The 89812-nt window shown below is 39.8% G+C and carries 79 protein-coding genes (1 of these 79 running past the window's edge); 33 read left to right on the top strand and 46 right to left on the bottom strand.

What is annotated here, in order from left to right:
- The 4 genes from N483_RS08185 to N483_RS08170 form a co-directional block, all read right to left on the bottom strand.
- Positions 1-809 (bottom strand): tetratricopeptide repeat protein (locus tag N483_RS08185; protein WP_155735406.1); only part of this gene is annotated, 809 nt, incomplete at its 3' end.
- A gap of 109 nt (positions 810-918) precedes the next feature.
- Positions 919-1149, bottom strand: a complete 231-nt coding sequence (locus tag N483_RS08180) for a hypothetical protein (protein WP_023397604.1) — start codon at positions 1147-1149, stop codon at positions 919-921.
- 602 nt (positions 1150-1751) lie between these two features.
- Positions 1752-1961, bottom strand: a complete 210-nt coding sequence (locus N483_RS08175; protein ID WP_023397605.1) for a hypothetical protein — start codon at positions 1959-1961, stop codon at positions 1752-1754.
- Between the two features lie 5 nt (positions 1962-1966).
- Entirely contained in the window at positions 1967-3562 is a 1596-nt protein-coding gene (locus N483_RS08170; RefSeq protein WP_063383331.1) for a tetratricopeptide repeat protein, read from the bottom strand.
- Positions 3563-3737: 175 nt separating this feature from the next.
- On the opposite strand from N483_RS08170, the gene N483_RS08165 reads away from it, so the two are divergent.
- Together N483_RS08165 and N483_RS08160 are read left to right on the top strand one after the other, a co-directional pair.
- Positions 3738-4133: a hypothetical protein gene (locus N483_RS08165; protein WP_023398759.1), complete on the top strand. Its 396-nt coding sequence runs from the start codon at positions 3738-3740 to the stop codon at positions 4131-4133.
- A gap of 159 nt (positions 4134-4292) precedes the next feature.
- A complete protein-coding gene (locus N483_RS08160; RefSeq protein ID WP_023398760.1) occupies positions 4293-5015 on the top strand; it encodes a hypothetical protein in 723 nt (240 codons plus the stop codon).
- A 266-nt stretch (positions 5016-5281) separates the two neighbouring features.
- On the opposite strand, the gene N483_RS08155 is transcribed toward N483_RS08160, so the two are convergent.
- On the bottom strand, positions 5282-5692 hold the full coding sequence (locus tag N483_RS08155) for a Mor transcription activator family protein (protein ID WP_023398761.1): 411 nt from the start codon (positions 5690-5692) through the stop codon (positions 5282-5284).
- Positions 5693-5696: 4 nt separating this feature from the next.
- On the bottom strand, positions 5697-5897 hold the full coding sequence (locus N483_RS08150; RefSeq protein ID WP_023398762.1) for a DUF1737 domain-containing protein: 201 nt from the start codon (positions 5895-5897) through the stop codon (positions 5697-5699).
- A gap of 352 nt (positions 5898-6249) precedes the next feature.
- Between N483_RS08150 and N483_RS08145 the strand changes: the two genes are divergently transcribed.
- The 3 genes from N483_RS08145 to N483_RS08135 all read left to right on the top strand — a co-directional run bounded on the left by N483_RS08145 (position 6250) and on the right by N483_RS08135 (position 9062).
- Positions 6250-7947 carry a BBE domain-containing protein gene (locus N483_RS08145; RefSeq protein ID WP_023398763.1) on the top strand — a complete coding sequence of 566 codons (1698 nt, stop codon included), beginning with the start codon at positions 6250-6252 and terminating at the stop codon, positions 7945-7947.
- Between the two features lie 219 nt (positions 7948-8166).
- Positions 8167-8382 carry a hypothetical protein gene (locus N483_RS08140; RefSeq protein WP_023398764.1) on the top strand — a complete coding sequence of 72 codons (216 nt, stop codon included), beginning with the start codon at positions 8167-8169 and terminating at the stop codon, positions 8380-8382.
- A gap of 323 nt (positions 8383-8705) precedes the next feature.
- Positions 8706-9062, top strand: coding sequence for a DUF1428 domain-containing protein (locus N483_RS08135; RefSeq protein ID WP_023398765.1), 357 nt, complete (start codon positions 8706-8708; stop codon positions 9060-9062).
- Between the two features lie 71 nt (positions 9063-9133).
- Here the strand turns inward: N483_RS08135 and N483_RS08130 are convergent, their stop codons facing one another.
- The 3 genes from N483_RS08130 to N483_RS08115 all read right to left on the bottom strand — a co-directional run bounded on the left by N483_RS08130 (position 9134) and on the right by N483_RS08115 (position 11001).
- The gene (locus N483_RS08130; RefSeq protein WP_023398766.1) at positions 9134-9529 is read right to left on the bottom strand and encodes a hypothetical protein; all 396 of its coding nucleotides are present in this window, start codon (positions 9527-9529) and stop codon (positions 9134-9136) included.
- A 411-nt stretch (positions 9530-9940) separates the two neighbouring features.
- Positions 9941-10498 carry a hypothetical protein gene (locus tag N483_RS08120; RefSeq protein WP_023398768.1) on the bottom strand — a complete coding sequence of 186 codons (558 nt, stop codon included), beginning with the start codon at positions 10496-10498 and terminating at the stop codon, positions 9941-9943.
- On the bottom strand, positions 10498-11001 hold the full coding sequence (locus N483_RS08115; RefSeq protein ID WP_023398769.1) for an RNA polymerase sigma factor: 504 nt from the start codon (positions 10999-11001) through the stop codon (positions 10498-10500). The genes N483_RS08120 and N483_RS08115 overlap by 1 nt, the downstream gene beginning before the upstream one ends.
- Positions 11002-11208: 207 nt before the next feature.
- Here N483_RS08115 and N483_RS08110 point away from each other — a divergent pair, with 207 nt between their 5' ends.
- Both N483_RS08110 and N483_RS08105 read left to right on the top strand, forming a co-directional pair.
- Positions 11209-11487 (top strand): hypothetical protein, encoded by a 279-nt coding sequence (locus N483_RS08110; protein WP_023398770.1) that lies wholly within the window; start codon positions 11209-11211, stop codon positions 11485-11487.
- Positions 11488-11507: 20 nt separating this feature from the next.
- On the top strand, positions 11508-11741 hold the full coding sequence (locus N483_RS08105) for a hypothetical protein (protein ID WP_023398771.1): 234 nt from the start codon (positions 11508-11510) through the stop codon (positions 11739-11741).
- 185 nt (positions 11742-11926) lie between these two features.
- On the opposite strand, the gene N483_RS08100 is transcribed toward N483_RS08105, so the two are convergent.
- The 3 genes from N483_RS08100 to N483_RS08090 all read right to left on the bottom strand — a co-directional run bounded on the left by N483_RS08100 (position 11927) and on the right by N483_RS08090 (position 15211).
- Entirely contained in the window at positions 11927-12481 is a 555-nt protein-coding gene (locus tag N483_RS08100; RefSeq protein ID WP_023398772.1) for a DinB family protein, read from the bottom strand.
- A gap of 253 nt (positions 12482-12734) precedes the next feature.
- The gene (locus tag N483_RS08095; protein WP_023398773.1) at positions 12735-14735 is read right to left on the bottom strand and encodes a hypothetical protein; all 2001 of its coding nucleotides are present in this window, start codon (positions 14733-14735) and stop codon (positions 12735-12737) included.
- A gap of 137 nt (positions 14736-14872) precedes the next feature.
- The gene (locus tag N483_RS08090) at positions 14873-15211 is read right to left on the bottom strand and encodes a hypothetical protein (RefSeq protein WP_023398774.1); all 339 of its coding nucleotides are present in this window, start codon (positions 15209-15211) and stop codon (positions 14873-14875) included.
- Positions 15212-15875: 664 nt separating this feature from the next.
- On the opposite strand from N483_RS08090, the gene N483_RS08085 reads away from it, so the two are divergent.
- Positions 15876-16193: a hypothetical protein gene (locus N483_RS08085; protein WP_023398775.1), complete on the top strand. Its 318-nt coding sequence runs from the start codon at positions 15876-15878 to the stop codon at positions 16191-16193.
- Positions 16194-16273: 80 nt separating this feature from the next.
- Here the strand turns inward: N483_RS08085 and N483_RS08080 are convergent, their stop codons facing one another.
- The gene (locus tag N483_RS08080; protein ID WP_023398776.1) at positions 16274-17182 is read right to left on the bottom strand and encodes a hypothetical protein; all 909 of its coding nucleotides are present in this window, start codon (positions 17180-17182) and stop codon (positions 16274-16276) included.
- 238 nt (positions 17183-17420) lie between these two features.
- Between N483_RS08080 and N483_RS08075 the strand changes: the two genes are divergently transcribed.
- Positions 17421-17762, top strand: a complete 342-nt coding sequence (locus tag N483_RS08075) for a hypothetical protein (RefSeq protein ID WP_023398777.1) — start codon at positions 17421-17423, stop codon at positions 17760-17762.
- Positions 17763-18054: 292 nt separating this feature from the next.
- Here the strand turns inward: N483_RS08075 and N483_RS08070 are convergent, their stop codons facing one another.
- Positions 18055-18567 (bottom strand): peptide-methionine (S)-S-oxide reductase, encoded by a 513-nt coding sequence (locus N483_RS08070; protein ID WP_023398778.1) that lies wholly within the window; start codon positions 18565-18567, stop codon positions 18055-18057.
- A gap of 172 nt (positions 18568-18739) precedes the next feature.
- On the opposite strand from N483_RS08070, the gene yddG reads away from it, so the two are divergent.
- Positions 18740-19675 (top strand): aromatic amino acid DMT transporter YddG, encoded by a 936-nt coding sequence (yddG, locus tag N483_RS08065; RefSeq protein WP_023398779.1) that lies wholly within the window; start codon positions 18740-18742, stop codon positions 19673-19675.
- Positions 19676-19721: 46 nt separating this feature from the next.
- Positions 19722-20930: a tyrosine-type recombinase/integrase gene (locus N483_RS08060; protein WP_023398780.1), complete on the top strand. Its 1209-nt coding sequence runs from the start codon at positions 19722-19724 to the stop codon at positions 20928-20930.
- Between the two features lie 298 nt (positions 20931-21228).
- Here the strand turns inward: N483_RS08060 and N483_RS08055 are convergent, their stop codons facing one another.
- A complete protein-coding gene (locus N483_RS08055) occupies positions 21229-22779 on the bottom strand; it encodes a methyl-accepting chemotaxis protein (protein WP_023398781.1) in 1551 nt (516 codons plus the stop codon).
- Positions 22780-23005: 226 nt separating this feature from the next.
- Here N483_RS08055 and hemH point away from each other — a divergent pair, with 226 nt between their 5' ends.
- Complete coding sequence (gene hemH, locus N483_RS08050; RefSeq protein ID WP_023398782.1) at positions 23006-24025, top strand: ferrochelatase; 1020 nt, start codon at positions 23006-23008, stop codon at positions 24023-24025.
- Positions 24026-24062: 37 nt separating this feature from the next.
- Here the strand turns inward: hemH and N483_RS08045 are convergent, their stop codons facing one another.
- The 3 genes from N483_RS08045 to N483_RS08035 form a co-directional block, all read right to left on the bottom strand.
- Positions 24063-26627 carry a putative bifunctional diguanylate cyclase/phosphodiesterase gene (locus N483_RS08045; RefSeq protein ID WP_023398783.1) on the bottom strand — a complete coding sequence of 855 codons (2565 nt, stop codon included), beginning with the start codon at positions 26625-26627 and terminating at the stop codon, positions 24063-24065.
- 273 nt (positions 26628-26900) lie between these two features.
- Complete coding sequence (locus tag N483_RS08040) at positions 26901-28307, bottom strand: YfcC family protein (protein WP_023398784.1); 1407 nt, start codon at positions 28305-28307, stop codon at positions 26901-26903.
- A 121-nt stretch (positions 28308-28428) separates the two neighbouring features.
- Positions 28429-30009 carry a sensor domain-containing diguanylate cyclase gene (locus N483_RS08035; RefSeq protein WP_023398785.1) on the bottom strand — a complete coding sequence of 527 codons (1581 nt, stop codon included), beginning with the start codon at positions 30007-30009 and terminating at the stop codon, positions 28429-28431.
- A gap of 228 nt (positions 30010-30237) precedes the next feature.
- Here N483_RS08035 and N483_RS26555 point away from each other — a divergent pair, with 228 nt between their 5' ends.
- The 5 genes from N483_RS26555 to yfaE all read left to right on the top strand — a co-directional run bounded on the left by N483_RS26555 (position 30238) and on the right by yfaE (position 35138).
- Positions 30238-30435, top strand: coding sequence for a hypothetical protein (locus N483_RS26555; protein ID WP_023398786.1), 198 nt, complete (start codon positions 30238-30240; stop codon positions 30433-30435).
- Positions 30436-30476: 41 nt separating this feature from the next.
- Entirely contained in the window at positions 30477-30944 is a 468-nt protein-coding gene (locus N483_RS08025) for a nuclear transport factor 2 family protein (RefSeq protein ID WP_023398787.1), read from the top strand.
- A 182-nt stretch (positions 30945-31126) separates the two neighbouring features.
- Positions 31127-33103 (top strand): hypothetical protein, encoded by a 1977-nt coding sequence (locus N483_RS08020; RefSeq protein WP_023398788.1) that lies wholly within the window; start codon positions 31127-31129, stop codon positions 33101-33103.
- A gap of 632 nt (positions 33104-33735) precedes the next feature.
- Positions 33736-34866, top strand: coding sequence for a class Ia ribonucleoside-diphosphate reductase subunit beta (gene nrdB / locus N483_RS08015; protein WP_023398789.1), 1131 nt, complete (start codon positions 33736-33738; stop codon positions 34864-34866).
- Entirely contained in the window at positions 34866-35138 is a 273-nt protein-coding gene (yfaE, locus tag N483_RS08010) for a class I ribonucleotide reductase maintenance protein YfaE (protein ID WP_023398790.1), read from the top strand. The genes nrdB and yfaE overlap by 1 nt, the downstream gene beginning before the upstream one ends.
- On the opposite strand, the gene N483_RS08005 is transcribed toward yfaE, so the two are convergent.
- Positions 35130-35654 (bottom strand): YaeQ family protein, encoded by a 525-nt coding sequence (locus N483_RS08005; protein WP_023398791.1) that lies wholly within the window; start codon positions 35652-35654, stop codon positions 35130-35132. The genes yfaE and N483_RS08005 overlap by 9 nt on opposite strands.
- A 149-nt stretch (positions 35655-35803) precedes the next feature.
- On the opposite strand from N483_RS08005, the gene N483_RS08000 reads away from it, so the two are divergent.
- Positions 35804-38377, top strand: coding sequence for a TonB-dependent receptor (locus tag N483_RS08000; RefSeq protein ID WP_023398792.1), 2574 nt, complete (start codon positions 35804-35806; stop codon positions 38375-38377).
- Positions 38378-38639: 262 nt separating this feature from the next.
- On the opposite strand, the gene N483_RS07995 is transcribed toward N483_RS08000, so the two are convergent.
- The 3 genes from N483_RS07995 to N483_RS07985 form a co-directional block, all read right to left on the bottom strand.
- Positions 38640-38825, bottom strand: coding sequence for a YqaE/Pmp3 family membrane protein (locus N483_RS07995; RefSeq protein WP_023398794.1), 186 nt, complete (start codon positions 38823-38825; stop codon positions 38640-38642).
- Between the two features lie 343 nt (positions 38826-39168).
- Entirely contained in the window at positions 39169-40062 is an 894-nt protein-coding gene (locus tag N483_RS07990; RefSeq protein WP_023398795.1) for a hypothetical protein, read from the bottom strand.
- A gap of 181 nt (positions 40063-40243) precedes the next feature.
- Positions 40244-41173: an alpha/beta hydrolase gene (locus N483_RS07985; RefSeq protein WP_023398796.1), complete on the bottom strand. Its 930-nt coding sequence runs from the start codon at positions 41171-41173 to the stop codon at positions 40244-40246.
- 923 nt (positions 41174-42096) lie between these two features.
- Here N483_RS07985 and N483_RS07980 point away from each other — a divergent pair.
- Positions 42097-43308, top strand: coding sequence for a serine hydrolase domain-containing protein (locus N483_RS07980; protein WP_023398797.1), 1212 nt, complete (start codon positions 42097-42099; stop codon positions 43306-43308).
- Between the two features lie 318 nt (positions 43309-43626).
- Here N483_RS07980 and N483_RS07975 read toward each other — a convergent pair whose 3' ends face one another.
- From N483_RS07975 to N483_RS07935, 9 genes are all read right to left on the bottom strand, one after another.
- A complete protein-coding gene (locus N483_RS07975) occupies positions 43627-44106 on the bottom strand; it encodes a hypothetical protein (RefSeq protein ID WP_023398798.1) in 480 nt (159 codons plus the stop codon).
- 516 nt (positions 44107-44622) lie between these two features.
- Positions 44623-44796, bottom strand: a complete 174-nt coding sequence (locus tag N483_RS26895) for a hypothetical protein (RefSeq protein WP_023398800.1) — start codon at positions 44794-44796, stop codon at positions 44623-44625.
- Positions 44797-45081: 285 nt separating this feature from the next.
- Entirely contained in the window at positions 45082-46086 is a 1005-nt protein-coding gene (locus N483_RS07965) for a hypothetical protein (RefSeq protein WP_023398801.1), read from the bottom strand.
- 5 nt (positions 46087-46091) lie between these two features.
- The gene (locus N483_RS07960; protein ID WP_023398802.1) at positions 46092-47018 is read right to left on the bottom strand and encodes a hypothetical protein; all 927 of its coding nucleotides are present in this window, start codon (positions 47016-47018) and stop codon (positions 46092-46094) included.
- Between the two features lie 54 nt (positions 47019-47072).
- Positions 47073-48767: a thiamine pyrophosphate-binding protein gene (locus N483_RS07955; RefSeq protein ID WP_063383330.1), complete on the bottom strand. Its 1695-nt coding sequence runs from the start codon at positions 48765-48767 to the stop codon at positions 47073-47075.
- A gap of 36 nt (positions 48768-48803) precedes the next feature.
- Positions 48804-50297: a flavin monoamine oxidase family protein gene (locus N483_RS07950; protein WP_023398805.1), complete on the bottom strand. Its 1494-nt coding sequence runs from the start codon at positions 50295-50297 to the stop codon at positions 48804-48806.
- A 42-nt stretch (positions 50298-50339) separates the two neighbouring features.
- Entirely contained in the window at positions 50340-51182 is an 843-nt protein-coding gene (locus tag N483_RS07945; RefSeq protein WP_023398806.1) for an alpha/beta hydrolase, read from the bottom strand.
- A gap of 811 nt (positions 51183-51993) precedes the next feature.
- The gene (locus N483_RS07940; protein WP_063383329.1) at positions 51994-52446 is read right to left on the bottom strand and encodes a hypothetical protein; all 453 of its coding nucleotides are present in this window, start codon (positions 52444-52446) and stop codon (positions 51994-51996) included.
- A gap of 68 nt (positions 52447-52514) precedes the next feature.
- Positions 52515-53507 carry a transposase gene (locus N483_RS07935; protein WP_023398807.1) on the bottom strand — a complete coding sequence of 331 codons (993 nt, stop codon included), beginning with the start codon at positions 53505-53507 and terminating at the stop codon, positions 52515-52517.
- 617 nt (positions 53508-54124) lie between these two features.
- Between N483_RS07935 and N483_RS07930 the strand changes: the two genes are divergently transcribed.
- Together N483_RS07930 and N483_RS07925 are read left to right on the top strand one after the other, a co-directional pair.
- Positions 54125-54550 carry a hypothetical protein gene (locus N483_RS07930; protein WP_023398808.1) on the top strand — a complete coding sequence of 142 codons (426 nt, stop codon included), beginning with the start codon at positions 54125-54127 and terminating at the stop codon, positions 54548-54550.
- Positions 54551-54633: 83 nt separating this feature from the next.
- Positions 54634-56406, top strand: coding sequence for a hypothetical protein (locus N483_RS07925; protein ID WP_155250746.1), 1773 nt, complete (start codon positions 54634-54636; stop codon positions 56404-56406).
- Between the two features lie 219 nt (positions 56407-56625).
- Here N483_RS07925 and N483_RS26890 read toward each other — a convergent pair whose 3' ends face one another.
- Positions 56626-56805, bottom strand: coding sequence for a hypothetical protein (locus N483_RS26890; protein ID WP_155250747.1), 180 nt, complete (start codon positions 56803-56805; stop codon positions 56626-56628).
- Between the two features lie 678 nt (positions 56806-57483).
- On the opposite strand from N483_RS26890, the gene N483_RS07920 reads away from it, so the two are divergent.
- Positions 57484-58005 (top strand): flagellar protein FlhE, encoded by a 522-nt coding sequence (locus N483_RS07920; protein ID WP_023398811.1) that lies wholly within the window; start codon positions 57484-57486, stop codon positions 58003-58005.
- A 41-nt stretch (positions 58006-58046) separates the two neighbouring features.
- Here the strand turns inward: N483_RS07920 and N483_RS07915 are convergent, their stop codons facing one another.
- A complete protein-coding gene (locus N483_RS07915) occupies positions 58047-58514 on the bottom strand; it encodes a hypothetical protein (RefSeq protein WP_023398812.1) in 468 nt (155 codons plus the stop codon).
- Between the two features lie 454 nt (positions 58515-58968).
- Here N483_RS07915 and N483_RS07910 point away from each other — a divergent pair, with 454 nt between their 5' ends.
- Positions 58969-59250 (top strand): transposase, encoded by a 282-nt coding sequence (locus N483_RS07910; RefSeq protein WP_023398813.1) that lies wholly within the window; start codon positions 58969-58971, stop codon positions 59248-59250.
- A 639-nt stretch (positions 59251-59889) separates the two neighbouring features.
- Positions 59890-63495, top strand: a complete 3606-nt coding sequence (locus N483_RS07905; protein ID WP_023398814.1) for an FG-GAP repeat domain-containing protein — start codon at positions 59890-59892, stop codon at positions 63493-63495.
- Positions 63496-63767: 272 nt separating this feature from the next.
- Here N483_RS07905 and N483_RS07900 read toward each other — a convergent pair whose 3' ends face one another.
- The 4 genes from N483_RS07900 to N483_RS07885 form a co-directional block, all read right to left on the bottom strand.
- On the bottom strand, positions 63768-64205 hold the full coding sequence (locus N483_RS07900) for an SRPBCC domain-containing protein (protein ID WP_023398815.1): 438 nt from the start codon (positions 64203-64205) through the stop codon (positions 63768-63770).
- A 129-nt stretch (positions 64206-64334) separates the two neighbouring features.
- A complete protein-coding gene (locus N483_RS07895; protein WP_023398816.1) occupies positions 64335-64922 on the bottom strand; it encodes an STM3941 family protein in 588 nt (195 codons plus the stop codon).
- A 285-nt stretch (positions 64923-65207) separates the two neighbouring features.
- On the bottom strand, positions 65208-66044 hold the full coding sequence (locus N483_RS07890) for a hypothetical protein (protein WP_023398817.1): 837 nt from the start codon (positions 66042-66044) through the stop codon (positions 65208-65210).
- Positions 66045-66280: 236 nt separating this feature from the next.
- Positions 66281-66799 (bottom strand): Crp/Fnr family transcriptional regulator, encoded by a 519-nt coding sequence (locus N483_RS07885; RefSeq protein WP_023398818.1) that lies wholly within the window; start codon positions 66797-66799, stop codon positions 66281-66283.
- A 194-nt stretch (positions 66800-66993) separates the two neighbouring features.
- On the opposite strand from N483_RS07885, the gene N483_RS07880 reads away from it, so the two are divergent.
- From N483_RS07880 to N483_RS07870, 3 genes are read left to right on the top strand one after another with little or no spacing between them, the layout of a single operon-like run.
- Positions 66994-67728, top strand: a complete 735-nt coding sequence (locus tag N483_RS07880; RefSeq protein WP_023398819.1) for an SDR family oxidoreductase — start codon at positions 66994-66996, stop codon at positions 67726-67728.
- Between the two features lie 2 nt (positions 67729-67730).
- Positions 67731-68171, top strand: a complete 441-nt coding sequence (locus N483_RS07875; RefSeq protein WP_023398820.1) for a DUF2141 domain-containing protein — start codon at positions 67731-67733, stop codon at positions 68169-68171.
- Positions 68172-68193: 22 nt separating this feature from the next.
- Entirely contained in the window at positions 68194-68853 is a 660-nt protein-coding gene (locus N483_RS07870; RefSeq protein WP_023398821.1) for a TVP38/TMEM64 family protein, read from the top strand.
- Positions 68854-68907: 54 nt separating this feature from the next.
- Here the strand turns inward: N483_RS07870 and upp are convergent, their stop codons facing one another.
- The 4 genes from upp to N483_RS07850 all read right to left on the bottom strand — a co-directional run bounded on the left by upp (position 68908) and on the right by N483_RS07850 (position 72955).
- The gene (gene upp, locus N483_RS07865) at positions 68908-69540 is read right to left on the bottom strand and encodes a uracil phosphoribosyltransferase (RefSeq protein WP_023398822.1); all 633 of its coding nucleotides are present in this window, start codon (positions 69538-69540) and stop codon (positions 68908-68910) included.
- 19 nt (positions 69541-69559) lie between these two features.
- Positions 69560-70108 carry an NAD(P)H nitroreductase gene (locus N483_RS07860; RefSeq protein WP_023398823.1) on the bottom strand — a complete coding sequence of 183 codons (549 nt, stop codon included), beginning with the start codon at positions 70106-70108 and terminating at the stop codon, positions 69560-69562.
- Between the two features lie 81 nt (positions 70109-70189).
- Positions 70190-70879: a DoxX family protein gene (locus N483_RS07855; protein ID WP_036975782.1), complete on the bottom strand. Its 690-nt coding sequence runs from the start codon at positions 70877-70879 to the stop codon at positions 70190-70192.
- Between the two features lie 114 nt (positions 70880-70993).
- Entirely contained in the window at positions 70994-72955 is a 1962-nt protein-coding gene (locus tag N483_RS07850; protein ID WP_023398825.1) for an NADPH-dependent 2,4-dienoyl-CoA reductase, read from the bottom strand.
- Positions 72956-73194: 239 nt separating this feature from the next.
- Here N483_RS07850 and sppA point away from each other — a divergent pair, with 239 nt between their 5' ends.
- Together sppA and ansA are read left to right on the top strand one after the other, a co-directional pair.
- On the top strand, positions 73195-75063 hold the full coding sequence (sppA, locus tag N483_RS07845; RefSeq protein WP_036975828.1) for a signal peptide peptidase SppA: 1869 nt from the start codon (positions 73195-73197) through the stop codon (positions 75061-75063).
- A gap of 84 nt (positions 75064-75147) precedes the next feature.
- Positions 75148-76158 carry an asparaginase gene (gene ansA / locus N483_RS07840; protein ID WP_036975831.1) on the top strand — a complete coding sequence of 337 codons (1011 nt, stop codon included), beginning with the start codon at positions 75148-75150 and terminating at the stop codon, positions 76156-76158.
- Positions 76159-76196: 38 nt separating this feature from the next.
- On the opposite strand, the gene gndA is transcribed toward ansA, so the two are convergent.
- Positions 76197-77570: an NADP-dependent phosphogluconate dehydrogenase gene (gndA, locus tag N483_RS07835; protein WP_063383328.1), complete on the bottom strand. Its 1374-nt coding sequence runs from the start codon at positions 77568-77570 to the stop codon at positions 76197-76199.
- A 436-nt stretch (positions 77571-78006) separates the two neighbouring features.
- Here gndA and pyk point away from each other — a divergent pair, with 436 nt between their 5' ends.
- Entirely contained in the window at positions 78007-79440 is a 1434-nt protein-coding gene (pyk, locus tag N483_RS07830; protein WP_023398830.1) for a pyruvate kinase, read from the top strand.
- 92 nt (positions 79441-79532) lie between these two features.
- On the opposite strand, the gene N483_RS07825 is transcribed toward pyk, so the two are convergent.
- Positions 79533-80357, bottom strand: coding sequence for a LytR/AlgR family response regulator transcription factor (locus tag N483_RS07825; protein ID WP_023398831.1), 825 nt, complete (start codon positions 80355-80357; stop codon positions 79533-79535).
- A 4-nt stretch (positions 80358-80361) separates the two neighbouring features.
- Positions 80362-81432, bottom strand: coding sequence for a sensor histidine kinase (locus tag N483_RS07820; RefSeq protein WP_023398832.1), 1071 nt, complete (start codon positions 81430-81432; stop codon positions 80362-80364).
- A gap of 380 nt (positions 81433-81812) precedes the next feature.
- Between N483_RS07820 and N483_RS07815 the strand changes: the two genes are divergently transcribed.
- On the top strand, positions 81813-84050 hold the full coding sequence (locus N483_RS07815) for a TonB-dependent siderophore receptor (RefSeq protein ID WP_023398833.1): 2238 nt from the start codon (positions 81813-81815) through the stop codon (positions 84048-84050).
- Here the strand turns inward: N483_RS07815 and N483_RS07810 are convergent.
- Positions 84047-87208, bottom strand: a complete 3162-nt coding sequence (locus N483_RS07810; protein ID WP_023398834.1) for a PAS domain S-box protein — start codon at positions 87206-87208, stop codon at positions 84047-84049. The two genes, N483_RS07815 and N483_RS07810, sit on opposite strands and share 4 nt — an antisense overlap.
- On the bottom strand, positions 87205-88155 hold the full coding sequence (locus N483_RS07805) for an ABC transporter substrate-binding protein (RefSeq protein ID WP_023398835.1): 951 nt from the start codon (positions 88153-88155) through the stop codon (positions 87205-87207). Before N483_RS07805 ends, N483_RS07810 begins: the two co-directional genes overlap by 4 nt.
- Positions 88156-88386: 231 nt before the next feature.
- Between N483_RS07805 and N483_RS07800 the strand changes: the two genes are divergently transcribed.
- The gene (locus N483_RS07800; RefSeq protein ID WP_023398836.1) at positions 88387-89589 is read left to right on the top strand and encodes an EAL domain-containing protein; all 1203 of its coding nucleotides are present in this window, start codon (positions 88387-88389) and stop codon (positions 89587-89589) included.
- Positions 89590-89593: 4 nt separating this feature from the next.
- Positions 89594-89812 carry the beginning of a response regulator transcription factor gene (locus N483_RS07795; RefSeq protein ID WP_036975787.1) on the top strand. It continues 849 nt past the right edge of the window, so 219 of the gene's 1068 nt are visible here — the first part of the coding sequence; it begins with the start codon at positions 89594-89596; the stop codon falls past the right edge of the window.

Below are 89812 nucleotides of genomic sequence, written 5' to 3'. Positions count from 1 at the left end.
GATTCATTGATTTCAAGGCTCTTTTGGTAATATTCAAGTGCCTTATCCAGCTCGCCTTTTATCTGATAAACATTCCCCATGTTGCCATACACACCAGCCATACCTTCTTTATGACCTAGAGATTCATTGATTTCAAGGCTCTTTTGATAATATTGAAGTGCCTTATCCAGCTCGCCTTTTATGCGATAAACATTCCCTATATTGCCATACGATACAGATTTACCTTCATCATTATCGGCCTTTTCAGCCAAGCTTAAAACATGTTGATAAGCTTGTAATGCACTGTCTAATTCACCAGTTCGCTTATAAATAAGGCCAGCCATAGTCCAAGCATTTATATGCTCAGGGTTTAATTGTGTTGCCCTGACAAAATCATCTAGTGTCTGCTTAGACTCATGAAAATAAGTTAACGAACCGCGCTGATAATAATACTCGGCCTGCTTTAGAATGATGTCTTCGTTATCATCAATCAGTTGTGAGAGTAGCGCTCGTGCTTCATCAACATCGCCACTATCTATGATTGCTTGCAATGCAGCATCAACATCCTTGGCGGGCAATTCGTTGTTTTGTTTGCTTTGACTTAAATTAGAGATGATGTCTAGATAGGTTTGAAGCTGCTGCTTGTACTCAGAAATCTCGATTTGCTTTTTATCTAATTCAGCTTTTAAAGCTTCGAATGCTTTCACTGCTATCGGGTCATTGATGACAATATTGCCCGAATTATCTCCGGTAATTTGAACCACAGTTGAGTTATCAGCGCGTGCTGTTTGGAATACGCCGCTTAATTTTTTGAATAGAGATGCTATCAACGTTATATCCTTGTATTGCTTCACAATACAACTCTACTCAACTGGATACTAAAATCAATGTAAACATGAAAGATTTAATGCAGAAATGAAATGGTAAACGGGAGAAGGTTTAACTCACTTTGGGATGTCTAAAAACAAATGTATTTTTATCCAAACTCGAAACGCGCGTTACAGCTGCGCCAGTTGGATCTTTTTGTGCAAACGAACATACGTCACCGGGTTTGATTGTTGTTGGCGTAGGTTGTTTTGACCAGCTTCCATGCGTCGCGTGAAAATTGGTAATTTTGATCGTTGAACTTGTGGAGTTTTTTATATATCCGTAAGTAGAGAAATCGGCCATGATACTTTCCTTTTCTTGTTTAATATATGCCAGCAGTTACAGCGCTAGCTCAAACCTCAATAGAAAGTTTAGATAGGAACACCTAAATAACTATTACACAGTATTACCGTGTAGTAAGTTATTGTTCACAGTTAATTTCAATAGCCAGATTTGCCATAGTTTTTAATTTTCATATCAAAGATATTGAATCGCTGTTGCCATAAGAGCAAGAAGCATTGATAAAAAATAAAGTTAGGCTCCCTATCAGCTCAGGCTTTTATGGAAATAGAATTTGACACAACAACACTAAACAGATCACCAACCAGACTCCAACATTGTATTAAATATATACTGGCACTGACCAACACTCAAGGTTAATCTACTAGTAATTTTTACCATAAAAATTACTCTACTGCTTTTGTCATCTACCTAAAAAAGCCTATTTAACATAACTTTAAACCTGTGTGCTTTGCTCTGTTTCCTGGTTTTACAGCGGATGTATTCCAATAGCGGATTATCAAAACTTCAAACCAAGTGGTAATAATATCGTTCAGTACGGAACGGATAAATTGTTGAGCCAGGATAAAGTAAAAACAGTTTGATTTAACATAAAATGGTAGCTGCTACTTTTTCGGCAGCTCACCTTTGTTATCTCCGCCTATTTGTACGGCGTTTTTAATATTGTTACCCGATATGCTCTGGTTAACGGATTTTAGCGGCTCACAGCGCCCTGACTTTTTGAATATAGCAACAAGTACCCCGACAATGCTCACCAACAGCGTCGATGCACCAATTTGCTCACCAGTACCAAGTGAGGTAAACCACTCAATCATAGCTCTTACTCCTTTGTATTCTCTAGTTCTGCAAGCCAGATAGACACTTGCTCAATTTGAGGTTGTGCGCCCACTTGCTCGAATAATGCCAAGGCCTTTTCCCAATGCGCTTTTGCTTGATTGAGGTCGTCCTGTAGTTCAGATAATATGCCCATATTGGCATACTGATTTGCCATGCCTTCTTTGCTGCCAAAAGATTCATTGATTTCAAGGCTTTTTTGGTAATACTCAAGCGCCTTATCCAATTCGCCTTTTTCTAGGTAAACGTTCCCCATATTACCATACTGGCGCGCCATGCCTTCTTTGCTTCCTAGAGGTTCATAGACTTCAAGGCTCTTTTGATAATACTCAAGCGCCTTATCCAATTCGCCTTGTATTTGGTAAACATTACCCATATTGCCATACTGGCGCGCCATGCCTTCTTTGCTTCCTAGAGATTCATTGACTTCAAGGCTCTTTTGGTAATACTCAAACGCCTTATCAAGTTCACCTTGTGTTTTGTAAACAACCCCCATATTCCCATACTGGCACGCCATGCCTTCTTTATGACCCAAAGGTTCATCGATTTCAAGGCTCATTTGGTAATATTCAAGCGCCTTATCTAGATCGCCTTGTGTTTGGTAAACTGTCCCCATATTACCATACTGGTTAGCCATACCTTCTTTACGACCTAGGGATTCATTGATTTCAAGGCTCTTTTGGTAATATTCAAGCGCCTTATCTAGATCGCCTTGTGTTTGGTAAACTGTCCCCATATTGCAATACTGGTTAGCCATACCTTCTTTACGACCGAAGGATTCATTTAATTCAAGACTCTTTTGGTAATATTCAAGCGCCATATCTAGCTCGCCTTGGATTCGGTAAACAACCCCCATATTACCATACTCATTGGCCATACCTTCTTTACGACCGAAGGATTCATTGATTTCAAGGCTCTTTTGGTAATATTCAAGCGCCTTATCAAGTTCGCCTTTTATTTGGTAAACATTCCCCATATTACAATACGATACAGATTTACTTTCATTATCACCTGTCTTTTCAGCCAAGTTTAAAACATGTTGATAAGCTTGCAATGCGCTGCCTAATTCACCAATGCGCTTATAAATATGGCCTGCCCGATTCCTGGCACTTATATGCTCAGGGTTTAATTGCGTTGCCCTGACAAAATCCTTTAGTGTTTGTTTAGACTCATAAAGATACGTTAACGAACCGCGATGATAATAATACTCGGCCTGTTTGAGAATGATGTCTTCGTTATCGTCAATCAGCTTTGAAAGTAGCGCTTTTGCTTTATCGACATCGCCACTACGTATGATTGCTTGTAATGCAGTATCAACATCCTCGGCGGGTAATTCATTATTCTGTTTGCTTTGGCTTAAATTAGATATGATGTCTAGATAGGTTTGAAGCTGCTGCTTGTATTCAGAAATTTCAATGTGCTTTTTATCTAATTCAGCTTTTAAAGCGTCGAATGCTTTCACTGCTATCGGGTCATTAATGACAATATCACCTGAATTATTTCCAGCAATTTGGACCACAGTTGAGCCATCTGTTTGCACAGTCTGTATTATGTCATTGGATTTTTTAATCAGAGAGTTCATCAACGTTATATCCTTGTATTGCTTCACAATACAACTCTACTTAACTGTTTACTAAAATCAATGCAAACATGAAAGAATTAATGCAGATATGAAAGGTAACTGAGGAAAGGTTTCAACTCACTTCGGGATGTCTAAAAACAAATGTAATTTTATCCAAAATCGAAACGCGCGTTACATGTACGGTGGTTTGAGCAAAAAGCAACTCAAAGACTATTTGTCAGGTCGTACTAAACGAATCTATTTCAAGGGCGTAATGAGTTTCTATCCTCTTGTTAATGATACCAAACAGCTGACAGAACTAGATGGGTGGTTATTGTCTGTTATCTATCGTGCAGTTCAACTCAGAGAGCAGTTACTGCGTGTTAGTTGGAAATATAATCGTTCTCACAGTTTTCCATTTAATCAATCACGAGAACAGTTGTTAAAAAAGTGTGCAAAAACTAAAGTTAAGGGTAAGTATTTACTTGAAATACCAAGCTTTTTACTAATACATCAAGCATTGAAAAAAGGTCTGTTGGAATCGGGCATCGAAAAAGTGATGAATTCTGACTCTTTAAACTACGATTACTAATACAAGCCAGTTAACAAACGCATCAACACGGATTCGTACAACTGTGGCGCTTTTTGCTATTCCCTTCGGGCAAAGAGCGCTCCAGTAGCACTCACCGGTTAAGCGGGCGTCATGTGTTTTGTATAAATGGTCACTATTTTGTATGGAATTGAGGGAGCTATGAACAATTTTTTCAAGCAACAACTGCTTAAAGATAATGAGGACAAGTGGTTGTTGTTAGGGCTTACATTCAGCCTTGTTTTGATAGCTTGGTTCCAATTCATTGCATATGACATGAAAGAGGTGGTGCCTAGAGGGCAACAATGGTCTGATTTGATCGTTAATATTTCGATGTCATATATTGCGGGTTGGATTATCTATATCGTTTCTGTGTTTATTCCCAAAATTGAAAAGTGGCGAAAAGCTAAGAAAATTGTTTATCCATTTTTAAATCAAGTTATTACGACAATAGATGTTTCTATCCTTAACTCGGTCCTGTACCCAAATGAACAATACCGTCCTATACCAAAAGTTTCCACGATGTCATCAGAAGAACTCAGGCGGTGCTTTGACTTTGAAATTTTGAATAAGCCTATAAAAGGCTTTCATGCGGTGTTCTATACTTATGGATTCAAACCTGAGACTAGGTTGGATGAACTTATTTTGTCTACCATTACCCCTCTTGAAAATGTCTTGAATGAACTAAAAGCTTACTACGATATGTTGAGTTATGATGAAGTCAAGCTACTAACAGAAATAGAAAAATCAAGATATTTGCTGTTTGTTGGTGGCACGCTAAGAGCTCAGAATAAACTGGTTTTTGATGTAGATATGTTTATTGAGCTATTTGAATCTGTTCGATCATTAGAGCTGCTAATTAGTCACCCAGAAGAACACACATAAAAAGGCATTGAAGAGTGATTCGCAACGCTTGGCGCTTTCGCTTCGATCACACCTTACTGCGGCGTTAGCCCATAGAAACTTTTATGCGAAATTCACCTAATATAGACGACGAACTAAAACGTTTATGACCAAAAATGAGTTAGGGCGGGAGTCTGTTTTCGAACATTTTACTTTCTCAAAAATCAAATCTGATACGCCATATTCAAGAATCAAATAAACCAGCCCCCACACCTAACAACGAAGGCTGATCAACACATTTAAAAAAATTACAACTTCAACTCCATTTGCTTGTGCGCATCGCCTACTAAAAGCGGTGCGCCATTGACTTCGGAGGTCACTATTATGTTGATCATTTGTCTGGTCAACTTATAGCGGCGAACCAAATCTTGGACAGAAGCGCCCTGCTTAAAATCCTCTCTTAATTTAATGTTCCGCAGCTGAATCATGATTTTGTCTAGCTTTGGTATTTGATAAGTGCTGCCAGCATGGTTATACAATGCCCTTGCCATATCAACGCTAAACCGCTTACAAAATTCGTGATTAGGCGTTGGCTTGTCGGGAATAAAAAACAAGTTACCCTGCTCTTCACTTGAGGCGTTTACGGCATCATCCAGCCCCATAACCTTTACAAACAACCGTAAACCGTGTGGCAGCAAAGATGCATCAGGATGAAGCATCGTTTCAGTATGACCTTAAATTGATCCCATCATGAAATTCTTCATCAGGCACATCTTTGATTAAAGCCTGACCCGCTATAGGGGTTTTTCCGTTGAATGTTATGGTCGGACTACCGTGCAACTGCCAGCCATCGTTAAGTGATTTTGATACGCGCATACAAAATACTTCATCATCAGGCCCGGTAACGAATCTATATAGTTTCATTTGGAATTTCTCCTATTCCAGTTATTTTTTGCCCACTTAAATAAGTGAACTTTGAAATGCTAACTTGTATATTGTATTCAATAAAGGTAAAGATCAACCTATATATCATGAGTCGCTGTAAAGCAGCTTAACGCTCGCAAGTTCTTTGGTGTTTTAAAGCTTCAATGCTAGATCCCTAGGTTTGCTTCGATAAATATATTTCTAGCTGTTCTTTTACGTCGGTAAGGTTCAGATAAATGGAGGCAAGTAACGGCGTAATATCTGTGTAATGGACTTCAACCCTCCTCTACCTATTCTAGAGTTCTGTATGGTTTATAAACAAATAAATCATTAAACTCGTGAAGGAGACGTTATGAATAAAAATGATCGAATGGCTCAACCAACTCTTAGTGATCGACAAGGTTTTAACCGTCGTTGGTTTGCAAATAATGCAGATTTGAAGGTTTATAGACCAACAAGTCGTGCGGAAGTCGTGTTGGCTTTTCAAGATATTATTGATGCTAAAGACATTGAGCCACATGAAGTTCAAATAACTTGCGGCCGTCACTGTTATGAAAGTTTCGTATATAACGGTGAAACCAAAGCGATTATAGATGTAGGGAGTTTAAACGGTTTCGAATACTCTAAAAAGTCCGATACTATTGAAATGGAAATTGGCCTCAGTAATTGGGAAATGTATCGCGTACTAAACAATATGTATAAGCGTACCCTACCCGCCGGAAGCTGTTACTCTGTTGGCTTGGGAGGCCATGTTACGGGTGGTGGTTACGGTTTATTGTCTCGAATGTATGGTCTTGCGATGGATTACTTGGTTGGCGTTTACATCGTTGTGCAAAACTCGAGCGGTGATGCCGAAGAACTTTATTGTGACCAAGATCAGCACTGTGACTTATTTTGGGGAGTTAAAGGCGGTGGTGGTGGACAATTTGGCATTATCACAAAATTGATATTTAAAGATGCACCGCCTTCACCAGAGAGAATGTACACAATAAACTTTTCATGGGATTGGCAGGACGAAAACGGCGACTATTTGTCTCAAGAACAGTTCACACAAATTATTCGCTTATTTGAAAAGTCTTTTTGTGACCAAGACCCACAAACTTGGCATGTTTGGGCTAATATGCTTCTCAATCATAAAGACGCAAAAAACATTTCAATCACTGCTTTTGTTTACTATATTCCAGAGTATCATGGCGATTGGGCTGCATTTGAATTAAAGGAGCGCAATAAGTTTAGTGCGATCCTCAAAAAAGCGAATCAAATAAAGCTATTATCAAAAGGTGATTTTACTCTATTTGGCCACCCTCACATTCCAAGCTCGAGAGGGTTAAATAGCTATGCAAACAACTTAAAAGACAACTTTATTGATTATACTTTAAGAGATTACACCTATCTCAATGGTACACAGCAAGTTAGTCCCTCTGGTCCTAATAGTTTTGGTAAATACAAATCAGCATATCTAACCAAATATTGGACTGAACACATGATCAATAGTGCCTACGCATTTTTAAGAAAACCTATCTCTTATCAAGATGGCGATCATGCTACACGGGCAGATATGGCTCGCTCTTTAATACAGATCGACAGCTATGGCGGAAAAATAAACACCGTAGAGCCAAAAGACACCGCAATTGTTCAACGCTCTTCTATTATGAAGCTGCAATATCAAACCTACTGGGATAACAAAATGCCCCCAGGTTTGGATAACACAGCGCAAGCTGATGCACACGTGAATTGGCTAAACGACATGTATAAGACGATATATGCCGTTTCTGGTGGTGTACCAGATCCTAGGTTCTCAGACCGTGTGGATGGTTGTTATTACAATTATCCTGATGTGGATTTGGGTTCAATTAAAAACGGCCCGGAAAGTTTAGAGCATGCACTAATGTTGTACTTCGGAGATAATCTACCGCGCTTAAAACAGGTTAAAGCAAAGTACAACCCACAGGGGTGGTTTGGCAATGTCCAAAGTGTCCAAACATATTGCCAAGAGATAACAACTGAAAATGCTCAAAGCAAATCTAAAAGTAAGGCTAAAAATATGTAAGTAAACTAAGGGCTAATGGCGGTTAGGTGTATTAGCCCTTTGAATGTTTGATGATCTGTCTCAGACGCAGTGAGTAGTTAAGTGTACTTGCTAGGATTTTTATTAGCTCCTTTATTTACAGAGGAGTTTGCTATAGGATCCCCACTCTCTCGAGTGAGCCAAATAAGATGGCTCGCTCATCATTGCAAATAAGCTCTAAGCTATTAAGAGGATTTTTCAGTGTCACCTGAATCGATGACAGATTTAATCATAACTTTAGTTTTACTTTTGGTTTCAGTAGGCATGGCATTTCAAGGCAAAGTTTTGAAGGCAAATATGGCCGATAAAGATGCGGAAAATGCGAAGAAAATTGAAAAAAAAGCAAACCTGCTCGTCATGTGTGGGTCGTTTGTTGCAATCATACAAGTTATTAAACTTGGTTCATTTTTGCTATAGATATACAGCTTAAGTTACGTAAAAAAATAAGGCCGTCGGAAAAAAGTAAAGTCCGACGCCTACTACTGCTCACCCATTCTCGCTACTTATATTTATCGTGATTGCTCAAACGGCTAATCTACATTCAATATCTTCCTCTTATAACATGCACTTGTGTGCGCAATTGCTTGTGCGGTTAATGGCGCATTGGCGTCAACTCAGAAATATTCGTGTCACGGTTTACTGTATTTCAGAAACCTTTTAACGGTAATACATGATGTGGCAAAGCAGGTGATTTGCACTACGATTAGTGGACCTATAGGTAAAAACTAATTGGAATCAAAATGGCTTATGTAGATGGATTTGTCTTGGCAGTGCCTAATCAAAATAAAAGTGAATACCTACGCATGGCGCAGCTTTCTGCTGAGATATTCAAAGAATATGGTGCACTTAGTGTGGTTGAATGTTGGGGAGATGACGTACCCGATGGCGAACAGACATCATTCCCGCTAGCAGTAAAGTGCGAAGCCGAAGAAACAGTGTGTTTCTCTTGGGTTTTTTGGCCTTCAAAAGAAATCAGAGATGAAGGTATGGCAAAGTGTCATAATGACGAACGAATGAAAGCCATGTGCGAAGGTGCAATGCCATTTGATGGCAAGAGGTTGATTTATGGTGGGTTCGAAGTGATTTTGAATGCTTAAGCCGGTTGTCGGATATAAAGCCCGAACTCAGTTCTAAACTAAGTTCGGGATGTGTGTATATCTCTAGAATACTAGGAAATTTCCACTTCTTTAAACTCGTCGCAACTGCGAATAAGCTCATGAAAAAATATAAAACATGGATCTGTCAGGGACATTTTATTTTGGCCAAAAAGCCTTTGTTTTAAACTTTGACGTTTATCTATTTGGAGCACCCACTCTAGTTCCGGTGCTGAGTCTTCTTCAGGTGAATAAAATACACTTGCACCGATCAAATAGTGATTGTCTTCAAACGTTAGAGTACTATACCACCCCCAGTCTTCAGCGGCTGGATCGCAGATATCTAACTGTCCGTTTAATTTACTTTTTAACCAAATTAATAGTGATTCACCATAAATTGGAGTAATAGGATTTATCTGCTCTTGTGTAACATCAAACTTTTCGGTTTTAAAGTGAATTGCCAGATTCATTGAGTATCCTTACAAAAAATTGGACAAAAAACAGTATAATGCTAGGGGTTAATACTGCCAATAACCCTGCAAGTTTTGGGCTAGAAAGCCCTTCTACGCGAGGGGTTGTAGAGCGAGTAATAAAATTATAGATATGCTCTGCGCTAAATAATACAAACACTGCTCCTAAAGCTAAAGCTAATGCAAATGAACTTGCTTCTAAAAATATAGCCCAGCCAAACAACATCGTCAGAATAAAGGCGATAAGTGCAGTTGCATATTTGCTTATTAAACTATTGATAATAAATCACCTCTGAGGGTAAAACATGCCCATTTTTATACCAAAAATTAAATTGAGCACATTGAAGCACCAATTTTAACCCCTATCAGTACCTTTGAGGCTGACGCTATTTGCCTAAAAGAGCCTATGCCCTACTGTTCCAATGCAGACAACACCTCTTTGGCTTTTTTGTTTTTGCGAGCAAAGAATACAATAGATGCAAGTAAAACCAGAAACGATATGCCAATATTAAGCAAGTCTGAAATGGTACAATTCAAAAAATAGCATCTAGCTATAGCAAATACCATGAGCGCTGCAACGAATATCCAAGTCGCTTTCACACTTAATGTCCATCTAAATATTTCGTTTTTTATTAATTTGCTGTGTACTTCGATAGAAGTGCTGATCTGTTCACTTCTAAGTTGTCTTAAGCTACTTAGCCTGCTTTTGTTCATTAACACAAAGATGGTAATACCCCATACGGTTGCAAAACCTACCCAGAGCTGTTTGATTAGATCAAAGCCCTTGAATAAAGAGACCACAAAAAACACGCTCACTGCCAGAATAGCCACCAACTCAATACAAAAGTTGACCTTCAAAACGAGGTGTTGCCTTTTGTGCCGTTTAAGTAAAGTGTCCATTTCAGGTAATTCTTTTTGCTCTGCTGACTGCCAAATTGACGATAATTGTTCAAACTCTTTATTATCCATTATTTCATTCTCGCTAATAAATTTGCTAGTTGCTCTTTCGCTCTATGTAATCGGATCCCGACATTCGAATCGCTTATTCCCAAAACATCGCCAATTTCTACATTGTTTAAATCTTCCAGCTTAAGCAGCATAACTTGCCTTAAGCTCAGTGGTAGCTTATGGATTGCAATCAATAGCTGCTGTTGTCTTTGAGCTTGCAATGTATGCGACTCCGGCGAGTCTCGCTCACATACCGTCGTATCATCAAGTTGATCTTCTGATATGCGGCTATGACGCCTGATATGATCAATGGCTGTGTTGTGTATTACTCGATAAACATATGTATTGAGTGAACATTGTTCACTAAAACCATCGAGTGAACGCCAGATTGAGAGCGCCATCTCTTGTGCCAACTCATCTGAAAGCGCTGTGCGATTTTCATACCCTGTTGCAGCTCGGCTTATTTGCGGCCAATACTGCGAGATAATGCTGTCTTTATCTAAGTCCTTGGTGGGTGTTGTCAACGCTTTATACCTCCAGTTTATTTTTATTATTAGTCGATGCAGATACCGGATCATTACACTTTTTTTGAATTATTTTTTTCTGCTTAAATTTTGATTGTTTTTGCAATTTTATAACGAAAATAAAAATCAAAAAAATATGTAATGGACTCATTTTTCTATCGACTAATAAGTACAAACTACACATTTTTAACATAAAAAGGGGTAAGCATGTCATTGCTAAACAAGATTAGGTTGCAAAACAAAACACGTTTGTTGGGTGCCGCATGGGCATTGGTTGCATTTAGTTGGGTGACCATGTTCATTGTAATTTTTATATCAGAAACTAAAAGTATTGAAATAGCCGTAACGACATTTGCAGCAGTCACTACTGAAGCTGCAATTTGGTGTACCGCGGCTGTCCTTGGGGTAAGCATTGCTGAAGGGCGAAAAGTTGCGCTACGCACTATTAAAAATAAACTGTTGGGCAAAAGCCGCCAACAAAGTTAACCTAAGATTGAGGTATTACCATGAAAACAAATCAATTTAATGACAAAACAATGCTAGTTGCTTGGCTATTTACCCTATTATGCTGGGGTAATACAGCACTGGTTATGGTTTTTTCACCATTTGTTGTGTTAGAAGTGACGGCACTTTGTTTTGCTATAGTTGCAACACAAATCACTTTTTACGTCACTAAACGCGTCGCAGAACAAAACCCATTGGTCGCGTCAGTTTATAAGAACTTATTCGGGGATTGTTAGACAAGATAAACTAAAGCCCTATTACCTCGAAAAATGTGCGCATGGTTCATTTTGGTTGTCATTTCACCATGCGTACACTGTATCAGTACTTGTATTTCATACTAAATATTGTGTAAATGTATCTTGAGCTTTGTACTCTACTTAGTCAAAACGACAAAAAATAGAGTCTCTATATTTAAATGTTGTCAGGATCCGCTTTTAAATTGTGCATCAGGAATATCAATCAAAAAATCTGTGATACCTATGTCTATCCCAAGTTGGCTAAGTAATGTTGAAAGTTGACCTCTATGGTGGGTTTGGTGATTGAATAAATGAGCTACTAATTCACTAAACTCCCTCTCACTGGTATGGCCTTTCGTATCACTATATACCAGTGTTTCGTGGAAATCAGACTCGTCAACTTCATTGTTTATCCAACAAAGAATTGCATTATCAATGCGGTTTCGTACCGGTAAATACAACTCAAAGTCTTTATAAAGTATAACATCAAGATCTGTTGGGACTGGTAGGTCATTTAAATCAGCTAGTGATTGATATCGCTTCGAATGCTGAGCAAATCGTAACAGCCAAATCATATCACCAATTAAGATATGATTGAGAGTGCCTAAGATAGAGTCAAAAAATGCTCCCCTATCTGATGTTATTTGTTCGTGGCTCAACATACTTGTGGCTTCATTGAGCTGTGTATTCATCCGTAGGTTATATTGCGCCATCAATTTAAAGTGTGACAGATAGTTCATTTCTTTGCCCCTATTTTGTATATCCATAGCTTCAGCGACTACTTTGCTACTCCTATAACCTATCGCCAGTACGCAATATATCAAACAGTTTTTATTGTCTAATGAATATTAAAGCATCATACAGAGAAAGCGGATGTATGGAACAAGCAAAGAAGTGATTGAGCCAATAACAGAGGTTTCCGTTTTAAGATAAATGGCTGAGTGAGCCGCTCAGCCATGAAAGTACCCTATAAATATTTTTGTAGACTGCTTATTAAATTAATTCTTCATTGATGAATGCTGCTAAAACACTTTGTAACGTACTCGCGTTATCGGCGATAGCCCATGCCCACATTTGCGATAGTGCATTCGACTCTTTTGGCTCTAAACCTATTTTCAAAAAGGTACTGTAGTAAGGGAAGTTTGCAAAAGGCATTGCTGGTTGCTTCAATAACGCCAAAGCCTTTTTTTCCAACGTAGGATCTGAATCCCAATACAAGCCGGACATAGCTTCTGCAAATAGTTTGGCGTCATCTAAATCAGACGTAACAGTATCTAGGCCTTTTTGCCCTGCCAAAATCTGGCTCTTAAGCGCTTCGTCTTGTAAGCTGTTTTGCCAGTCGAGCATTTTCGCGTTTTGCACATATAAGATCTCAACCTTACGCCCTGAACTTACGTTTGCCAGTGTGTTTTCCACCGTAGTTAATGTCATTTGATGAAATGCAGGCTGAGAATTGGCTGTGTTGCTGTTACCCTTGTTTGTCTCATAAAGACCACTCACAAGCTGTGAAAACGGCGTATTTCTCGCGCCATTTTCGCTATTCTCAAATACCTGTAATAAGCTTGTTGCCTTGAAAGCTGGGTGCGTTGGATCTTTTTGACTGTCATTGAATGCGTGATATTCCCCTGACTTGCTATCGAAATCAATTCCAAATAGCGGTGCCGCTTGTCCGCCTGCAATAACTTTTTCTTTTTTCACAAGCGGTGTACTAGTATTGTCAAAGACAAGCAGTTTTAGCGGTGCTTGTTCGGAATCACCAGTATCAGTTTGAGAGAGAATGCCAATAATGCCAGTGTTATCTAATGTACCGCCATCCGTGTAAAGCGTGTTTGGGTAATTTTGGCTATTCACCCCAATTGGCCAATAGTTATTCCTGGGAATAAAATCAGCAATATCGTTGAGCTTATTCTGAGCAATAAAACCTTTAAACTTACTGGAAATGGCCCTTGCCAAATCTGTAGCTGCGTCTTTTTCAATATTATTTTCGAGTTCACCAAGCAAATTCTTTCGGTCTGAATCGGATAGTAGTGGCATGACCTTATCAATTAGCTCGGCCAAGCTCACTGGGTCGTTTACCTTAGCAGAAAAAGCACTCGCTATTGCATTTGCAAAAAATGAGCTTGAAGTGCTCACAATATCCATCAAAGCATAACGCTCAGAAATTGTGACTTTAACAGGTGATTCCGATGCACTGTCTTGTTGCAAGGTAGACGCGTACGCATAGGATTCAACTTGCCCTCCACCGACTAATGCGTCATCAGGCGTTTGCCCCTTCGCACCTGCCGAAATAGCCGTTGCTTGATTTGGTAGTTGCACAATATTGGTTTTATTCCCTTCCACAGAGGCTACAGGGTGCATTATGTTATTGTTCATAATGATAAATGGTCGTTCTGCTCGCAAATAAAAAAAGTTTTCATCGGTGGGCTCGAGTTCTGGAAACGATTGCTGTGCATAACTCTCAGATAAAGAAAATGACTTGGTAGAGGTCCAAGTTTTCTCCCCTTGCGCCCGAAGATTGAATACCGACAATACATGCTGGCCAACAATATCAGTCCACAACCATTGATGGTCTTTAGTCTTATTTTTCGCGATAAATGCACCTGCGGTTACTAGCAAGTTATCAAGCCCCATTCCGGCAGGTACCTTGCCAAAACTGTGTTCTGAGAGCTGATTAATATTAAATTTACCAGTTTGGGCGCTGATAGATAGATTTTCAGGAGCAACATATTCACCCAGTAAATCCTCATCTGAATACTTTTGTGGCAAGAAGGAATATATTGACGAAGCCCACGTACCACCCGATACCGATGAAATATAACGTGCTTTTTGAAGCAAGTTTAAAGTGTTTAGGCCTAGCATCTGTCCCCAAGCACAGGTTAATGCTCGCGAACCTCCCCCGGAAAAACATATGCCTAAATTAGCTTTATTTGAATCAGAATGTTCAAGTGTCGGGTTACTTTTACCGTTCGGATATATCTTAACTTGTTGAACCATGGAGTCGTCCTCAGATCCGTATGAAGTTTGTCAGTGGGTGGTAAGCATATTGCACGAGGTGGGCGTTTCCCATTACGCCACTATTACATAACATCAGATTGATTTTGAGTCTCAATGGTGATCGAGACTCAAAATGATCAAGCTAACTCAACGGGTCCGTGATCATCACAGTGGTCACCATGTTGATGTTGAAGGCGACCATTCACAAGATAATCAACATGATCGCCATGTTGAATTGCTTCATGGCCGCATCCTGGTCCATGAACATGACCATTTCCTGAAACAGCATGATTGCATTCATTTGGGTTAGCGTCGTTAACTTCAATCACGTGCTCATCGCAATGATCGCCATGTGGGTGGTGCAGCTTCCCTTCAACTAAATAGTCGACATGACCGCCATGTCGAATTGCGGTGTGTCCACAGTTTGGGCCGTGAGTATGGTGATCAGCATGTTTGTGGGATTGTGAGCAAGACATGTGTCTATTCCTTCTGTTTATAAAGTCCGATATAAATCTAGCTCAGCCTAGTGTCAATGCAAATTCCATTGGATCATATATAAAGGAATGATTTGATCAAGGTGGCTATAGAGTTAATCTACTTTCAAAGAAAATAAATATAACTAAATGTTTTTAATAAGCATTCTTCCCGTAGAACGTTTGGAAGATATACAACTTCCTTCCCAGCTTGCTTCAAAACAATAGCAAGAAGCGTCTTAGCGATATGACAGTAGAAATTGACAAATCGGCTTAAAAATCAGATGAGTTTGATAGAATAGCATTTAAAGTTAAAGCGCAATGAAGGTGTATATTTGTATGAAGTACAATAGTGGCACCTACTCCCTATCATGTTAAGTTTAGCGGATCAGCCTCGCTGTTTATCAAAAACACAATCATCTAATCCTTGGGCACCAACAATGTTTCCACATAACAAAGCGCTTGCTTAAAGCGTTTTCATTACGAGATATTAAATTACTAAAGCCATAAAATACAAATAAATTCATATATTACTTCATAATTATTTACTGAGTCATAAATAAATTAGCGTATCTTAAAATATATTATACTGAAATGTCATGCTGAGCTTGTATGTTATTAGTGCACTTATTTCAGTGCTCATAAATAATATATAAGGATATCAAACATGAAAAAAATAGCCCTACTTTCTCTTTTATTAATGACGAGCTTTGTACAAGCGAAAGAAGTAACTTGTTCTGACAAAATTGACAGTATAAGTTTGCAATCTAGTGGTTCTGTTTGGATTTGGCCAGACAGGCATGAAACAATTGAACTTAAGCCAACTCATCCAAAATTTTACGAATTTCTTGGCATCATGTTTTACGCAATGAAGTCCGGAAAGACAGTTGTATATAAGTCTGACAACGGCGAGCGCTACTCAAACAAGTGCCATGATACAGAAACTAGTCTTTACCCGCTTTATGAAATTTTAAGAGTAAACTAAGCAACATTTGATTACACCAATGCACTTGGTTAGCGAGTGCATTTTTTTCAGACAAATAGATATAAACAATATTCCCTAGTTTAACCCCATAATTTGTTAAATTTCACCTCATCAAAAAATGCAAAATTCAATTCTAGTTGCTCGCGGTATTGTTTTTTATTCACAGCTAAATCTTGTATTTTTATATTGTTTTCTCTGCTGTAGCTTTTCATAACTTCTTCTGCCGGCCCTTCTTTATTTACTATATATCTAGCAAAGTGGTCCATATCCAAGGTGGCTTGCATTTTAGCTGTTTCAGGCAACGTTGAATGTTGTTTTAGGAGAATACTCCGAATCTCCGGATCGAGCGTTGATGGATTGACGCTTACTTGCATTACAACTCTTCCGTAAGCCAATTCTCTAGAATCAAGGGATTGTCTGACATAATCTTCTTTCTCTTTATCAGTCTTCAAACTTTTCCATATTGTATCGACTTGCTGTAAACCCCGCTTAAGATAATTAGACAGGTTCAAACTTCCTTGCGCTATCTTTTTTCGATCGTCTTCATTAATGACGGGATGAGGTTTACTTAATTCTTGTTCAATGTGTTTTAGGGCTTCCAACTTTTCCGCTTCACTATGTGTGTTCTTGTTATAATATTCTTGCCATCTATCCGAGGAATCGGAGATTCTTTTTAAGTATGCAATATTGCTTTTAGCCATAAGGCTTTCTAGGTCATGCTCTTTAATAAATCCATAAATATTATTTACTGTAGATTCGAATTGGTTATTAGTCCGAAATTTAGATTTGGCTTTTTCATGTTTTTTTGTGTGTGCCTTTTGCTTGTCTTTTCCCTCGCTGCCAAGTATTTTGCCTTGCAAGCCAGTTTTTGTGACAAAACCTTTCTGAAACCTTGGCGCTGTGCCAAACCCCACTGAACTTTTTGACTGCTTGATTTCAGAGTTTTGAGCCGAAGTAGTTAATTTATTGTTCTTCATACTTTTAAACATACCCAGAACCCTCTAAGAATTTGTTTTTGAGTTAAAATACATAATCAAAAGGCGTGGCTTTGCTCACAAAGCAATTACGTCATACTCCGTCTGTTGATTTGCACAATGCATATGTTAAAGAACGTATTTGCCATTCTATTGTGAATAAAATTTAGCAAAGTTCAGTACGCAAATTAGGTTGCTAAAATGTTAATTTTATTCTAGTTTAGTATCTGATACTCACAATCGGAGAAACTCTATGAAGGAAATTATTTTAGTTCTATCGCTAAGTTTGAGTGGCTTGGCAATCGCAGATGAACATAAGTCGCATGATAAGCATGAACATAAACATGGATACAACTGCGGTCATGCCGCTGAGTGGCATGGAGACCATTTTGACTATAATCATAGCGGTCATGACCATCACAACCATGCTGGTGAAGTTCATGAAGCGAAAGTAAAAGTGCATGAAAAGCACAAACACGGACATGGATTAGACTGTGGTCACAAACGGCGAATTGAGCAAGGCCGAGTTGAATACAATCATGATGGTCACTGGCACCATCAACATGGTGAACATTTTCACGAAAATCATGGTTAGGGTTAAATAACTAAATAAGATAAGCTGCCCTTCCCTTATAAGAGGCGATGTGAGGGTAGCAACAAAACCCAATCTTGTTTATTTCCTTGATTGGGTTTTTACTAACTCTATTTTAAAAACCGCGCCCAATCCCTGCAATAAAACAACAAAAAGAATAATTTAACATAATTAAAATCTAATAATGTTTTGATATTCAACCTGAAAAATATTTGCACTAATCTTTCTGATTATGAGAATGTATGTATAGATAATTACGGGATTTTAAATCTTATAATTCTCATAAATAGAACATTTACTTATCTAGAGCTTTATTGATGATTTTATGGTCGACTTTGTCATTGAATTGCTCTATCAATTTAAGTAACTTGGGTGTTATTTGATTTTGACAAAATGGCTTGCTCGGGTCACTGTAGTAGTAATTTTGGTATTGCTCAGGAGATAATTTGAGTTCGTTTAGCAGTAGCGGTTGTGTAATTATCGCTTTACCAAAATCGCCTTGTAAACGAGCTATAATAGATTTTGTTGCCTCAATTTGTGCAATACTTTCACAATACACCGCACTACGATATTTACCCCGACGACTATGGTTTGATGTAGCGCTGTGGGTCTTCAAGTGAATTTCAATCAGATCATCTAACTTAATTAATTGGGTATCAAACTGCAGTAAAACTCCCTCAGAAAACCATTCCTGATCATCGAAGCTATTCAACCAACCCTGCTGTACGTTTTTCACACCAATCAATGAACTAAATATAGCTTCTGTACACCAATAACAACTCCCGCCTAGACCTACTTTTTCCAGCACTGTTGTACACCACTTCTCAAGTTGCAAACTGAATAAACTTTATCATAGCTCTAAATTTTTAAGATTTATTGAGAAAGGATAATTTATTTGTTTTAAACCTTATTTCTTGACTAAATATGATGCACGAAACAACAAATTCTATATAATTGGACGTTTTTGTGGAGCCTAAAATTTGCAAACCCAGGTCAAATTTACAATATTTGGTGTATTCGCCGTGCTGCTATGGAGCGCCGTATTACATATCGTACGTATTGTTAGCGAAGACTTTGGGCCAATTGGAGGGGCCGCACTTGTGTATTCATATGCAGCGCTCTTTCTCGTCGCGTTTTCGGGCCTACCAAAAATCAAAAACTATCCTAAACGTTATATACTTATCGGCGGCACATTGTTTGTTTGCTACGAACTCTGTTTATCCCTTTCTCTAGGCTTTGCCAATTCAAGAACTCAGTCCGCCCAAGTGCTAATCGTAAACTACTTATGGCCACTTTTTACCATAATCGGCGCCCTGCTAAGTAAACAAGCTAATGCCAAACCGATGTTACTTGTTCCTGGCAGCCTTTTGGCTTTCATCGGTGTATGTTTGGTCGTATCTGGTGATTTAAGTTACTTGTTCAATGGTGTGTTAGCAAACGTCGTTAGCAACCCTCTAGCTTTCTTTCTTGCATTTAGCGGCGCTATCATTTGGGCTATATATTGTAATTTAACAAAATCGATGGCCAACGGTGAAAATGCAATCAGCCTGTTTTTTATATTTACCGCTTGCACATTGTGGCTTAAATGGTATTTACTCGATGCGGGTTTTGCGTCCGGTTTTTCATTTAGTAGTGTATTTTTATTAGCGCTAGCGGGCGGAGGAATGGCCTTGGGTTATGGACTATGGAATAAGGCCATTATCGGTGGGAATATGATTTTACTCGCTGCAATTTCTTACTTTACTCCTGTTTTCTCAGGTGTGTTTGCTGCCTTGATTTTAGGTGTCAATTTGCAGCAAGGGTTTTGGCTTGGGGTCATCTCAGTTACAATTGGCTCGCTTTTGTGTTGGCAGTCGACACGCCTTAAAGATCAACAACCTAATTCGGTACAATCAGTGCTAGACAATACTGAATAAATATACATATAATTTGCTACAAACATGCCGATTGGATCAACAATATATGACGCCGCTAGTCGATACATTAAGACAACTTAGGTATCTCATTGCACATTTGGATGACGATACATTACATAGCGAATACCCTGCTATGTCTGAGTTTTTAAATAGCAACCGACTTGGTGATCAGATATGTTTAGACGAACTGAAGTTTTTATATCAATTTCTTTATGTGTATGGCCGAAAGTCTGAAGCAACTTTCAATCGCTTTAGGAACGAAATCGAACGTTTCCATCTTTGGAGTTGGTTAGTCCAAGAAAAATCCGTCTTTGAGCTTAAACGAGAAGACATTGAGGCATACGTAGACTTTGTTGTTGAACCGGATAAAGCATGGCTCGCAGATTCGGTGCAGTGGCGTTTTAAAAATCATCAGGGCACAAGGCAAGTTAACCCCAATTGGAGACCATTTGTTCACAAGGAAAACGGTGTTAGCCAACAAACACTTGCTTCTATGTTCACAGCCCTAAACGTCTTTTACAAGTTTGCGATATTAGAGGAGAAATCCTTTGCAAACTTTGTCCCGGTAGTTAAAAAGAATTGCCCTTATTTGGTTGTACAATCACAAATAAAGTTACCAGATACACTGAGTGATCTTCAGTGGGAATATGTATTTGGCGTAACGAAAGATCTTTGTGAGGAAAACCCAAAGCTGGAAAGAAATCTATTTACCCTAGCATGCTTAAAAGGGTTATACCTGAGGATTTCTGAGCTTTCAGAGCGACCTCAGTGGTCTCCTGTAATGAGTCATTTTTGGCAAGATCAGGATGGTTTCTGGTTTTTAAGAATTATGGGTAAGGGTAATAAACTACGTGATGTCACTCTTAGTGATGATTTTGTTGAGTATTTGAAACGTTATCGTCAATCCCGCGGCTTAACTGCTCTGCCCCGTGTCGATGAACCTCACCCTATCATTCACAAATTGAGAGGCCAAGGAGGCATGAATGTACGTCAACTAAGACGCATTGTTCAAGAAAGCTTTGATTTGGCGATTGATAAACTAAAACAAGATGGCTTTAGCGAAGAGTCTGAAAATTTGGAAGCTGCAACCAGCCATTGGTTAAGGCATACTGGCGCAACCCACGATGCGCAGACTCGACCGTTAAAGCATTTGTCAGAAGATTTAGGTCACTCAAAAATAGCAACAACCGACCAAATCTATATTCAAACCAATATTAAAGAGCGCGCAAAATCAGGTGTTAAAAGAAAGCTCTAGCTGGTACTAGTAATCTGGAGCCTAACATTTATGAAGTAGGTTAGGCCCAACTAAACTTAGACTATCCACTACCCCACTAAATATCATTTATAACGGCATCAACTGCTATTGTGTTTGAACGTTTTTTAAGGAAAAAGCCCATTAGAAGAGCGTCATACAGCAGCAAAGAAGCACTTCTTTCGGTAGAAAATATATAAAACACACAACAAAAGCTGAATACTGTTAACCCAAACCCATGTATGATGTGTTCTTTATAATGTATATTAAAGGGCCATTTAGGCCCCTTATAAATTTTCAGTTATCTTTTGAATCTTACCACAAGTTCATGCATATCATTAGCTACGCGGGTAAGTTCCTCACTGATCTCTTGGCTTTCTAATGAACTAGTAACACTAGAGTTAGCCAATGAAGCTATATTCACCACCTGCTTGTTAATGTCTTCTGAAACGGTGGCCTGCTCCTCAACCGCGGCAGCTATTTGCATACTGTTTACGCTCATAGTTTCGATCAAAGAATAAATATGCTCTATTTTTTGTGTCGAAGCGTTTAGTTTTTCAATACCAAGTTGGGATTCTGTTTCACCACGTTGAGCAATCACTTCTGATTCTTGAGTGCTTTGCGTCAATTCATCAATAATGGCGTGGATCTCTTTCGTCGACTCCTGTGTGCGCTGTGCTAAATGTCTTACTTCATCAGCTACAACGGCAAACCCTCGACCTTGCTCGCCAGCTCTTGCTGCTTCAATCGCTGCGTTTAAGGCTAATAAATTAGTTTGCTCTGCGATCTGTTCAATAATTTGCGCAGCGTCTGCGATTTTACTCGTTTGCCTTGCAACTCCCAAAACAGAATCTTTAATATCGATAACAGTTGAGCCCAGGCTCTCAATTGATGCCTTGGTTTCCTCTGAACTCTTTGCACCTTCTTTAGCCAGCTCAAGAGCGTCAGTAGCGTCAGCAGATGTCGACTGTACATTTTGAGAAACTTCATGAATAGTGGCAGCCATTTCGTTCATGGCTGTAGCAACAAGTTCCGTTTCTTGCTGTTGTTGAGTTAGCTGTTCCGTGGTCGAACGACTCTTGTCTGCCGTTTGCCCGGCACCGAATGTGACTTGTTTAGAAGCATGTTCAATTCGCGTGATCACGGTATCTAAATGAGCGTGCTCACTTAGTAACTTCACGTGCAGTTCGGCCATTTTACCCTGCCATGGAGAATAAACCTGTTTGGACACGTCATCACAAAAGCTATGTTTTAAGATTTGGTTAATTCGCTCTAACTGCTCATGGTCTCGATATCGATTGTAGCCAAAAATAGCGACACTATTGACCATTAACCAAGCAAACGCAGAAGTCTCAGTGCCAAATGCGTACAAGCCTAAAGCACTTGCAAAAGCAGCGATTGGCCAGATGGTTCTAAGCTTTGGCAATTTAAAATTACTTTTACCACCACTTTGGATAGAGCTATAAAGAGCTTCTGCTCGCGCAATGTTTTCACGACTAGGACAAGTTCGAACAGACTCATAGCCAATCACTTGACCATTTTCGGTCATCGGGGTTACATAGGCATCAACCCAATAAAAATCACCGTTCTTACAACGGTTTTTCACCATGCCCATCCAAGGCTTGCCCGCCTTAAGTTGGGTCCACATAGTTTTAAAAGCAAGCTCAGGCATATCAGGATGCCTAACTAAATTGTGCGGCTGTCCTATTAGTTCTTCTTTTGAATAACCGCTTATATTCTCGAAGTGCTCATTACAGTCAGTAATTATTCCTTTCAAATCAGTGACTGAAATGAGTTTATCTTCTGGTGCAAATCGTTGTTCACGATTTGTAACTGGTTGATTAACCCGCATTTAACTAAAACTCTCTGCAAATTACATTAAAACTCGACGCTGGATAGTGGAACATACGACTTCTATCGCGTTTAAGCAACTTATTTTCATCATATCGCTACAATTTTAAGACGTATAAGCATGATATAAGTTAAAAATATGCAAGTTAGATCTAAATATCGATTTTGAACGTATACTCTTTACTGTAAAATATTGCCCGTATAAAAATGCCATCAAGGAGCGCTAAGTGTCCAGATTTTCAGCAATTACTGATAACCCCCATGAAAATCGATTTAACAACAAAGTCGGTGTATTAGTTACCAACTTAGGCAGCCCTGATGCCGCTACAACAAAAGCACTTAGAGTGTATTTACGAGAGTTTCTATCTGATCCCCGCATTGTAGAGATCCCTAGATTCGTTTGGATGTTGATCCTGCACGGGATAATTTTAAGGGTCAGACCAAGCAAGTCTGCAGAAGCTTATCAAAGCATTTGGACCGAGCAAGGGTCGCCTTTAATTGACATAACTAAAAGACAGTGTCAAAAACTGCGAGAGTATCTAGCTGAACATAAGCATGATGATGTAGAAGTCGTCATGGCCATGCGCTATGGCAATCCTTCCATTGAAGCTGGTCTAGAAGCGTTACGCGAACAAGGGATCACTAAAATCGTCGTACTTCCTTTGTACCCTCAATACTCGAGCGCAACAACAGGCTCTACGTATGATGCTATCTCACGTGTGCTAACTAAGTGGCGCTGGGTACCTGAATTGCATTTTATAAATGGTTATCACCGCAATGCAAAGTATATCGAGGCATTAAGTAACTCTGTACAGGAGTATCTTGATAACAACCCAACACCAGAAAAAATCTTATTTTCATACCATGGAACTCCAAAGAAGTTTTTAACAGATGGCGACCCATATCACTGCTTTTGCCATGCCACCACCAATGCAGTGGTGTCAAAACTAGGGCTAGACAGTGATAAGGTCATGACAACATTTCAAAGCCGCTTTGGGCGAGCTGAATGGCTAAAACCGTATACTGACTTTACTTTGAAAGAGCTAGCACAAGCGGGCACAAAGCATATTGCGATTTTAAGTCCAGCATTTAGCGCAGACTGTTTAGAAACGCTCGAAGAGCTTGAGGAAGAAAACCGCGAATATTTCGTTGAAGCTGGCGGTGAACAATATGATTACATCCCTGCGCTAAATGATAGAGATGACCATATAGTTGCTTTCTACGATATTTTGAAGTCTCACCTTTGATACAAAAAAAGCCACCTTCTAGGTGGCTTTTTCCTAACTATACTCTGCCTTCCTTCACCGCAGATAATTCATATTCAGCTTTGTTTTGACTGTTGAACTCTTCAAGCAATTGAATACAAGCTCCTACAGGCCTAGCTGGACTGTAGTAGTATCCTTGGATGTGGTCACAACCGAGATCATTTAATACGTTTAGCTGGGTCTCTGACTCGACACCTTCCGCAATCACTTTTATGCCAAGCTGTTTTGCCATTTCAACTAAGCATGAAATCATTATTTGCTTACTTTTATCTTGCAGCAAGCTGTCCACAAAAGACTTGTCTATTTTTAAGTAATCAACTTGGTTTTCTATCAAGTGACTTAATGAAGAATAACCGGTACAGAAATCATCCAGTGCAATTTTGACACCTTTCCCCCTTAAATCCCTCAACAGTTGCCATGTGTAGTGGTTTGTCGCCATAGACTCTGTTACTTCAACGGTGATGCTGCTATATGGAATATCGTATTTTTCAATCGCTTCTGAGATCAGGTCAAATTGGTTGTTACTGACCTTAAACTCATTGACTGATCTGTTAACAGAAATACTGATATCAGTATACCCAACTGATTGCACCTTTTTTAAATCCATACAAGCACGTTCTAATACAAACTGGCCAATCTGTTGTATTAAGCCAAACTCTTCAGCGATGGGAATAAAAGCACCAGGGGATATCATGCCCTGCTCTTCATCAAACCAGCGCACCAACGCTTCAAACTTAACAATTCTACCACTCGATTGATCGACGATTGGCTGATAGTAGACGCTTAGCAACTCATATTTGATGGCATGCCTTAGTTTGTCCCGCAGTGCGATTTTGTTGAGATACGCATTTTGAATTGCTTGATTGTGTAGCGCAACCGACCCTCTGTTAGTCTTTTTAGCACTTTCCAATGCATGCGCTGCGTTACGGATAAATTTAGCCGCAGTAACTCGTGACTGGCAATCCAGCTGGGCAACTCCCACACTGGCCGTCAGCTCAATTGTGAGTTCATTAAATACATAGGGCTGTTTAAGTTTATCGCATAGTTTTGAGGCAATATCATGAGCACTTTGTTGGTTTGTTGCATCTAATAAAATTGCAAACTCATCCCCACCGTAGCGCGAAATGGTATCGGCCCTTCTCAGCCCATTTTTAAGCCGCTTTGCGACCGATATAAGTACTTTATCGCCTATTTCAGGGCCATAAATGTCATTGACTTCTTTAAAATGATCGAGGCCGATAAATAGTAATGAACAAGGCTGTAGTGTGCTTCGAGATTGAGAGATTCTGGTTTCCAAAATATCCATAAAACATCGACGGTTAATAAGGGCGGTCAGTGGTTCATGGTTGGCGTAAAATGTCAGCTGCGCTTCATTTCTTTTCCAATCAGTGATATCGCGAAAAATAGCTACATAGTTGACGATATCGCCTTCTTCATCTCTTACTATATTAAGAGTCAACTCTTCAGGGAAGATTTGACCGTTCTTTCTTCGGTTGTAAATTTCGCCTTTCCAAGTGCCTTCTTTACATAGCTTTGTCCACATTTTGTCGTAAAATTCAGCACTGTGTTTTCCCGAAGAAAGCACTGACGGGTTTCTGCCAAGTAGTTCAGTATCTGAGTAGCCAGTCAACCGTTCAAATGCTCTATTCACCATCACAACTCGATTTTTATGATCGGTTATCATGATGGCCTCAGTAGCATGTTCAAATACAACATTGGTGAGCTCTAATTGCTTGTTCAACGCATAGATATACGAAATATCTTGCACAGACGCACAGAAAATACGTTCATCCTCTTGCTCATCAGAGCGCTCAACATGCCCGATTACTCGAAATAGTCCTTTAAATTGGCTTCTGTCACTGTGAGAGACGTTTATATCGATGTGATTTATTTGCCCATTGCGGATTTTTTGCATTAAAACACGAAGTGACTTCTGGTCTTTCTCTTTTAAGCTGTCGCAAAATAGTTCAAACCCAATGTCCTGATCAGGCAGGTTTATCAAGGTTTGCATTTCTTGGCTAAAACTATGTATGTTTCTGCTGATATTCCAAGACCAAGAGCTTAACCTTGCAATGCGCTCGCCTTTGGCCAGCTGCTTAACGAGAATTTCCTGTGCGCTTAGCTCTAAATTGTGATTCAGCTCTGCGCCCACCAGCAAACTTAGTTCTCTAAACCAATGTTTATCGTCACTAGATATCTCTATTTTTTCGTCGAAAAGACACACCATAATACCGATTGGAGTGTGATCTAACGCGCGCAAAGTCACGCCTAGGTAACCATCTATATCGAATATCTTTAATATTTCGTCTTCAGCATACATCTGTTGTAAATTACAACTAATAGAACAAACACTTTGGCTGTCTTTAGCGTCTTTACAAGGCGTCCCTTCTAAATCATATATGATGTAATTGGACTTTTCTCCATTGACCGAGTAAGCCACTGTTTTTACTCGCGTATCTGAGTCAATGAATTTACCTATTAAACAATGAGCAGGCTGAAACTTCTCGTAAATCAAGTTTAATGCCAATTCGTAACGAGCTTCGCTGCTTGGCAAATTATAAAAAGTACTGAATGATAGCGTCATCGTTTAACAATCTTGTAATAATTATAGTTATTAATATGAACCGGAATGAATTCAACTAGCAATGATAATTAATCACCATTTAAGAATATGAAGATAGATCAATAAAATATCAATAACAAGAATCAGAAATATATAATCAACAATATCTCAACACTTTTATTCCAGCTCTACCACTTATAGATACAGACAATATTATGTCTGAAATAAAAATGCCATTTAAAAAAACAAAAAAGCCGTCTTATAAAGACGGCTTTTTGTAACTAAAAGTCTAATTTATTCAATAATTGGCTGAACATCTAACCCATAACCAAAGCTAACTGCAAGGACCAAAACAATTGATGCCGCTAATAATAGCTTACCAATCAGAGGTAAACAGAATCTAAACCAATGGGTATAAGGCACACCTGCCATCCCTAATATGCCCATTAATACTGCATTAGTTGGGATAATCATATTAGAGAAACCATCACCAAACTGGTACGCCAATACTGCTACCTGTCGTGGCACACCAACCAAGTCCCCAACCGGAACCATTAATGGCATAGTCACGTATGCTTGGCCAGAGCCTGATGGAATAAAGGTATTTAGGAATGTTTGGATCACTAACATGCCTACAGCAGAAATCTCTGCAGCAACATGAGATAATGGTGAAGAAAGGCTATATACCAATGTATGCAGAATCTGCCCGTCTTCTAAAATCAGTGCAATACCACGCGCTACACCGATTAATACAGCTGTTGTTACTAGTTCTGAAACACCATCAATAAAACGCTCAGCCGTTTCATCTGCTGATAGTTTGCCGATAATTGCGATTACAACACCCCAAGCAACAAACAAACCGCCTAGCTCATATAAATACCAACCTTTTGTAGCAATACCCCAAACCGCAATACACAGCGTGACGATAAAGCTAAACAAAACAGTTTGATGGCGCTTATTCAACTTTGGATAGTTAGGTTTTGCCTGCCCTTCAAGTGGACACGGCACACCAATCATCATGGACTGACTAGGGTCATTTGAGACTTTTTTAGCATAGCTCCAAACATGATGGAAACCGATCAGCACGAAGGGCACAAATATTGCCAACCTAAGTTCAATACCTGAGTAAACTGGAATATCAGCTATTTGTTGTGCAATTAACACCGTAAATGGGTTGAATGCAGATACACCGTAACCAATACCGTAGCCTGCTACGATCATACCAACTGCCGTCATGGCATCCAGTTTCATCGCTTTACAAAGGGCAACTAATATCAGTACAAATGGGATATATTCGCCAGCCGTGCCTATCGTGCTAGACGCTAAAGCAAAACAGAACACAACCATAAAGATCAAGCGCTGTGGCTTAGTGCCGTGTTTTTCAAGTAGACGACCGATCAACGCATCAACTGTACCTGTTGCACGAGCGATACTCAGTACACCACCTACAATTAATACGAAGAAAATAACATCTTGGGCTTGAGCGAACGCTTTAGGAATGGCAGTGAGGAGATCCCACGGAGTAAGAAACTCTTTTTGCTCAACAAGTTGATATGTACCCGCGACCACCATTTGTCTGCCGCTTTCGGTAACGCTAGTCTCAAAAAAGCCCTGAGGCACCACCCATGTGGCTAACAAGGCCACCACCATCATGCCGAGCAACAGCACGAGTGTGTGTGGTACTTTCAAAGTTTGTCCCATTTACTGCTCCAAATCAATAATATTATAATTTGGCGCGCATATTACCCACATTTAAGACAAAGATCATTGTCTAAGCTAAAAGTTTGTAAACGATATGCGTTTTTATGCACAAAAAGTATGCTTAAGCCGCTTCGAAGCAACAACTTTTGTTTCTTCCGGTCCGTTTTGCTTCGTACAGCGCTTTATCCGCCATCTCAATGGCGGCGTCTATCCGCATGGCATTATTGCACCATTGAGAGACTCCGATTGACACTGTGATATTGATGCCTGCTGGCATAGGGTGTTTAGATACTAGCTTTCGCAAACGCTCTGCCGTTTGCATAGCTTCAGTAAGGGTTTGACCAGGCATAAAGATTAAAAACTCTTCGCCACCGACGCGACAACAAAAATCATTCGCTCTGGCGTTTTGCCGCATTAGCATAGCGAGCTCTTTTAATACTTTGTCACCAGTACGATGCCCATAGTGGTCGTTAATCATCTTAAAGTGATCTATGTCGATTGCTAAAACAGAAAAACCAACTTCTGAATGTATACTTGACTCTAACCAGAACTCTAACGACAAGCGGTTATGTAAAGAGGTAAGTTGATCTGTTTTTCTATCCATATCCAACGATTTAATTACCTGCCTAACCGCTCGATTGCTTTGCAATAACGCATATTTGAGATTGGCAACCTCATAATACCAAGCACTTACGTTCGTCGCTGGAAAGTTCGGCTTGTCTAAGGCCGCTAGTTGTTTGGCCAACAATGCCAGAGGCTTTGCTATCAAAATCCCAGCGCTCAGGATTAAGCCTAAAATAACCAATGTAAATGGGATGCTGGAATACACCACAGATTTATATGTTAGCGCCAGTTGCTCAAGTATGGAATTGAGAGGCCGTTGACTCACAACGCCCCAGCCAGTCATAGGTATGGATGCATAACCTGCCAACATTGGTTTGCCAACGCTATTGACTAGTTCCGTGGAGCCGGCTTGACCACTCAAGACAAGATCAATGGCAATGTTATTTAGTACTTTTTCACCAATCCGTTCTGAATTTGGGTGGTAAAGTATTTTCTTATTATTATCTATTACATAGGAGTATGAGTCATCCGTGTAGTGATGTTTACCTAGTAGCGTGTTCAGTATGGTTTCACCATGAAGATAAATACCACCAGCGACAAAACCTAAATACTTTCCTTGATTAGAAAAAAGCGGATATGTTGGGCTGATCATTAAGTTGCCTGCAGGAGAGACAAACGGTTCTAATACCACGGGCTTTTGATGGCTAACCTGATTTAGCTGGGGTGTTGATATACGTTTGCCAATGATTGGTAAGCTCGGCTCGACAGCAACTATCTTGCCTGTCGCATCAACAACCGCCAACGAATCAAAACTATTTGTTTGTGACAATAGACGTTTCAACTCTTTATTTACTTTTGTCCCTTCTTGAATGTGTCCTGCTATATGATAAGAGCTGACATTAAGCTGACTATTAACTGATTGTAAGAATAGTTCGGTAACATCAGCAAGTTTCGTCGCATAGACCCTATTTGCATGCAATGTATCTTGAATGAACACTTTTCTGTGAACATGGTAACTAGCAACCAAGGTATTAATGGAGGTTAAAACAACACCACAAGCCGCTAATGCCAATATTAATTTTTTTAAATCAATTCTAAAAAGGCGTTTTAGTATTTTCGATAAATTTGCTTTATCCATATAAAGTTATATGTTTTCCCTGCAATTGCTATATTTTAGATCTGCCGTAGAGGTAAAAATTTAACCTAAGTCAAGAAGCCCCTAAATAGTTCAATTCAAGAGAAAATAACCTGAACCACTGCATTCTAGTCCTCTGGCAAGGCTTGGAATGCAAAACTGAGTCAAATTCTGGTTAATGCCATATTTTAACTTTATAATGAGCCTTCATTTTCGGTTTTGGGACCTTTGATGTCTAAAAAGAGTAAAACGAACCCTTTAGTAACACGCATCACGCTTGCCGCAATTGCGCTCGCCTTTTTGTGGTTGTTTGCAGAAGATAAAGACGTATTGGTGCTCGGCAATTCTTTGGTATTGGTGTATGTTGTGTACGCACTGGCTTCTAGCTTTGTCGCCATTAAGAAAAAAAGTAAACATACTTCCAAATAAGGGCGATCAGGAAGCCACAGTAGAACAACAAGGACTATCTAATGAAACAACTTATCGCTTTGCCGCTAATTTTATTGACAGGCTGCTCTTTAGCTCCGTCATTAGATTTAAAAACGCAACAACTTTGCGAACAAACACTCTATCAATACACCGAGATCAGAGACAAAGGAACGACCAAGCAGTACACAGATTTGTTTACTCAAGATGCAACATTCAATGTTAAAGCATTGAATGTATCGCTTTCGGGCCACGAAGAATTAGCACAGCGCTTCGACTCAGCTAGAGCCAAAAACAAATCGATCCATTTACTTACCAGCAGCCGTGTATTTACTGGTGCAGATCAGAGACTAAGCGCATCCTCAAATTTCATTTTATATTTGAAAGAAAAATCGAGTGACAGCGAAACTAAAGTACTTGCAGGGCGCTATCTAGATACATTAGAGGTGAGTGGCTCTACTTGTAAATTTAAACACCGTGAAGTGCTGGTTGACCGTGTAGACATTCTTTAGAGACATGTTTTTTTCACATTACTTCTAAAATAGCAATTTTAGGCTACATTCTATTAAGCTATTGGATCGCGCAGTCAACATTGGCTGGGAGCAAACAGTGGTTGTGAAAGTATATTACAAGGATTTAGCAGGTTGTTAGATGCAATAGCAAAACTGTTTTGAATAACCTTGTAGGCAATGCTATGAACATGTATAAACCACTCCAAGGATTGTGCTTGGGTTTGGCCCTGATGTCACTTTCTGGCTGTTTAAATAATGACGATGACGATCCAGTTACCACTCCGCCCCCAACCGATCAAAGTACTAAGGTCACCGTTACACCCTCATTAGGTTTAATAAAAAATGCGGATGTGCAGCTACTTACACTTACAAATAAGCAAGCGGTAGAAGGTGCAACAGGCTCAACCGGCGAATCTGGAAGCGCAACAATAACAGTGCCAAACGGCACCACAGGGCCATTCATTGTTGAAGTGAAACCAACATCAGAATCTGAGTATTTTGATGAGTCAAAAGGCCAGTTCATGGCACTTCCTGCATCGACTACATTACGTGCTGTTATGGCGACACTACAAGATCAAGTTGGCGTAACCACATTAACTGAAATTGCTGCGAACTCGATTATTTCAGCCAACGTAAGTGATGCCGATTCAGTTAATGCTGTTAATGAACAGATCAAAAAAGCGCTCGCGCCGGCATTAGACAATATTTTACAAGTACCACAATTGGTCTCGGAAAATGCCGCGGGCACTATTAACAACGACCAAGCTGGGATTTACGCTGCGACACTAGCTGGACTTGCCAAATTAGGTGAGAGCCAAGACAATCCTGCTATTGCTATTCTCAACAGCCTAAAAGCAGACTTTTTAGACAATGTGCTAGACGGAAAAGTTGGCGATAAAGCATTTGAAAACCCAATCTACAATGCCGATACATTTGTTGCGGATTTGTCTAGCCAAATTACCTCTTATGCAAATAGCTTTGGAGTATCCGCCCTATCCGCAGATATTGCCGGTATATTTTCACTAGATGAGATAAAGAAAACACTAGAAGGTCTAGATGACATTCTTAAAGACCTTAATCTGGACGATTTAAACTTTGATTTCATACCTGGCGGATTACTACCAGGTGGTGGAGATGATGACGATGATCAAGATAATGATGACACAACACCAACGTTAACCATCACAGGTACTTCTACCACTGCGGGAATTTCAGTGGATATACCTGAAATTAAACTTGAAAATATCCCAGCCCCCAACCCTGAAGATTTAGCTGACATTGAAAAGCAAATTAAATCCCAAATTGAATCCCAAGGAATTACTGTTTCAGATTTCTCTTTCAAACTTGTCAGCGCAGATGAAACCAAAGTCGTGGTCAGTGTGCAATACACCATCTCAACACAAGGTGTGACGTCAACATCAGATCTAACTTACACTTGGATGCCTGGATATTCAGGTGATAGCGACGACTCTGATAACGATACCAGTGACACATTACCCGAAGCCCTTAAGAGCAAATCCTTTACCCTGACCTTCACTATGAGTACAAGCGGTTCATCGTATAGTGATGGGCAAGTTGTGCAGTTTACCTTCTCAGGTTCTGGTGCGCTATTTATCGACCCTGATCCAGAAGCAAATAATGGCTCTGAAATCACAATCAATGAGTTTGAAAAAGTCGATGAAGAGTATGTTTATGAAGATGAGGAACGAGGATTTAAATATAAGGTCTCTGTGCTTAATGGTAAGTTCCACGAAATAAATTTAAGTGCTTTGGAAAGTAATACCTTATTAGGTCAGTTTACAGAGAAAGCGACTGACGGCAACATCCCTAACCTTGAGCTAGTGACTGTATTCGCAAATACTTATGCTGTAACTGGTGAGGGCCACAGCCGCAATACGGTGATTATTGAATCAGATGGTACGATTGACTTTGATTCAGGCGTTAGCTTTGCTCCTTCGATGATTGTCGAAATTTTTGATAGAAAATCGATAGAAAATGAACCAAGGATTCAAATTAACTACGGAAGTGACGATGACGGGCCAGTTATTATGTTATTCCTAAATGAAGATCAACAATCTATTAAGATGATCCAACACAGAAATAACGGTGAGAATATCGACGTAATTACCACGGTAGTTTCCGGAACTGGCGCTAATTAGCTAGTCTATCTACACGTATTGCAAAAAGGCCTCAGTGCCTTTTTGCACCTTCTCGCTTCATTAAAAAACTATTACATAGGAAAGTCGCAGAACTAAGCACATATAAATGCAATTTTGCCTCTATTGCAGTAAAGAGCCCGTGTGTTAAGCAACTTGATTTTTGTACAGACTTTTTGGTGAAATTGAAATTTTGAGCTTCATATCCACATCTCACTGGGGTGTATGCAAAACCACACTTTTTTTCAATTTGAATTATAATTTTTCCTAGCTACAAAATGTAATAAGATGGCAAAAAGAAAAAAGTAACCCTCTGTAATTAAAGAGTAAATTAACGACCTCTGGCTAATAGCGATACATTGTTACACTTATCAATGCTCTTTTGTCAAGATACATAAGCGTCAATTGTCTGAAATATATTTGCGGTGAAAAATCTATTTCTGTGATACATTCGTATATTGAAAAACACGCTCTGGGTTTAATGACATGAAGTGGTAAGGAGCTGATTTGGGTGCAATATCAAAATCATCGCTTTGACCGATTCACACCACTTCAGGTCATGATAAATTGTAAACTTTTCCGCGGTTCTAGCTAATTTTAGCTGCCGCCATATTTTTTGGTGTCGAGTATTATTTATGTCGTATTCTACGTTTAACAGAAAACATAATGACCAACTAAAAGAGCCAATGTTCTTTGGCCAATCTGTTAATGTATCTCGCTATGATCAGCAGAAATATCCGATTTTTGAGAAGCTAATCGAGAAGCAACTCTCTTTCTTTTGGCGTCCAGAAGAAGTCGATGTAAGTAAAGATAGATTAGACTTTCAGGCACTGCCTGAACACGAAAAGCACATCTTTTTGAGCAACCTAAAATATCAAACACTGCTAGACAGTGTTCAAGGCCGCTCTCCTAATGTTGCATTATTACCAATAGTCTCAATCCCAGAATTAGAAACTTGGATTGAAACATGGGCGTTTAGTGAGACGATCCATAGTCGCTCATATACGCACATCATTAGAAATGTAACGAAGCAGCCAGAGCTCATTTTCGACGACATCGTTGAAAACGACAAAATCAGCGAGCGCGCTGATTCTGTTACAAAATACTATGATGAACTGATCGAGAAAGTCTCAATTTACAATATGTACGGTGAAGGTAAACACCAGATCAATGGTGAAACAGTGCACATTAACTTGTTCGAACTGAAAAAGTTACTGTACCTTTGCATTATGTCTGTAAACATTCTCGAAGCGATCAGATTCTATGTAAGCTTTGCATGTTCGTTCGCTTTTGCTGAGCGAGAGTTGATGGAAGGCAACGCTAAAATCATCAAGCTAATTGCTCGCGATGAAGCACTTCACCTTTCTGGTACACAACACATGCTGAACATCATGCAAGAAGGCAAAGACGACCCTGAAATGTCGATCGTTGCAGCTCAGTGTGAGCAAGAAGCAATTAAGATGTTTGTGGAAGCTGCAGAGCAAGAAAAAGAATGGGCAGAATACCTATTCAAAGACGGTTCAATGATCGGTCTTAATAAAGATATTTTGTGTCAATATGTTGAATACATCACAAATGTTCGAATGACTGCGGTAGGTTTACCAGCTCAGTTTGAAAGTAAGAGTAACCCTATCCCTTGGATCAATGCTTGGTTGGTATCAGACAACGTACAAGTTGCACCACAAGAAGCAGAGATCAGCTCATACCTTGTAGGTCAGATTGATTCTGAGGTCAGTGCTTCTGATTTTGGTGATTTCGACCTGTAATGGAAGAAAGACCACAGTTAAAAATTTCAATAGAAGACCATGATGAGCCGCTTAATTTTGCGGCTCAGTCACCTTCGTTACTTTGTACGTTAGAAAAAAGCAATATTGAAGTCCCCTACCAATGCCGCGAAGGTTATTGTGGTGCCTGTCGCGCTAAACTACTCGAAGGTCAGGTCGCCTATAATCAAGAACCATTGGCATTTGTAAGAGATGGTGAAGTACTTTTGTGCTGCTCAAAGCCACTAACTGATATTGTTATCAAATTAACGTAATCTCACGACATCACTTTGAAAATACTCGTCGCCGTTACTAATACTAATGGCGCCATTTTCAATAATGACATCCCAATGCAAGCTGCCGGTTAAGGCATCAACTAGCTCATCAACGAAGCGTGCTTTAATAGCAAATATTTTAACGTTATTAAATGCGACAAGATGGGGCTCAATATCTTGAAACCATTCTGTATTCTCTACATTAAAAATTATCGTTTTCGAATACAGTTTGGTGTACTTTTGTAGCGCACTGAGGTCTGGCAGCTCGACAAATAATGCATTTTCGATCTCGCCGCTTTCCAGTTCATGCCACACGTCTGGATGATGTTTCTCCCGGCTGTTAAGCCAGCGCACTTCATCTTTATACGACAATGCACAATAGCCTATTAACTTGAGCACAAAGTGCTGCAAGGTCTCGGTTTTTTGTAATGCCGTAGTAAAAGACTCTAGATGATTTGCTTGATGGAACAAATCAGCAATCTTCAACCTTACTTTAAAGACAAATGGCCCTGTCATATCGCCGTCTTATAAACACCATATTATTTTAAATATAGGAACAGCCAACCATAATTCAAATATAAAGTTATAGTATAACATCATTGTTTTATGCTTTTTGCAGTGTTATATTATTACACGTTCACAATCACATATAGAAAAGAAGTATAATGTTTAAGCAATCTTTGATTTCTCTGAGTGTCAGCGCAATTATGCTGTCAACATCAGCTCATGCTGGTGAGTTAAGCGGTAAAGTCGTCGATAAAAACAATCTCCCTGTCAGCAATGCAAGCGTCCATCTGCACGGTAAGTCTCAAACTATCAAAACAGATGAAAATGGCAACTTCACCATTTCGGTGGATGCTGCTTCTGAGCTTCATGTTTCAAAAAACAATTTTATCGATGAACGTTTGAGCGTTAATCCAGACTCTCCTTTCGTTACGGTAACGCTTACACCTAGTTCTATTGAAAGTATTGTTGTGTACGCATCAGCGCTTCACAAAAGCAATATGGAGATGGCCTCTCCGGTTACCGTTATCAGCGGTGATAAGCTAAAGAATTCTGCAAAGCCAACGCTTGGCGAAACACTAAAAGACCTTCCAGGCATTAATGCGAGTTACTTTGGCCCAGTATCATCAAGCCCAATCATTCGTGGCTTGGACGGCCCTCGCGTAAAAATCACACAAAATGGATTAGACAGCAGCGATGCGTCACGCATTGGTCCTGATCACGCAAACACAAACGACGCCCTAAGTGCTGAGCAAATCGAAGTTCTACGTGGTCCAGCAACATTACTCTACGGCTCAGGCGCAATTGGCGGTGTTGTCAATGTTGTTGATAACCGTATTCCAACAGATATCGTTGAAACACCAAATGGTGCTGTCGATTACAGCCATGACACTAATTCAAATACCAACACGGTTGCTGCGTTATTTGAAGCAGGTCATGACGGTTTCAACTTCCACTTTGACGGTGTAAAACGCAAAGGTGGCGATTACGATACGCCGAACTTTAAGCTGCCAGGCGATCATGACGAGCACCATGAAGATGAACATGGTCACGAAGAAGGTGAAGAACACGGTCATGACGAGCATGAAGGTGAAGAGCACGCCGCTGAGTATGCGGAAAAAGTAGACAATACATTCATTGATTCTGAAGTATTCAACATTGGCACAAGCTATGTGTCAGATCATATGACTGTTGGTTTTTCTTACGGCAGCATCGAAACAGACTATGGCATTCCAGCTCACAGTCACGATCACGGGCATGACCACGATCATGATCACGGCGATGAGCACGATCACGATGAAGAACATGGCCATGACGAACACGGACATGATGAAGATGGTCACGATGACCATGGTGATGAAGATGCACACGGCCATGAAGAAGAAAATCACAACGTGTTTGCACGCGTTAAACAAGACCGTTGGCAGGCACTATTCAACTATTCACTTCACAATAACTGGTTAGAATCGATTCAAATTCGTGCTGGATACACAGATTACGAACATGCAGAAATTGAAGCTGGCACAGTTGGCACTGTATTCAAAAATGAAACTACAGAGCTAAGAACTAACTTCGAGCACCGTATCGGCCAGTGGCATGGTATCTTTGGCTATCACTACTCTGATAGCGACTATGAAGCACAAGGCGCGGAAGCATTTACTCCAGCAACTAGCACCACAACACACGCATTCTACGTATTAGAAGAGCGTGAGTTTGGCGACTTTACGCTCGAGTTAGGTGCACGTGTTGAAAACTATGAGTTAAGCAGTCAGATCACTGAAACGCACATTGGTCACGATGATGATCATGATGAGCACGGTCATGAAGAAGACGAGCACGGCCACGACCATGGTCACGAAGAGGAATTAGTCAAAACAACTCAAATTACTGACTACACATTAGATATGACCAATGTCAGTGCTTCTGTGGGTGGTGTATATACCTATGCACCGGGTCACAATGTTGCGGTTAGTTTGTCACGTTCTGAGCGTGCACCTCTTACAGCTGAGTTGCTGTCTAATGGTTTGCACATCGCGACTAGCACATATGAGTTAGGTCTAGGTTACCATATCGAAGGTACTGAAATTCACTTTGAACCTACTGATATCGAAAAAGAAACTGCGACTAACTTAGACATTAGCTTCCGTCGTTTTGTTGGAGATTTTGGTTACACGGTAAACTTCTTCTACAACGACATTGCAGATTTCTACTACCAAGAAAAAACTGACTACTTCTTCACATCAGAACACGGACTAGAAGTAGCCGACCACGAGCACGAAGGCGCGCGCGATGTTTATCAGTTTGTTAGCCAAGATGCAAAACTATACGGTTTAGAGTTTGACGTACACTATCAAATCAACGAATTAAACCGCGTTAAGGTATTTGGTGATCATCTACGTGCTGAATTAGACAACGGACAAAACTTACCACGTATTCCAAGTAATAAACTCGGTGTGAGTTATGCCTATGAGAGAGGCCCTTTCTCAGCTGATATGACTATCACACGCTACCTAGAACAAGATGAAATTGCATCATACGAAACCGTTACTAAAGGTTATACATTAGTTGATGCAAGCATGAGCTACGATTTCGATGTACAAGGTGTCGATATGGTAGGTTACTTGAATTTAGAAAACCTTACTGATGAGCTGGGCTTCGTACATAGCTCTTTCATCAAAGAACAAGCGCCTCTGCCTGGGCGCAATGTGAAGCTTGGTATTAGAGCTTACTTCTAACCAGTTCCTTTCTTTTATAGAGACCCAAAATGCTGTCCTTCGTGGCAGCATTTTTATTTATAAGCCCCCTACTTCACTGCACAGCAGATTTAGTAAATCTCCTTGTATAAATTCATAGATTGTTAGGCTAACTAGGTAAATAAGAACGCGACATTTTAAGCGAGAAGGAAAACTGGTTAAATTAAATGGCACGCCCATCCACAAAATCGTAATTGGCGAGTTAGGCATTTAACCTGACTCACCAATGTTAACAAAAATACTTTTAGTCACCTGTTTTATTCGTAACAACCAACCAAATTGCATGGATCATACCAGGTAGACCGCCCAGTAGAGTAAGCACAATATTGATAAAAAAGTGCAAACTAAATCCGACCTGTAAAAAAGCGCCAATTGGTGGTAGAAAAATAGCAAAAATTAGATTCACAATACTTACGTTGTTTGAACTCATGTCTACTCTCTATTTTCAATATAGTTATCATGGCTAGGGTATATCCAACCAGCCATCTGTCATCTCTCCAACTAGAGTAGCTGTAAACTATGACTTTTTTACATACACTCGTTATAGAACCCAATGAACGCTTACAGCTACCGTTATAAAAGATAGCTAAAAACGCCAAAAATACTAACCTTTAACCCTCAAATAAATTACGATATTTATACATTAGCACATGCCAAATAATGAGGTGAACATTGAGCTTTACCGTTCGCCTTGCCATGTACTTTGTACATTAGATAGAGTCCATCACCACCTTTGAACTGGCATGTTATGCTGAAAACGTGATAATACTGGTTTATATTGCGTAGAGACTACCAAGGTGCCTGATATTTACCCAGTTCCCGCCTTCAACCCAGCTCGTCTCATTGGACGCAATATGCTGAAAATCAATTTTTGATGGTTGAATATGCTGAGGTACGGCCATAAATGCGTTACCTTGAGCCTCATCTAAGATCACCTCTTCTGCTTCGAGATCAACTTTTAATATAACGATATCATTTTCGAACTTTCGAAGCCTTTTGATATAATCTGTTCCTTCATTCTCAGCTCTGTGACGGTCGAAAAAATAGATATGCGTAGAGCACACAATCTCCTCAGAGTCGTAATAGAACTTGGTATACGCAAGCGTCAACGCTTTTATCCACTTGTAGAGATGGTTTTCTGACTCTAAGAACAGCCCTGCTAACGCCTTTTTGGTTTGAGGTTTAAGTGTAAAACGCTTGGTACTGGCGACCATATCTTTTTTGAATAACGATGAATGAGATATCTTATCGACCACTTCTATTTTTAGTAACAATAATGCCAATTCTCTCGCCATATTTTTTGCAGGAGCAGAGGTGTGATATACCTGTTCGAGTAAGCACTCAAGATTCATTAAATACTGTTTGTGTAGTTGAATAGGGTCCAATGCTAAGCTACTTTCTAATAGTTCAGCTTGCTCTTTTGCAAGATGCACCAGTGCTGCGTGTAACCCCATTGGATCATTGCTCTGTGTTTCTCTGGCTATAAAGCTTGCAAAATCGTTCAGTTGGCTAGACACTCGTTTATCAAAGTTTTCCGCCTTATCTATATCAAAGCTACCACCGGCAGTTGCTCTTTTTTTATTGGTGCGAAAATAATTGGTAGACAAACCACCGTCTTTAATTTTTTCAGCGAGACTAAGTGTCGTATAGTGATAATAAGCCGTCATTTAATAACCTCATAAAATTAGTTACTACAAAGGATGTGATCGGCTTACAGATTAAGAAGTTACGCAGTATAAAACTCGCCCGTTTTTACTCGATTATAAGTTAAAGCAATTGTAGATTTTGGTGTTATCGTAACATGCTCATTACATGCTATACATTCACCTATGAATGACAATACACCTTTTAACGTGTGTAACTCTCTCGTTTTATTTGGTTTGCAACTGCTACAATGCAGCTTTGTGCGGAACTGCTTACACCACTGAGCTGGAAAAAGCCGTGGATGACACCCGAGTAGCGCTCACAATACGCTTCAACACCATAGCTGCGAATTAACTTGTAGAGCTTTTCTCCTTCGTCACGTAAAGGGTCAAACTCAGCAGTAATAATGGTTGTACTAGGCAATCCACTCAAGTCGCAATCTAGTAAGTTTAACTCGGGCTCGTTATTCAACTCTTCTTCACTATTTGCGTATAAATAGAAACCAGATAACAGCATATTTGCTGTGATTATATAGTCTGCTCCATTTTCCCTGTAGCTATCGGAATTTCCTTTGGGATCTAACATCGGATAAATAAGAATTTGACTACGTGGTAACCACTGCTGATTTTGCTTGAGCCTAAGCGTTGTAGCTAGTGCCAATTGTCCACCAGCACTATCACCAACAAATACTATTTTCGCTGGATCGCCACCATATTTTTGTCCAACTTCCTTAATACCAATCACCGCTTGGTAAACATCGTCATGAGCCGCAGGATACCTATGCTCCGGTGCTAACCTGTATTTGATGCAGATAACAATGGAATTGGACATATGCGCTATTTGTCGCAACTGAATATCGTGAGTTTCAAAACCGCCACTAATAAAACACCCACCATGAAAATATACTGTTATTGGCAAATTAGCCTGTTCATTCGGCTTGTATATCTTAACCTGAACACCATTAATAACATCTATAAACTCCTCTTCTATCTTAGGGCTTTGACCCGCTAGCACAGTGCTCGCTATATAACCTGCTCGTCTTTCCGAGATAGTTTGCGTTGAAGGGCATGGCTTTCCGTTGGCATGAAATTCGTCGACTAGCTCTCTAATCCCTGCTTCAAGACAATTGGTCATTATTTAACTCTTTTACTAATATAATCAATAAATAATATACCACTTTAGCTAAATATATTGATAGTTAAAGTATTTCCTTAAATTGCACTCTAAGCATTTGGAAAATGTCTTTCTTTTATTTATTACGAGTAAATTTAACTTTACTCATATTGTAGCAGCTTAACGATTACACCCACTCAAACCTACTTTTTTCATTTTGCTTTGCAACCATCAGGTTGCCGCATTTTTTCAACTTGCCACATACAATAGTGACAGTGCTAGTAGTACGTATCATTGCTTATATGCTGAAGTGACCTTTTCCAAATCGGTATACTATAAGGAAGCCTCAAAAACCCACCTTCTTTCAATGTGCAAAACCCAGTATTATCTCCCGGTGCATTGTCATACTTGTCTTTTGTAATACCTGTAAGTTGCGAACATCAATTGACGTCGTACCCACGAACTGAGCAGCGACGTATACTGCAGTAACTCCTGTCGGCAGTGCTCGTTCTCGCCAACCATCAGCCCAATAGATACTATCCCAAGCTAGAGAGATGCAGGAACCAAATTATCTTTGTTGCTTTGCTCCTGACCCGGGAAGTTCAATTTGAAGGCTTCATAAATGTTGGGCGTACTTTTCCAGTTAGTACACAATACTTTTAGCGTTTTTTTTCTACAACGCTACAAATTCAGGATTCACAACATCCATAATATCCCAGAGATAAAACACAGGCTCACCACTAAAATTCACCACCACCTCATTGATAAGTAATGAAATAATAATTTATCAGATTGAAGTAAACTAAAAATCATGGGAAACACAAGCATCCAATTTTTACTCGGTTACAGTAATAGCCAGTAGATAATTTGAATTCGCTACTCACTGAATAAATTGACTGAATACAGCTTATTTATTGATTATAAACATAACAATAGGAAAACCTATGACCATTAGATTAACAGTGACAAGCTTAGTTGTTGCCGCTCTCGTTTCCAATTACAGCAGTATCGCTTTTGCACATAGCGGACAAAGTAAAAATCAAGCACCAGAAATTTCAACCGCTGAAGCAAAGCTAACTTATACTGAGATCCCCTATCTCGAAAATGCTTTTATCGATGTTTCTCCTGCGAGTAGACACGATGGAATACGCGTTGGTAAATTAGGCACAGATGGCGGCAATAAAAAAATGATCACTGAATTTGCTAAAGAGATTGCAGCTTACAAACATGGGACATTCGACAGCCTGCTCATTGCTCACAAAGGTAAACTTGTTTTTGAATCATATTATGGTAAAGGTCGCTTAAACTTGCCTCATTACCAAGCATCTGCGACCAAAACATATTCAGGCTTAGCGCTCGGCCGTGCTATTCAACTTGGCTACCTTTCAATGGATGATTTGGACAAACCGTTTATTAGCTTTCTTAATCAATTAGACAAAAGCAAATTAGTTGAAGGCGCAGAAAAAATAACACTACGCCACGCATTAACGATGACTTCCGGTATTCGAGTAAGCGATGAGCAAAAAACTAAGATTTACAAACTTCCAAATCAATTAAAGGGACAAAGGGAAATTCAGACAATCCTTGAGAATAGCGCGCCGATCACTGCACAATCTCAAACGTTCAAATATGGCTATGGACCAGCCTTAGTGATGCAAGTTGTTGAGGCTGTAGTTCCAGGATCTGCAAAAGACTTTATTAAAAAAGAACTGCTTAACAAAATGGGGATCACAAATTACAGATGGCGCACAAATGGCTCTACGGGCCTGCCTGAAGCTGGTTGGCGCAGTAGCATGACGTCACGCGATATGATTAAGTTTGGTATCCTCGCGATGAACAAAGGTAAATGGCAAGGTGAGCAGCTAATCCCTGAAGAGTTCATTACTGACGGTACAAGCAGGCTTTTATTAACGGGAGATGATGATGTCCATTGGGGCGGACAAGACGTCTCAAAACAAGGGTATGGCTATTTCTGGTGGGGAGTCGATATGAAAGTCGGCGATAAAAAATATTTAGGCATGTCAGCTCAAGGTGGCAACGGTCAAATCATCATGATCGTTGAAGAACTAGATCTGTTAATCGTACACACAGCGCACGATAACAAACCCCAATACAAACAGATTATCGCCGAAAAGATCCTACCTGCATTCATTTGAGCAACTTATTGATAAACTTGGTTTGTGAGACAAAGTAGCGTATAAAAAAGCCCTTTGTATAACGATTGGGCTTTTTGTAAAATCTATCCAGCTCTGTTGATTTAACTGCGGGCATTTCTAAAATTTTTCCCTTGAAGATTATTTAAGTTCCTCAGTTGAGATTGGCAGTCATCAGTTCAGAAATATTTTTAAACAAAGCTCAAGCGGTCCAAAAAGCCTGTATCAACGTCCTTTTAAGCTTATTTAGTCATACGGACTTGTTACAACGGGCTAGGAAAGTAACTTTTAAATAAGTTCAAAATTTACTCATTCTATCCACTATGACCCTTTAATCTTAAACAAGCGTACTGGTTTTGCACTAGGCTGATTAGCTGCTTGGGCTATTTCATCGTAGTTTTGCTTAATATCAACGATTAATGCATATGGCGATTTACCAGCTACCCTAGTCCCAATCACAAATGTTCCCATATTATTTATGTGCTCATCTGAGATAACAAAACATATTTTATTCTTTATTGGTACTCGCTGAGATTGAGATATAAAAACTGAAGCAAAACAATAATTTCCAGGTTCAAGATAAACGCTTTTTATCTTTTTATTTTGATAAATTGTCTTCATTGACTGGCTTTCTAGGTTAAAAATTTGAAACCGTTCGCCTTTTTCATAGTACGGTCTTTTTTTTGCTTTGTTTTGATCATTTAACGTTACACTATGAACCACAAACAGCGTGTTTGGCTCTTTGGCAATTCCCTGCCCGCAAAATATCATTAAGCCCACTGCTAATATCCACTTTTTCATTGTTTTTCCCCGTTGTCTTTACTGCATGTTCGACTGATACTGCACGCTGCATATCAGTGTAATCAAGAGGCAAATTATAACTGAAAAGTAAAAATAGAAAAAAGTGTTCCCTTTAGATAGCATAGAATATAAGCAAGTATATTTTCGCATGACTTTTTTAAAGTTTTCGTTTAAGTCATTGTTAAGTCGGGGATCTGACAGTTGTATGCATCCAAAATTCACCACAATGAGATTTATAGAGGACTTTACTGGTAACTTAAGAGAAAACTCAGGGTTAGTAGATTTTAGCATGGGTACCGGCGCAATACTTATAAAAACTATATCAAAGCCTGATTACCTCAAAGGCCTATATACAACTTTAAAAAAATTTTTGACTTTGACACAACTTAGAGAAGGTGCTCTGAGCATGAGTCTAGTTTCTGAATATTAAGAAAAACAAGTGCTGTTTTGTATTGTTTGATTTGCTCGTTGTACTGTTTCAATGGAGCATATTGCATGCCCCATTTATCATCTCGATTATCGAGGGCGACAGGTATTCACAGGAAAGTAAGAGAAATAAGGACAACCCTTTTGCACTCTGGTCGGGGGGATAGCACTACCGCCGCCTGCGATCAATGGCGTCTGCTCCGAGTCTACTACTTTCTTGTCGCATAAGTTTTTTAGATTTTTTTTATTTAGGTGTAATTTCATTTTAGTTTCCTTCACATGATTAAAAAGTGTTCAGTTATATTTTTTACACAAAGCGCTTTGAGTGTAAATTGAAAGAATCTAATGTGAAAAATGCCCTAATTTACCTGAGCAAGGTATGACGGCAACGGATGCTTCAGTAAGACATAGACGGAGTTAAGGTTTATCGTAAACCTTGTAAGCTGAAACCTTAAATAATTGGAATTAAATGGCGACCTACACCATGAGTGTCGGTCGCTTTTTAGTGAAGCCTATAAAAAGCAATAGCTTCTCGCAATAACTAATGACTTACACAAGCTCTATTTTGCTCAAAGAAACACCTGATTTACGTATTGTCTTCTCTATATGCGCTATGGTCATAGGATCACGACTTACACCAGATTGAAACCAAGTAAGCTCTTGTGAGTTATGCTTTGACTCTGGCGTTGTATTTAGTACGCTGTGTAAATAGTTTTCAGCAAATAATTGATGGCTTTTAACGTCATTTGATATAGCAAGTATGCCCGGATGGACATGGTGCATTTGCACATCAGACATCGAAGATTTCGCAATAAAGCGTGATGCATTGTAAGCAAGTAAACGTACCTTTTTCGAGATAGCGTTTTGTATTTCGTTCATATTAAATAAGTCATCACACTGATCACTATATTTGCTAAATGACTGGGAGTCGAATAAAACCTTAGCTAAGCCTTTTAATGGGCAGTTTAAAGAGCCATGTTGATCTGTTAGTTGATCTAAATAAATAATATGATCGGCACTTTGGGCCTGCTCCAGTACTTTCACTTTTGGTAATGGTTTTGGCATTTCGAGCGTTAACCATGCATCGCTATTGGCAACGTTAACGAGCTGCGCGCTGTCTTTCTCAGGCATTGTCATAGCCTTGACCAGTGGTGAATTACTCGCTAGTGCATTCGGGCCGTGATATGCAACAGTTATGTCCTTGTTACTGCAACCTTTTTCGTGCAATTGCGCCAAACAAGCATTGACTAACTTATGATCAACGCTGTGCGGAAATGCCTGAGTACTAACTTGACCTAGTACTATGAGCACTTTCTCACTTTTAGATTGTTTAAAGTTGAGCGCGGAAGTCAGTTGGTTGAACAGTGAATTTGTTTGCGTTTGCTCTAGCAACCCCGCATTTTTTAATTGGCCTGTAGCAACTGCACCATTGTGGTTATTAAAAACGTTTTCTAATGCAAAACTTGGCATACTGCTGGCCAAGATCCCCATACCTGCGCCCGTCCCTTTTAAAAATGAGCGCCTTGATAGTCCTTTGTTATTTAATGGTTCCATAATGTTTAAACCTTTTCGTAAATACTGAGATACTCAGGAAGCATGGTGTTTTCATCGAGCGGAATAACTGCATGCACTTTATAGCCATATACCTTCATTTCTTTATGCCAAGCAGTCACAGATTGCAGCCGATCTCTTTGAGCTTGCGCTGCGTGCCAAGAACGGCCATGCAACAAGTTTTTCCAATCATTAAACACTGATACCACATGTTTATGCGCAGTTTGTTGCACATTAAATAGCGGCATTACTAACTTACCTCCTGACGGCATGACCTGCTTTATGCGTAACATCATGCTCGTAAATTCAGCGCTTGAATAGCTGTGAGGGCCATCGTAAATAGCAGCCAACTCTACGCTTGAAACGTTGATTTTTGGTGTTTTTCCGATTAACTCTGTTGGTTGTACTACACCAGAAAAGTCAGCTCTTTGTAATGGAGAATATGACTCATTGAGTGCGTGCGTCATGGTATAAGTTTGGCCATTAAAAAATGGAAGATGATTAATCGGATCAAACTCACTATCAGGTAATCCAAAACTGAGATACCCAGAGAGTTTTTGCATTTGAGTAAACTCGGTTAAATATTGACTGAAACGCACTTGCAGATCTTGCAAGCGGTGCATATTCAGTAGCTGCATGTTGAGTTTACTATTGGCTAAAATAGCTGATAAACGCTGATAAATTACCCCTTCATCCTGCACTTTAGACACACATTCAAGCGCTTGAGCGTGTACATCAGAGTCTTGGTATAGGTGGAGTTGTTTCGCTAGTAAAGCTGTTAAATCATTAAATAAATATTTATTGAGATATAAAGCGTGGTAACTATTTGACTCATTGAGCAACGCCCTTATCCAAGGCGAAGCAAATGCATCAACACTAGTCAAACCAGCAACAGCAAAACCGCTTTTTAAAAAAGCGCGTCGCGACAATGTCATTATTTTACCCTTGTGTTAGCGAGGCCGGCTGTATGTTGTACCGGCCAACTTTGGTTAAATACCCAAAAAGGCACGGTTTTCTGCGGGGAGGTCTTTCATCGGGATCTGTGCCGCAATTACACAAGGTTGATCAGGTCGCGCATGCGCGTGTTGTAAAGCACCTAACAAGTCTTCATAGGTATTTACTCTTAACCCTATACCGCCGTTGTAAACATGTGGCATATTTTCGTACTTCCAACCGTTGAGCATTACGTAATCCAGCGGAGCTTTGCCCGGCTCTGTAAAGAATGAGCCGTCAATCAAAAATTGCTCAATCGCATATGAACCATTGTCGACAATAACGATTATTGCCGGAATATTGTTTTGTACAAACGACGAAAATGCCTGAGAGACCATCTGGAACCCACCGTCACCTGTGACAATGAGCGGTCGTTTACCCGTAGCAAAATAACTGCCAATAGCTGCTGGTGTGCCTTGCCCGATGGAAAGCCAAATTGGGTTTGCTAAGAAGCATTGAGTGTCCATAACGGGAATATCCGCTCCAGGAAAGCTCGCCAAACAGGTATCTAAACTGATGTAGTAAGGAGATTGAGTGGTATTTAAAAAATCTCCGATGGCTGCAAAAATACCATCATGGCCCAAAGTGCCTGAGTACGGATCATTTTCGAATTTTGATTGCCATTGTTCACGGCGTTGTTGATAGTTCAAGCCGGCGACACTGGGTATAGCATTTTGCTGCGTATTAAGTCTTGGGAGAGCATTGATGGCTTCCAATGCTGTGCCTAAAGAGAGTTTACGTAGGACGTTGCTGCCCACCATCGCTTTATTAAATGCAACACGGATCAATTTGTCTTTGAGGGAAACTACCATGAAGCGATGATCAATCCCAAACAAACAACCGAGTGCAATTACACAATCTGATGACTCGACGCCTTGTGTTATGGTGGAAGGTGCCAAATCACTGTCGTATACGCCGCAAAATAACGGATGTGACTCACTCACTAAAGATTTCGAAAGTAGCGTTGTATAAAATGGCAGTCCTTGCGACTCAACAAACTGCATCGCCTCATCAATTAATCCAAAGCGGACGAGCTCAGCACCAAGCAATACGACGGGCTTGTTGGCATGAGTCAGTGTGTTTTTAATGGCGCGAACAAACTGGCGTCTACCTGCCCTATGGCGTCTTGCTGTGTAATTTAAATTTGCAGAAAAGTGTCCGATTGGTTTTTTCCATAAATCCTGAGGGATCTCGATATAGACAGGGCCAGATTGTTCTAATGCGGTAATGAGCAATTGATCGATACGGTCAGCAGCGCCGTCTAAATCGCGAATTTCCTCAGCTGCCAGAGTCAACTCTTTAAATACATGTAAATCGGTTTTACCAAACCCTGTTGAATGAGAGAATAAAACATCGTACTCGGCCTCAAGGCTGAGATCTTTATCAGTTGGACCACCATTAATAACCGCCAATGGTACGCGCTCAGTTAATGCGCTTGCAATGCCATTTGCCATGCTCAATGTACCAACGCCATAAGCTACAGACACGGCGCCAAGTGCACCTTGCCGACCATATCCATCTGCAGCATAACCAGCTTCCAGCTCGTTGACAGTATTAATAAAGTGCATATCCGGATCGGCGACCAAACTGTCGATAAAATCAGAACAAGAAGTACCTGGTACACCAAAAACATGGTGGCAACCCAACTGTTTAAGTCTGAGTGTAATAAACTCAGCGACTGTATAAGACATCATATTTCCTTATTACAAAAGTCAAATTTAAAATTCTTAAGCTTGTTTGTGAATGTATTGAACGGCTTCAAGGGCTGAAACCAGTGCACCTTGGATCCAAGAATGGTATACAGAGCAGTGCTCTCCTGCAAAACATAGGCGATGCTCGGGCTCGCTCATTAACGCGTAGTAGTCTTGATGATCTCTAGGATTGAAAAACGCGTAAGCACCTGCTGAATGGGTATGATTGCTCCAGCTCCAGCGCAATACACTTAAAATGTCATCCCGTTCAATATAGGGATGCACTTTCTTAAGTTCCGTATAAAGTAGCTCTTTAAGTTCAAAGTTGTTAAGGGTATCAACACGTCGTGCGTGTTGGCCCCAAGTATAGGAGGCTAATAGATAACTCGCAGAGTTCGAAATGGCATGATCCTTTGCTACAGCATTGTCTGCTGGGTACCAAGTATGGCCAAGACCAGCATCATATATGGTACTGCCACCATAGATCTTTTCTTTAATCTCCCAAAAGCGGTTTTTGGTTCTGATCAATACCTTAGTTGCAGAATCATAGTGTACCTGTGCAAATGCGCGTGCTTTTTTAGGGTTTATGCTGTTGTGAAAGTCGATTTTACCCAACACACCAAATGGGAGGGTACAAATTGCGTAATCAGACTCTATAGTGTGTTTGCTTCTATCTCTCGATTGATAACATATAGACACCTTGTCTGCTTGGTTTCTAACTTCTACGGCTTTAGCTCCAACCAAAAAGTTCACTTGACCAGCAATACGTTGGTGTAGATGTTTTGCCAATAAGTCGGTGCCACCCACTACTTCGTCAAAGCCTTCAAACCAAACGCGCTCAAGTTGCTCTCTTAAATGTTCAGAGAAAGCGGTATGCAGTAAAGTTGAAACACCATAAATAGAAGATACATATTCGAGTGCTTCTGAGCTCAACCCTGCCTGCTTGAACGCATCTTTAAGCGACATTGCATCAAGCTCTTTGAGTTTTTTAGTGGTTAATTGTTTTTCATAAAGTGCCTGTTTTTCTTTTTCAGACAATGAATTCAACACCTCGGTGACAGCAAGGTCCCACATATTATCTGCGCTCATGCTCCGTTCTTTAGCGGTCAGCTCAAAAGCACTTTTTAAAAGTTCAAAGCCCTCTGGACTACGCGCTACTTTTTTACCTCGGATCATTGCGTGAGTACGCACATTATCTTGAACAAACGGACGTAATTTTAAGCCCATTTCTGCTATGTATTGACGAGTTACTTGATGATGCGTTGGAATGCGCATAGCACCCAACTCGGCATACAATGCATCTGACTCGCGTAAAGTTCTTACACGGCCTCCAATATGACCAGGATCTGCTTCTAGAATGGTTACTTTTGCGCCAAGCCTAACTAATTCGTATGCGCTAGTTAAACCAGCAATGCCAGCCCCTATAATTGTTACAGATGGTGCGCCCTTTAAACTTTTGGCGCCAAGTGCCCTGACACTGTTTAAAAGCGTCATCGGCTTGCCACTATGGGCAAGAGTATTGTTCTTCATTAAAAAGTCCTTTTAACGATAGATTAAATTTTTATTGAAAATTTAGTGCCTTAAAGCAGATTTTATTGCGTCAGCCAAAGCTAGTGGTTGTGTGATCATAGGCAAGTGGCCCGACTCAATGCTATAGGTTTGTGTCGCGCCGATAGACTGAGCAATTTTTTGCTGTGTTGCATACGAAATAATCTTGTCTTCTTTTGCAAAAACATACACTTTTGGAATAGCATCTAACTTGGATTTATTTAAATGCACTTTACCTTCGCCTGTCACCGCAGGTTCATCGACTGATTGTGACCAAATCTTTGCTTGCATCGATTTTGATTTGGTATTGGTAAATGAAGCAACATATTCCGATTGGTTGGTGATTTTCATCCAGCCGTCTTCGTACGTCACACCTTTAAAGTAGTTTTTTTCATCTTCTTTATTTAGTAGTGCAAAAGGTTTAGCACCTTCGAATGGCGCAACCGCACTGACATAGATTAAATGACTCACATGAGCTCTATTGCATGAGGCAAGTGCTTCGTGAGCCACCGCTCCGCCTTGACTATGCATAACCCAAACTTGTGGCTGTGGTAAGTCTTTTGTGCGCTTACACAATGAATTGGCTGCGTGGTTTAAGGTGATGATTTTTGGTGCCACCTTATTATCACGTCCAGGCAAGTCTATGATATGTGGAATGATTTGAGCATTTTTCAATTCCGTTGCAACAGGTTGCCAAGCAGAGCCCCGCAAATGTGCACCATGAATAAATACCACTGTTGTTTCAGTTTCAGCTCGCTCAGTTGAAAGACTTCCTGCAGAAAGTGGTTTTGAGTCTGAAGAGATACTATTACAAGCAACCAAACTTGCAACAGCGCATAAAGATATGAATGTATGTTTTAACTTCATCCTAAGTCCTTCCTAATTCTGTAAGTAAAAAACGGGGGCATCTTAGCAAGAAAAAATACGAAAAATAACATCAAAACAACGAGGCGATCCTAGGTTTGTAACTCATTAATTGAAAAAACAAAAAAGTCATCGATAGCGGCAAAAACAGACCTGAATTTTTATTCAAAACAGAAGACTAAATACCCACAAATACACAAGAAGCTGATTTGTTATACTTTTGTAGAATAAAAACGACAATTTTCTTCTCTATCTCACTTAAGCATGTGATTTGTTCATTAAAAAATTGAATAAAACTATAAATGGTCCGATTCATTGCTCTAAATATAATTATTACAACACTGTCAACTATTAATTATTCTCAACTTGAGCTTAAATTTATGCATTTTTTAATATTTTAGCCTCGAAAGACTGTTGAGCAGTATTAAATAATTATTTTTATAAAAATTTTATTTTTTATTGAATTCATTGAGTAAGAATGATTAAAAAATGCACTTTTTGAAGCTTTATCTCATTTGATATGTTGGGTTTAAGTAATACCGTGGATAAAATTTGGGTGAACCGATTGAGGAAATAAAGAAATAAATAAAGAAAAAATGGAAGGGGAAAAATGGGACAGGCACATTTTGTAGGCTGATAAACTGTACAGTCATGGTTAGTAGCATTGACGCCATGTATTTCTTATAAACGTCCCAATAACTAGGAAAAACTGTCGAGTTACATTTGTTTTTAGGAATAAATTTCAAGTAGGAATATTTTCATCTCAATAAACAAATGAAAGTTCAGAGCCGAAGAGAGGGGTTTAGCTAAATTATTAACCGACCCCCTTATACCAATTTACATCGTTTTTAGCAGCATGAACTCTTAATACTGTTTCAGAGCCTGCAAAATTCCCATAACGCGTTCCATAGTTTTGTACCCTATCCAACCAAGTCGTCACTTCAATTTTCATTGATGCGAGTACATGGGGCACATCTTTTGACATGTAACCTTTCTCTTTAGAGTGAATATAACGGCCCGTCCAATCAACTAGCTTGAGGTAACCTAATAACGAAAATGGTAATGTGTGCTCTTGCTCTCTACCACCAAACGGTTTTAGTGATGTGGGTTGTTTGATGTGAAAAGAAAAAATTGGACAGGCACATTTTGCAGGCTGATAAACTGTACAGTCATGGTTAGTAGTATTGACGCCATGTAATTTCTTATAAACGTCCCAATAACTAGGAAAAACTGTCGAGTTACATTTGTTTTTAGGAATAAATTTCAAGTAGGAATATTTTCATCTCAATAAACAAATGAAAGTTCAGAGCCGAAGAAAGGGATTTAGCTAAATTATTAACCGGCCCCCTTATACCAATTTACATCGTTTTTAGCAGCATGAACTCTTAATACGTTTTGTGAGCCTGCAAAATTCCCATAACGCGTTCCATAGTTTTGTACCCTATCCAACCAAGTCGTCACTTCAATTTTCATTGATGCGAGTACATGGGGCACATCTTTTGACATGTAACCTTTCTCTTTAGAGTGAATATAACGGCCCGTCCAATCAACTAGCTTGAGGTAACCTAATAACGAAAATGGTAATGTGTGCTCTTGCTCTCTACCACCAAACGGTTTTAGTGATGTGGGTTGTTTGATGTGAGGCTCTGTTTCATTTTGATCTGGCTTTTTGACGTTTGCTTTACTGCTTTGGAATTGCTTTATTCGCTCTTGAATTGATGTAAAGTCGCTATCCTCTAGCTTGTTTGCCATATTCGCTCGAATTGGGTTTAAATCCACATACGCCATGCAACTAAGCAGTGCTGTTTCATCTAACAAAGCTTGTGATTTATATCGTCCTTCCCAGTATTTACCCGTGCAGTTGTCTTCCTTGTTTGCTTCCCTTGCAATGTATTCATTGAGGTTTTTCATAAACCAACTGATGTCATACAGCCTTGCGCGCCATTTTTCAATCAGCTCAGATTTAAGCAGTTCCTCCACCTCACTCAGAGTGTCACCGAGTAAGCTCCTATCAACAATTGGGCTGCCTTTGTATAACTTGTACCACCTCGATATCACTTCATCACCTGACCAACTTAGTGCTTGCTGCCTATTCACTTTAACAACCAAATGATAGTGATTGCTCATGATGGCGTAAGCTGCTATTTCTATCGAAAATACACTACTGAGCAACTTTATACGCTCTACCAACCACATTCGTCTATGGTCAAAATTTTTGCCTGTGTACTTATCTTCCCCACACAAAAAAGCACGACGTACACACCGTGCTATTAAGTGATAGTAAGACGTTGACGACAAATCTATTAATCCCTTCCTTGCTCTTGTCATTCCCTTAAGCTCAATTTTTAACTGGATATTTAAACAGTAGTAAAGAAACCTAGTTTAAGCAATGAATTTGTGTCTGTCCCATAATTTCACCATAATTTCAATCATAAGACGTCGAAGACAAATTTATCAGTGCTTTCAGTGCTCTTGTCATTTCTATTCAAATCCATTTAAGTACTGGATATTTAACCAGAAATGAAATGCAAGGTTTAAGCAATAATTTGTGTCTGTCGACGGTGATCTTTATTTTAATTTTGGGAATTTTAACAGCAGTCGCCCCACCAAATTCTGCGGATTTAGCTCTAAACCTGATAATTCTGATGAGCTGTCTCAATAGTTCGGTACTTCTTAGAATACTTTCCTATAACATTGTCTTTAGCCACACAAATAAACAGGGCAGACGTAGTTAACGTACGATAGAACTGACAAGTTTCTTTGTAATAACCTGTAATATACTTTTTTTTTGATTTAACTAACCTACCACTTGTTAATGAATAACTAGCGCATTAACACAAATTTACATCATGTACTTTATTCAAATACGCTTTCGACGACGCAAATAGAACGCGTTAATTAAACTACGCAACTTTGTAAAGTAACACTAATAAAAGGATTCAATCATGAGCAATAAAAATTGGAGTGCACCACAATCATTGGATTTTATACCTACTGGAAAGTTGGTGACTTTTACTGCTATGCACCAAGCAGCCTATGAGCAATATATTCAAATAACAGACGAAAATGGCAAGCCTATTACTTTTCAAACGTTATCAGGAAGTAACTGTGAATTTCCAATACACGGGCAAGGACAGACAGTAGGCTTTTTCGAAAATGGTACTGGTAAATTTACAATGAGAAAAGGGCTTCAAATCCAATTCGCAAACTCCGGCTCACACGTTTCACTTGTCGCTGTAGCAAATCCAAACCTATTTTTTATCAACGGTAAAACCTTTGGCGGCGGTACTTTATATGTCACAGAAGATGGCGGTGGGACAGACTATAACGACACAAGCTTTGTACTGCAATGGTTCGAATTTGAAGGATAATTTGCATTGTTAGGAAAATAATTGTTAAAGCTCATAGAGGGCGTAAAGGACTTTGGCATATGTTATCACCACAGCAAAAAATAATGACAGTGTATATATTCACTGCCATTGTTATCACAACGATTTTAATTAGTCAGCAAGCTTATGCAAAAGCTGATTTTCCTGGCGGTATGCCAATCACCGCAACTGATTTAACACAAATACCGGTCCAGCTCCCGATTGCTCCCCCTAAATATGACCCTGAAAACCCGATAGAACACAAAGAATTTGCACGATTTGCTTGGCGGCAGTTTATTTACTTAAATGCTCCAGCCAAACAAAACGGGTTATCTGGGAGCGGGGTGTCACCAGTGGTTAGAGGGACGGTTTCGGACAATCAAGGTTTTATTTTTTCGGGTAAGCCAAACTTTTACCGCTCTGGAAAAACGTCAACAAGTAATTTAAGCAAGCATGTAACGGTATGGGAAAGTTATGCGCATAGATCTGAGTTATTCCCAAAGCAGAGCACACCAAAAGGTGATTTTCAAACACTTGCACCTCAATATTTTTTTAAAAATGCGACGGTTACTACACACCAAGCGAGATTTAATAACTTAGATGAAAACTCGCAGATAGGACAGAATAAGATCTTTTTCCCTGCAAATGGCAGCACACCTGCGGAAAACCCTTACGATGACCATGAAGTGCTGTTTCAAGCTAAAGTGAATCAAGTTGAATATGACTATATAAAATCTTTGAAAGGAAAAGCCCCTAATGACTTCAATTTGCCGCCAAATGAATTACCAAACTTCGCAAACAAAGAAACTATAGAAATAAAAGCTGCATGGAGAGAACTTTCTCAAACGATGATTGACTCTGGCCGCTACCATACCGCTGAGGCGCTATACTATCGGTGTCATCTCATGGTCGGTGATGAATGTGAACAAGCTAGCGCAACGAGTGGCACCTTTGGTTTGGTCGGGTTGCATATCATTAGAAAAATGAAGCACTATGAGGCGTTTATTTACACTACATTTGAGCATGTCGACAACTTAGTAAAGGCGGATGGTAGTAGTCCTTCGGGATTATACTTTATAACCAATTACAATCAGCTTGATTATGGTGACAAGAAAGGTGATCAAGCAAAACCGCACGCAGTAATTAACAATGGTGTGAACCGTATTCTAGTTCCTTTACCTACAGAAGGTGAAGTAAAAGCTGATCATGGATATGACTTTATACCAGGTAAATTTACATTACCAAGTGAATATAATCGAGGGCCAATCAAAGTTGAACAACCCCCTACCATAACTAAGGCGGTAGTCGAGGTTAATAAGGAAGTGCACCAAGCCATGAAGGAGTCAGGAAAATTTGGCGACTCTGTTTGGCAATATTATCGCTTGAAAGGCGTACAGCCTTTGCCTACCAATGAAGATACTGGGTTAACAAGTCCTGAAAAGCCACTTACTCAGGATTACTTCTTAGCTAATAATATCATTGAAAGTAGTCAATCTGGGTTACAGTTATTTAAAGGTCGTGCGCCTGCGATTATAGATAATACTTTAGCTAACAATAAAGCACCTTGCCCGAATGCACCCATTGGATCTAAGTGCCTATTAAACCAAAGAGAACTGCCTAATATCACCAATGTACCGGAGTTGTCGAACCACTTTGTCATGGGTGGGTGTATGGGATGTCACGGTAGAGCCACTTACACAACATCTAATAACAAAGACAAGCCGCGTAGCATTTTTAGTTTCCTCATTTCAGAGAAAAACTTAACAGGTCAAGGTGGGTTTAACGCCGACGCTTTAGATGAGAGCACGAAAAAAATGCTTGAAAAGTCAAAGGAATATATGGGAATTGAAAATAACTAACGATCAAGTACATTAACAAGGCTGTTATAGAAGCAGCCTTGTTGTTACGAGTATTATAAGTTTTGTATTTACGTCCCACCTAATTTAAAGCTAGTGCAAAAACCTAATATTAATAACCCCCACCAGAAACTACGGTCTTATATTTTCTAAGTTGATCCTCTGTCAATCGGGCGCACTGTCAAATGAGTATGTCTCTGTTCTACCTGTTTTTATTCATACTCATGCCACATCTGTTATACCTAAATACTTGACAAACTCTGGTTCAGGTAAGAGGTAAATTTTCTTACCTATCGATGCGGATAAAGTGAGTAGATCGAGCTCTCTGCGCTCTTTTTTCAATGATAAAGACAAGAGTATCTGGATGAGTTCTTGAGAAATGGAAGTTGATTCTTTACTCAAACCAGTATTACTTAAAATAAGACTTGTATTAGTTTACAAGCCTCGAGAGCTTATGAAATTGTGTCTGTCCCACTATGCCCTATGCCTCCTTCTAACGATGTTGTATTACATGATGCTGCCATGATGCGATAGAAGCTGAGAAGTGCCTATTTCTATCTTGTTTTTACATGTGGTGCACTTGCATGTTGAATTCGGGGGTTTTAATTTTTCTGATACCTTACAATTAACCGTTCTATGTATATTTAATAGCGCATTTGGACTGCGGTAATAGTTACTTAACATAAATAATAGCGGGCCTTGAGTGAGTCCTTTATCAAAATAATTAGCATGATCTATGCGCGTGATTTTACATCTTGCGCATTATCTCTGTTTTTTGATGTTAAGACCTTCAGTCGTTTATTTCACACTTGGCTTTGGGCTGTGTTTAAAGCGTTTAAGGGCGCTTATTATTTATGCGCCATTTGTTCCTCAAGTTGTATCGATATGGGTCAGTCACATTTCAACATGTACTCAACAAATTCTTTTTTATGATTATAATTTTACAAGTTCATTTTTTAACCGATTAATATGTAATGTATTTACAATTATCAAGATTACCTTATTGTAAATAATGTTATTGACATTGTGTTTTTTAGTTGATAAAAGTTAAATAGATTTACGGAAAATAGGAAAAGGAAAATGTTTAAAAAAACCGCTAAATACTTAACGACTTGTTTGGCTTCTGCAGCCGTTTTATGGACTGGCATCTCTAGTGCTGAAGTACAACAAGCAGAGCTTCTCGCCCCAACAATCTCTGTTTCAACTGAGCAAATATCACCCAGCAATGTAGAAAGTCCAATCACAATAAGTGGTGGTGCCTGGGCAAGCAGTGGTACAGCACCGACAATCAGAAACTCAGGCTTATTATACACATTAAACTTACCAGTGGTGGGATCTGTGCCTTTCGGATCTAAGATCAATGTTGTGAACTATTCTTGGGGCTTTTCAAAAGTTCCACCCGGGATGATTGTGTATCTTTGTTGGAATTCAACATCGGCGTGCGTGGATGTTACATCGAACAAATCAGGTAGATTAACGAACTTTGCTGGTTTAGACGCGAACAAAAAGTTCATTTTCGCCTACGGCGTGCGTGGTAATGGCAGTGCTATTTCTCCGCCAGCATATGGACAAAGAAGCCAAGTAATCGTTAATTACGATTGATGAAATATTTGGGCCTATTGATAAGGCCCAATACCATACCTTCATGCATATTGGTCAACACTTAACATCCCTGATTTAGCTTGATAGTCCATTGGAAGAGACTTGTTAAAGGAGATAATTTCTTTAAATATCTCTGCATCTGATGCGCCCTCTCCCTTCATCCTATTAAATATTTCGATTCGCTGCTCTGTCACCTGCGCTGCAACTTTATCAAATTTAACTGAGCGATCTGCCCAATTTTTAAATGCGGCCGGATCTGTAAGAGGGGGTGCTTCGTTTAAGTTGACCATCATTTTATTGGGGATAAATGTGATTGCTTCGGCCATTTCCTCTGCAAATTTAGGGTCATCTTCTACTTTTTTTGTGAATGTGTCCCAACCATGATTTATCTGTGACGAGTGAGTATCTTGTGTGTCATGTGTTGAGGGAGAAGCCGTGTTTTGAGTTTTGGCTGATGAATATTGTGATGAGTAACTTGATACGTTTTGGGGGTTAGTGTTTAAAATCATGACTTATCTCCTTATGTCTTAAGATAAGCGATGCAAACTTTAAGCCAGCATTTAGACGCACTTATTTATTGAGAACACTAGGTTGAAATGGCAATAAGGTTGTATTTTTTTGAAATTTAATGCCGCCTCATGGGCGTGTTTTTGCCGCTTTTTAATCGATAAAGCGCGGTTAAGAGGAATAATTTAGTTTGCTTAGCGTCTGACCCACCGACCCTTTAACACTAAAGTGAATCTGGTGGTGAGCTTTAACCTATTTTTTGGATAAATATTGTGTCTGAATAAGATTGGTTGGGAGCCTATGATAAACCCGTGATTGTTTTCGCGAATACACGGCCGCATCTAATAAAGTGAGGAGCTCGAACTCTTGAGACTGCAATAAAAACGGTGTAACTGTCTGTTATTAATACCGTGTTGGTATAGACAAGCAGATAATGAACAAGAAAGAATCAGCTAGATGCTTACTAAAGTGACCGCTGAGTCAGCCCTCAATGCTGAGCGGGATGAGCATCTGGGTTATCGTAAAAATAGTAAATCCACTTCTCGAAACAGCCGAAATGGCTACGCCAATAAAACCATTGTTACTGAAGATGGCGCTATTGATATAGAGGCTCCGAGGGACCGCCTCAGCACCTTTGAGCCTCCGTTGGTGAAGAAACAACAAACCCGTTTTACCAGCATGGGTGACAAAATCCCCAGCCTTAATGCAAAGGCGGGAAATCGTAAAAACCTTCAATGAGATGTACGATGTGGACGTTTCTCCATCGCTCATTATTCGTGTAACAGATGCCGTTATCGCTAACGTAGTTAGCTTCCAAAGATACTGCTGCATTTGCAGGCAATAAAGCTAACAGCGCACAACTATACGCTGTTCATTCAACGCCTTTTCCTATTTTCATACTGCTAAAATCTGCCCTTACCATTTATTGGACAAAATTTATCTTTAATTGAGTTTACTGTGCGCCCATAACGTATATAGCTTGTGCAATGGGACACAGTTAATATGAAATGGGCACGATTTGGTAGGTAAAAGAGAACAAAGAAAAGTAAAGGACAGGCATTTTTTGGGCTGTCAATAAAGTGATAGTCATTGTAGGCGGCACATCGGGTATAGGCCGCCAAATTGTAGAACAATTACAAGCAATAAATTTGTGTCTGTCCCCTATTGCTCCGCTATTGCACCCTGTTGCAACCTTTTTCACCTTTTGCATTAACTTCAGGCTATACTAGCCCTATTTTGCTCGTATTTTTATTATCTGCCCCCTCAATCTTATTTTAGACCGGTATCATGCTTATTTGCCTAAACTTTGCCGTTCAAAAATGTCCCATTTTATGTACAATACCCAGTTTTATATCGCTTAGGAAAATAATAGCTAGAATGCGACATTTCAATAAAACAGCACTTACAGTTCTAATGACCTCTATTCTATCAGGATGTGGAGGGGGGTCTGATTCCAGCAATGCTGGCTCAAATACAAATCAAACACAACAAGTAGAAAACACAGTAAGTGATTTGTTGCGCAACCCAGAAGGTGCGAGTAAATCTGAATTAAAAAATACGATCAAAAAGCTAATTTCCACGAGATATACCGGCAACGAGGCAGATGCTGCATTAACAGGCTCCTTGGTCAAGCAAACATTCAAGCACTTGTTTGATTCTACTGTCGACTCTTTGGCTGGTACTAACTTTGACAACATCAGTACCCAGACCAATTCCAATGGAATTATACGCGGTAGCGCTAACTGTTATATCTCTGGAACTAGCAGCTTCGTCGGTAAACTAGATGAACAGGGTAAAGGCCATATCGTTGTCGATTACACCAATTGTAAAAATTACGAAAATACACCTACGTTGTCAGGTTCAATAACAACCGTTGTTACCGCGTTTGCAAACACTGGCTACGATATATCTTTTTACTTTAATAAACTAACTGGCGAAAGCGATGATAAAAAGCAAACGTTGTCAGGTTATTTTACGACACAAAGTAGCAACGTTAACAATTCAAGTAACCAAACTTTAACCCTAGAACACAACATGCTTTTCGAACAGGCTGATGGAAAACAGTTCATTTCATCATTCTCTGCAACATCAACGGAAGAAAACGGGTTTGTCGACAACTTAACAACTCAAGGGTCAATTACATATAGTGAAGAAGGTAAAGTACAGTTTAAAACTAGCCCACTGATAGGTAGAGCGCCATATTTCTCTGAAGGCAGCATTGAATTTACAGGTGCTTCACAACGAGTAGAGTTGCTTTTTTCGGAGCCGTTAACAACCTACTATTTGGATAGAGATAATGATGGAACTCATGATGAAGGCACTTACTTTAGAGACTTCTATTCAATTTTTTTAGACCCTTCATTGGCAATAAAGACCACATCGATTGACAATATGTCCTTGCCTCCGCTTGTTCATACACCCCATTTCACGCAAGACCGCTATGACACGACAACCCCAATTACTGTCCAAAGTGGCAGTTATGAAGATCCTGATACAGAACTAAATGAATTAGAGATTGGCTTCCGTTGGTACATAAATGGTGATGTAATTGAAAATCAATCTTCTGATACGCTGCCAGCTGGCATCGCAAAATCCGGTGACTCAGTTACCGTTGCAATGCTAGTTTCCGATGGTGCTAACCAAACTTTAAGCAACAAAGCACTTGCATATATTGAAGATGCACCTATATCAGTCAGTACTGTAGAAATGCCTGCATTTGCTACCCCCGGCGATGTTGTAACATTTACCGCATTAGAATTAGACCCAGACACACCGGAAACCGCAAAACCTGCAAAGTTAGTTTCTGCGCCTAATGGAGTTACTATTGACGAAAATGGTACCATAACCTGGGTAGTGCCAACCGACAGTATGTTCTCTTCACAAACATACTATTTCAATTTTGAAATTCCCGATCCGAGTTCAACTGAGAACCAAAGCACTACAACTGAGTATTCAATTACAGTTAATGGCGGTGGCAATTTGCCTCTTGCTCGCTCAGGCACACATACGCCAATACAGGGTAATAATATTACCATTGGTGACTTCGATGGTGATGGCAACAATGAAGTTTTAACAACAGATAACCTCGACCGTATCATGTTATTGTCTCATCAATCTGAAGATTTTGAACAAACTTGGCTGTATCCCTATAAAATGCCAACACAAGGTACGATCCAACAAGTCATTGCATATGACTCTAACCATGACGGCAAACCAGAAATTTATGTCCTGACAAAAAACGGTCTTAGCGTAATTGAGGACTTAAATTCAGAAGCTAAAGCGCTGCTTTCATTTGAGGACGTAGCTAAATCGGCAGCAATTGCAGATACAAACGGCGATGGACAACCTGAGTTCGCAGTAATTCACGGCGAAGAATATAATGACGATAGTAGTCATCTATCTGTCTACTCCCAATCAGATTTAAATGCGCCTATATTTAACGCTTCACTGCCAAAAATGAACATGCTCGAATTTGGCAATGTTGATTCGGACAACAATCTTGAACTCATCATCAACAATGGTGTTGTATATGATTCGAAAAACTGGGAAAACCAGTGGTTGCACTCAGGATCATTTGGCTCAACCCTGTTAGAACTAGGTGACCTTGATGGTGATGGTGTGCAAGAGATTGTTGGCTCTGACTGGGAATTTGTGCGAGTTTACTCTGCACTCACAAACTCCCAGTTAGGTGAATTGAAGTCTTCCGACATATGCTCTATAAACACGCATAATATTGACACTGACAAACACGATGAATTGTTAATTGGCCCTTGTCAGTGGGGAAACATCGAGGTGTATAATATTGATGAAACAGGAACCTTTTCCAGTGCCCAGACAATATTCAACCAAGAAACGAACACCAAGTCAATTCATGTAGGCGATAGTGATAATGATGGCAGTTTGGAGGTATTGTGGAGTAGTAATTCGAATTCGAGCGCCAATAATATTTTGTCAGTAGCAGATGTAAATGCAAACGGCATCGAAACTCGTACTGACCTTGTATCACCATATCTGAGTAATTATGTACCAGCTGGATGGAATCAAAAAAATGAGTCTATTTTTTATGCCGCATATCAAGCAGGTAACTTAAGCGACCGAGGCTCCATAATAAGCATGGATAGTTCAGGTGACTATTCAACTAAAGAGCTCGATAGCTTTGAGTACTGGAACAATAGAATGGCTCAAGTAGCCAGCTTCAATGACAATGGCCTAGATCAAGTACTTATCTCAACCTCCGATAGCTATGATACCGGTTTAAGTATTTTTGATTTCGAAACAAGCAGTATTTCTTATCAACTACCTGTTGATAGCGAATCAACTCTAAGTGCAATTGAAACGATAGACGCAGATGGTGATAACGTATCTGATGCCCTGTACAGTGTGGGTACCAATTTCACTGTCGTTGATGTATTCAACCAAAACTTGATCGCAACCTATGCGCTTGACCAGCAACTTCATGATTTTAGTGCAAACTACAGCAACGGACTTTCAGTCGTGCTCTCTGATTCTAGTCTACAAGTTATTGAACTCGACAATGGTAGCTTCTTTAGCACTGCTTCTTACCCCATAGAATGCCTTCAAGTTGAGTACTTTAACTACGATAGTGATGAAAACAAAGAAATTATCTGTTTAGGGCACGGCTCTTATAACTTCACATATAATCTTCAAATCTCTATTTTTAAGGAAAATAATGGCACTCTTGAGCTCGTCCATGAACAAGCCGCACCATTGAACACTACGGCAATAGCGATTTCACCTACCAGCACAACCAGTCAGAATATCATCTACGTTACGAGTTATAACTCTTGGTATGGTGATTCAAAATCACAAATCATATATGCAGATTCAAAGGGCAACAAGCTTTGGGCAAGCCCTGAACTCATTGGGTCGACCAGCAAACATAAACTCAAGACCAGAATGAGTGAAGATGGCAAACTACAACTACTGTTTTCAACCACCTCTGCAATGTTTCAGCTCAATTAATCAATTATAGCCCCCGCAAGGGGGCTTACACTGCGACAGCGAATTTACTATATATTAGTCAACTTTCACTTACCAAGTTTGGCGGAACGTGATGAGGTTGTTGGAGCCAAAAAACACTAAATTAATGTCTTTCCCAAGTTATTTTCATTCCAAGTTATTACCATTTTTGTCTGTCTTACGCTGTTTTTATCGCCTTCAAATGCGGAACTAAACGCTTGGCTACAATTGGTGAGGTATGGACCAAGCCTATTGGTTTCCCTTTGATACATTTGTCATATTTTTAATTCGGCTAATGCTTTAATTTTTTCATTATGAAGCTGATACCTGATCTGATATTTGGTACTGAGCTTTGATTTAAAAAGAAAGCTCAATAAACCACCAAAAGTCTCTTCTTGGGTTAACTTACAGCTATTTTCTGAAACTTCCGTTAATGTAAATTTTCTAGTGCCATTAAGTAGCACTTCAGTAAAAGGAAAAGAACCTGTCCACTCTAAATACTGCTCATCAATAGTTTTAACTTTTCTTAAATTAAACCAAACTGAAACGCCTGCCATTTGAGTATACAACTTCTGAGGAAGACCTTCAGATGTGACAACTCGCACACTATTAGCATGCCAAACATTCCATTTTGAAAAATTTGAAATAATGCTCCAAACCTTACTCGGTTTGGCACTTATATCCGTTTCTACTTTGACATCTGGCTGTTCCATTGAACATCCTTTAATTATAATACAGCTGTAAAAAGCTTAAAAAATCGGGCTAAACGCGGACACGGACACAGTCTGCTGTATTGCGTCCGATTTACCAGCCTAGTAACAGGCCTCACCTTCATTTCGTTTTTATCTTTCATGTTTAAAATCCATGGAAGTAAACTTTATATTTTTGTTTATTATACTTTTCTCAATCGCGTCTACTATTTCATTGTGAGAAGCTGAAAATACTTTAGTTGGGATGGTGTATGTATGAAGACGCTTAACAATTCTCCCTAGTAAGCCTTTGTTAGCCCACCATGTATTATCTATTTTTCTTCGCCGAATATTAATACAAACCTCATTCATACGAGCTTTTCCATATTTATTCCCATATGTAATATTAGTTCTACTGTTAATTGAAGAGATATTATCAAATGGTATTTCCCCGATTGAAAATGGAGATGATGTATCGGTGATCCCTGTCTCTGAAATCGTTAGTCCTTTAACAGGTTTGAGCAAAAAGGCCAATAGTGTCAGAATAAAAGCTCCAATAAAAACTGAGACAGGGGCAAAAAACAAGTACGCAAAAATAGTATGGAGCCTATCAGTTCTGCTATCAAGTTCACTAAATGGTGTGCTTAAAACTGAAAGACACATGTATTCAAATATACACAGACCTAGAATAGCAATTACAAACTTCCAGCTAGAAACTTTAAAGTGGATAGTATTTTCCATAATTTGCACTATAATTTTTTGCCCTATAACGCCTCAAACTAGCGGCTTAAATAGTTAGCTATATTTGTAAGGGGCGAACAAAGTCAACTGTTGTTTGTTCACTCTTTTTAAGTGAGCTTTTTAATTAGTGAATTTGTGCCTGTCCCATGTTGCTCCTGCCATGTTGCTCCTTTCTCACTATTTGTTAGTTACTTTAGACATTGAACAACAGTTGGCTAAAATGTGAAGCGAAGCAGAACCGAGTCAATCCGTCTCGAATCCGACTTTAAGGCTTTGTTGGCTATATTACTTTAAGTGTTTTAGCTCATCTTTATTGGATGAGTCTATAAACCAACGTTCTATTTTATAACTTTCATTTTTAATGAGATCTAAGTTGACTATAAACTTACAAATAGAATAATTTCCGTATTCATCTTTTTTCTCATGTAGATGAATCCGTTTATTATCAATCAACACTCTGTCTCGTTCATCTGTGACAGAGTGCGTATCTGAATATTTCAAAAAACAGGGCGTTATTCCATTTTCAAGTTGTATATCTAAAACCTTACAAAACCTTGAAATAGATTCACTATCACTTAATAAACTATCCTTAACTATAAATAACCTTCTAAAGTTAATATCATACAAATTTATACTGTTACCAATTGAAGACAGATATGAACGCATTCTTGGCGTGTTCCACAGTTCGATATGTTCTTTGGTAGAAATAAAAAAAACAGAATCTACGCTTTTTCGAGATGTTGATATTGAGTTTCTTAAAGTTTCGGGGTTTTCACCAACGACGTATTTAATTTCACCATTAACTATATGATCAAATTCTTGGCTAATATCGCGTACTTTGTTATTTACCAAAGTAGAAAAAAGTTCATCACCATATGTTTCACTAGCCTCTCTAGCGTCAGAGTAGCTTTTTAGTATTTTACTTATACTCTTAAATACCTCTTGATTAGTAATACTATGCAGATTAATCGCTAACGAGTAAGTTACCAGCATAAGCCCTACTGGAATAGACACTTTAACAGCGTCTGGAAGATAGGTTAGGTTTATAAAGTACCCTGTTACAGCAGCAATAAAAACAGCAATTACTAATAGTAAATTCGGATTGATTTTTCGTTTTTTCAACTAGAACTCCTCTAGTATGTAAGTTTGGCTAACATCTTAATCCACTACAAAAACCGCATAACAGCAACTTCTCTATCACACAATTTAACATCACAAACCATAACAATAACTTAACAACATGTCATCTTATTACGTACATGTTCATTAAGGAAAATGTCAGGTAACAGCGATATGTGGCAAATACCACTGCTGTCGTAAAAACAACTCATATTCAAACAAAGCTTCCTGCAAGTTTGCTACTTATGCTTAATCCTACTCAACGCCACAGGTGTTATTCCTAAGTACTTGGCAATATCATTCTGAGTCAGTTTTTTAACAAGATCTGGTTCGGCGCTACATAAATTCTCAAACCGCTGCGTTGCAGATAAAGTGAGTAGCTCGAACTCTCGGCGCTCTTTTTTCAATGATAAAGACAAGAGTATTTGGATAAGCTCTTGGGAAATAGAAATTGATTCTTTGCTCAAGGCCAGTAACGCTCTAAATGGAACTTGGATAAGTATACACCCCTCGAGCGCTTCTAAACTAAATGTACTTGGGATTTGGCAATGTGCTGCATTCAAGCTGCCAATGATTGTGCCTGATTGAATAAATGACTTTATGGTTTCTTTGCCATTCTCTGTCAAGTAGAACGCTTTTAATAAACCTGTTTTTACTAAGTATACATAGTCGCACAGTTCACCTTGAGCAAAGACCAGCTCTCCTTTTTTAATTTGAACCAAGGTGCCATTTACTTCTATAAATTTTTGTAAATCCATTTCAACTCCTTTTTACTTACTAGTACGAAATGTTCGGCATAAGGGATCTCGTTTTACATCGTAATAGTACCCTATTGACTTCTACAAAATTGCCATATACACCAAAATTTATTGTCAGTTTTAACATAGGTTAATGCACACCTTACATATGGGCTTTTAAAGTATCAACCAGATCCACTACTGGAGATACATACGTGAACTTAGTCAATAAAGTGATAGTCATTACAGGTGGCACATCAGGTATAGGCCGCCAAATTGTAGAACAATTACACACAAAAAATAAAATCGTCGTCATTGCACGAAAAAGTGATCGGCTTGAACAATTAACAAGAGGATATAAAAATGTAGTTTGTTTCGCGGCAGATCTCTCTGATCCGTGCAGCTACATGTCGCTGTCACAGCGAATACAGGCCCAGTTTCCAAAAATAGACGTTTTAATTAACAATGCGGCTATCCAAAACGAGCCCCTGTTTACTGATCCTAATTTCGAATATGAGCAAATTGTAAGAGAGATCAATGTAAACTTCACGGCTGTATGTTCACTTTCATATTTGCTAATTCCTGCGCTAAACGCAAGCAACACTCCTGCTGTGATCTTAAACATTAACTCTGGATTGTCATTTGTTGCCAAAAAAAGTGCATCCGTTTACTGCGCGTCAAAAGCAGCCATTAATCTGTTTTCACAGAGCTTGAGCTACCAATTAGAGCAAACAAATATCAAAGTATTGCAGGCTTTTATCCCTCTTGTGGACACTCCGATGACCCAAGGAAGAGGAGATAATAAAATATCCGCAGAGCAAGCTGCTCAAGCCATTATTGATGGCTTAAAGCGTCAAGTAGTTCAGCATGATATCGGCAAAATAAAGTTTCTACGTGTGTTAAATGCGCTCATCCCAGCACTTACCAAGCGCCTTTTAAAAGGATCTTAATCATGAGACATAAGTTAATTAAATTAAGCACTTTAGGAATGATTTTAATGGCAACTAAAAGCGCAGCTGCAAACAACGTACAGATAAAAATAACTAATATTGATACCAATCGCCCCGGACAAATCATGGTGATGTTATTTGAACAAGAGGGATTTCCAGTCAAACATGACAAAGCGCTGCAAACGCAGTTTTATAGCCCTACCGAAGCATCATTACTTGTCGAGTTTACCACCACCAAAAAAGAGCTCGCTATCAAGGTGTTACATGATGAAGATAACTCGCAAAAAACTTCTAAAAACTGGACTGGGATTATCCCATCGGAAGGTCTTGGGTTTTCAAATGGAGCCAGAATTAGCTGGCGCGGCCCGCCAAAATTTCACGATGCAAAACTCTCTCTTGCAGACATACAAAGTCCTATTTCAATCTCAATAAGCTACCCATAATTCACTTGATGGAGTCATTGTTATGAAGCCCCTTTTAAAAATCATGTTGATATTGTTTTGTTTCTTTGCCTCGACTTTCTTTGCGCTTAAAGTGAGTGGATTGCTCAGTATTGATGAGATTAAAGCTTGGCTAAATGCAGCTAGTCAGCTCAATGCATATCTGGTGGCATTTACAGTGATTGGTTTGCTGTTTTTAGATTTGTTTATTGCTGTGCCGACGCTTACCCTCATTTTATTAGCTGGCTATTTCCTTGGTGCATTCGTCGGTGGCATCAGTGCCATTATAGGCATGTTACTCGCAGGCACTGCTGGCTATGCTATCAGTTACAAATACGGTAATAAGCTATTTGATAAACTCGTAACGAATCCTGCTGAGCGAGCTGATGCAATTGCACTATTTCAAAAACGCGGGCCGGTGGTGATCTTACTTTCCAGAGCAACACCCATCTTACCTGAAATCTCAGCATGCATGGCTGGCATGACAAAAATGTCATTTAAACATTTTATTTCGTACTGGCTGATCAGCACCTTGCCGTATGCTTTAATTGCAGCTTATGCAGGGTCAATCAGTACCGTGGAAAACCCAAAGCCAGCTATTTACACTGCACTTGGACTAACCGGGTTTTTCTGGAGCTGTTGGTGGGTTTTTAACAAAAGAGCAGTTAAAGCAAAGCCGGTTTGACAAAAGGTTTAAGCTATCAAGGCTGACAAACATTGGTTTGTCAGCCAAAGCGTATTATGCCTGAGTGCCAAATATTTTATCACCTGCATCACCTAAACCTGGCACTATGTAGCCATTTTCATTAAGGTGACTATCAAGGGCCGCTGTATACACGTCTACGTCTGGGTGCGCTTTTTCAACAGCTGCAACACCTTCCGGTGCTGCTACTAAAACAATCGCGGTAATGTTTTTACAACCAGACTTTTTGAGCAAATCAATTGTCGCAATTAATGAACCACCTGTTGCTAACATGGGATCAACGACCAAAGCACGTCTCGATTCCAAATTACCTACTAATTTTTCGAAATAAGATACCGGCTCAAGTGTTTCTTCATTTCTTTGCAATCCAACAACGCTGATTTTCGCAGCTGGCAATAACTGCATTACACCATCCAACATACCAAGGCCAGCTCTTAGAATAGGCACTAACGTGATTTTCTTGCCTTTGATCTCTTGCACATCTAATTCATCACCCGTCCAACTTTTTATCGTTGTAGTCTCTGTTGGTAAGTCTCGAGTCGCTTCATAAGTTAGCAAATTGCCAACTTCTGACACCAACTCGCGAAACTTTTTAGTTGAGATGCCATGCTCTCTCAATAAGCCAATTTTGTGCTGTAATAATGGGTGCTCAACAACATGTAGTGCCATAAGTTGCCTCGTAAGTAGATTATAATTCTGTAAAAAATGTGCTTGGTTCGTGGCGAACCGGTTTAGTACACTGAACCGTTGGAGTACCTAAATATAAGTAGCCGACTATTTCGTCTTTTTCATTTAAACCAAGTTCACGTTTAACGGCTGGGCTCTGTGCAAAATAACCCGTTCTCCAAACACCTGATAGATGCTGTGCAAACGCAGCTTGTTGCATTGCAAAACACGCACATGCCGCACTTTCAATTTGTTCAACACGGGGAACTTTCGGGTGCTCCTGATAAGGAGAGATTGCAATAATTAACATAGGAGCACGATGAGGTAACTCTTTAGCACGTGATACGGTGCGTTCATTTTGCTGCTCTTCAACCGCTGCGTTGTAATAGATTTCCCCCAACTTGTCACGGGCGTCTTCATTAACAACGATAAATTTCCATGGTGCAAGGCCGCCATGATCAGGCACTTTTAACGCTGCTTTTTTAATAATTTCTAGTTGAGATTCGTTCGGACCCGGAAAGGATAAATTGCTGTCAGATTGACGTGTCAGCAAAAGCTCAATGGCATCCATATAAATTCCTTAATAATAAACAAACACTTATTATTGTAACGTGAAGTGTTAGGGAAAGTTTAGCACTTTCCCTGATATTTTTTAGGTCTTTGCCGAAAGCCTTTTCGCTATCCAGTAATCAACGCTAAAGAAGCGTCCCCCTCCGGTAAAAAATAAACTTAAGAACATTGCAAAATAGATTGCCGCAAACTCTATTCCGTTGTTTAAAATCACTATGTTACCTTTTTCATAGAGATACTCAGGAAATCCATGAGTAGATACAATCGACTTAATGCGTTCAAGGCGCTCAGATACCTCAAGACTATTTTCTAAGCTTTGTTGAGCGCTCTCACTGCCTAACCACGCAAATACCTGAGCGGCGCTGGTATCAGGGTTTGCTGGTGCGACAGAAAACCAGCCATTGTGCCAATGGACTTGCGTCGCTGCAATGAACATAGTCACCATTAAAGGAATAGATATTAAACGCGTCAACAGTCCGAGTAAAATAAGCCAGCCACCTAAGAACTCGGTCCATCCAGCTAAAAACGCGAGAAAATCAGGAAATGGTAAGCCCAGTCCCCAGTCGGAGTTACCAAACCACGCAACTACGTTTTCATCTGCCAGTAAACTTTCGAAAAACCCAGCGTCAGCTTTGCTTAAATTCAGCTTGTTGTAGCCTGCAATGATCATAACAGGCGCAACAATTAGCCTTATTAAAAGTGGTGCTAGGCCACTCATAATGTCGACTTTTTCAATGCTAGTTTGATAAATGGATTGGATTTTATTAATCATAGAACGATTTACACCTTTAATAGTATTCATACAGTGTAGACCGAACCACGTGAAGTTTTATTGCAGCATAAAAAAATCGGCGCCCTGGCGCCGATTTATTCAGTCTCTTGTATTTTATATCTTTCTAGCAACTTGCAGCGCTTCATAAATAGCACGCTTAGCATCTATTGCACTGGCCAGCAACGCGCCGCCAATGACGTGATGATTATGTGGTAAGCTCTCTCGGTCAAAATGACTTTCATTAGACGTTTGACCTATGCATGCAATAACCGTATCAACGTCAAGCGTTTGCTCTTTACCGTCAATTTTAACAACCAGCCCTGCATTGGAAAATGACACATATTCGCAGCCAGCAATTTGCTCTACTTGGTGATGCTTCGCAACCGCTCTATGGATCCACCCAGTTGTTTTACCTAGACCAGAACCAAACCGCCCTGCACTTCGCTTGAGCATATATATTTTTCGCTGCTCTGACGATGGCACAATGGCTTGCTCAATGCCCCATTGACCCTTAAAGTCGTCGATAGACTGGTTTTCTGGCTCAGTTAAAAAAGCGACCATATCAAAACCGATCCCACCAGCACCTAAGATAGCAATTTTTTCGCCAAGCTGGACCTCTTTGCGGATCACTTCATCGTATGCCAATACACGTTTACCATCACTACATTCAATTTTTGACATACGTGGGCTCACGCCAGTTGCAAAAACAACATCATCAAAGTTGGCCGCCATATCGTCGCGATAAGCTTGTCCTAATTCCATCTTGACGCCCAACCGCTCAACTTCGTTCAAAAAATATTTTAGCGCTAACTTAAAGTCTTCTTTTCCTGGGATCCGCATTGCCAGATTGAATTGGCCACCAGCATGTTCATTTTTGTCGATGAGTGTGACGTTATGACCTTTTTTGGCCAAATAACAGCTAACTGATAACCCTGCGGGGCCAGCACCCACGACTAACACATCTTTAGCGTTTTGGGTTTTATCTAACGGATAATCCAGCTCAAACCCAGCTTGTGGGTTTACTAAACACGTTGCGCGTTTACCTTTAAAAACGTGATCAAGACAGCCTTGGTTGCAACCTATACAAATATTTATTTGCTCAGATTTATTCTCGGCATATTTATTAAAAAAGTCCGGATCCGCTAACAATGGCCTTGCCATGGATATTAAATCAGCTTCGCCCTTATCCAAGATATTGTTGGCAAGTTCGGGGGTATTAATTCGATTCACTGCGACCACTGGAATATCGACGACATCTTTCAGTCGTTTAGAAGCCTCTCTAAACGCGCCCGGTGGAACCATACTGGCTATGGTTGGTACTCGCGCTTCATGCCAACCGATACCCGTATTGAGTATATCCACACCAGCAGCCTCAAGCGCCTGTGCCTGCACTGTGACTTCTTCACTGGTTGACCCATTTGGCACTAAATCCATCACTGATAATCGAAATACAATAATAAACTGAGCAGATACACGTGCTCTTACTGCTTTTACTATCTCAATCGCCAAGCGCATTCGATTCTCAAGCGTGCCACCATATTCATCATTACGATGATTGGTATGCGGCGCCATGAATTCATTAATTAAGTATCCTTCGGACCCCATGATCTCCACACCATCGTAACCTGCTTTTTCAGCCATATAAGCTGACTTTGCAAAATCTTTTACAGTGCTTTTAATCATGCCAATGGACATAGATTTTGGAGTGTACGGGTTGATCGGCGCTTTTAGTTGACTCGGACCGACATTAAACGGGTGGTAAGCGTATCGACCAGCATGTAACAGCTGTAGGCAAATTTTCCCTTGATGCTGGTGGACTGCTTCAGTATACGCTTTGTGCTTAATCACGTCATAACGGGAATTAAAGGAAGAAGCAATAGGTGTCAACTTTCCTCGAATATTTGGGCTGTAACCACCGGTTATGATTAAACCGACGCCCCCTTTTGCCCTTTCCTCATAAAACGCTCTTAGTCTTTTGCGATTATGCCAACCTTCTTCTAATCCCGTGTGCATTGATCCCATTACCAAGCGGTTACGTAGCTCAGAATTTTTAAGTTGTAGTTTTTGTTCTAACATTGCTCGCCCCAATGTAACTGGTCTTACCTGTGAACATTAACCAATTTATAGATTTTGGCAAGTAAAAAGCACAAATTATTTATTCAAAAGCGGATAAATTTATAATATTTATGGTATTTTGCGACTAAAGTGAACGAAGTAATACTTAGTTACGTTTTATAGTTAACACTCGTTGCACAACTAAGTTATGATACTAATGAGAGCATTTCGGTACTAAAACCAGAGGAATAACATTGAAGCTGATCGCAAAACTATTTAAAGGCTTATGGCATGCGTTGAACTTCTCACGCAGGCTACTTGTAAACTTGGTATTTGTTGTACTTATCATAGGCCTCGTCGTGGCTATGATGACATCAGAAGAGGAAATCCTCGTCCCTCAGGATAGCGTGTTAAGGCTAAACCTATCGGGTAAACTGGTAGAGCAACTGACCTATGTTGATCCAATTGACGCAGCATTGGATGATACATTCGGTTCAAAAGAAAAACCGATGGAAATACTTGTTGACGATGTCATTAAAGTCATCAATAACGCCGCCCGTGATAATCGTATTAAGGCAATTCATCTAGATCTAAGAAACTTATATCACGGCCATCTAGACAAACTACGTGATATCACAACTGCCATCGAAGCGTTTAAAGCCTCCGGCAAACCTGTATATGCTCACGGCCCCTATTTCACTCAAACTCAGTATTATTTAGCGTCTACAGCCAATGAAGTCTCAATGCATCCATATGGTGGTGTAAGCATTAAAGGTTTTGGAACCTATCCAATGTACTTCAAAGATGCGTTAGAGAAATTACAAGTTACTCAACATATTTTCCGTGTTGGTACATACAAATCAGCGGTTGAGCCGTTTATCAGAAATGATATGTCTGACGCGGCGAAAGAAGCTAACAAACTATGGTTATCAAGCCTTTGGGAACAATATAAGGAAGATGTAGCGGCAAGACGTCCGTTTGACACGGATAATTTTGATGAAACGCTAACCCAGCTTGGCGAGAAAATGGCTTCAGTTTCAGGTGACTCAGCGCAATTTGCGATGAAATATGGCTGGGTTGACGCGCTTGAAACTGATCAAGAATTCAATGACAAACTCGTCCAGTTGGTTGGTACTCAGAAAAAAGGCAATAAATACAAGCAAGTTAAGTACAGCGAGTACTTGGCGTCAATTTCAGGTTTCCAAACCATTCCAAACCCACTCTCGGATAAAGTCGCTGTAGTTGTAGCCAAAGGCCATATTGTTGACGGCAAGCGCAAAGCTGGCGTGATTGGTGGTGACTCCACAGCTGCGTTACTACGAAAAGCTCGCATTGACGAGAATGTGAAAGCTGTTGTATTGCGTATTGATTCGGGCGGTGGCAGCGTATTTGCGTCAGAACAGATCCGCAATGAAGTGTTGGCAATTAAAGCTGCTGGCAAGCCAATTGTCGCATCTATGGGCTCAGTTGCTGCTTCTGGTGGCTACTGGATAGCTGCATCGGCGAATGAAATTTGGGCATCTCCTAGTACTATCACTGGTTCAATTGGTATTTTTGGCACTATCTTTACATTCGAAAACTCTTTAAAGGAACTTGGAGTTTATTCAGATGGTGTGGCGACCACAGAGCTTAAATCATCTTCGATTTCGCGTGGTATCGACCCTCAGTATGCAGACATTATTCAAATGGGTGTCGAAGATGCGTATGACAAGTTCCTCTCGGTTATTTCTGAAGCTAGAAACTTGAATAAAGAAGATGTCAATGAAGTTGCTCAGGGTCGTGTTTGGTTAGCCCCTCAAGCATTGGAGTTTGGCCTGATTGACAAGCTAGGCACGAAAGAACAAGCCATTGAATCAGCCGCTGCACTTGCTAGCCTTGAGCACTACGACGTCATTACTGTTGAACAGACTCTGACCGATAAAGAGCGCCTAATGCAACAAATCTTTGGTGCAAAGGTCACTCAATCTTTGCTACCTAAGGCATCTCAAACAGACACATTACAAAAAGTGTCTCAGCAAAGTATTGGTAACTTAATATATAAAGTACAGCAAAGTGCCAACATGATTGAACTATATAATGACCCAAATAGTCTATATAGCGTGTGCACCATGTGTGATGTGACACAATAATTCAATACCATAAGGTTAATGAATAAACTGCAATGTGATGCTGCAGTTGGTATACTAAGCCCAGATTCGTATCTGGGCTTTTTTATGAAAAGAAAAAAAATCTATATTGCCTATACTGGCGGCACCATTGGGATGAAGCAATCAAGCAAAGGCTATGTACCTGTTGCTGGTTATTTGACAGAAACAGTGAAAAATAACGCTGAATTTACGCGTGAAGAAATGCCGCTGTTCGATATTCACGAATATTGTCCGCTCATCGACTCTTCAGATATGTCGCCACAGCATTGGCAGCTTATCGCTGAAGATATTAAAGCAAAGTACAATGACTATGATGGCTTCGTCGTATTACATGGTACTGACACCATGGCGTACACGGCTTCCGCCTTATCTTTCATGTTCGAAAACTTAACTAAGCCTGTCATTGTTACTGGTTCTCAAATTCCACTTTCTCAATTGAGATCAGATGGTCAAGTAAACCTATTAAATGCCATGTATTTAGCTGCCAATTACCCTATTGCAGAAGTAAGCCTGTTCTTTAACAATAAACTCTTCCGTGGCAATAGAGCACTGAAAGCACATGCAGATGGATTTGACGCATTCGCTTCTCCTAATTTGGCTCCTTTAGCGCAAGTTGGTATCAATATTCAGCTGCAAGAAGGCAAGCTGAGCCCTTATGTTGACCAAGAGCTGGACGTAACCTCTATTCAATCCCAGCAAATAGCTGTATTGCATCTCTACCCTGGGATAAGCGCAGCTATGGTTGATAACGTTTTATCAGATGATGTGAAAGCACTTATTTTACTTAGTTTTGGTGTGGGTAATGCACCGCAACAAGATGACATTTTGAGTACATTGAAATCAGCCTCAGATCGCGGTGTTGTCATCGTCAATCTAACACAATGTATTCAAGGCCAAGTTAATATGGGTGGTTACGCTACTGGCAATGCACTGCTGAACTGTGGTGTGATTAGCGGCTATGATATGACGTTAGAAGCATGTTTAACCAAGCTACACTACCTATTTAGCCAAGAGTTAGAATTAGAAACAATACGCCACCTGATGCAAGACAACTTGCGGGGTGAACTCACTCGCTAAACAAAAAAAGGCCACAATATGTGGCCTTTTATTTTCTGTTAACGTACCTTTTCAGGTAGGTCAACCAAGTCTGTTAGGTGTGATGTTTCACCACTGTGTGTTTTAATTCCGTGTTCACCAAAGTAATCACGTTGCGCCTGAACGAGGTGTCCGTTGCTAGGTGTACTAAGCGTGGCGATATAAGTTTGTGTTGAAGCAAGTACAGGGAATGCAAGACCAGTTTGAATTGCTTGACCTGTAATACTGCGCAGCGCTTTTGCTTCATTTTCTAAGGTGTCGATAAAATCAACGCCTTTGGCTATGTCATCTAGGTAATCAGCACGAATAATACAGCCTGCTCGCCATGTTTGTAACGTTTTAGCAAGGTCTACTTTCCACTGATGCGAGCGTGAAGCACCTTTTATCAGTGCAAGACCCTGTCGATAACACAGCAAACTTGCAAAATAGAACGCCGATTTGAGCGCTTCCAAATCGATATCAATCTTTTGCGTTTCTTTTGCTTGGTATGTCATTTCTTTTGCAGCAAGTGTGCTAATTGTATTGGTAAGATGACGGGCTTGTACCGCAGCAACCAACGATGGTACCGCGATACCTAGCTCAAGTGCGTTTTGTGCAGTCCAAAGACCAGTGCCTTTAGCGCCTACTTTGTTGTCAATTAGGTCAACCAATGGCGTCTGATTATTATCTTCTAGACTTAATATATGGCGAGAAATTGATAACAAATAGCTGTTTAATTCACCTTCAGACCAAGATTCAAAGATCTCAGCGACTTCTTTAGGTGTACGGCCAGTACCGATGCGAAGTAAATGATAAACTTCCGCGATTAACTGCATTAAAGCGTATTCAATGCCATTGTGTACCATTTTTACAAAATGGCCGCTCGCTGATTGACCAACACGCGCAAAACAAGATTCACCATTGTAGCTTGCTGCTACTTTTTCGAACCAAGGCACCAGGCGCTCCCAGCCACCTTCAGAACCACTGGCCATCATTGCTGGACCATGTCTAGCGCCTTCTGCGCCACCTGATATTCCCATAGTGGCAAATTCAAATTTATTTTGGTATTTAAGTTTCCGTGCAATACCATCTTTATAGTTACTATTACCACAATCAACAATGATGTCGCCTTTTGACACGCCGGCTTCAATCAATTCATTGCAAACAGCATCTACAAGCTCGCCTGCAGGTACTAATAATAATACCGAACGAGGAGGCTCTAGCCTTCTTACCATATCACCGAGATCCGATACGATATGGAGACGCTCTTCTACACCCAAAGACTGTGCACAACTTAGTAATTCAGCACCTGCGTCTGGGTTTTTATCATAGGCGACTAACGTCATACCTTTCTCAATTAAGTTTAGTGCAAGGTTTTTGCCCATTACACCCAAACCAACTAATGCAACTTGCATTAAGTTTCCTCCTCGGTAACAACCACACTTAAATTCGTCTACACGATGTCCGCTACATTATACCTGAGCAATCAATAATATTCTGCTCGGGCCACCTCAAGTACCAAATAAACTGAAGTTTAGTACTTTTTACTCATAACGTCGTTTAACACAAGCAAAAGATTGCTTTACACACAGGTTAAATACATTATCAGTCAAGATGTTAAATCCAATCTTAATTTCACTCTTGGATTGACGACTACTGACACCGGTGTCATAATCACGTCATACAGATCATATAATTTAATTTGTGTATGAAAAAGGGTTTAGGGGCAAAACTTTACATAAAAGCGTAATTATCTGAGAATATTTACTTAATTAGGCTTTAAAAGACCACTATTTAACCACTTTTTTGATAAAGAAAGATGCTAGCAAGAACAGCCTACAGGAGAATCTGATGCTAAGACGCACAAAAATAGTTGCCACATTGGGACCAGCTACAGATAGAGATAATAATTTAGAAAAAATCATTCGCGCCGGTGCTAATGTAGTACGACTAAACTTTTCCCACGGTGTAGCGCAAGATCACAAAGACAGAGCAGAAGCTGTTCGAGAAATCGCTAAAAAACTAGATACACATGTATCTATTCTTGCAGATCTGCAAGGCCCTAAAATCCGAGTATCAACTTTTGCAGAAGGCAAAGTTGACCTAGTTGTAGGTGCAAAATTCACGCTAGATGCTGAGCTTGGTTTAGGTGAAGGTACTATCGATTCGGTAGGCATTGACTATAAAGAGCTACCACAAGACGTTCATACAGGTGACCTGTTACTTCTAAACGATGGTCTTATCCAACTTACAGTTGACGAAGTTGTAGGTAAGAAAGTTATTTGTACTGTCACTGTTGGCGGTATCTTATCTAACAATAAGGGTATAAACCGTCTAGGTGGTGGACTAACCGCCCCTGCTTTTACCGACAAAGATAAAGAAGATTTAATCACAGCGACAGAAATTGGCGTTGACTATATTGCAGTGTCTTTTCCTCGCAGCGGTGACGACATGCGATACGTAAGAAGTCTCGCTGAAAAAGCAGGCTCAAATGCTCAATTACTTGCAAAAATTGAACGCGCCGAGGCTGTAGAAACAGTTGAAGCAATTGACGACATCGTATTGGCCTCTGATGCTGTGATGGTTGCGCGTGGTGATCTAGGTGTTGAAATTGGCGACGCTGCACTTGTTGGTAAGCAAAAACAAATTATTAGCCGTGCCCGTTCATTAAACAGAACAGTTGTTACTGCAACGCAAATGATGGAGTCAATGATTGACAACCCAATGCCAACGCGTGCAGAAGTTATGGACGTTGCAAACGCAGTCCTTGATGGCACTGATGCTGTGATGCTTTCAGCCGAGACAGCTGCCGGAGATTACCCTGAAGAAACTGTTGCAACTATGGCACGTGTTTGTTTGGGGGCAGAATCACAACCTGAAACTCACATTTCTAAGCACAGACTAGACAGCATGTTTGCAGACACTTCTGAAACTCTTGCTTTGTCTGCCATGTATGCAGCTAACCATTTGGATTCTGTCAAAGCGATTGTTGCCCTTACAGAGTCAGGCAACACGTCAAAACTTATGTCTAGGATCAGCTCGGGATTACCAATCTTTTCACTTTCTCGTCATGCCAATACACTCGGACAAACCGCACTATATCGTGGCGTATATCCAGTGTATTTTGACTCAACAAGCTGCACAGCAGATTCGCTGGTGAAAGATGCGCTTAATACACTTGTCGAGAGTGGATCACTTGAAAAAGGCGATACGGTTATTCTAACTCACGGTGACTTAATGGAAACCATTGGTGCGACCAATACATTGAAAATTGTCACCGTCTAATCGTTAAATCACTAGAACAACTAAGCCCGACTAAATCAGTTGGGCTTTTTTATTACCAGCGTTCCAGACAAAACGATTTAAAGTGCTACCTATTAGCTCGCCAGTGCAGACTTGACTTTATCTCTATAGCTGCGACTGACTTTCAATTCTTGGCCGTTATCTAAAACCAATAAATACTCGCCACTACTTTGTGTAACTAGCTTACTAATTTGGCCAGTGTTTACGATAGCTGAACGGTGAACACGTACAAATAACTTTGGATCAAGCTCTTGCTCAAGTTCTTTCATTGTTTTGCGCAGGATATGGGTTTGACCATCTGCACAGTGAAGACACATGTAATCACCTGCTGCATCAATCCACTGGATTGTTGCCGTCGACACGCGAATAATCTCGCCCTGCTCTTTTACGGCTAATGATTCTGGAAACTTTTTATCTTCAATAGCGTCACCGGTGGCTAATTTTTTGAGTATTTCTTCACAATTATTTCCGGTGATCCCTGCAACAAAGCTCGCAAGCTTTTTCTTGTGGGCGTTATCTTGTTGGTTCTTTAAATAGCTTTGCACTTTTTCAATCGCCTGTTTTAGTCTGTTGTCATCTACTGGTTTAAGGATGTAATCCAGAGCGTGGATTTCAAACGCCTTAACTGCATAGTGATCGAACGCTGTGACGAAGACAATGGCAGGTAAAGGCTTAACGCTTTCACTTAAAATTCGCGCAACCTCGAAACCATTTAAACCCGGCATTTGGATATCTAAAAAGACCAAATCAATATCCTGTTGCTGGCAAATATCTATGGCTTTTTGTCCACCGTTACAAAGTTCGATTACTTCTATTTCTTCAAATTCTCTCAGTCTGACAGCCAAGCCTTTTCTCGCTAGCGGCTCGTCATCAACAATTATCGTTTTAATCTTGCTCATTACTTCACTTCTCGGCCTTTTCAAACGGAACCCGTATATTTGCCTTCAGTCCTGAAGGCGTATTATTTGATAACACAAATGAGTAATTATTCTCATATAGTGTTTTTAATCTGTCTTGCGTATTGGCAATACCAACACCACCAGCATTAGTCAACTGACCACCGGATAACTCTGCGCCAGGGCCATTGTCACCAACTTCTAACAATAGTTCATTGGCGAAAACTTGCGCTTTAATTTCGATTTTCCCGCCCTCGTCCATATGTGCGATGGCGTATTTAATCGAATTCTCAATCAACGGCTGCAATATTAAGCTGGGTACTAACGCATGCTTTGCTTGCTCAGTGACATCTAGTTCAATAGCGAGTCGCTCATCAAAGCGCACCTTCTCTATTTCTAGATACAACTTAAGCGCATGAAGTTCCTGCTCCAACGGAACTTTTTTAATTGGATCTGTATTTAACGTATAACGTAAAAAGTCACTCAACCTAGACACCATCTGGTTTGCGTCTTTATTTTCTTCTACCAAAATGAGTGTTGAAATCGCATTCAGCGTATTAAATAGAAAGTGAGGGTTGAGCTGATAGCGCAGCATTTTTAGCTGAGCTTCATGGGCCATTGTATTTGCTTTAAGTGCTTTTTGGCGCTCGCTTTGTAAAAGTTGGTAATATTTGATCCCAAAATAAAGGCCACTCCAACATAAAACAATGTATACCGAGTCCAAGCCTTGTTGCAGGTAGTAAAACCATTCATCTGGCCTGTAACCATGTCGGTATATTTCCCATAAATTGTATTTTTGGACGACTGACCACAAAGTACCTGTGATATAAGACACACTAAATACCACAAATATCAACACCCAAGGTTTTGCATTCCAAACACGTCGATAAAGATATCTAAGAGGTACCGTCATCAAACAGCCAGCATAAGCATTGAGTACGATAACAAAAACATAGATGTCTCGCATTTCAAATACCTTTGAGCCTATGTAGTTGACCAGTGCATAGCCTATCCAACCGGAAATCTGCAGTACCCAAAAAAATCGTTGTCGATTATCGACTAAAGCTTGCCAATTCAAATTTATACTTACCTCTTATAACTTACTTTCGATTATATCCCATAGAAAACCCGATAAGCACTACCAATAGTCTTGTATTTCCAACAATTAACCGCAAACCTTTAGTCAATGGAATCCTCAAGAAACAGTGCTAAATACACCCAAAGTAAATTCTCTGTACGACTTGAATCACCAGCCTCAAAACCTGGCTTTATGCTAGAACATAACAACCTAAAAATCACGATAAAAGGTACATTTGTGAACCATTTATAAATTATTACATACATGATTTATATCACTTTTTACATATATGTATCTGAATGAAAAAACAACAAAACTTTATTGATAATCATTTTTAGTTGCAATAATATTCGCGCGTTTATTTTTAATTAGGGAAAATCATGCGCTCATTCAAAACCAAATATCCAATGCTTGTCTCAGCACTCGCTATCGCCTTCTCCGGTGCTTCGCTTGCTGATGACGTACAAAAAAAGAGCAATGAATTAGAAGTTATTGAAGTAAGTCCTAAAGGTCTTATTTCCTATGTCAGTGCCAGTGCATCAAAATCAGATGTGCCAATCACTAAAACCCCTGTTTCTGTATCTGTTTTAACGTCAAAGCGTATTTCTGACTTGGGCGCAGAGACATTACAAGATGCGATTGGCTATGTTGCGGGTGTTTACAACGGTCCTTACGGCGTCGACACACGTGGGGATTGGTCAAAGATCCGCGGCGTAGATCCATTGACATACATTGATGGCCTACAAATGCAATTTGGCCACTATAACAATACGCGTACAAACCCTTATACCTTAGAACGTGTTGAAATTTTAAAAGGTCCTTCTTCGGTATTGTACGGGCAAGGTTCAACTGGCGGTATTATTAACTCGGTATCAAAACGCCCACACAGTGAAACGCAAGGTGAAATTTGGGCTCAGCTAGGCAACTATGATCGAGCGCAAATTGCTGGTGACTACAACACAGCGTTTGGTCAAGACGAGCAATATCAAGCCCGCTTTGTTGGTGTATATCGTAATAGTGATACTCAAACAGACTTTGTAGAAGACAACACATTGGTGTTTGCGCCAAGTTTTGCTTGGGATATTAGCCAAGATACGCGCCTTACACTATTAACTAATTTCCAAGAAAATGAGTCTGGTTCTTCGACTCAATTTTTCCCACATGAAGGTACGTTACTTCCCGCTAAATATGGCCAAATTCCAAGTGAACGTTTTGTTAGTGAGCCAGGTTGGGATAGATACGATACCGAGCAAATGGCCGTGACTGCAATTTTGGAGCACAGCATATCTGATGACACGCAAGTTCGTTGGTCAACACGTTACAGTGATAGTTCATCTGAATATCGTACTATCTTTTCGTGGCCACCTAAATTTGAAGCCGATAAGCGCAGTGTAAATCGTATTTTTAGCATGTCTGATGGTGAATCAAAGAGTTTCTTAAGCGATATCCAAGTTCATCAATATATTGAATTCAGCGATATTGAAGTTAATATCGTAGCTGGGATTGATTTTCAAGATGCTGAAACACGCACAAGTCGTTTAAGAGGCGCAGTATCTTCGCCTTTAGATCTGTATAACCCTGTTTATGGCCAGAATGACCCATTACCAACAGCAATTACAGCAATTGCGCCAGAGCAAACTGACACTCAGGTTGGTGGCTATGTACAAGCAACATTTGAATACCAAGGGTTTATTTTAAATACAGCCCTTCGTCATGATGATGTTGAGCAAACAAACTGGCAAAAAGTGGATGATATTGCGACGTTATTAAAAGTTGAAAAATCTCAAAGTGCTTTAACTGGACGAGTTGGCGCATTGTATCAATTTGAAAACGGCCTATCCCCGTATGCGAGCTATTCAGAATCTTTCCAACCACTGTATGGCTCCAAGCCTCAAGGTGGCGGCTACGAGCCAAAAGAAGGTCAGCAGTTCGAGTATGGTGTTAAATACCAACCAGCGGGAACTGAGCATTTAATCACTGCAAGTGTTTTCCATATCACCGATAAAAACCATATACGCCAAATCTCTCCGCTTGAACATGTACAAGATGGTGAGGTATCAGTAGACGGATTTGAACTAGAAGCGCAGCTGGAGTGGGATAACCTCGATATTTATGCTTCATATGCGTATACCACGTCAGAACAAGATACAACTCCATTATCTGCTGACGCTATCATGACACAAGCAGGTTTACTCGCACAACAAACGCAAGATCCTGCGCAAAAGCAAGCAATTATCGGTGGAGCTGTATTAGCGATTGGCACTGATGACGTTCCTTTATCTGCAACACCTGAGCACTTAGCTTCTGTATGGGCGACGTATCGTGCTGACAACCTATTAGAAGGCTTAAAGTTTGGCGCGGGTATACGTTATGTAGGTAAAACTTTTGACGGTAGTCGCTCTGTCTCGGCAGGTGGTTTTGACTACCACAAAGCACTAACCACAGACAGCTTTACGCTCTATGACATGATGGTTGGTTATCAATTTAGCAACTATGAATTGAGCTTAAACATAGATAACTTAACGGATAAAACTGTAATAACAAGCTGCTTATATCGTGGCGACTGTTTCTACGGCCAGCGTCGTACCATTACAGCAAACCTAAAATATCGTTTTTAATCTGTAAAATATGAATTAGCCTCATTGATTGAGTGAGTGATCAATGAGGCCGTTTTAGTCACATCTAGCTCAATTTCAAGCCAACCTTGTATTTTTGACAACTCCCCTTCTAAAATAGCAGCCTGATTCGAGACTGACATAAAACCCAGGTATGCAGCCTGACCTTTCAAGGTGTGCGCTTCTCTCTTCGCTTCTTCAAATTCCGCTTGCTCAATTAAACATTTCAGACGCGGTGCAAAGTTAGACTGTTTTACTCGAAACTTTTCAATCATTTTTTTAAAAAAGTTGACATCACCATTTACTTGCCTAAGGCCTAGCTCAAAATTAATGTGTGAATCAGTCATTTCTGCTGAGACCGCTTTGCTATGAGCTGGCAGTTCAATTGTCGGACGCAGCCCGTCAAATACAAGTTGAAAAAGTTTATCTACATCAAGCGGTTTTGCTAAATAGCCATCCATGCCGCTTGATTCAATTTTTTTAATGTCTTCTGCCATTACATTCGCAGTGAGCGCGATGATCGGGAGCTGCTTAAACCTTTCGTCTTTTCGTATCAATTCAGTAGCTTTATATCCATCCATAATCGGCATTTGGCAATCCATTATAACCAAACCTATATTTTGATTGTGATTTAACGTTTTAATAGCTTCGCTCCCATTAGTAGCTGTAACTACTTTGAGACCAACTCCCTGTAATAACTCTACAGCAATCTCCAAATTAATATCGTTATCTTCAACGAGCAATACCTCAATGTTTTTCAACAAATTTGCTTTGTTCAGATACAAACATTTATCGATAGATTTTACTTTTGGTTCCCGTGGCGAAGGCTCCCCCTTTTGAAGTAAGAAGCTAACAGTAAAGTAAAAACGGCTGCCCACTCCTTCCTCACTTTCAAAATCAATCTCGCCCCCCATCATTGACACAAGGTTGCTACAAATTGCCAGCCCTAGGCCTGTCCCTCCAAATTGCCTTGTTGTAGAAATATCAGCCTGAGTAAAAACTGAAAATAGCTTACTCTGTTGCTCTTTTGCGACCCCAATTCCCGTATCTGTTACTGATATTTCAATAGCAACGTCGTCTTTCGATATTATCTTTGCCTTAAGCGCTAAGGTAATTTCCCCCCCGTTAGGTGTGAATTTCACTGCATTGCCCAACAAATTAATGAGTATTTGCCCTAAACGCAGAGGATCCCCTACTAGAGCCGTAGGTATCGAGCTAGGTAAATCCACACTAAAGTCTATACATTTTTCATGGGCCTTATAAGCAATAATATCGCTTGCTAACTCAACAACATCTTCCAAACGAAACGACGTTTTTTCTATTTCAAGTTTACCGGACTCAATCTTTGATATATCCAAAATATCATTGATAATATTGAGCAGATTATCTGATGATTGGGTTAATTTATTTAAATAGCCACGCTGCTTTTGTGACAGTTGAGTACCTGACATTAAGCTACACAAACCTACAATAGCATTCATAGGTGTGCGAATTTCGTGGGACATGTTTGCCAAAAATGTAGACTTCGCAACGGTTGCACTTTGCGCCGCTTTCATTGCTTCTAATAGCACTTCCTCGGCTTCCTTTCGCTGCGTTATATCTCTAATAATTGCGGTGTAATATGCCTTCCCAGCGATTTTAGTCTCTGTGACAGCCAAATCTATTGGAAATTTTTCTCCACTTTTTCTTTGAGCAATAACTTCCCGTTTATTTCCAATAACTTTTCGTATACCCGTCTTTGCATAGCTAGCAAGGAACCCATCATGTTCGCTTCGAGTCGGTTCTGGCATGAGTATTTTTAGATTGGAGCCCAAGACTTCTGCCTTACTGAAGCCAAAAACTCGACTTGCAGAAGGACTAAACTCCTGAATAATTCCCTCTGTGTTGATGACAATAATTGGATCCGCAGCGGTATTTACAATAGCCCGCATCTTGGCCTCACTTTCTAATAGAGAAAGTTCTTTTTGTCTCAGTTCGGTAACGTCTTGAACGATACCTGTAATTTTCGTTTGCTTACTTTGGGAATCATACACATGCTCTGCAACGAGACGTATATAGCGTAAATCGCCTTTAACTTTAATGCTGTAGTTAAAGTCTCGGCAATCTTTCTCAGGGTTTAGGAGGTTTTGCAACAACTCGCGTTTTTCTTCATGTATATTTTCTATGCCGCCAAATAACCACTCTGCATAACCAGTTGTATCGGGTTCATCTATACCGAGAATGCGCTTTGCTTCATTAGAATACTCACAAATACCGCTTGACAACTCGAGAGACCAATGGCCTAACTTAGCCATGTTTTGCGCATATTTGTAATTTAAATTTGCGTTGTTCAGCTCGAAAGTTCTCTGTTGAACCCGTTTTTCAAGCTGTGCTCTTATTTCATCCAATTCTCCAATATGTAACGATACTGCTGAACGCATTTGGATAAAAGCTTTCGCTAGCATTTGTATCTCTTTTGCCCCTTGCACTTCAATTTGTTTGCTGTAGTCCCCCTCTGCAAGTGCTGTGGCTTGAAAGATAAGCTGTTTGATAGGATCAACAAAAAAATTACGCAACAACACCATCATAAGTACTATAAGCATCAACCCTAATAAACCGATAAACATGAGTTGGTTTGAAACAAACTCAGAAAGGTGAAACCTGTCGTAACTAAAATCATATTTCAAGTAAATTATGCCTCTGCGACTAGACCTTAACTCTCTATTGGATGGCCAAATAAAACTCAGGGTGGCTTCTACAACTTCCTTGTCTGGCGAATAATACATCTGTATGGATTTATGCATTTGAGTATTTTTCAAGTCTTCATCTGTTAAAAAAGAGGCACTATCTGTTAATAGTTTCCCTCTCATGCTGTAGTGATTCGAAGCCCATACAACCCCCGCATCATCGGTCACCGCAACATCATCTACGGCTGGAATAGTGCCTATGATCGAGGCTTCATGATTTAGTACATTTCCACCTTCTCTAAATACTTCTTGTTCAGCCTTATTTTTTAAAGAGAGTAATATATAGCTAATTTGCGATAGGCTGTTCTCTTGTGCGACTTTTATGCTCCCCAAGTAAGTTAAACTAGCCCCAGTGGCGATAGAAATAACAAATATCAAGGCTGTAAATAATGGGACCCAAATGACTATTGAGTTTGTTGATATCGGAATTTTCATGGCTTCACATATGTGTCATCAATCAAGGCTTTTGCGTCTATAGGCTTGGGAATTATACTTGTTTCATGCAAGATGCGATTTAAACGTTTAATGGTTTTATTTAACGTCCCTCCCCGAGCCAGGAGCTGTTGATTTTCTTGCATACTCGGGTAGTGAATACCTGCCATTGCAGTATTGAGATCCTCTATGGATATGCCCATACGTTGAGACATAACTTCCAAACTTTCATATCTCTTTTCATTTATTGCTTGTAAGGCTTCAAATTGCCCGTTAACCAATATTTTAATTAATTGACTGTGCTCTTTGAGTGTATTGTCTCTAGCAACTAACACATCAACGATCATATTTGGTATGTTCGAACTATCAAAAATAACGTTACTGTCAAATTGAAGTAATTTAGTTGCAACAGGTTCAAACGTAATCACTGCATCTATGGAGCCATCATTAAATGCCTCTATTTGTTGGTGAATTTTTAAGTGAACAAGCTTTAAATCATCAATATTTAGCCCTCCTGCCTGCATTGCTTCATGGAGCATCAGTGCTCCCAACGCAGTTTGCTCGTACGCTATTGTTTTCCCTTTTAATTCCGATAAGTCAGAAATTGTTGATCGTGAGATAACCATATCGCCTCCATGCGATACATCCATAACCAAAAAGATCTTTAGATTTATACCTTCAGATACAAGCGTCATGGCTTCGTCCAATGTCAGTGCAGCTATCTCAAGCCGCCCTAAACGAAAAGCCTCCATGACATCAGTGGCGGACATCAACTCAATTAATTTTATATTGTGTGGAATATGCCCCAGATGCTTAGCAAGATGTAAAGTTTCGTATCCGGGCCATACATTCGAGCCCACTCTAATCGTTTTTTTATCAAAATCAGAACAGCCAAGTTGACTTACTATAGTAAAAATAAGTAAAGACAATAAAAAATACCTAGTTTTCATATTTCTTCACCCTTGCCTTTGTTTCTGGCGTCAACAAACACCTTTTCAAAAGTCTACTTGATGTAACACCCTGATATTTAGAACTAGTGTAGACTAACGAAATCACACCTGACTTACTTTTCGTCAATTTGGAAAAATCAAGTGCTGTGTTCTAGTCTTAACAACACTTGCTGTGGACATATCGCCTGTTTTGCTACAAGCCAGTCCAACATTTAATAGGAACACTGATAATTGACTCTTAACAATCAGCTAAAAACGCTCAGTATTCTTGTGATCGACGATGACGACTTCATTCATGACATGCTCAAACACGAGTTTGGTCAGCTCGGTGTTTATAATGTCAAGACGGAATCAACTGGTAAAAATGCTGTTGAAAGAATTCAAAACGGAGAAAGCTTCGATCTAATTATTATTGATTTGATCATGCCTGAGATGGACGGCGTGGAAGTACTCAGGCACCTTTCTGAGTACCATTTTAAGGGGGCAGTTTTACTTTTAAGTGCACAAGATCAACGTATATTAGACACGACGGCAACTCTGGCTGGAGCTCAACATATCAAAGTATTGGGCGCGATACCTAAACCAATTACAATTGACGTATTAACCCAAAAACTTCAAAAGCTTTTTACAGAATCACAGCCTAATACTTTGCAAGTTAAAGACAAAATTAGTCTGGAAGAATTAAAAGTAGCGATCGCCAATGATGAGATTGTGCCTTTCTATCAACCTCAAGTTGCATTTACAACTAAGCAAGTCAAATCTGTTGAAGTGCTTGCCAGGTGGGTGCACCCGGAAAGAGGCACGATTAACCCTGCTGCATTTATCTCTCTAGCTGAAGAGTCAGGCATGATTGATGCAATCACACGCAGTATTTTTCGCCAAGCTTTGCCTCAATCTAAAGAGCTAGCCAACATTCTTGGTCGTCACCTGAATATATCCATAAACCTATCAACTGACAGTCTATGTGCTATCGATTTGCCAGAACAAATAGAAGATCTCGCAAACATGCATGATATTCCTTGCAGCAGTATCACACTAGAACTAACAGAAAGTCGATTAATACAAAACCTTATTTCAACGTTAGATGTGTTATTGCGCCTCAGATTAAAAGGGTTTGGATTAAGCATTGATGACTTTGGAACTGGCTATTCAAGCTTGGAGCAATTAAAGAAAATCCCCTTCACTGAATTGAAAATTGACAGACAATTTATTTGCGACGCCACAAACAACAACACAAGTAAAGCTATTATAGAGTCAAGCGTTAATCTAGCTAAAACGTTGAACATGTTAGTTGTTGCAGAGGGGGTAGAAACAGCGGCTGATTGGGATCTCGCGAAAAGCCTGCAATGTGACTTAGCTCAGGGGTACTTAGTATCTAAACCTATGCCTTTAGAAGATCTCATTATCTGGCTAAATGGCAAACAATCATGGTGACTATATGAACAAAATACTCATCGTCGATGACGACGATTTTGCCCTCGAATACCAAGTAAATACTTTATCAAATTATTTTGATGTTGAGACAGTTGCCAGCGGTGAGCTTGCCTTGAGCTACTTAGAGAAACACCAACCTGATTTAATCGTAATGGACATACAAATGCCTGGCATAAGTGGCTACGAAGCAACTTACTTAATTCGTCAAGCAGGACACCAAATG

This window comes from Pseudoalteromonas luteoviolacea NCIMB 1944, from assembly GCF_001625565.1.
Classification (GTDB): Bacteria; Pseudomonadota; Gammaproteobacteria; order Enterobacterales; family Alteromonadaceae; genus Pseudoalteromonas; species Pseudoalteromonas luteoviolacea_F.
The sequence above is the reverse complement of the archived record's forward strand: the minus strand, read 5'-3'. Positions and strand labels throughout refer to the sequence as shown.

Bases quoted from the DNA above. Each gene is read 5' to 3' on its own strand.
- N483_RS08180 (WP_023397604.1), bottom strand. From the start codon at position 1,149: ATGGCCGATTTCTCTACTTACGGATATATAAAAAACTCCACAAGTTCA.
- N483_RS08175 (WP_023397605.1), bottom strand. From the start codon at position 1,961: ATGATTGAGTGGTTTACCTCACTTGGTACTGGTGAGCAAATTGGTGCA.
- N483_RS08170 (WP_063383331.1), bottom strand. From the start codon at position 3,562: ATGAACTCTCTGATTAAAAAATCCAATGACATAATACAGACTGTGCAA.
- N483_RS08165 (WP_023398759.1), top strand. From the start codon at position 3,738: ATGTACGGTGGTTTGAGCAAAAAGCAACTCAAAGACTATTTGTCAGGT.
- N483_RS08160 (WP_023398760.1), top strand. From the start codon at position 4,293: ATGAACAATTTTTTCAAGCAACAACTGCTTAAAGATAATGAGGACAAG.
- N483_RS08155 (WP_023398761.1), bottom strand. From the start codon at position 5,692: ATGCTTCATCCTGATGCATCTTTGCTGCCACACGGTTTACGGTTGTTT.
- N483_RS08150 (WP_023398762.1), bottom strand. From the start codon at position 5,897: ATGAAACTATATAGATTCGTTACCGGGCCTGATGATGAAGTATTTTGT.
- N483_RS08145 (WP_023398763.1), top strand. From the start codon at position 6,250: ATGAATAAAAATGATCGAATGGCTCAACCAACTCTTAGTGATCGACAA.
- N483_RS08135 (WP_023398765.1), top strand. From the start codon at position 8,706: ATGGCTTATGTAGATGGATTTGTCTTGGCAGTGCCTAATCAAAATAAA.
- N483_RS08130 (WP_023398766.1), bottom strand. From the start codon at position 9,529: ATGAATCTGGCAATTCACTTTAAAACCGAAAAGTTTGATGTTACACAA.
- N483_RS08120 (WP_023398768.1), bottom strand. From the start codon at position 10,498: ATGGATAATAAAGAGTTTGAACAATTATCGTCAATTTGGCAGTCAGCA.
- N483_RS08110 (WP_023398770.1), top strand. From the start codon at position 11,209: ATGTCATTGCTAAACAAGATTAGGTTGCAAAACAAAACACGTTTGTTG.
- N483_RS08105 (WP_023398771.1), top strand. From the start codon at position 11,508: ATGAAAACAAATCAATTTAATGACAAAACAATGCTAGTTGCTTGGCTA.
- N483_RS08100 (WP_023398772.1), bottom strand. From the start codon at position 12,481: ATGAACTATCTGTCACACTTTAAATTGATGGCGCAATATAACCTACGG.
- N483_RS08095 (WP_023398773.1), bottom strand. From the start codon at position 14,735: ATGGTTCAACAAGTTAAGATATATCCGAACGGTAAAAGTAACCCGACA.
- N483_RS08090 (WP_023398774.1), bottom strand. From the start codon at position 15,211: ATGTCTTGCTCACAATCCCACAAACATGCTGATCACCATACTCACGGC.
- N483_RS08085 (WP_023398775.1), top strand. From the start codon at position 15,876: ATGAAAAAAATAGCCCTACTTTCTCTTTTATTAATGACGAGCTTTGTA.
- N483_RS08080 (WP_023398776.1), bottom strand. From the start codon at position 17,182: ATGTTTAAAAGTATGAAGAACAATAAATTAACTACTTCGGCTCAAAAC.
- N483_RS08075 (WP_023398777.1), top strand. From the start codon at position 17,421: ATGAAGGAAATTATTTTAGTTCTATCGCTAAGTTTGAGTGGCTTGGCA.
- N483_RS08060 (WP_023398780.1), top strand. From the start codon at position 19,722: ATGACGCCGCTAGTCGATACATTAAGACAACTTAGGTATCTCATTGCA.
- N483_RS08055 (WP_023398781.1), bottom strand. From the start codon at position 22,779: ATGCGGGTTAATCAACCAGTTACAAATCGTGAACAACGATTTGCACCA.
- N483_RS08045 (WP_023398783.1), bottom strand. From the start codon at position 26,627: ATGACGCTATCATTCAGTACTTTTTATAATTTGCCAAGCAGCGAAGCT.
- N483_RS08040 (WP_023398784.1), bottom strand. From the start codon at position 28,307: ATGGGACAAACTTTGAAAGTACCACACACACTCGTGCTGTTGCTCGGC.
- N483_RS08035 (WP_023398785.1), bottom strand. From the start codon at position 30,009: ATGGATAAAGCAAATTTATCGAAAATACTAAAACGCCTTTTTAGAATT.
- N483_RS26555 (WP_023398786.1), top strand. From the start codon at position 30,238: ATGTCTAAAAAGAGTAAAACGAACCCTTTAGTAACACGCATCACGCTT.
- N483_RS08025 (WP_023398787.1), top strand. From the start codon at position 30,477: ATGAAACAACTTATCGCTTTGCCGCTAATTTTATTGACAGGCTGCTCT.
- N483_RS08020 (WP_023398788.1), top strand. From the start codon at position 31,127: ATGAACATGTATAAACCACTCCAAGGATTGTGCTTGGGTTTGGCCCTG.
- nrdB (WP_023398789.1), top strand. From the start codon at position 33,736: ATGTCGTATTCTACGTTTAACAGAAAACATAATGACCAACTAAAAGAG.
- yfaE (WP_023398790.1), top strand. From the start codon at position 34,866: ATGGAAGAAAGACCACAGTTAAAAATTTCAATAGAAGACCATGATGAG.
- N483_RS08005 (WP_023398791.1), bottom strand. From the start codon at position 35,654: ATGACAGGGCCATTTGTCTTTAAAGTAAGGTTGAAGATTGCTGATTTG.
- N483_RS08000 (WP_023398792.1), top strand. From the start codon at position 35,804: ATGTTTAAGCAATCTTTGATTTCTCTGAGTGTCAGCGCAATTATGCTG.
- N483_RS07995 (WP_023398794.1), bottom strand. From the start codon at position 38,825: ATGAGTTCAAACAACGTAAGTATTGTGAATCTAATTTTTGCTATTTTT.
- N483_RS07990 (WP_023398795.1), bottom strand. From the start codon at position 40,062: ATGACGGCTTATTATCACTATACGACACTTAGTCTCGCTGAAAAAATT.
- N483_RS07985 (WP_023398796.1), bottom strand. From the start codon at position 41,173: ATGACCAATTGTCTTGAAGCAGGGATTAGAGAGCTAGTCGACGAATTT.
- N483_RS07980 (WP_023398797.1), top strand. From the start codon at position 42,097: ATGACCATTAGATTAACAGTGACAAGCTTAGTTGTTGCCGCTCTCGTT.
- N483_RS07975 (WP_023398798.1), bottom strand. From the start codon at position 44,106: ATGAAAAAGTGGATATTAGCAGTGGGCTTAATGATATTTTGCGGGCAG.
- N483_RS26895 (WP_023398800.1), bottom strand. From the start codon at position 44,796: ATGAAATTACACCTAAATAAAAAAAATCTAAAAAACTTATGCGACAAG.
- N483_RS07965 (WP_023398801.1), bottom strand. From the start codon at position 46,086: ATGGAACCATTAAATAACAAAGGACTATCAAGGCGCTCATTTTTAAAA.
- N483_RS07960 (WP_023398802.1), bottom strand. From the start codon at position 47,018: ATGACATTGTCGCGACGCGCTTTTTTAAAAAGCGGTTTTGCTGTTGCT.
- N483_RS07955 (WP_063383330.1), bottom strand. From the start codon at position 48,767: ATGTCTTATACAGTCGCTGAGTTTATTACACTCAGACTTAAACAGTTG.
- N483_RS07950 (WP_023398805.1), bottom strand. From the start codon at position 50,297: ATGAAGAACAATACTCTTGCCCATAGTGGCAAGCCGATGACGCTTTTA.
- N483_RS07945 (WP_023398806.1), bottom strand. From the start codon at position 51,182: ATGAAGTTAAAACATACATTCATATCTTTATGCGCTGTTGCAAGTTTG.
- N483_RS07935 (WP_023398807.1), bottom strand. From the start codon at position 53,507: ATGACAAGAGCAAGGAAGGGATTAATAGATTTGTCGTCAACGTCTTAC.
- N483_RS07930 (WP_023398808.1), top strand. From the start codon at position 54,125: ATGAGCAATAAAAATTGGAGTGCACCACAATCATTGGATTTTATACCT.
- N483_RS07925 (WP_155250746.1), top strand. From the start codon at position 54,634: ATGACAGTGTATATATTCACTGCCATTGTTATCACAACGATTTTAATT.
- N483_RS07920 (WP_023398811.1), top strand. From the start codon at position 57,484: ATGTTTAAAAAAACCGCTAAATACTTAACGACTTGTTTGGCTTCTGCA.
- N483_RS07915 (WP_023398812.1), bottom strand. From the start codon at position 58,514: ATGATTTTAAACACTAACCCCCAAAACGTATCAAGTTACTCATCACAA.
- N483_RS07910 (WP_023398813.1), top strand. From the start codon at position 58,969: ATGCTTACTAAAGTGACCGCTGAGTCAGCCCTCAATGCTGAGCGGGAT.
- N483_RS07905 (WP_023398814.1), top strand. From the start codon at position 59,890: ATGCGACATTTCAATAAAACAGCACTTACAGTTCTAATGACCTCTATT.
- N483_RS07900 (WP_023398815.1), bottom strand. From the start codon at position 64,205: ATGGAACAGCCAGATGTCAAAGTAGAAACGGATATAAGTGCCAAACCG.
- N483_RS07895 (WP_023398816.1), bottom strand. From the start codon at position 64,922: ATGGAAAATACTATCCACTTTAAAGTTTCTAGCTGGAAGTTTGTAATT.
- N483_RS07885 (WP_023398818.1), bottom strand. From the start codon at position 66,799: ATGGATTTACAAAAATTTATAGAAGTAAATGGCACCTTGGTTCAAATT.
- N483_RS07875 (WP_023398820.1), top strand. From the start codon at position 67,731: ATGAGACATAAGTTAATTAAATTAAGCACTTTAGGAATGATTTTAATG.
- N483_RS07870 (WP_023398821.1), top strand. From the start codon at position 68,194: ATGAAGCCCCTTTTAAAAATCATGTTGATATTGTTTTGTTTCTTTGCC.
- upp (WP_023398822.1), bottom strand. From the start codon at position 69,540: ATGGCACTACATGTTGTTGAGCACCCATTATTACAGCACAAAATTGGC.
- N483_RS07860 (WP_023398823.1), bottom strand. From the start codon at position 70,108: ATGGATGCCATTGAGCTTTTGCTGACACGTCAATCTGACAGCAATTTA.
- N483_RS07855 (WP_036975782.1), bottom strand. From the start codon at position 70,879: ATGATTAATAAAATCCAATCCATTTATCAAACTAGCATTGAAAAAGTC.
- N483_RS07850 (WP_023398825.1), bottom strand. From the start codon at position 72,955: ATGTTAGAACAAAAACTACAACTTAAAAATTCTGAGCTACGTAACCGC.
- ansA (WP_036975831.1), top strand. From the start codon at position 75,148: ATGAAAAGAAAAAAAATCTATATTGCCTATACTGGCGGCACCATTGGG.
- gndA (WP_063383328.1), bottom strand. From the start codon at position 77,570: ATGCAAGTTGCATTAGTTGGTTTGGGTGTAATGGGCAAAAACCTTGCA.
- pyk (WP_023398830.1), top strand. From the start codon at position 78,007: ATGCTAAGACGCACAAAAATAGTTGCCACATTGGGACCAGCTACAGAT.
- N483_RS07825 (WP_023398831.1), bottom strand. From the start codon at position 80,357: ATGAGCAAGATTAAAACGATAATTGTTGATGACGAGCCGCTAGCGAGA.
- N483_RS07815 (WP_023398833.1), top strand. From the start codon at position 81,813: ATGCGCTCATTCAAAACCAAATATCCAATGCTTGTCTCAGCACTCGCT.
- N483_RS07810 (WP_023398834.1), bottom strand. From the start codon at position 87,208: ATGAAAATTCCGATATCAACAAACTCAATAGTCATTTGGGTCCCATTA.
- N483_RS07805 (WP_023398835.1), bottom strand. From the start codon at position 88,155: ATGAAAACTAGGTATTTTTTATTGTCTTTACTTATTTTTACTATAGTA.